The sequence below is a fragment of the Streptomyces sp. NPDC033165 genome (genome assembly GCF_055577965.1).
Window position 1 is genome coordinate 1 of sequence record NZ_JBVIPK010000009.1, and the last position, 113,980, is coordinate 113,980.

97 protein-coding genes and 2 pseudogenes (1 of these 99 cut by a window edge) are annotated in these 113,980 nt (G+C 71.7%); 28 read left to right on the top strand and 71 right to left on the bottom strand.

The features are described from left to right. The 4 genes from ACZ5WC_RS21505 to eccB all read right to left on the bottom strand — a co-directional run. Positions 1-1,552: WXG100 family type VII secretion target (locus ACZ5WC_RS21505; RefSeq protein WP_468542310.1), on the bottom strand; the 1,552-nt coding region annotated here is incomplete at its 3' end. Beyond that, positions 1,549-2,022: a hypothetical protein gene (locus ACZ5WC_RS21510; RefSeq protein ID WP_468542311.1), complete on the bottom strand. Its 474-nt coding sequence runs from the start codon at positions 2,020-2,022 to the stop codon at positions 1,549-1,551. The genes ACZ5WC_RS21505 and ACZ5WC_RS21510, both read right to left, overlap by 4 nt. Positions 2,023-2,175: 153 nt before the next feature. Then, positions 2,176-3,414 carry a type VII secretion-associated serine protease mycosin gene (mycP, locus tag ACZ5WC_RS21515; protein ID WP_468542312.1) on the bottom strand — a complete coding sequence of 413 codons (1,239 nt, stop codon included), beginning with the start codon at positions 3,412-3,414 and terminating at the stop codon, positions 2,176-2,178. Between the two features lie 101 nt (positions 3,415-3,515). Next, on the bottom strand, positions 3,516-5,042 hold the full coding sequence (eccB, locus tag ACZ5WC_RS21520) for a type VII secretion protein EccB (RefSeq protein WP_468542313.1): 1,527 nt from the start codon (positions 5,040-5,042) through the stop codon (positions 3,516-3,518). 183 nt (positions 5,043-5,225) lie between these two features. On the opposite strand from eccB, the gene eccE reads away from it, so the two are divergent. From eccE to ACZ5WC_RS21570, 10 genes and pseudogenes are all read left to right on the top strand, one after another. Then, positions 5,226-6,590 carry a type VII secretion protein EccE gene (eccE, locus tag ACZ5WC_RS21525; RefSeq protein ID WP_468542314.1) on the top strand — a complete coding sequence of 455 codons (1,365 nt, stop codon included), beginning with the start codon at positions 5,226-5,228 and terminating at the stop codon, positions 6,588-6,590. After that, the gene (locus tag ACZ5WC_RS21530) at positions 6,587-7,297 is read left to right on the top strand and encodes a hypothetical protein (RefSeq protein ID WP_311121794.1); all 711 of its coding nucleotides are present in this window, start codon (positions 6,587-6,589) and stop codon (positions 7,295-7,297) included. Before eccE ends, ACZ5WC_RS21530 begins: the two co-directional genes overlap by 4 nt. A gap of 86 nt (positions 7,298-7,383) precedes the next feature. Continuing rightward, a complete protein-coding gene (locus ACZ5WC_RS21535; protein ID WP_468542315.1) occupies positions 7,384-7,617 on the top strand; it encodes a DUF397 domain-containing protein in 234 nt (77 codons plus the stop codon). Between the two features lie 401 nt (positions 7,618-8,018). Then, positions 8,019-11,105 carry an SCO5717 family growth-regulating ATPase gene (locus ACZ5WC_RS21540; protein ID WP_468542316.1) on the top strand — a complete coding sequence of 1,029 codons (3,087 nt, stop codon included), beginning with the start codon at positions 8,019-8,021 and terminating at the stop codon, positions 11,103-11,105. 196 nt (positions 11,106-11,301) lie between these two features. Next, entirely contained in the window at positions 11,302-13,179 is a 1,878-nt protein-coding gene (locus tag ACZ5WC_RS21545) for an ABC transporter substrate-binding protein (protein WP_468542317.1), read from the top strand. Positions 13,180-13,182: 3 nt separating this feature from the next. Continuing rightward, positions 13,183-14,274, top strand: coding sequence for an ABC transporter permease (locus tag ACZ5WC_RS21550; protein WP_468542318.1), 1,092 nt, complete (start codon positions 13,183-13,185; stop codon positions 14,272-14,274). Continuing rightward, positions 14,271-15,200: an ABC transporter permease gene (locus tag ACZ5WC_RS21555; protein WP_468542319.1), complete on the top strand. Its 930-nt coding sequence runs from the start codon at positions 14,271-14,273 to the stop codon at positions 15,198-15,200. The genes ACZ5WC_RS21550 and ACZ5WC_RS21555 overlap by 4 nt, the downstream gene beginning before the upstream one ends. Further along, positions 15,146-16,327 (top strand): ABC transporter ATP-binding protein, encoded by a 1,182-nt coding sequence (locus ACZ5WC_RS21560; RefSeq protein WP_468542320.1) that lies wholly within the window; start codon positions 15,146-15,148, stop codon positions 16,325-16,327. Before ACZ5WC_RS21555 ends, ACZ5WC_RS21560 begins: the two co-directional genes overlap by 55 nt. Further along, the gene (locus ACZ5WC_RS21565; RefSeq protein ID WP_468542321.1) at positions 16,324-17,331 is read left to right on the top strand and encodes an oligopeptide/dipeptide ABC transporter ATP-binding protein; all 1,008 of its coding nucleotides are present in this window, start codon (positions 16,324-16,326) and stop codon (positions 17,329-17,331) included. Before ACZ5WC_RS21560 ends, ACZ5WC_RS21565 begins: the two co-directional genes overlap by 4 nt. Before the next feature lie 52 nt (positions 17,332-17,383). After that, a pseudogene (locus tag ACZ5WC_RS21570) lies at positions 17,384-17,632 on the top strand (MFS transporter); the annotation flags it as partial. Here the strand turns inward: ACZ5WC_RS21570 and ACZ5WC_RS21575 are convergent. From ACZ5WC_RS21575 to rimP, 10 genes are all read right to left on the bottom strand, one after another. Further along, positions 17,626-18,780, bottom strand: a complete 1,155-nt coding sequence (locus ACZ5WC_RS21575; protein ID WP_468542322.1) for an XdhC family protein — start codon at positions 18,778-18,780, stop codon at positions 17,626-17,628. The pseudogene ACZ5WC_RS21570 and the gene ACZ5WC_RS21575 sit on opposite strands and share 7 nt — an antisense overlap. A 49-nt stretch (positions 18,781-18,829) precedes the next feature. Continuing rightward, on the bottom strand, positions 18,830-19,786 hold the full coding sequence (locus tag ACZ5WC_RS21580) for a bifunctional riboflavin kinase/FAD synthetase (RefSeq protein WP_468542323.1): 957 nt from the start codon (positions 19,784-19,786) through the stop codon (positions 18,830-18,832). A gap of 43 nt (positions 19,787-19,829) precedes the next feature. Beyond that, positions 19,830-23,444: a serine protease gene (locus ACZ5WC_RS21585; RefSeq protein ID WP_468542324.1), complete on the bottom strand. Its 3,615-nt coding sequence runs from the start codon at positions 23,442-23,444 to the stop codon at positions 19,830-19,832. A 223-nt stretch (positions 23,445-23,667) separates the two neighbouring features. Then, positions 23,668-24,570, bottom strand: coding sequence for a tRNA pseudouridine(55) synthase TruB (gene truB / locus ACZ5WC_RS21590; RefSeq protein WP_468542325.1), 903 nt, complete (start codon positions 24,568-24,570; stop codon positions 23,668-23,670). Further along, entirely contained in the window at positions 24,567-25,049 is a 483-nt protein-coding gene (gene rbfA, locus ACZ5WC_RS21595) for a 30S ribosome-binding factor RbfA (RefSeq protein ID WP_468542326.1), read from the bottom strand. Before rbfA ends, truB begins: the two co-directional genes overlap by 4 nt. 36 nt (positions 25,050-25,085) lie before the next feature. Beyond that, positions 25,086-25,379: a DUF503 domain-containing protein gene (locus tag ACZ5WC_RS21600; RefSeq protein ID WP_073771471.1), complete on the bottom strand. Its 294-nt coding sequence runs from the start codon at positions 25,377-25,379 to the stop codon at positions 25,086-25,088. Positions 25,380-25,551: 172 nt separating this feature from the next. Beyond that, complete coding sequence (gene infB / locus ACZ5WC_RS21605) at positions 25,552-28,683, bottom strand: translation initiation factor IF-2 (RefSeq protein WP_311121780.1); 3,132 nt, start codon at positions 28,681-28,683, stop codon at positions 25,552-25,554. 149 nt (positions 28,684-28,832) lie between these two features. Further along, a complete protein-coding gene (locus tag ACZ5WC_RS21610; protein ID WP_468542327.1) occupies positions 28,833-29,111 on the bottom strand; it encodes a YlxR family protein in 279 nt (92 codons plus the stop codon). A gap of 113 nt (positions 29,112-29,224) precedes the next feature. Then, complete coding sequence (gene nusA, locus ACZ5WC_RS21615; protein WP_468542328.1) at positions 29,225-30,265, bottom strand: transcription termination factor NusA; 1,041 nt, start codon at positions 30,263-30,265, stop codon at positions 29,225-29,227. A 2-nt stretch (positions 30,266-30,267) separates the two neighbouring features. Beyond that, positions 30,268-30,771 (bottom strand): ribosome maturation factor RimP, encoded by a 504-nt coding sequence (gene rimP / locus ACZ5WC_RS21620; RefSeq protein ID WP_468542329.1) that lies wholly within the window; start codon positions 30,769-30,771, stop codon positions 30,268-30,270. Positions 30,772-30,947: 176 nt separating this feature from the next. Here rimP and ACZ5WC_RS21625 point away from each other — a divergent pair, with 176 nt between their 5' ends. From ACZ5WC_RS21625 to ACZ5WC_RS21635, 3 genes are read left to right on the top strand one after another with little or no spacing between them, the layout of a single operon-like run. Next, complete coding sequence (locus ACZ5WC_RS21625; RefSeq protein ID WP_468542330.1) at positions 30,948-31,484, top strand: hypothetical protein; 537 nt, start codon at positions 30,948-30,950, stop codon at positions 31,482-31,484. Then, positions 31,481-31,999: a ferritin-like domain-containing protein gene (locus tag ACZ5WC_RS21630; protein ID WP_468542331.1), complete on the top strand. Its 519-nt coding sequence runs from the start codon at positions 31,481-31,483 to the stop codon at positions 31,997-31,999. Before ACZ5WC_RS21625 ends, ACZ5WC_RS21630 begins: the two co-directional genes overlap by 4 nt. A gap of 31 nt (positions 32,000-32,030) precedes the next feature. After that, the gene (locus ACZ5WC_RS21635; RefSeq protein WP_468542332.1) at positions 32,031-32,954 is read left to right on the top strand and encodes an aminoglycoside phosphotransferase family protein; all 924 of its coding nucleotides are present in this window, start codon (positions 32,031-32,033) and stop codon (positions 32,952-32,954) included. Positions 32,955-33,014: 60 nt separating this feature from the next. Here the strand turns inward: ACZ5WC_RS21635 and ACZ5WC_RS21640 are convergent, their stop codons facing one another. From ACZ5WC_RS21640 to ACZ5WC_RS21675, 8 genes are all read right to left on the bottom strand, one after another. Beyond that, positions 33,015-34,718 carry a proline--tRNA ligase gene (locus ACZ5WC_RS21640; protein WP_468542333.1) on the bottom strand — a complete coding sequence of 568 codons (1,704 nt, stop codon included), beginning with the start codon at positions 34,716-34,718 and terminating at the stop codon, positions 33,015-33,017. Between the two features lie 75 nt (positions 34,719-34,793). Continuing rightward, positions 34,794-35,354 (bottom strand): GNAT family N-acetyltransferase, encoded by a 561-nt coding sequence (locus ACZ5WC_RS21645; RefSeq protein WP_468542334.1) that lies wholly within the window; start codon positions 35,352-35,354, stop codon positions 34,794-34,796. A gap of 36 nt (positions 35,355-35,390) precedes the next feature. Next, on the bottom strand, positions 35,391-36,236 hold the full coding sequence (locus ACZ5WC_RS21650; protein WP_468542335.1) for a GNAT family N-acetyltransferase: 846 nt from the start codon (positions 36,234-36,236) through the stop codon (positions 35,391-35,393). 152 nt (positions 36,237-36,388) lie between these two features. Next, positions 36,389-37,543: a flavodoxin-dependent (E)-4-hydroxy-3-methylbut-2-enyl-diphosphate synthase gene (gene ispG, locus ACZ5WC_RS21655; RefSeq protein ID WP_096632872.1), complete on the bottom strand. Its 1,155-nt coding sequence runs from the start codon at positions 37,541-37,543 to the stop codon at positions 36,389-36,391. Positions 37,544-37,738: 195 nt separating this feature from the next. Then, a complete protein-coding gene (locus tag ACZ5WC_RS21660) occupies positions 37,739-39,049 on the bottom strand; it encodes a M50 family metallopeptidase (RefSeq protein WP_468542336.1) in 1,311 nt (436 codons plus the stop codon). Then, positions 39,046-40,299 carry a 1-deoxy-D-xylulose-5-phosphate reductoisomerase gene (gene dxr / locus ACZ5WC_RS21665; protein WP_468542337.1) on the bottom strand — a complete coding sequence of 418 codons (1,254 nt, stop codon included), beginning with the start codon at positions 40,297-40,299 and terminating at the stop codon, positions 39,046-39,048. Before dxr ends, ACZ5WC_RS21660 begins: the two co-directional genes overlap by 4 nt. Before the next feature lie 71 nt (positions 40,300-40,370). Next, a complete protein-coding gene (aroA, locus tag ACZ5WC_RS21670; protein WP_468542338.1) occupies positions 40,371-41,612 on the bottom strand; it encodes a 3-phosphoshikimate 1-carboxyvinyltransferase in 1,242 nt (413 codons plus the stop codon). Between the two features lie 104 nt (positions 41,613-41,716). Further along, positions 41,717-43,663 carry an acyl-CoA dehydrogenase family protein gene (locus tag ACZ5WC_RS21675; RefSeq protein WP_468542339.1) on the bottom strand — a complete coding sequence of 649 codons (1,947 nt, stop codon included), beginning with the start codon at positions 43,661-43,663 and terminating at the stop codon, positions 41,717-41,719. Positions 43,664-43,980: 317 nt separating this feature from the next. On the opposite strand from ACZ5WC_RS21675, the gene ACZ5WC_RS21680 reads away from it, so the two are divergent. Beyond that, positions 43,981-44,496: a hypothetical protein gene (locus ACZ5WC_RS21680; protein ID WP_468542340.1), complete on the top strand. Its 516-nt coding sequence runs from the start codon at positions 43,981-43,983 to the stop codon at positions 44,494-44,496. Positions 44,497-44,634: 138 nt separating this feature from the next. Here ACZ5WC_RS21680 and ACZ5WC_RS21685 read toward each other — a convergent pair whose 3' ends face one another. The 3 genes and pseudogenes from ACZ5WC_RS21685 to ACZ5WC_RS21695 form a co-directional block, all read right to left on the bottom strand. Continuing rightward, complete coding sequence (locus tag ACZ5WC_RS21685) at positions 44,635-46,080, bottom strand: aldehyde dehydrogenase family protein (protein WP_468542341.1); 1,446 nt, start codon at positions 46,078-46,080, stop codon at positions 44,635-44,637. 503 nt (positions 46,081-46,583) lie between these two features. After that, positions 46,584-48,137, bottom strand: a pseudogene (locus ACZ5WC_RS21690) (PucR family transcriptional regulator); the annotation flags it as partial. Between the two features lie 179 nt (positions 48,138-48,316). Further along, positions 48,317-50,716, bottom strand: coding sequence for an ATP/GTP-binding protein (locus ACZ5WC_RS21695; protein WP_468542342.1), 2,400 nt, complete (start codon positions 50,714-50,716; stop codon positions 48,317-48,319). A 228-nt stretch (positions 50,717-50,944) separates the two neighbouring features. On the opposite strand from ACZ5WC_RS21695, the gene gabT reads away from it, so the two are divergent. Both gabT and ACZ5WC_RS21705 read left to right on the top strand, forming a co-directional pair. Further along, positions 50,945-52,285, top strand: coding sequence for a 4-aminobutyrate--2-oxoglutarate transaminase (gabT, locus tag ACZ5WC_RS21700; RefSeq protein WP_468542343.1), 1,341 nt, complete (start codon positions 50,945-50,947; stop codon positions 52,283-52,285). A gap of 424 nt (positions 52,286-52,709) precedes the next feature. After that, a complete protein-coding gene (locus tag ACZ5WC_RS21705) occupies positions 52,710-53,258 on the top strand; it encodes a phosphatase PAP2 family protein (RefSeq protein WP_468542511.1) in 549 nt (182 codons plus the stop codon). A gap of 436 nt (positions 53,259-53,694) precedes the next feature. On the opposite strand, the gene ACZ5WC_RS21710 is transcribed toward ACZ5WC_RS21705, so the two are convergent. The 8 genes from ACZ5WC_RS21710 to ACZ5WC_RS21745 form a co-directional block, all read right to left on the bottom strand. Further along, positions 53,695-55,515 carry a chitinase gene (locus ACZ5WC_RS21710; protein ID WP_468542344.1) on the bottom strand — a complete coding sequence of 607 codons (1,821 nt, stop codon included), beginning with the start codon at positions 55,513-55,515 and terminating at the stop codon, positions 53,695-53,697. Between the two features lie 91 nt (positions 55,516-55,606). Continuing rightward, entirely contained in the window at positions 55,607-56,083 is a 477-nt protein-coding gene (locus tag ACZ5WC_RS21715) for a hypothetical protein (protein WP_468542345.1), read from the bottom strand. A 135-nt stretch (positions 56,084-56,218) separates the two neighbouring features. Then, positions 56,219-57,634, bottom strand: a complete 1,416-nt coding sequence (locus ACZ5WC_RS21720; RefSeq protein WP_468542346.1) for an NAD(P)/FAD-dependent oxidoreductase — start codon at positions 57,632-57,634, stop codon at positions 56,219-56,221. Positions 57,635-57,657: 23 nt separating this feature from the next. Beyond that, positions 57,658-58,461: an ABC transporter permease gene (locus ACZ5WC_RS21725; protein WP_468542347.1), complete on the bottom strand. Its 804-nt coding sequence runs from the start codon at positions 58,459-58,461 to the stop codon at positions 57,658-57,660. Next, entirely contained in the window at positions 58,461-59,402 is a 942-nt protein-coding gene (locus ACZ5WC_RS21730; protein ID WP_468542348.1) for an ABC transporter permease, read from the bottom strand. Before ACZ5WC_RS21730 ends, ACZ5WC_RS21725 begins: the two co-directional genes overlap by 1 nt. Beyond that, positions 59,399-60,550 carry an ABC transporter ATP-binding protein gene (locus tag ACZ5WC_RS21735; protein WP_468542349.1) on the bottom strand — a complete coding sequence of 384 codons (1,152 nt, stop codon included), beginning with the start codon at positions 60,548-60,550 and terminating at the stop codon, positions 59,399-59,401. The genes ACZ5WC_RS21730 and ACZ5WC_RS21735 overlap by 4 nt, the downstream gene beginning before the upstream one ends. Before the next feature lie 156 nt (positions 60,551-60,706). Continuing rightward, positions 60,707-61,954 carry an ABC transporter substrate-binding protein gene (locus tag ACZ5WC_RS21740; protein WP_468542350.1) on the bottom strand — a complete coding sequence of 416 codons (1,248 nt, stop codon included), beginning with the start codon at positions 61,952-61,954 and terminating at the stop codon, positions 60,707-60,709. 63 nt (positions 61,955-62,017) lie between these two features. Further along, the gene (locus ACZ5WC_RS21745; RefSeq protein ID WP_468542351.1) at positions 62,018-63,532 is read right to left on the bottom strand and encodes a gamma-aminobutyraldehyde dehydrogenase; all 1,515 of its coding nucleotides are present in this window, start codon (positions 63,530-63,532) and stop codon (positions 62,018-62,020) included. 207 nt (positions 63,533-63,739) lie between these two features. Here ACZ5WC_RS21745 and ACZ5WC_RS21750 point away from each other — a divergent pair, with 207 nt between their 5' ends. Next, a complete protein-coding gene (locus ACZ5WC_RS21750; protein WP_468542352.1) occupies positions 63,740-64,297 on the top strand; it encodes an NADAR family protein in 558 nt (185 codons plus the stop codon). Between the two features lie 289 nt (positions 64,298-64,586). Here the strand turns inward: ACZ5WC_RS21750 and ACZ5WC_RS21755 are convergent, their stop codons facing one another. Further along, complete coding sequence (locus tag ACZ5WC_RS21755; protein WP_468542353.1) at positions 64,587-65,303, bottom strand: DUF4190 domain-containing protein; 717 nt, start codon at positions 65,301-65,303, stop codon at positions 64,587-64,589. A gap of 121 nt (positions 65,304-65,424) precedes the next feature. On the opposite strand from ACZ5WC_RS21755, the gene ACZ5WC_RS21760 reads away from it, so the two are divergent. Then, positions 65,425-66,459 (top strand): adenosine deaminase, encoded by a 1,035-nt coding sequence (locus ACZ5WC_RS21760; protein ID WP_468542354.1) that lies wholly within the window; start codon positions 65,425-65,427, stop codon positions 66,457-66,459. Positions 66,460-66,481: 22 nt separating this feature from the next. Then, positions 66,482-67,195, top strand: coding sequence for a glycerophosphodiester phosphodiesterase (locus ACZ5WC_RS21765; protein WP_468542355.1), 714 nt, complete (start codon positions 66,482-66,484; stop codon positions 67,193-67,195). Between the two features lie 253 nt (positions 67,196-67,448). Here ACZ5WC_RS21765 and ACZ5WC_RS21770 read toward each other — a convergent pair whose 3' ends face one another. The 3 genes from ACZ5WC_RS21770 to ACZ5WC_RS21780 form a co-directional block, all read right to left on the bottom strand. After that, entirely contained in the window at positions 67,449-67,982 is a 534-nt protein-coding gene (locus ACZ5WC_RS21770) for a hypothetical protein (protein WP_468542356.1), read from the bottom strand. Positions 67,983-68,036: 54 nt separating this feature from the next. Continuing rightward, positions 68,037-69,200 (bottom strand): ABC transporter substrate-binding protein, encoded by a 1,164-nt coding sequence (locus ACZ5WC_RS21775; protein WP_468542357.1) that lies wholly within the window; start codon positions 69,198-69,200, stop codon positions 68,037-68,039. A 176-nt stretch (positions 69,201-69,376) separates the two neighbouring features. Further along, the gene (locus ACZ5WC_RS21780; RefSeq protein WP_468542358.1) at positions 69,377-70,816 is read right to left on the bottom strand and encodes a gamma-aminobutyraldehyde dehydrogenase; all 1,440 of its coding nucleotides are present in this window, start codon (positions 70,814-70,816) and stop codon (positions 69,377-69,379) included. A 177-nt stretch (positions 70,817-70,993) separates the two neighbouring features. Between ACZ5WC_RS21780 and ACZ5WC_RS21785 the strand changes: the two genes are divergently transcribed. From ACZ5WC_RS21785 to ACZ5WC_RS21800, 4 genes are all read left to right on the top strand, one after another. Further along, entirely contained in the window at positions 70,994-71,485 is a 492-nt protein-coding gene (locus ACZ5WC_RS21785) for an Lrp/AsnC family transcriptional regulator (RefSeq protein ID WP_468542359.1), read from the top strand. Continuing rightward, positions 71,470-72,849 (top strand): aspartate aminotransferase family protein, encoded by a 1,380-nt coding sequence (locus ACZ5WC_RS21790; protein WP_468542360.1) that lies wholly within the window; start codon positions 71,470-71,472, stop codon positions 72,847-72,849. Before ACZ5WC_RS21785 ends, ACZ5WC_RS21790 begins: the two co-directional genes overlap by 16 nt. A 216-nt stretch (positions 72,850-73,065) precedes the next feature. Beyond that, positions 73,066-73,803, top strand: a complete 738-nt coding sequence (locus ACZ5WC_RS21795) for an ABC transporter ATP-binding protein (protein ID WP_468542361.1) — start codon at positions 73,066-73,068, stop codon at positions 73,801-73,803. Continuing rightward, entirely contained in the window at positions 73,785-74,945 is a 1,161-nt protein-coding gene (locus tag ACZ5WC_RS21800) for a hypothetical protein (protein WP_468542362.1), read from the top strand. The genes ACZ5WC_RS21795 and ACZ5WC_RS21800 overlap by 19 nt, the downstream gene beginning before the upstream one ends. 37 nt (positions 74,946-74,982) lie before the next feature. Here the strand turns inward: ACZ5WC_RS21800 and ACZ5WC_RS21805 are convergent, their stop codons facing one another. From ACZ5WC_RS21805 to ACZ5WC_RS21815, 3 genes are all read right to left on the bottom strand, one after another. Beyond that, positions 74,983-75,438, bottom strand: a complete 456-nt coding sequence (locus ACZ5WC_RS21805; RefSeq protein WP_468542363.1) for an SRPBCC family protein — start codon at positions 75,436-75,438, stop codon at positions 74,983-74,985. A gap of 123 nt (positions 75,439-75,561) precedes the next feature. Next, positions 75,562-76,722 (bottom strand): glycosyltransferase family 4 protein, encoded by a 1,161-nt coding sequence (locus ACZ5WC_RS21810; RefSeq protein WP_468542364.1) that lies wholly within the window; start codon positions 76,720-76,722, stop codon positions 75,562-75,564. Continuing rightward, positions 76,719-77,918, bottom strand: coding sequence for a hypothetical protein (locus ACZ5WC_RS21815; protein WP_468542365.1), 1,200 nt, complete (start codon positions 77,916-77,918; stop codon positions 76,719-76,721). Before ACZ5WC_RS21815 ends, ACZ5WC_RS21810 begins: the two co-directional genes overlap by 4 nt. A 142-nt stretch (positions 77,919-78,060) precedes the next feature. Between ACZ5WC_RS21815 and ACZ5WC_RS21820 the strand changes: the two genes are divergently transcribed. Beyond that, on the top strand, positions 78,061-79,332 hold the full coding sequence (locus ACZ5WC_RS21820; protein ID WP_468542366.1) for a sensor histidine kinase: 1,272 nt from the start codon (positions 78,061-78,063) through the stop codon (positions 79,330-79,332). After that, complete coding sequence (locus tag ACZ5WC_RS21825) at positions 79,326-79,994, top strand: response regulator (protein ID WP_468542367.1); 669 nt, start codon at positions 79,326-79,328, stop codon at positions 79,992-79,994. Before ACZ5WC_RS21820 ends, ACZ5WC_RS21825 begins: the two co-directional genes overlap by 7 nt. 10 nt (positions 79,995-80,004) lie before the next feature. Here ACZ5WC_RS21825 and ACZ5WC_RS21830 read toward each other — a convergent pair whose 3' ends face one another. The 9 genes from ACZ5WC_RS21830 to rpsB all read right to left on the bottom strand — a co-directional run bounded on the left by ACZ5WC_RS21830 (position 80,005) and on the right by rpsB (position 90,034). Continuing rightward, the gene (locus ACZ5WC_RS21830) at positions 80,005-81,045 is read right to left on the bottom strand and encodes an ABC transporter ATP-binding protein (RefSeq protein ID WP_468542368.1); all 1,041 of its coding nucleotides are present in this window, start codon (positions 81,043-81,045) and stop codon (positions 80,005-80,007) included. 5 nt (positions 81,046-81,050) lie between these two features. Then, entirely contained in the window at positions 81,051-82,667 is a 1,617-nt protein-coding gene (locus tag ACZ5WC_RS21835) for an ABC transporter permease (RefSeq protein WP_468542512.1), read from the bottom strand. Between the two features lie 83 nt (positions 82,668-82,750). Then, the gene (locus tag ACZ5WC_RS21840; RefSeq protein WP_468542369.1) at positions 82,751-83,848 is read right to left on the bottom strand and encodes a thiamine ABC transporter substrate-binding protein; all 1,098 of its coding nucleotides are present in this window, start codon (positions 83,846-83,848) and stop codon (positions 82,751-82,753) included. A gap of 264 nt (positions 83,849-84,112) precedes the next feature. Continuing rightward, complete coding sequence (gene rlmN, locus ACZ5WC_RS21845) at positions 84,113-85,219, bottom strand: dual-specificity RNA methyltransferase RlmN (protein WP_096626399.1); 1,107 nt, start codon at positions 85,217-85,219, stop codon at positions 84,113-84,115. Positions 85,220-85,320: 101 nt separating this feature from the next. Beyond that, the gene (locus ACZ5WC_RS21850; RefSeq protein ID WP_468542370.1) at positions 85,321-86,406 is read right to left on the bottom strand and encodes a phosphatidate cytidylyltransferase; all 1,086 of its coding nucleotides are present in this window, start codon (positions 86,404-86,406) and stop codon (positions 85,321-85,323) included. Continuing rightward, positions 86,406-86,963 carry a ribosome recycling factor gene (frr, locus tag ACZ5WC_RS21855; RefSeq protein ID WP_073771532.1) on the bottom strand — a complete coding sequence of 186 codons (558 nt, stop codon included), beginning with the start codon at positions 86,961-86,963 and terminating at the stop codon, positions 86,406-86,408. The genes ACZ5WC_RS21850 and frr overlap by 1 nt, the downstream gene beginning before the upstream one ends. 123 nt (positions 86,964-87,086) lie before the next feature. Continuing rightward, positions 87,087-87,863 (bottom strand): UMP kinase, encoded by a 777-nt coding sequence (gene pyrH / locus ACZ5WC_RS21860; protein WP_468542371.1) that lies wholly within the window; start codon positions 87,861-87,863, stop codon positions 87,087-87,089. Between the two features lie 326 nt (positions 87,864-88,189). After that, positions 88,190-89,026 (bottom strand): translation elongation factor Ts, encoded by an 837-nt coding sequence (gene tsf / locus ACZ5WC_RS21865; RefSeq protein WP_096626392.1) that lies wholly within the window; start codon positions 89,024-89,026, stop codon positions 88,190-88,192. A gap of 99 nt (positions 89,027-89,125) precedes the next feature. Continuing rightward, the gene (gene rpsB, locus ACZ5WC_RS21870) at positions 89,126-90,034 is read right to left on the bottom strand and encodes a 30S ribosomal protein S2 (protein WP_019766411.1); all 909 of its coding nucleotides are present in this window, start codon (positions 90,032-90,034) and stop codon (positions 89,126-89,128) included. 277 nt (positions 90,035-90,311) lie between these two features. Here rpsB and ACZ5WC_RS21875 point away from each other — a divergent pair, with 277 nt between their 5' ends. Further along, the gene (locus ACZ5WC_RS21875; RefSeq protein ID WP_468542372.1) at positions 90,312-91,049 is read left to right on the top strand and encodes a murein hydrolase activator EnvC family protein; all 738 of its coding nucleotides are present in this window, start codon (positions 90,312-90,314) and stop codon (positions 91,047-91,049) included. Here the strand turns inward: ACZ5WC_RS21875 and ACZ5WC_RS21880 are convergent. From ACZ5WC_RS21880 to ACZ5WC_RS21960, 17 genes are all read right to left on the bottom strand, one after another. After that, on the bottom strand, positions 91,000-91,557 hold the full coding sequence (locus tag ACZ5WC_RS21880; RefSeq protein WP_468542513.1) for a TetR/AcrR family transcriptional regulator: 558 nt from the start codon (positions 91,555-91,557) through the stop codon (positions 91,000-91,002). The two genes, ACZ5WC_RS21875 and ACZ5WC_RS21880, sit on opposite strands and share 50 nt — an antisense overlap. 117 nt (positions 91,558-91,674) lie before the next feature. After that, the gene (gene whiG, locus ACZ5WC_RS21885; RefSeq protein ID WP_015611763.1) at positions 91,675-92,511 is read right to left on the bottom strand and encodes an RNA polymerase sigma factor WhiG; all 837 of its coding nucleotides are present in this window, start codon (positions 92,509-92,511) and stop codon (positions 91,675-91,677) included. Between the two features lie 254 nt (positions 92,512-92,765). Continuing rightward, the gene (gene dprA, locus ACZ5WC_RS21890) at positions 92,766-93,878 is read right to left on the bottom strand and encodes a DNA-processing protein DprA (protein WP_468542373.1); all 1,113 of its coding nucleotides are present in this window, start codon (positions 93,876-93,878) and stop codon (positions 92,766-92,768) included. 383 nt (positions 93,879-94,261) lie between these two features. After that, on the bottom strand, positions 94,262-95,884 hold the full coding sequence (locus ACZ5WC_RS21895; protein WP_468542374.1) for a YifB family Mg chelatase-like AAA ATPase: 1,623 nt from the start codon (positions 95,882-95,884) through the stop codon (positions 94,262-94,264). After that, entirely contained in the window at positions 95,884-96,243 is a 360-nt protein-coding gene (locus ACZ5WC_RS21900) for a YraN family protein (protein ID WP_468542375.1), read from the bottom strand. Before ACZ5WC_RS21900 ends, ACZ5WC_RS21895 begins: the two co-directional genes overlap by 1 nt. A 164-nt stretch (positions 96,244-96,407) precedes the next feature. Next, the gene (locus ACZ5WC_RS21905) at positions 96,408-96,716 is read right to left on the bottom strand and encodes a DUF2469 domain-containing protein (protein ID WP_003965949.1); all 309 of its coding nucleotides are present in this window, start codon (positions 96,714-96,716) and stop codon (positions 96,408-96,410) included. Between the two features lie 64 nt (positions 96,717-96,780). Then, complete coding sequence (locus ACZ5WC_RS21910; RefSeq protein WP_468542376.1) at positions 96,781-97,269, bottom strand: NUDIX hydrolase; 489 nt, start codon at positions 97,267-97,269, stop codon at positions 96,781-96,783. After that, positions 97,266-98,021: a signal peptidase I gene (lepB, locus tag ACZ5WC_RS21915; protein ID WP_468542377.1), complete on the bottom strand. Its 756-nt coding sequence runs from the start codon at positions 98,019-98,021 to the stop codon at positions 97,266-97,268. The genes ACZ5WC_RS21910 and lepB (ACZ5WC_RS21915) overlap by 4 nt, the downstream gene beginning before the upstream one ends. A 50-nt stretch (positions 98,022-98,071) precedes the next feature. After that, positions 98,072-98,965: a signal peptidase I gene (gene lepB, locus ACZ5WC_RS21920; RefSeq protein ID WP_468542514.1), complete on the bottom strand. Its 894-nt coding sequence runs from the start codon at positions 98,963-98,965 to the stop codon at positions 98,072-98,074. After that, positions 98,868-99,944: a signal peptidase I gene (lepB, locus tag ACZ5WC_RS21925; protein WP_468542378.1), complete on the bottom strand. Its 1,077-nt coding sequence runs from the start codon at positions 99,942-99,944 to the stop codon at positions 98,868-98,870. Before lepB (ACZ5WC_RS21925) ends, lepB (ACZ5WC_RS21920) begins: the two co-directional genes overlap by 98 nt. After that, positions 99,937-100,707, bottom strand: coding sequence for a signal peptidase I (lepB, locus tag ACZ5WC_RS21930; protein WP_468542379.1), 771 nt, complete (start codon positions 100,705-100,707; stop codon positions 99,937-99,939). Before lepB (ACZ5WC_RS21930) ends, lepB (ACZ5WC_RS21925) begins: the two co-directional genes overlap by 8 nt. Positions 100,708-100,752: 45 nt before the next feature. Next, positions 100,753-101,103, bottom strand: a complete 351-nt coding sequence (rplS, locus tag ACZ5WC_RS21935) for a 50S ribosomal protein L19 (RefSeq protein WP_096626352.1) — start codon at positions 101,101-101,103, stop codon at positions 100,753-100,755. 131 nt (positions 101,104-101,234) lie between these two features. Continuing rightward, positions 101,235-102,056: a tRNA (guanosine(37)-N1)-methyltransferase TrmD gene (gene trmD, locus ACZ5WC_RS21940; RefSeq protein WP_468542380.1), complete on the bottom strand. Its 822-nt coding sequence runs from the start codon at positions 102,054-102,056 to the stop codon at positions 101,235-101,237. Continuing rightward, positions 102,056-102,643, bottom strand: a complete 588-nt coding sequence (gene rimM / locus ACZ5WC_RS21945) for a ribosome maturation factor RimM (protein ID WP_468542381.1) — start codon at positions 102,641-102,643, stop codon at positions 102,056-102,058. Before rimM ends, trmD begins: the two co-directional genes overlap by 1 nt. Positions 102,644-102,753: 110 nt before the next feature. Beyond that, entirely contained in the window at positions 102,754-102,993 is a 240-nt protein-coding gene (locus tag ACZ5WC_RS21950) for an RNA-binding protein (protein ID WP_066978740.1), read from the bottom strand. Positions 102,994-102,995: 2 nt separating this feature from the next. Then, positions 102,996-103,436 carry a 30S ribosomal protein S16 gene (gene rpsP, locus ACZ5WC_RS21955; protein ID WP_018488710.1) on the bottom strand — a complete coding sequence of 147 codons (441 nt, stop codon included), beginning with the start codon at positions 103,434-103,436 and terminating at the stop codon, positions 102,996-102,998. 157 nt (positions 103,437-103,593) lie between these two features. Beyond that, on the bottom strand, positions 103,594-104,187 hold the full coding sequence (locus tag ACZ5WC_RS21960) for a hypothetical protein (RefSeq protein WP_096626346.1): 594 nt from the start codon (positions 104,185-104,187) through the stop codon (positions 103,594-103,596). Positions 104,188-104,641: 454 nt separating this feature from the next. Here ACZ5WC_RS21960 and ACZ5WC_RS21965 point away from each other — a divergent pair, with 454 nt between their 5' ends. After that, on the top strand, positions 104,642-105,526 hold the full coding sequence (locus ACZ5WC_RS21965; RefSeq protein ID WP_468542382.1) for a methyltransferase domain-containing protein: 885 nt from the start codon (positions 104,642-104,644) through the stop codon (positions 105,524-105,526). A 104-nt stretch (positions 105,527-105,630) separates the two neighbouring features. Here ACZ5WC_RS21965 and ffh read toward each other — a convergent pair whose 3' ends face one another. From ffh to nsdA, 5 genes are all read right to left on the bottom strand, one after another. Then, entirely contained in the window at positions 105,631-107,178 is a 1,548-nt protein-coding gene (gene ffh / locus ACZ5WC_RS21970) for a signal recognition particle protein (RefSeq protein ID WP_468542383.1), read from the bottom strand. 121 nt (positions 107,179-107,299) lie between these two features. Next, positions 107,300-109,759, bottom strand: coding sequence for a [protein-PII] uridylyltransferase (locus ACZ5WC_RS21975; protein WP_468542384.1), 2,460 nt, complete (start codon positions 109,757-109,759; stop codon positions 107,300-107,302). Between the two features lie 29 nt (positions 109,760-109,788). Further along, positions 109,789-110,127, bottom strand: a complete 339-nt coding sequence (locus ACZ5WC_RS21980) for a P-II family nitrogen regulator (RefSeq protein ID WP_003965965.1) — start codon at positions 110,125-110,127, stop codon at positions 109,789-109,791. Next, complete coding sequence (locus ACZ5WC_RS21985; RefSeq protein ID WP_468542385.1) at positions 110,124-111,476, bottom strand: ammonium transporter; 1,353 nt, start codon at positions 111,474-111,476, stop codon at positions 110,124-110,126. Before ACZ5WC_RS21985 ends, ACZ5WC_RS21980 begins: the two co-directional genes overlap by 4 nt. 417 nt (positions 111,477-111,893) lie before the next feature. Beyond that, complete coding sequence (gene nsdA, locus ACZ5WC_RS21990) at positions 111,894-113,369, bottom strand: transcriptional repressor NsdA (protein WP_468542386.1); 1,476 nt, start codon at positions 113,367-113,369, stop codon at positions 111,894-111,896. A 431-nt stretch (positions 113,370-113,800) separates the two neighbouring features. On the opposite strand from nsdA, the gene ACZ5WC_RS21995 reads away from it, so the two are divergent. Then, a protein-coding gene (locus tag ACZ5WC_RS21995) for a bifunctional DNA primase/polymerase (RefSeq protein ID WP_468542387.1) crosses the window boundary here: on the top strand, positions 113,801-113,980 show its 5' end (the start). 468 nt of this gene lie beyond the right edge of the window; only the first 180 of its 648 coding nucleotides appear in the window; it begins with the start codon at positions 113,801-113,803; the stop codon falls past the right edge of the window.

Consider the following 113,980-nt stretch of genomic DNA (forward strand, 5'->3'; position numbering starts at 1 on the left):
CCGCAGCCACCTCATAGACGGCTGCCTCGCCGAGACCGGCCTGACCATCAGACCCACCTGAGCAACCATGTGACATCACGAGTTCAACCTCAGTAGCACCGGTAGCCGGGACAGATCGTCCAGCAGAGGAAGCCGCCCTACCTTGGGGTGCTCCTTGAGCGCCGATCACCGTTCCGCGCGATACGCCTCGGCGAGCCGCCCCGGACGCCTGACCAGACGTAGGCCGTTGGGGTGTTCCGCCCACAATGCCACTACCGTTGCCAGCGCGAGGAGTGCCAACCGCGGACGTGCCAGCAGAACCACCCATAGAGCGCCCACCGGACACACCAGGATGCCCAGTGACGGGCGCCGACGGAGCGCCTGAAGAGCGGCCGGTTGCTGACGGCGCAGCGCCCATGGGCCCAGGGCGGCCCACCGCATCTCTGGCAGGGCCGTTCGCGGCTGGGACGCCACCGATGGCTTGAGCCCTCCCTGGCCCTACCCCGGGCTGGCTGACAGTCCGAGGCATACCTGAAGGGCCGACTGTGCGCGGTGAAATGGCCTTTACAGGATTGACGTAACCGGTCGTTGAAGGCAGGGGCGGGCCCCCGCCCGGTGCCGTCGTGCTCGTGGGCGACTGAGTCAGTGCCGTACTCGTGGGCATCGTCGGGGCAGGTGGCGTCTTGACACTATTGATCTCTGTCGATACGACGTGATCCAGCTCTGGGGCAGCCCCAAGGGTGTCGATTCTGGATTGGCTCCCTGCGGGTGCGGAATCATGCACCCTAGTGATCGCGCGCCCAGAGGCATCCGACGCATCCCTGCCACCCAGGGCGTCGGAGCCTCCCGGCAGGGGGCTGGAACCCTTGCGGTACAAGTCGACTTCAGGCTTCGGCATGTCGACCTTGAGCCGCTCCTCGAACCGCGGCGGCTCCTGCCCCGCCAGCGCCTCCTCAGAGACCGAGTAGTACGACGCCAGCCGGTTGACCTGGTTGATCGCCTCCTGGCGGTTCTTCTCCACCTTGAGCGCAGCCTCGTACTCCGGGTTGCCCTCGATGCGGGCCGGGAATTCGATGTCGTCCGGACGCTTGCGTACCAGGCGGCCGTCGCGCGGGGGCATGGCGCTGCGGACGGAGGCCAGGCCGGTGCCTGCGACGGTGATCTGGGTGCCGGCGGCTTCCGCGAAGTCGCTCAGCCTGGTGGCGTGGGCGACCAGGCCCTTGCCCCATTTGCGGAAGGCGTCGCCGGACTCGCCCTGCCAGTCGACCGCGTCGATGTGGTCGCCCAGTTCCTTCGCCGCGCTGCGGATGGCGTCCCTGGCCTTCCACAGGGCCTCGCCCGCGCTCTCCAGGTGTTCCGGGTTGGAGTTCTCCACCAGGTCGATCATGGCGTTGAGCTCGTGTCCCTCGAAGGAGGTACGGCCTCCGCTGCGGGGGTTGCCGAAGCCGAAGGACTCCATGATCCGGCCGGCCGTCTCGGACATGTCCGTGACGATCAGTTGGGCCTGGACGCGTCCCTCGTCCTGCTTCTGCTGCTCCGCGGGCGTCAGGTTCTGCTGCTTCTTGTCGCTCATTCCGCTGCCCACCCGGCGTCCGACTGCTTGTCGTTGTTGGTCGGTGTCGGTTCCGGCTTGGCGGCCTTCTCGCGCCCCTGGTCCATACGTGCCTGGATCTCGTAGAAGCGCCGCCTGATGTCGTCCTCGACGTTGTCGAAGCCCACCGCCGCCGCGTGCACGCCCAGGCTCAGGTACTCGATCTGGTCGCCGAGCGACTTGGAGAGCGAGACGAGGGAGGAGTGGACCCGGTTGTACTGGGTGTAGAGGCCGTCCGCCTCGGCGAAGCGGGCGTTCTGGCCGCTCAGGGAGGCGCGTGTCACCTTCTGGTCGGCCACCTTCGACTTGCTGGCCGCGGAACCCTCGAAGTCCGCCAGCAGGGCGTCGACGCGCTTCTTGAACTTCTCCAGCGCGCCCACTCCGCGCCTGAGGTCACCCGTACCGCCACCGCCACCTGGATCGGTCACAATGCCGTCCTCCCCGTTCTGCATCCCCGTTTGCTCAGATGGTCCCGCGTTGCTATCGCACTTGCGTGATCCGGTCTGATCTCATCCAGACAACTGTAGTCACTACGTAGGACAGCGCCAATCGAGTTGGTGGCCGCGTGACTTGTGTCATGGCGGCGCCTTCCCCCCGTCCCGTCACTACGTGTTGACCGGAAGGCGCATCATGCGTCGCCGCCTGTCGCGTACCGCCACAGCCGTCCCCGCGATGGCGGCGACCAGGACGCCTCCGCCGACGACCACGTACGTCGCCAGACGCGCGTTTCGTTCGTCGGCCGTTTCGCCCAGGTGGAGTTCGGCGGGTGTGGGGGCTTTGCCCTTGCTCATGCCCTCGTGTGCCACCGGGCGGTCGATCGGCTTGTCGTCCTCGGTGAGCGCGCGAACCGGGTCGACGACGCCCCAGCCAACCAGCCGGTCGTGGCCCGCGACCGAGCGTTCCGCTGTCTGCTGGATCTGCGCGACGATCTGCTTCTGCGTCCAGTCGGGATGCTTCGCCCTGATCAACGCGGCGACTCCGGCGACGTAGGGGGCGGAGAAGCTGGTGCCGTGGTCGGCGCAGTGACCGCCGCCGGGGACCGTGGAGACCATGTCCACGCCGGGGGCGGCGATGCCCACGAATTCGCCGGACTGGGAGAAGGGTGCCCGTTCGTTGTTCCGGTCCGAGGAGGCCACGGCGAGAACACCGTCGAAGGACGCCGGGTAGGTCTCCTTCACCTTGCCGCCGAGTCCGTCGTTGCCCGCCGAGGCGACGACCACGATGTCCTGGGCGAGGGCGGCGTTCACCGCCTGTCTCAGGTCTTCCGACGGCTTCACGGCGTCGGCGGTGTCCTGCGAGATGTTGATGATGTCCGCCTTCGCCGTCCCGGTGGCGTAGCGGATGGCGTCGGCAAGGGTCTTGGTCGTGCCGTTGCCCTCGGCGTCGTTCTGCTGGAGCGGGATGATGACCGCGTCGGGGGCCAGGCCGGTGAAGCCCGTGCCCTTCGCCTGGCGCGCGGCGATGATGCCGGCCACCTTGGTGCCGTGGCCGACCCTGTCCGTGGTGCCGTTCTCCTTGCCGCGTTCGATCTTCGTGCCGTCCTCGTCCTTGAGGTTCTTCGGCAGGAAGTTGCGGCCCGCCCGGACGTCCACGGCGGACTTGAGCTGTTCGTTCTTGACGTCGACGCCTGTGTCGATGACCGCGACGCGAACGCCCTTGCCGGTGGACTGCTTCCACAGCTCGTCCAGCAGGACGCGTTGCAGCGCCCAGGGGCGGCCCGGGTACTTCTTCGAGGGGAAGGTGCACTGGGTCGTGTCGGCCGCGGCCGCGGGAGCCACCGGCAGGGTGACGAGGAGGACCGCTGCGGCCGCCACGGCTGTCAGGATGCGGCGGGCAGGGAACATCTCCCTTGGCGCGGGGAACATCTCCCTTGGCGCGGGAAGCACCTCCCTCTGTGCTGGGAGCACCTCCCTCTGTGCGTGCGTCTCCATGTCCGTGCCCCTCCTCACGAACCCTGCGGCTGGCTGGCGGCGCCGGTGGAGAGGCGGGGTCCGGTCGGCAGGAGTTCGGACCAGGCCGCCGGTACGGGGGTCGGGTCGACGTCCTTGTAGCCGAGCCGGTTCTGGGCCCTCTGTGCCTCCGCCTGCTGCTCCTCCCGCTCCTCCTTCGAGCTGGGTTCACCGATGCCGGAGGCGTCCTGGCCGCTGTCGCTGTTGGACTGCATCGCGTAGCGCAGCCCTGTGTCGGTGACCAGGAACAGGAAACCGGCGTCCGTCTTCGACCCCTTGAACTGCCGGAAGAACTCGCCCGATCCGGGGGTGACGTAGGCACTGCTGGAACCGGTGGGGAGCGTCGCGGGGAAGCTCGTACCCGCCCAGGTGCTGAGCGTGGTGGCGCCGTTGTCCGCGTCGACCCCGCGCAGAACGTTGCACACGGTGTTCCGGCTGCCCTTCTTGACGTTCGGGGAGTTGACGGGTTCGGGCTCGCTGACCGGCCAGTCCTTGCCCTGGCCGAACGGGGCGCCCGGTTCGAGCTCGGCGGCGCTCACCGGCTGCGCGTTGCCCGCCTGCTTGAGGGAGACCAGCTGGCGGCTGCTGAGCAGGAGCTTGGCGGTGAAGTCCGAGACCGGTGCGACCCTGCCCGGCAGGACGACGTACTGCTGGGTCCTGGTTCCCGCCGTGGCGGCCAGGACCATGCCGACCCGGTTCGTCCGCGTGCCCAGGCTCCCGGGGGCGTCCGCCGGGTCGCCCGGCAGTCCGTCCACGGTCGGGAAGGTGATCGGGTCGCCCGTGTGGAGCGTTGCCAGCCAGGAGGCCGAGACCCGCTGGGGCTTGGCGTTCTGGCCGACCAGGGTGCGCAGGAGCAGTTCGTCCTTCTTGACGGGGTAGGCCTTGCCCCCGGCGTCCACGATGTAGCGGGTCCGGTCCGGCCCCTCGACGTACATCAGTTCACCACCACGCAGGCGGTTCTTCCCCTCGGTCTTGTTCTCCTCGCGCTCGGCGAAGATGAAGGCCGCCTTCTGGATGGCCCGGCCGCCCTCAACGGGCCGTTCGCAGACCGCCCAGCGCTTGGCCGCGCCCGCCTCCTTGGAGTCGGGCAGCCGGTCGGGGGCGTACGGGATGCCGAGGGTCGCTCCGTGCGGGATCTTGCCGCTGTCCAGGACCGACTCGTCGACGTTGATGACCGTGCCCTTGTCCGGGGCGAGGAGGAGCTTGGCGGAGGCCATGTTCAGTACGGGGTGCAGCTGCTTCTTGCCGTCGGTCGTCAACACCACGTACCGGGTGGTGGACTTGCTGGCGATGATGACGTGTTCCTTGGGGGCGTCCCACTTCTGGGGGGCCACCGGCTTGAACATGCCCCAGGCGCCGAAGGCGGCGAGAATCACGACGGCGATGATGGCTCCGGGCAGCACCGCGCGCAGCGGCTTCGGGGCGCCTTCCTCGGAACCGGTCGGGTTGGGTTGCAGGAACTGTGCGATCAACCTCCGCTTCGCGAAGGTGTAGGCGTTGAGCTCATCCCGCCGTGATGCCATGTGTCCGCTGCCTCTTCTCCCCAGTGATCGACCAGGGTCCCACACGCACCGTCGGCCCCCGATGCCGTACCGGGCCCTACTATGCCTGCTGGAGCTCCGCCCCCAGTGCTCAGGTAGGGTGACCACCCGATCAACACCCGTGCAGAAAACGGTGAATACGGACACGAGGGGGGCAACGCGGCAATGGGTGCAGCTACGCGCGAGCGTGCCGGGCGGGCCAGCCGCAGAGCCTCCGGCAGTTCCCGGAGGCAACGCCGCAACGAGCCCTCCCCGACGCCCGCCGCCCCGCCCTCCGCCGCCCCCGCGCAGAACGCGCCCGCCGCGACGACGCTCCGCTCGATCTCGCGGACCGGCCGGGTACGTCCCGTGCTGCGGCAGCTGGTCATCATCGAGGCGGCTCTCGTGGTGGCCGCCGTGGGCGCGGCGCTCGGCGGGGCGTGGCTGGTGCCCGCTCTCGTGCTTGTCTGTCTGCTGGTCGCCCTCGCGGTGGTACGCCGTCGGGGCCGCGCGCTCCAGGACTGGCTGTCGACCGCGCTCGCGCTCCGGGCGCGGCGGCGGACCGCCGCCGCGCCGCCCGCCGACGGGGAGCCGATGCTCGCCCCGGTGGCGGAGAACGTTCCCGGATTCGGCCCGCAGGTCTATGTGGACCGCGCCCACCGGACGGTGGGCATGCTCGGTGACGGTACGTTCCTGACCGCCGTGGTGCGCGTGCAGGCGAGCGGCGAGTCGCTCCGGCCCGCGTTCGGCGCACGGTCGCTCCCGCTGTCGCTGCTGGGTGACGCGCTCCAGGTGGACGACATCGTCCTGGAGTCCGCCCAGTTGGTGCAGCAGGTTCGGTGCGCGCCGGCCCCGCACCTGCCGCGGCAGTCGGTGGCCCGGCTCTCGTACGCGCCGCTTCAGGACCAGACGGGTGCGCCCGCTCTGCGCCTGACGTGGGTGGCGGTGAAGCTGGATCCGGAGCTGTGCCGCGAGGCGATCGAGGCGCGCGGCGGCGGGATGGACGGCGCGCAGCGCTGTCTGGTGCGGGTCGCGGACCATGTGGCGAGCCGGATCACGGGAGCCGGCTTCCGGGCCGCGGTACTCGACCAGGACGAGCTGAACTCCGCCGTGGCCACCTCCGCGTGCGCCAACCCCATCCTGTCGGGCCGGGCGGGCCGGGCGGGCCGGCCGGACGCCGCGCCGCAGCGCCGTACGACGGAGACCTCTCGGGTCTGGCGGTGCGACGACCGGTGGCACACCACGTACGCCGTGGACCGCTGGCCCGAGCTGGGCCGTGGTGCGACGCCGCTGCCGCAGCTGGTCGCGCTGCTGACCTCGGTGCCCGCCTACGCGACGACGTTCAGTCTGACCGTGCGGCGCGGGGCGCGGCAGGGCTCGACGAGCGTGGCCGGTCATGTGCGGGTCACCGGCGGTTCGGACACGGAACTGGTGAGCGTGCGAAGGACTTTGGAGCAGGCCGCCCGGCACGCCAAGGTGGGCCTGGCACGGCTGGACCGCGAGCAGCTGCCGGGCGCCCTGGCCACGCTCCCGCTGGGAGGCGCGCAGTGAGCAGAAGGACCGAGCCCCGGCGAGGGCTCCGCGGCCCCCGCCATGCGGGCCACACCGTGGCCGCCGACCACCTCGGCGCGCTGTCCCTGCCGGTCGGTGACGACGGCGTGATCATCGGCAACGACGCGGACGGGCGCCCGCAGCTGATCGGCTTCCACCGGCCCGTTCCTTACGACGTCACGCTGATCGGCGGCCTGTGGACCGCGCAGGTGCTGGCGTTGCGCGCGGCGGGCACCGGTGCGCGGGTGGCGGTCGAGACCGGGCGGGTCCAGGCCTGGACGACACTCGCCCAGGCGGCGGGCGCCGGGCTGGAGTGCGTGTCCCTGTACGACGTGGGCCGCGTTCCGCCGACGGGCGCGACCGTGGGCAGCCCGGTGGTCGTGGTGCGGGACTGCGGCATGCGGCCACCGCGCGGCCGGGTGGTGTCCTCGCCCTGGCAGTCCGTGCTGACCCTGCTCCCCTATCTGAGCCCCGTCGCACCGCGGTTGATGCGTGCGTCGGCCTTGGTGGGCATCCAGCGGGTGTCGCCCGCCGAGGCCGAGCAGATCGGCCGGATCCTGGGGCTCGCGCGGGCCGAGTACGAGGCGCTCCCCACCCTCGCGGACGGCGTCACGCTCTGGGTGGCGGGCCGCGAGCGCCACTGGGTGATGACGAGCGGGACGGACGCCGAGACGGGTCTGCTGGGCAACGCTCGCCGGATGGACTGATTCCTGGCCCGTTCGGGCCACGAACGCTCCTCTCGCCGGGGACCATGGATCACGCAAGGAAACCGTTCGACCGAAGGGACGTCGTCATGGGCACTCAGCAGGAAAAGGACGAGCTCTACGCTCTCGACATCTCGGATGTGAAGTGGCTCAGCGCACCCGGCACCGAGGAGGCCGAGGAGCGGGTCGAGATCGCGCATCTGCCGGGCGGCGCGGTCGCCATGCGCTCCTCCCTGGACCCGGACACCGTCCTGCGGTACACGGAGGCGGAGTGGACGGCGTTCGTCCTGGGTGCGCGCGACGGTGAGTTCGACCTCACGTAGGCGCAACGCAGGCGCACGCCCACGAAAGGGGGCGCCGCACGGGCCACCGCAACGGGCTGCCGTAACGCGCTCCCCTTCATACAGGCACGCAACGGGCACACAAGGGACATACAACGGACGAACGATGTCCGCACATGAACTGAATTGACCGCCTCGCCGGCACTCCTCCTGTCGCACTTGGTTCAGCCGAGAAGCGACACCTGGTCTTCGGGGCGGCCTTTGACGTGCGATACGCCCTGCCTGAGTTCCCCCGATGGCGATTAGGGTGGGTGGGGGCGCGGCAGAGAACCTGCGAGCAGGTGATGCGCGTCGCAAGGGGGAGAGCCGGGCGGACCGGACATCGGGAACGGTCGCCCCCACCCACCACGGCACAAGGGTGCTCGACCACATCAGGAGGCAAAGTGAACGGCGATCGGGACGAGATCCGCGGCGGATGGAACACGCCCGTCGACGAGTCGTCCGACGCGGATCCCGCCGAGATGACGGGTGAGTTCACCATCGACTACACCCCTCCCGCCTGGTACACGCAGAACGCGGCGGGGGACTCGTCGGGGGGAGCGGGCTCGCACCTGGCACCGCCTCCGCCGCCGAACGGGGCGCCCATGCCGACGCCCGGCCTGCCTCCCCACGGCGGCTTCGACCCCGACTGGACGGCCGCGCCCCCGGCCCCCGTCGAGCCCGCCGCCCCGGCGGCCCCCGTAGCACCGGAGACGCCCCCCGCGCAGGCGAGCTCCGTGGGTCCGGCCGCCTCGGCCGAGGAGTCCGGTGATCCCGGTGATCCCGGTACGTTCGGTGGCGGTGACGTGGAGAGCGGCGCGACGATGCGGTTCTCGTCGGCGGCGCTCAGGCGGGAGATCGCGGAGCGCGAGGCGAAAGCGGGCGCCGAGGGCGGTGGCGGGGCGGAAGCGAAGGCCGGCGCCGAGGCTGACGCCGATGGCGCCGACGCCGTCGAGACCGGGGCCGAGACCAAGGTGAAGGCCGGTGCCGGGGACTCCGCCTCTGCCTCTGTCTCCGGTACGGACTCCGAAGCCTCTGTCTCCGGTACGGACACGGGTTCCGCGGCTCTCTCGCGTACGGAACCGGAGACGGGCTCGACGGACGCCCCTGTCGCCCCGGATGCCTCGGATTCCGACGACGCACCCGCCGCCGCAGCGGAGGCCGCCCCCCAGGACGCTGTCCCGCAGGACGCTCCTGTTCCCGGCGCGGACGCCCCGCAGCCCTCCGCCGCGCCGGTGCCGTGGTCCCCGCCCGCACAGGGCGGCGCGCTGCCGCCGCTGCCGCCCGCCTTCCAGCCCGCCGCCCCGGCGCCCTCCGCCCCGCAGCCCGCCGCGCAGTGGCCCGCACCCGCGCCGACGAACGAGGCGCCCGGCGGCTACGGCTTCCCGCAGGCGGCCCAAGCACCTCAGACGCCTCAAGCACCTCAGGCCCCCCAGCCGCTGCCGCCGCAGACCCACCCTCAGGCCGCCCAGGGGCCGGGCGGTTACGGCTTCCCGCCACAGGGAGCCCAGGGCGGCTACGGCTTCCCCCAACCGCAGCCTCAGTCTCAGCCCCCGGCGGGCCAGGCTCCCCAGCCCCCGCACGCACCCTTCCCGGCACAGGCACAGGCCCAGGGACAGGGGCCCGGGCAGGGACCGGGGCAGGGGCCGGGGCAGGGACCGGGGCAGGGTCAAGGACCGGTCCAGGCCCAGCCCCCCGTTCCCGCCCAAGCCGCACCGAATCCGCCCGCGCCCGTGGCTCCCACCGGCCCGCAGCAGCCGGAGCCGTATCAGCAGCCGCACCCGGGGCAGCCCCAGCCGCCCCACCTCCCGGCCCAGCAGCAGCCGGGGGCCGTCGACCCGCGTACGGGCGCGGCCTGGCCCACCCCGGTCGCGCACGACCAGCGCGAGCGTTCGGTGCCGGGTGCCCCGCTCGGGTACACCGCGGCCGTCGAGCTCTCCTCCGACCGGCTGGTGCGGGGCAAGCAGAAGGCCAAGAGCAGCCGTAACCCCTCCGCCGCCTCCCGGTTCAAGCTGGGCGGGAAGAAGGAGGAGGCCGAGCGGCAGCGCAAGCTGGATCTGATCCGTACCCCGGTGCTGGCCTGCTACCGGATCGCCGTCATCAGCCTCAAGGGCGGTGTCGGCAAGACCACCACGACCACCGCGCTGGGCTCGACGCTGGCCACCGAGCGGCAGGACAAGATCCTCGCCATCGACGCCAACCCGGACGCGGGCACGCTGGGACGGCGGGTGCGCCGCGAGACCGGGGCGACCATCCGCGACCTGGTCCAGGCGATCCCGTACCTCAACTCGTACATGGACATCCGCCGGTTCACCTCGCAGGCGCCCTCCGGACTGGAGATCATCGCCAACGACGTGGACCCGGCGGTCTCCACGACGTTCAACGACGAGGACTACCGGCGCGCGATCGAGGTGCTCGGCAAGCAGTACCCGGTCATCCTCACCGACTCGGGCACCGGGCTCCTCTACAGCGCGATGCGCGGGGTGCTGGACCTCGCCGACCAGCTGATCATCATCTCGACCCCCTCGGTCGACGGCGCGTCCAGCGCCTCCACCACGCTGGACTGGCTCTCGGCGCACGGGTACGCGGACCTGGTGCAGCGTTCGCTCACCGTCATCTCGGGGGTCCGCGAGACCGGCAAGATGATCAAGGTCGACGACATCGTGCAGCACTTCGAGACGCGCTGCCGGGGCGTCGTCGTCGTACCGTTCGACGAGCACCTGGCGGCGGGCGCCGAGGTCGACCTCGACATGATGCGGCCCAAGACCCGTGAGGCGTACTTCCACCTCTCGGCGCTGGTGGCCGAGGACTTCGCGCGGGCCCAGCAGCAGCAGGGGCTGTGGACGGCGGACGGCCAGAACCCGCCGCCGCAGTACGCCCCGCCGATGCCCGGCCAGCAGGGCTACCCGGCACCGGGTCAGCCCATGCCCGGCCAGCCCCAGCCGGGACAGCCCGCACAGCCCTCGCAGCACGGCCAGCCCGGACAGCCCGGAGCGGGCCGGCAAGCTCCGGGCCAGGCTCCCGGACAGCAGCAGGGCACCGGCCAGGCTCCCGGACAGCCGATGCCGGGTCAGTACGCCCCCGGTCAGCAGCCGTACGCACCTCAGCAGCCCGGTCCCGGTCAGCCCCACCCGCAGCAGTACCCCGGGCAGCCGCAGTCGCAGCCCCAGCCGGGACAGCAGCCCTACCCCCAGCAGCCCTACGGCGGACAGCCGCCGTACGGGGGATACCAGGCGGCCGGTCAGCCGGGTGCGCCACAGGGGCCCTACCCCTCGCAGCCCGCACCGGGCGGACCGCAGAACGGGTGGCAGCAGTCGCCGCCCTCGCCGGACCTGCCGGGTGCGCCCGGGGGCGGCGCGCCGCAGCCGGGGCAGCCGGAGCAGCAGGGCGGGCAGGCCAACCCGGCAGGCCAGCCCGATCGTCAGGGTCAGGTGCCGCCGGCCGGGTGGCAGCAGCCGCCTCCGCAGCCGCCGCAGGCACCTCAGCAGTAGGGGCCAAGAGGTTGAGACCAATGAGGGCCCGCACCGCTCACGCGGTGCGGGCCCTTGTGCTATTCCCGCAGCCCACACGCGGTTTGACACACCGTTGACGAGGCCCGACAGCGCTGATAGACCTTCGCTTCACCAACTGGCGAACCAGAGATCTGCCCGCCTTCTCCCAGCGAGTGATGACGCGAGGTCCCCGTCCATGGTCACAAGAGTTCCCGCCCGCTCCTTTCGGCCACGCCGACGCCTGCGCCTCCTGGCGGGCTCGGGCGCGGTCGCCCTGGCGCTCGCCGCCGGCTCCGTCGTACCGGGAAACCCGCTCGCGCCCGCGCCCTCCGAGGCCCGTGCCGACGGCGGGAAGACGACACTCACCGTCGCCGTCGCGCAGAGCGTCGACTCGCTCAGCCCGTTCCTCGCGCAGCGGCTGGTCAGCACGAGCATCCACCGGCTCATGTACGACTACCTCACCAACTACGACCCCAAGGACAACAAGGCGATCCCGGGCCTGGCCACCGAGTGGGAGCCCTCGGCGGACAAGCTGACGTGGACGTACACGATCCGCTCGGACTCGAAGTGGTCCGACGGGCGGCAGGCCACCGCCGAGGACGCGGCCTGGACGTTCAACAAGATGATGACCGACGAGGGCGCGGCCACCTCCAACGGCAGCTTCGTCGGCAACTTCGAGAAGGTGACCGCGACCGGCAAGGACAAGCTGGTCATCGAGCTGAAGGAGCCGCAGGCCACGATGGCCGCGCTCGACGTCCCGATCGTCCCGAAGCACGTCTGGGAGAAGGTCGGCGACTTCTCGAAGTTCAACAACGACAAGAGCTTCCCCATCGTGGGGAACGGTCCGTTCATCCTGACGGACTACAAGGTCGACAGCTATGTGAAGCTCAAGGCCAACAAGGACTTCTGGCGCGGCTCCCCCAAGTTCGACGAGCTGGTCTTCCGTTACTACAAGGACCAGGACGCGGCCGTGGCCGCCCTGCGCAAGGGCGAGGTGTCCTTCGTCGCGGGCAGCCCCAGCCTCACGCCCGCCCAGTCCGCCTCGCTGGAGACCGCCCCGGACATCAAGGTGAACGACGCCCCGGGCCGCCGCTTCTTCGCGCTCGCCGTCAACCCCGGAGCCCGTACCAAGGACGGTACGAGGTTCGGTGACGGGCACCCGGCGCTGCTGGACCGGAAGGTGCGGCACGCGCTGTTCATGTCGGTCGACCGCAAGACCATCATCGACAAGGTCTTCCAGGGCCACGCCGTCGAGGGCGAGGGCTATATCCCGCCGCGCTTCGGCGACTACTTCTGGAAGCCGGCGGACGGCCAGAAGCTCGCCTACGACCCGCAGAGGGCGGCCGCCCTCCTCGACGAGGCCGGGTACGAGAAGAACGGCCAGGGCAAGCGCGTGGGCAAGGACGGCAGGCCGCTCGACTTCCGCATCCTGTGCCACGCCACCGACCCCAACGACAAGGCGATCGGCAAGTACCTCCAGGAGTGGTGGGGCGAGCAGGGCATCGGACTGAAGGTCGAGTGCCTCGACAACGTTTCCGACCCCTGGTACGCGGGGGAATACGACCTGGCCTTCGACGGCTGGTCCGTCAACCCCGACCCCGACTTCGTCCTGTCGATCCACACCTGTGCCGCGCTGCCGTCCAAGGCGAAGGAGTCGGCGGCGACCGACAACTTCATCTGCGACAAGCAGTACGACGAGCTCTACAAGAAGCAACTGGCCGAGTACGACCCCGCCAAGCGGGCGGATCTGGTCAAGCAACTGGAGTCACGGCTGTACGACACCGGGTACATGAACGTCATGGCGTACCCGAATGCCGTCGAGGCGTACCGCACCGACCACATCAAGTCCATCACCACCATGCCGTCGGACGCGGGCAACATCTACGGCCAGGACGGCTACTGGAGCTGGTGGTCGGCCGTCCCGGCCGCCGGGGCCTCCTCGTCGTCCTCCTCCGACTCCGGTGGCAGCTCCACCGGGGTTCTCGTCGGGGTCGGGATCGCCGTCGTCGTCCTCGCCGGTGGCGGACTCCTGTTCGCCATGCGTCGCCGCTCCACCGCGGAAGACCGTGAATAGTCCATGAGCACAGAAAGCACTCCCGCGCTGCGACAGGGCGCGGCGGGCGTGGAGAGCACGGAATCCGACGGCCCGGCTCCGGCCGGGCCGTCGGCCCTCGGCCCACGTTCCCGTACGACCGCCGCCTACGCCCGCTACGCGGCGGGCAAGCTGGCCGGTGCGGCCGTCTCCCTCTTCGCCGTCCTCGTCACCAGCTTCTTCCTCTTCCGGCTGATCCCCGGCGACCCGGTCAAGCAGATGACCGGTGGCCGTCAGGTGTCGACCGAACAGATCGCGGCGATGCGCCGCGAGTTCGGCCTCGACCTGCCGCTGTGGCAGCAGTTCACGCAGTACTGCGGCAAGGCGCTGACCGGCGACTTCGGTACGTCGTACCAGTTCCGTGCCCCCGTCATCGACAAGATCACCGAGGCGCTGCCCGCCACCCTGCTGCTCACCGGCACCGCCTTCGTGATCTACACCCTGCTGGGCATCTGGCTGGGCGCCCGGTCCGCCTGGCGCAACGGCAGCGCCGGGGACCGGGCCAGCACCGCCTTCGCCCTGACGCTGTATTCGGTGCCCTCGTTCTGGCTCGGGCTGCTCCTCATCATCACGCTGTCGGTGGGCATCGGCCCGGTCCCCGGGCTCTTCCCGACCGGAGGCATGGAGTCCGGCAACACCGAGGGCTTCGACCGGGTGCTGGACATCGCGCACCACATGGTGCTGCCGGTCCTCACCCTGGTCGCCGTGGAGTACGCGCGCACCCTGCTGGTGATGCGCTCCTCGCTGCTGGACGAGATGGGCAGCGACTATCTCACCACCGCCCGTGCCAAGGGGCTGCGCGACGACCTGGTACGCCGCAGGCATGCCGTGCCGAACGCGATGCTGCCGACCGTGACCCTGCTCTTCGTGAACCTCGGTACGACGGTGGCGGGGGCGATCCTGGTGGAGACGGTGTTCTCCTGGCCGGGGCTCGGCGGGCTCTTCTACCAGGCGCTGAGCGTGCCCGACCTGCCGTTGGTGCAGGCGCTGTTCTTCGTGTTCGCCGCCGCGGTGATCCTCATGAACACGCTGGCCGATGTGATCTATCCGCTGCTCGATCCCCGGGTGGGCCGATGACTGTCTCGACCGACGAACCCGAAGCCGTGCCGGTGACGGGCCCACGCGCGCTCGCCCGGGCCCGGCGGCGCCAGGCCGCCCTCCGCTTCTGGCGGCAGTACCGCACGCACCGGGCCGGGCTCGTCGGCCTCGGCGTGCTCGTGGTCATCGCCCTGCTGGCGCTGGCCGCTCCCCTGCTGGTGGGCGCCGACTCCAGGAGCGTGACCGGCGCGCCCGGCGGCCCGATGGAGGCACCGAGCGGCGAGTTCCCCCTCGGGACGGACCAGTTCGGACGCAGTCTGCTGGCCCTGATGCTCTGGGGGACCCGGGTCTCGCTGACCGTCGGACTGCTGGCCGCGTTCCTCTCCGTGGCGATCGGCACCCTGATCGGGATCACCGCGGGCCACTTCAGGGGCTGGTACGCCACCGTCGCCATGCGGATCACCGACTGGTTCCTGGTGATGCCCACCCTGGTGCTGGCCATCGCGCTGGCCACGGTCCTGTCCCGGTCGATCTGGACGACGATCCTTGCGATCGGTGTGACGACCTGGCCGACGACCGCCCGTCTGGTCCGGGCCCAGACGCTCTCCGTCGAGTCCCGCCCGTACATCGAACGCTCGCGGGCGCTCGGCGGCGGGCACGGCCACATCATGTCGCGTCATGTCCTGCCCAACGTCATGCCGCTGGTGCTCGCCCAGACCACACTCGTCATCTCCGCCGCCATCCTCACCGAGGCGACCCTCGCCTTCCTCGGGCTCAGCGATCCCACGATCGTCTCCTGGGGCGGGCTGCTCCAGGACGCCCGCGAGGCGGGAGCGGTCAGCTCCGGCAACTGGTGGTATCTCGCTCCGCCCGGACTCGCCATCGCCGTCGTCGCCCTCGCCTTCACGCTGTGCGGCCGCGCCATCGAGTCCGTGCTCAACCCGAAACTGGGGGTGCCCCGTTGACGGCCACGACCACGACGACCACGCCGAATCCGGACCCGTCCGCCTCGCCCGGTCTGTCGAAGCCGGTCGGTGATCCCCCGCTCCTGGAGGTGCGGGACCTCACCGTCACCTACGGCAGCGGCAGTGACGCCGTCCCCGCCGTACGGGGTGTCGATCTGCGGGTGGAGGCCGGGCAGAAGCTCGGCATCGCCGGGGAGTCCGGCTGCGGGAAGTCCACGCTGGCCCTCGCGCTGCTGCGGCTGCTGCCCGCGACGGCGAGGCTGACCGGTGAGATCCTGCTGGACGGCGAGGACGTCCTGACCATGAAGTGGGGGCGGCTGCGGGCGGTCCGCTGGGCGGGTGCGTCGATCGTCTTCCAGGGCGCGATGCACTCGCTGAACGCGGTGCACCGGGTGGGTGACCAGATCGCCGAGCCGGTCCTGCTGCACAGCAAGGCCACCCCGGCCGCCGCCCGCAGGCGCGCCGGTGAGCTGCTGGAACAGGTGGGTCTGCCCGCGGCCCGGGCCCAGGCGTACCCCCACGAGCTGTCCGGGGGGCAGCGTCAGCGTGTGATGATCGCGATGGCGCTGGCCTGCGATCCGCGCCTGATCGTGGCGGACGAGCCGACGACCGCGCTGGACGTGATGATCCAGGCGCAGATCCTGCGCCTGATCCAGCAGCTGGTCACGGACCAGAAGGTCGGGCTCATCATGATCAGCCACGACCTCGCGGTGCTCGCGGACACCTGCGACCGGCTCTCGGTGATGTACGCGGGCCGGGTCGTCGAGGAGGGCCCCGCCCGGCAGGTGTACACGGACGCCCGCCACCCGTACGGCAAGGCGCTCTCCGCCGCCTTCCCGAGGATCGGGGACCTCTCCTCCCGGCGCGCCCCGCGCGGGCTGCCGGGCGATCCGCCGGACCCGGCGGCGCTGCCGGGCGGCTGTACGTTCCACCCCCGCTGTCCGGTGCCGCTGGACACCTGCGCGACGGAGGACCAGGAGCTGCGGGAGGCGGGGGGTGACCGCCGGGCGGCCTGCGTGCGGGTGGACGACACCTCCGCCGCACCGTCTCCGGCCTGCCATGCCTCCCCGGCCTCCCCCGGAGCCGACGGAACAACCGGGGCCGACGACACGAGGAGTACGACATGAGCACCGCCCCTCCGGTCGCCGGCGCTCCCCTGCTGAGCGCCGAGGCCCTGAAGGTCGCCTTCCCCGGCAGGCGCGGGGCCGCCACCGCCCGGGCCGTCGACGGCGTCGACCTCGACATCCGGCCCGGCGAGATCGTCGCCCTGGTCGGCGAGTCCGGCTGCGGCAAGACGACGCTGGCCCGGTCCCTGCTCGGCCTGGTCCCGCCGACCGCGGGCCGGGTCACCTTCGGCGGCGCCCCCCTCGACTACACGGGCCGCGCGCTGAAGGCGTACCGCAAACGCGTGCAGCTGGTCCTCCAGGACCCCAGCGGCTCGCTCAACCCCCGGCACACGGTGTACGACGCGGTGGCCGAGGGGCTGCGCATCCACGGGTACGCGGGGGACGAGCGGGCGGCCGTCTCGGAAGCCCTGTCCCGGGCGGGGCTGCGGCCGCCGGAGCGGTTCTTCCTGAGCTTCCCGCACGAGCTGTCGGGCGGTCAGCGCCAGCGCGTCGTGATCGCCGGGGCGCTGGTGCTGGAGCCGGAGCTGATCGTGGCCGACGAGCCGGTGGCCTCGCTGGACGCGTCGGTCCGGGGCGAGATCCTGGCGCTCCTGCTGCGGCTCCGGGACGAGCTGGGGCTCTCGGCGCTGGTGGTCACGCACGACCTGGGGCTCGCCTGGAACATCGCGGACCGGGTGGCGGTGATGTATCTGGGCCGGATCGTCGAGACGGGCCCGGTCGAGCAGCTGCTCACGGCCCCTCAGCACCCGTACACCCAGGCCTTGTTGTCGGTCCTGCCCGAGGCGGAGGGCGAACCGGTGGTGCTGGCCGGTGAGCCGCCGGACCCCTCGAAGGTGCCCTCGGGCTGCCGCTTCCACGTCCGGTGCCAGGTGCTGGCCTCGGGCGATGCGGAGCGCGCCGGGGTGGCGGAGGCCTGCCGCACGGTGGATCTGCCGGTGCTGAACGGCGGGGCGGACACCCAGGTGGCGTGCCACTGGGCGGCGGCGTGCGGCGAGGGGATGTAGGGGGCGCTTCACCTGTCACCGTCAACTGCCACACAACCGCGAAGAGTTCCTCGCGAACAACCCGTTGCGAAGGGAGCGGGCCACCGGCCTGTCCGGCGCGGTCGAGCGGCTGGCCTCCACCGTCGGCCCGGTGGCGGGCGGCACCCTGGTGGCGCTGCTCGACCCGGTGCCCGGCCTGGCCCTCAACGCGAGCTGCTTCGCTCTCGGCTCGCTGATCGTCACCGTCGTACTGCCTCGCGGTATGGGGCGTCCGGCCGTGGATACCTCAGCACCGGCCTACGGGACGGAACCGGGCTACTGGTCGCCGGTGCGGCGGTGACCGCCGTCGGGCTCACGCCGGTGGATCGCCCCCGACAACTCGCCGAGCGGGCGGCCCGTGCCGCCCCACCGGTGCTGGATGATCTCGGCGGCGATGGAGACCGCCGTCTCCTCCGGCGTACGGGCTCCGAGGTCGAGGCCCACGGGGGAGGCGAGGCGTGCGAGGTGGGCCTCGTCCACGCCCGCCGCGCGCAGCCGGGCCAGGCGGTCGCGGTGGGTGCGGCGGCTGCCCATCACCCCGATGTACGCGGCGGGCGTGCGCAGGGCCGTGGTGAGCAGGGGGACGTCGAACTTGGGGTCGTGGGTGAGCACGCAGATCACGGTGCGGGCGTCGACCTCGGTGGACTCAAGGTAGGTGTGCGGCCAGGCGCACACGACCGCGTCGGCGGTGGGGAAGCGCTCCCGGGTGGCGAAGGCGGGGCGGGCGTCGCAGACGGTGACCCGGTAGCCGAGGAAGGAGCCGATGCGGGCGGTGGCCGCCGCGTGGTCGATGGCGCCGAAGACGATCATGCGGGGCGGTGGGGCGTACGTCCGGACGAAGACGGCGACCTCCTGCATCCGGCGCTGGCCGTGCGCCCCGTACCAGTGGATGCCGGTGAGGCCCTGGGCCAGCAGCCCGCGGGCGTCGTCGGTGACGGCCGCGTCCAGCCCCTCGGTGCCGAGCGTGCCGAGGGGTGTGGTCGCGGACCCCTGGCCCGAGGGGCGGACGACCAGGCGGGCCCCGGTCTCCGCCTCCCCGGACAGCACCGTGGCCTCGGCGACCGGCAGATCGGCGGCGATCAGGTCCAGGACGGCCGAGAGGGCGGTCAGTTCGGCGGCGGTCGCGTAGGCGCGTACCAGCACCTCGATCGTGCCGCCGCACGTCAGCCCGACGCCGAACGCCTCGTCGTCGCTGATCCCGTACGACACCACGCGCGACCCCGCCCCGGCGAGCACCTCGCGGGCCACCTCGTACACATCGCCCTCGACGCAGCCCCCGGAGACGCTGCCGACCACGGTGCCCGTCGCGTCGACCGCCAGCACCGCACCCGGGTCGCGGGGTGCGCTGCCGTGCACGGCGACGACGGTCGCCAGGGCGAAGGGGACGCCGTCGGCGCACCGGGCACGGAGGTCGGGCAGGATGTCGCGCACCCTGTCAGCATCCGTCGTCCCCGGGCGGACCGCACGGGGAGGGACGGCGTCAGTGCGTGCGGGCGTAGGCGGCGGTCAGCTCGCTGGAGCGCTTCACATCGGCGGCCATCGCCACCAGCAGCTCGTCGATCGAGTCGAACTTCAGCATGCCGCGTACGTACGCGAGGAAGTCGACGGCCACGTGCAGCCCGTACAGGTCGAGGTCGACGCGGTCGATGGCGTACGCCTCGACGGTCCGCTCGGTGGCGTCGAACTGCGGATTCGTGCCGACCGAGATCGCGGCGGGCATCGACTCGCCGTCCACCTCCAGCCAGCCCGCGTAGACGCCGTCGGCGGGGATCGCGGTGTGCGGCAGGGTCTCGACGTTGGCCGTGGGGAAGCCCAGCTCGCGGCCGCGCTGCGCACCGCGCACCACGATGCCCTCGACCCGGTGCGGGCGGCCCAGGATCTCGGCGGCTCCGGTGACGTCGCCCTCGGCGATCAGCCGGCGGGTGAGGGTGGAGGAGAAGGGCTGTCCGCCGCCCGCCTCGCCGGTGACGTACAGGTCGATGACCTCGACGGTGTAGTCGTAGGTGGCGCCCAGCTCGGTCAGGAAGGCGACGTTCCCGGCGGCCCGGTGGCCGAAGCGGAAGTTCGGGCCCTCGATGACGGTCTTCGCGTGGAGCCGGTCGACCAGCACCTTGGCGATGAAGTCGGCGGGCGACAGCTGGGAGAACTCGGTGGTGAACGGCAGGATCAGCACCGCGTCCACGCCCAGCTCCGCCATCAGTTCGGCGCGGCGGTGGTGCGGGGCGAGCAGCGGCGGGTGGCTGCCGGGGCGGACGACCTCGCTGGGGTGCGGGTCGAAGGTCACGACGACCGACGGGATGCCCAGCTCACGGGCGCGCTCGACGGCCCGGCCGATGATCAGCTGGTGTCCGCGGTGCACGCCGTCGTAGGAGCCGATGGTGACGACGCTGCGTCCCCAGTCCTGGGGGATGTCCTCCAAGCCACGCCAGCGCTGCACTGTGACCGCTCCTCGCCCGAACCTGTGTACGTGTGTCTGTCGATTACGCAGGTCTAAGACTGCCATGCTCACGTCCCGCCGCCTGCATCGGCATCGGCATCGACGGACGTGATGTCTCCAACGCCTCCACCGTGCGCCGGGCGCTCGGTCCCACGACCGCCGCCCACTCCTGCGGGGCGTCGGCCAGCCAGCGGGTGACGAGGGCGGCGAATCCGGGCACGTCCCGGGCCGCTTCGACCAGGCCGCGGTCGAAGCGGGCGGCGCCCTCGGGGGTACGGACGAGCAGCATCCCGGTGCGGTGGACGAGTGCTCTCGTACGGATCTCCGGGCGGTGCCCCGAGCCGTCGGCGGCGGCCCGGAGCAGCGCCTCCAGCACATCCGGGTCCCGGCCGGTGACCTGCTCGAACTCCAGCAGGACCTCCAGCAGCTCGGCCCGCAGCGGCCGGGACTCGGTGCTCCCGGACCCGGCGAGCACCCGGGCGAGCGCGGCGCGCACCGCCGGCGGCGCGGGGCGGTCCCGCAGGAGCCCGGTCACCAGCGGCAGCAGCAGGGCGCGGGCGGCCGGGCCGTGCTCCAGCCGGAGGTCCACGTACTGCGCCGTGTGCGTGCCGTCCTCGGGGTGGGCGTCGATGTACTCCCGTACGAGCCCGGCGACGTGCAGCGCGAGTGCGGGCGTGTCGAGCCCGGCCAGGGCCCGCAGTACCGCTCCCCCGCCGTCGCCGGGGCGGGCCAGGCGGGCCCGGAGCGCGGCGAGGACCGGCTCGGGGTGGGCCGGGAAGACCTCGGCGAGCAGCTCGACGGGGAGCCGGGGGTCCCCGGCGGCGAACACGCGCAGGGCCGCCGGGAGGTGGCGGTTCCTGGTCCCGGGGTCCCGGACGAGGAGGGTGAGGGCGGCCGCGTGCAGGTCGCCGTCCTCCGGGCGGGCAAGGAGGATCTCGGCGGCGGAGCGGAGCAGGGCCCGGTCGCCCTCGGCGGTGACCCGCTGCTGGAGCAGTCCGGCGTACCGGGCGGCGGCGGAGCGGCGGGCCGGGCGGTCCTCGTCGCGGGCCCAGCGCTCCACGGCCCGGCAGAGCGCGGTGGGCTCGTCCTCCGCGAGGGCGGCCAGCAGCTCGCCCGCCCGCTGGTGCGGGGTGGCGATCAGCGCGTCCGTCAGCTCGTCGACGGCGAGATCCCGACGGGCGTACAGCAGGGCCTGCGCGGCGGCGGCGACCGTGGGACGCAGCGGCACGTCCGGCGGCGCGTCGGGGCCCACCATCAGCGGGCGTTCGTCGGTGAACCAGCGGCACAGCAGCGGCTGCACGGTGGGCGCGTCGAGCGTGAGGCGCCGGGCCACGGCGTCGAGATACCGTTCGTCGCCGTCGGTGCGGGGAACCCCGTCGGCGGGCACGAGGCGGCGGAGCAGGTCGATCCGGTCCTCCTCGGGCAGCCGCAGCCGGCGCCAGAACCAGGGCCCGAACTCCCCGTACGCACCTGGGCCTTCCGGTCCTCGGGCGGCGGAGCGCCGGGTGATGCGCCCGGCGAGAACCCGCAGAACGCCGAGATACGGGCGGGCGTCGGGCACCCTGAGCAGACTGCCGCCGAGCAGGTGGGCCGCCCACCAGGCAGCGTCCTCGTCCCGGGGCCCGTCGTCGGTCCACAGCCGGTCCAGCGCCTCGATGAGGTCGGCCATCCGGTGCGCCAGCGCGGCCGTGCCCTGGCGCCGGCCGAGGAGCACCATGGCCTGAATGACCGGCCCGATCCGGTGCCGGGGTACGGGGAGGCTGCGGGGCTCACGGCCGGTGCGGGGGCCCGCCCCCGGGTCCGGCCCGACGCTCTGCCGGTACGGGTCCCCGTCCAGGCCGCCGCTCCCGCGCTGCGGGGCTCCCTCCCGCCCGCCGCTCCCCCGGTGCCAGCGGTGCACCAGGGACCGCAGGGCCGCGTCCAGGTCGAGGTGGGCGCCCTGGACCCAGTCGCCGAGCTCCTCGTGGGCGAAGCGGTAGCCCGCGCCCGCGGGGACGAGGAGGCCTTCGGTGAGCACGGCGGAGGCCCAGCCGGTGCGCCAGGGGAAGATCTCCTCGAACGCGGCCCGGTCCAGCTCGCCCTGGCCCGGCCCCAGGCAGCGGCGGGCCGCCTCGTGGACCTGGCCCGCCACCCGGGCGGCCAGGCGGCGCACGGCGGTGCCCCGGGGGTGCTCGTCGGCGGCGGCCGCGATCCGGACCGCGATGCGCACGCACATCAGGTCGAGGTGGGCGCCGAAGACGTCCTCGGTGTCGGGGCGGCCGGGGACGCCGGGGGGCAGCGCGGCGCGGACCTCGGCGAGCAGCCGCAGGGTGAGCGGGTGCCGGTCGTGGCCGGGGGCGAGGGCGGTCGGCGGGATGCCGTAGCGCTCCTTGGCCTTGTCGGCCTGGTCGGGGGTGAGGTCGCCGAGGCGGAGGGCGGGCGGCAGTCTGCGGGCGGGGCGGCGGGGGCGGTGCAGGGCCCCCGGCGGGTGGAGGGCGCCCGCGGTCTCCCAGTGTTCGGGGCGGCAGGCGACGACGAGGCGGACCCGGTGCTCCCGGAGCCAGGCGGCGGTGCCGGCCGTCCAGTCGGCGAGGTGGTGGGCCAGCAGCGGTGGCATCTCCTCGGGGCCGTCCAGGACCACGAGGAGCGGGTGGCCCGCGTCGGCGGCCAGGCGGGCGATGCGCTCCGGGGTGGCCGTGGCCATGTCGCCGCGGGCCCCGGCGGCGGTGACGATGCGGGCGGCGCGGGCGAGCGTGCGGCGCGCGGCGTCGGCGATCGAGGTGTCGTCGGCCAGCAGGTCCGCGCCGCGGAGCCAGAGCGTGGGGGCGGGAGCCCGGCCCTCGGCGCGGCGGGCGGCGAGGGCGGCCAGCTCGGTGGTGCGGCCGGTGCCGGGCGCGCCGACGAGACCCAGGACCAGACCCGTACCGGCTTCGAAGGCGGTGAACTCCGCGCTGACGTCGTCGCGCTCGACCGGGGCGGTGCGGGCCTTCGGGCCGTCCGCCGAGCCGACCGATGTGGCGGTGAGCTGGAGGGCCCCGGCGAGGTTGAGGTCGGGGCCGTAGCCGGGGGCGGCGAGGGCGTTGCGGCGCAGCAGGGCGTCCAGCGTGCCGTCGGCGCCCCGGGCGATCGGCAGGGCGAGCCCGGCCGCCTCGTGGGGGGTGGCCAGGGCGGTGCACAGGACGCCGAGGACGACGCCGGTGACCGGATCGGTCACCGGCCCTCCGATGGCCGCGCCCCCGGAGCGCAGGGCGTCACGGCCGTCGGTGCCGAGCGCCAGCTCCAGGGCTGCGGCCACCGGGTGCGCGCCGTCCGGTGCGGTGTAGGTGGCGGGGGTGGTGCCGAGGACCCGGGCCTCTCGCCGTCCGTGGGCGGCGATGTCCACGTAGCCGCCGGGCTCGGCCCGGTCCCGGACGGCGATGGGCAGGGGTTCAGCGTCGAGCGCGTCGGGGCCGCCGGTGCGCAGCAGGGCCAGGCCCAGGGCGGGCAGTGCGGTGATGTCGTCCGGGCCGACGGTGCACGTGCGGCCGTCGGTGCCGTGGAGGAGGAAGGGCGCCGGGGAGGCCACGGCCTGATGGGCGGTGACGACGGTGCCTCGGTCGTCCGCGACGAATCCCGTTCCTCGCGGCCGGCCGGTCTGATCGCAGATTCTTACCAGCTTCGACCGGTCCCCGCTGCCCATGGTCCGACGTTAGGACGCCGGTGATCCCGGCAGGAACGAGGACCGGGAAAGCGCCCCCCGCGCCCCCGGCATTCACTCCGAGCGCCCGTCCAATGGGGTGAATAGGCGTGTCCCCCCGGGAGCAGGGATGGTGCCGGGGGGAACGTGGAGCGGGCACCGGGTGGGGGGTGGGTGCCCGCTCCACACATGACGTACGCGAGACACCTGACGTACGGGAGCCGGGTCAGGCGAAGACGGCGAGGCTCTTGGCCTTGCCCTTCTCCTCCTCCACGAGCACCAGGAACGCCCCGTCCGGTCCGAACACCGCGACCGGCCCCGGCGGGTATGTGGGCATGTCCAGCCGTACACCGTTCAGGAGCAGCTTGGCGCGCTTCTCGTCCACGTCCCAGCGGGGGAACGCGGCGGCGGCCGCCTCGGCGACCGGCATCACCGTCAGCTCCTCCTGGTGCTGGTCCAGCGTCCGGGCGCCGTCCAGTCCGTACGGGCCGACCCGGGTGCGGCGCAGCGCGGTGAGGTGTCCGCCGACGCCGAGTCCGGCGCCCAGGTCCCGGGCGAGGGCGCGGATGTACGTCCCCGAGGAGCAGACCACGGAGACGACCAGGTCCAGGACGGGGGTGCCGTCCTCGGCGACGGCCTCGCGGACGTCGTAGACGCGGAAGGAGGAGACGGTCACCGGGCGGGCCGGGATCTCGAACTCCTCGCCGCCGCGCACCCGCGCGTAGGACCGCTTGCCGTCGATCTTGATGGCGCTGACCTTGGACGGGACCTGCATGATCGCGCCGGTCAGGGCCGCCACTCCGGCGTCGATCCCCTCCCGGGTCACGCCGGACGCGTCGGTGGAGGAGGTGATCTCGCCCTCGGCGTCGTCGGTGACGGTGTCCTGGCCGAGCCGGATCGTGCCCAGGTACTCCTTCTCGGTCAGCGCGAGGTGGCCGAGCAGCTTGGTGGCCCGCTGGACACCGAGCACGAGGACTCCGGTCGCCATCGGGTCGAGCGTGCCCGCGTGGCCGACGCGGCGGGTGCGGGCGATGCCGCGCATCTTGGCGACGACATCGTGCGAAGTGAAGCCGGACGGCTTGTCGACGATGACAAGGCCGTCCGGCGTGGTGGTCTGCTGCTCGGTCATGCGGAGGTCGGGCCCTCGTTCTTGTCGGCGGAGCCGGAGGCCTCTGCCTCGTCGTCCTCGTCCTCGGGCTTGCGGTACGGGTCGGCGTCGCCGGCGTAACTCGCGCCCGTGGACACCTGGCGCACCTCCGCGTCCCTGGCCCGCGCCTTGTCGAGGAGGTTCTCGATGGTGCGGGCGTTGTCCGGGAGGGCGTCCGGCACGAAGGCCAGGGTCGGCGTGAAGCGGACCCCGGTCTGCCGGCCGACCTCGGAGCGGAGGACGCCCTTGGCGCTCTCCAGCGCCGCGGCGGAGGCCGCGCGCTCCTCGTCGTCGCCGTAGACCGTGTAGAAGACCGTGGCCTCCCGCAGGTCTCCGGTGACCCGGGCGTCCGTGATCGTCACGAATCCCAGCCGCGGATCCTTGATTCGCCGGTCCAGGGTCTCCGCGACCACGACCTGGATGCGATCGGCCAGCTTGCGGGCCCGCGCGTTGTCGGTCACCGGTCCGTCACTCTTCCTTCTGATTTCACTCGACTGTCAGTCTTCGTCACTGTGCAGCCGCCGTCTCACCGACAGCAGCTCCACCTCGGGACGCGCGGCGACCAGCCGCTCGCACCGGTCCAGTACGTCCGTGAGGTGTCCGGTGTCCCCGGAGACCACGGCAAGGCCGATCTCGGCCCTGCGATGGAGATTCTGTCCGCCGGTCTCGGCCGCGCTCACCGCGTACTTGCGCTGGAGCTCGGCCACGATCGGGCGGACGACGGAACGCTTCTCCTTCAACGACCGTACGTCGCCGAGGAGCAGATCGAAGGACAGGGTCCCCACATACATGTGTGTCCGGATGTCCCGCCGGTTCGGGTTCGTGCCCCGCCAGAGCTTGCCGGGGACACTCAGAACCGTACCGGAACGGCCGGAGCCGATCGACGGAAATACGACCCGTCGACCGGCCCCGACCGTGGTGGAAGGGGCCCGGGGCGAGGCCCGGGACCCTTCCCTCTGCGGATCAGCCTCGCGGCTTCTCGCGCATCTCGTACGTCGCGATGACGTCGTCGATCTTGATGTCGTTGAAGTTTCCGAGGTTGATACCGCCCTCGAAGCCTTCGCGGATCTCGGTGACGTCGTCCTTGAAGCGGCGCAGACCGGAGATGTTGAGGTTCTCCGCGATGACCTTGCCATCACGCAGCAGGCGCGCCTTGGTGTTGCGCTTGACCTCGCCGGAGCGAACCAGCACACCGGCGATGTTGCCCAGCTTGGACGAGCGGAAGATCTCGCGGATCTCCGCCGTACCGAGCTCGACCTCTTCGTACTCCGGCTTGAGCAGGCCCTTGAGGGCCGCTTCGATCTCTTCGATCGCCTGGTAGATGACCGAGTAGTACCGGACGTCCACGCCCTCGCGCTCGGCCATCTGCTCGGCACGCCCTGCGGCGCGCACGTTGAAGCCGATCACGATGGCGTCGGAGCCGGTCGCCAGGTTGATGTCCGACTCGGTGACCGCACCCACACCGCGGTGCAGGATCCGGATGTCGACCTCTTCGCCGACGTCGAGCTGGAGCAGCGAGGACTCAAGAGCCTCCACCGAACCGGACGCGTCGCCCTTGATGATGAGGTTGAGCTCCTGGACCAGACCGGCCTTGAGCGCCTCGTCCAGGTTCTCCAGGGAGAACCGGACACCCTTGCGGGCGAAGTTGGCGTTGCGCTCACGGGCGGCACGCTTCTCGGCGATCTGACGGGCCGTACGGTCCTCGTCGACCACCAGAAGGTTGTCGCCGGCGCCCGGGACGTTGGTGAGACCGAGGACGAGGACGGGGGTCGAGGGACCCGCTTCCTGGACGTTCTGACCATTGTCGTCGAGCATCGCCCGGACCCGGCCGTACGCGTCGCCCACGACCACCGTGTCACCGATGCGCAGCGTTCCGCGCTGGACCAGGACGGTCGAGACGGCACCGCGGCCGCGGTCGAGGTGGGACTCGATCGCGATGCCCTGCGCGTCCTGCTCCGGGTTGGCCCGCAGGTCGAGCGAGGCGTCGGCGGTGAGGACGACGGCCTCCAGGAGGGACTCGATGTTGAGGCCCTGCTTGGCGGAGATGTCGACGAACATGGTGTCGCCGCCGTACTCCTCGGCCACCAGACCGAACTCGGTGAGCTGACCGCGCACCTTGGTCGGGTCCGCGCCCTCGACGTCGATCTTGTTGACCGCGACCACGATCGGCACCTCGGCCGCCTTGGCGTGGTTCAGCGCCTCGATCGTCTGGGGCATCACACCGTCGTTGGCCGCCACCACGAGGATCGCGATGTCGGTCGACTTCGCACCACGGGCACGCATGGCGGTGAACGCCTCGTGACCCGGGGTGTCGATGAAGGTGATCTTGCGGTCCTCGCCGTTGACCTCGGAGGAGACCTGGTAGGCACCGATGTGCTGGGTGATGCCACCGGCCTCGCCCGCGACCACGTTGGTCTTGCGGATCGCGTCCAGGAGTCGGGTCTTACCGTGGTCGACGTGACCCATGACGGTCACGACCGGCGGACGGGAGACCAGGGCCTCTTCGCCGCCCTCGTCCTCGCCGAACTCGATGTCGAAGGACTCGAGCAGCTCGCGGTCCTCCTCCTCGGGGCTGACGATCTCCAGGACGTAGTTCATCTCCTCGGCGAGAAGCCGGAGCGTCTCGTCGGAAACGGACTGCGTGGCGGTGACCATCTCGCCGAGGTTCATCATCACGGCGACGAGCGACGCCGGGTTGGCGTTGATCTTCTCCGCGAAGTCGGTGAGGGAGGCACCGCGCGACAGCCGGACGGCCTGTCCGTTGCCGCGGGGCAGCATGACGCCGCCGACGGACGGGGCCTGCATGGCCTCGTACTCCTGGCGCCTCTGCCGCTTCGACTTACGGCCACGACGCGCCGGACCGCCGGGACGGCCGAACGCACCCTGCGTGCCACCGCGGCCACCGGGACCACCGGGACGACCGCCGAAGCCGGGACGGCCGCCGAAGCCGCCGCCACCGCCGGGACGACCGGCACCGCCGCCGCCACCGGGACCGGCCGGACGACCGGCGAAGCCGCCGCCACCGCCGCCACCGGGACGACCGGCGAAGCCGCCGCCGCCACCGCCGGGACGACCGCCGCCGCCACCGGGACGACCGCCGCCGCCGGGACCACGGCCACCGCCGGGGCCGCCGCCGGGACGCGGGCCCGCAGCGGGACGCTGCGGCATCATGCCGGGGTTCGGGCGGTTACCGGCGGGACCGCCGCCGGGACGCGGAGCCTGCGGACGGGGCATGCCGCCCGGAGTGGGACGGGCACCGCCCTGTCCCTGACCACCCTGCGGACGCGGGGCGCCGCCGGGGCCGCTGCCCTGGGGGCGCGGGGCGCCGGGGCGCTCCTGGCCGCCGCCGGGGCGCGGGGCACCGCCGGGACGGGGCGCGCCGGGGCGCGCCATGCCGGTGGAGCCGCCGGAGGTGAAGGGGTTGTTGCCCGGACGGGGACCGGCCGGACGGGCGCCGCCGGGGCGCGGGGCGCCCTGGCCCGCGGGACGTGCGGGGCGGTCGCCGCCACGCTCGCCGCCACGGCCGCCGTCACGCTGACCGCCGTCGCGGGCTCCGCCGTCGCGCTGACCGCCGGCCGGGGCCGGACGGGCCGGGCGCGGACCCGGGGTGGCACCCGCGGGACGCGGGGCCTGGGGCTGCTGGGGGGCGGCCGGCTGAGCCGGAGCCGGAGCCGAGAACTCGGCGGCCGGGACCGGGGTCACCGGGGCCGGCTTGGCCGGCGCGGGCTTCGGGCCCGGACGGGGGCCCGCCGACGGCGCGGAAGGCGCTGCCGGGGTGCTGCTCGGGGTCTCGGCCGCGGCCGGCTTGGGAGCCGGTGCGCCGGGCTTCGGGGCAGCGGGACGTGCCGCAGCGGCCGGGGAGGGCGCTGCGGGCTTCGCGGGCGTCGCCTTACGGGGCGCGCCAGGCTTGGCAGCGGACTTGCCGGCGTTGCCGCCGGGCCCCTGCAGTGCGTCGGTCAACTTACGTACAACCGGCGCCTCGATCGTCGAGGACGCCGAACGGACGAATTCACCGAGTTCTTGGAGCTTGGCCATGACGACCTTGCTCTCGACGCCGAACTCCTTGGCGAGTTCGTATACCCGGACCTTAGCCACTTCGCTCCTTTTAGGTCCGGGTTACCGCCGGACCGTCGCTACTTCATGGGCGTACTCATCGCGTACTCATCGAGTGCTCATCGCAATCTCGACCTACTTCCAACTCGCGAGGTACCTGACCGCACGGGGTCCCGTGCCGTTCACTTTTCTTACGGTGTCACCCGCTCGACGAACCGCGTGAGTGCCGCGGTGTCGAACGGCCCCTTGGCCTTGAAGGCCCGGGGGAATGCCCGGCGGCGAACCGCCAGGTCGAGACAGACAGAGGTGGGGTGCACATAAGCACCCCGGCCGGGCAGCGTACCGCGTGGATCAGGGACGCAGGCGCCCTCGTCCACCACGATGCGCAGCAGCTCGCTCTTGGCCGCTCGCTCCCGGCATCCCACACAGGTTCGCTCGGGGCAAGCGCGGGCTTGCGTCCGGCCAGACACGTTTAAGTCTACCTCCCCGTACCGACCTCACCCCTTTGGGGCAAAAATCGAACGGATGTTGTCGTGATCTCAGCGCCGTACGGCCCAGATCTATTCCCTGGACCCGCTCCGGGTCAACGCCTTTCCGAGCGCTCCCGGGCCCGCTCGGCCCGCTCGCGGTCGGCGGTCTCGCGCTCGGCGTCGGTCTCGGTGTCGGGCCGGATGTCGATGCGCCAGCCGGTGAGGCGGGCGGCGAGGCGGGCGTTCTGGCCCTCCTTGCCGATGGCCAGCGACAGCTGGTAGTCCGGCACGGTGACCCGGGCGGAGCGGGCGCCGAGGTCGACGACCTCGACCTCGCTCACCCGGGCGGGCGACAGTGCGTTGGCGACCATCTCGGCCGGGTCGTCCGACCAGTCCACGATGTCGATCTTCTCACCGTGCAGCTCGGCCATGACGTTGCGCACCCGGCTGCCCATCGGGCCGATGCAGGCGCCCTTGGGGTTCAGGCCGGCCCGGGTGGAACGCACGGCGATCTTGGTCCGGTGACCGGCCTCGCGCGCGATGGCCTCGATGACCACCGAGCCGTCGGCGATCTCGGGGACCTCCAGCGCGAAGAGCTTCTTCACCAGGTTGGGGTGGGTGCGCGAGAGCGTCACCGACGGACCGCGCACGCCCTTGGCGACCCGTACGACATACGTACGCAGGCGCAGGCCGTGGGTGTACTCCTCGCCCGGGACCTGCTCCTGCACCGGAAGGATGGCTTCCAGCTTGCCGATGTCGACCAGGACGTTCTTGGGGTCCTTGCCCTGCTGGACGACGCCGGTGACGACGTCGCCCTCGTGGCCCGCGTACTCCCCGAAGGTCCGGTCGTCCTCCGCGTCGCGCAGCCGCTGGAGGATGACCTGCTTGGCGGTGGTCGCCGCGATCCGGCCGAAACCGGAGGGGGTGTCGTCGAACTCCTTGGGCTCCTGGCCCTCTTCGAGGTCGGCCGGGTCCTCCTTGGCCCACACCGTCACATGGCCGCGCTCGTCGATCTCCACGCGCGCCCGGCGGTGGCTGCCGTCGGTGCGGTGGTACGCGATGAGGAGGGCCGACTCGATCGCCCCGACGAGCACGTCGAAGGGGATCTCCTTGTCCTGCGCCAAGCCCTTCAGAAGCTTCACATCGATGTCCACGGCTACGCCTCCTCTTCCTTCTTGTCCTTGCGGTTGAATTCGATCTCCACGCGCGCCTTGGCGATCTCGTCGAAGGCGAGGCGGCGGGACGTGGGCTTGCGGCCCTTGACTCCGGGCACTTCGAGGTCGAGCCCGTCCTCGTCCACGGCGAGGATGCGGGCGACCAGTTCGCCGGAGCCGTCGGAGGCCAGCTGGAACCGGGCCAGCCGGCCGGTGGCGCGTACGTAGTGGCGGTGCTCGGTCAGCGGGCGGTCCGCGCCGGGGGAGCTGACTTCGAGGACGTACTCGCCCTCGCCCATCACGTCGGTCTCGTCCAGCTTCTGGGAGATCGCGCGGCTCAGCTCCGCGCAGGCGTCCAGCTCCACGCCCTCCTCGGAGTCCACGATGATCCGGAGCACTCCGCGGCGGCCCGCCCGGGACACCTCGATCTCTTCGAGGTCCAGCTGCTGCGCGCTGACGAGCGGTTCCAGCAGCCCGCGCAGCCTCTCGCTCTGGGTGGTGCTCATCCGGGTGACTCCTCGGCCGCGTGTGCTGTTGTGGGGATCGTCGTGCGTCAGGTCAAAGGGTATCCGGTCGCCAGGGGTGTTGCCGTCCGCCTGCCCCGTCGGCGCGGGTACGCTCGCCTGCGGTGATCACATCAGGACAGATCCTGTCAGGACCGGTCCAGGCTCGAAGGAGAAACGTGCAGCGCACGGGGACGACGCGCAGGGGGGCGCTCACCGCCACGGGAGCTCTCGCCCTGGGTGCGGTGCTGACCGGCTGCGGGGGCGACGGTGAGGCGGCGGACGGCAGGAGGCCCGCGCGCTCCGGCGCCCGGGCCGACGCGGTCCGGGCCGAGCGGGCCCTGCGCGAGAAGGCGGTGCGCGACGGCGCGCGCCTGATCGCCCACTACGACCTGGTGGCCGAGGCCCATCCGGCGACCGCGGCGGGCCTGGCGCCCCTGCGGGCGGCCGTACGGGAGCACGGGAAGGCGCTGGCGCCGCCGCGCGCGGAAGGTGCACCGGACGAGGCCGCTCCGCCCGCCCCCGGCCCGGTGTCCACCGACCCCGGGGATGCCGTGAAGGAGCTGGCCGCCGCCGAGCGCCGCAGGGCAGACGCGCACACCGAGGCCCTGCTGACCGCGGAGCCGGAGCTGGCCCGGCTGCTGGCCTCGGTGGCGGCGGCCGCCGCGGCACACGCGTATCTGCTGACCGAGCTGGGCAAGGAGACCGCCGCATGAGCACCCGTACCGCCCGGCCGTCGAAGGACGACTCCCCCTCCCCCGAGCTGACCGCCGCCCAGGCGGCCCTGGCCGCCGAGCACGCCGCCGTCTACGGCTACAGCACGCTGGGCGGCCGCCTCGACGGGAAACGGCGCTCGGAGGCGGACGCGGCGTACGACGGGCACCGCGCGCGCCGGGACGCGCTGTCCCGCACCGTGCGGGACCTGGGCGGTACGCCGGTGGCGGCCGAGGCCGCGTACGCTCTGCCGTTCGCGGTCGCGGACGCCCCGGCGGCGGAGCGGCTCGCCGCGGAGCTGGAGGACCGGGTCGCGGGCGTCTACGCCGATCTCGTACGGGCTTGCGAGGGCCCGCTGCGCAAGGAGGCCGCGGGCGCGCTGCGCGAGGCCGCGGTGCGGTCGGCCCGCTGGCGGGGCGGCAACGTAGCCTTTCCGGGGCTCGCCGAGCGGGCCGCCGGTGCGGATCCGGCCGCGACGGGCCCCGTGGAGGCCGCGGGCGCGGACGGAACGCGCTGATCCGAAGGACCGGAAAGGGAACACACGACGTATGGGTTTTGAACCGCCGCAGCGCCTGGTGCGCGCGCTCGGCGAGATGTACGGGGACGAGGCGACGGCCGACTGGCTGGACCGGCTCCCCGCACTGGCCGAACGGGTGCTGGACACCGCCGGAGAAGACCTCACCGTCGAACGGGTGGCCGCCCCGGGCGGGCGCAGCTCCCTGGTGGTCCTGGTGCACCGCGCCGACGGGACCCCGGCCGCGCTGAAGCTGGCCCCGCCGGTCACCGGGCCGGAGCTGGAACGGGCGGCGCTGGAGCACTGGGGCGGCTGGGGTGCGGTGCGGCTGCTGGACACCCCGGCCGGAGCGCTCGACGCGCACGGCGCGCTGCTGCTGGAGCGGCTGCACCACGAGGTGTCGCTGCGTTCGCTGCCGGAGGCGAAGGCCCAGCTGGAGGCGGCGGGCACGCTGCGGCGGCTGTGGGTGGAGCCCCCGGCAGGGCATCGCTTCGAGAGCGTGGCCGAGCGGACCGGGCGTCAGAGCGCCGGGATGCGGGCGGCCGCCGAGGCCGATCCGGAGCTGGCCGCGCTGGTCGGTGCGGCGCTCGCGGCGCGGGCCGAGCTGGTCGGGGCCTCCCCCGAACTCCTGCTGCTGCACGGCAACTTCCGGCAGAGCAAAGTCCTGGCCGGGGAGCGTGCGCCGTGGCTGACGGTGGGTCCGGAGCCGTTGGTGGGCGAGCGCGCCTATGACCTGGCGCGGCTGGTACGGGACCGGGTGGAGGATCTGATCGCCTCCCCCGGCGGCCCGGCGACGGCGCGGCGGCGGGTCAAGAAGCTGGCGGAGTCGCTGGAGGTGGAGCAGGCCCGGCTGCACGGCTGGACGCTGTTCCGGGCGGTGGAGTCGGGGACCCGGGCGCTGGCCGAGGGGCGGCGGCAGATCGGCGAACTGACCCTGGAGTTCGCGGGCTGGCTGTAGCCCCTCCCCGTACGGCGAAGGCCCCCGCGCGCGGTGCGCGGGGGCCTTCTTCGTGTGTGCTCAGCCGAGGTCGGCGGTGAGGCGGGCGATCGCCTCGTCCACCGTCAGCTCCTCGCGCTCGCCGGTGCGGCGGTCCTTGAGCTCAAGGACGCCGTCGGCCGAGCGGCGGCCCGCGACGAGGATCTTGGGCACGCCGATGAGCTCGGAGTCGGTGAACTTCACGCCGGGCGAGACACCGGGGCGGTCGTCGACCAGGACGCGCAGGCCCGCCGCGTTGAGCTTCTCCGAGACCTCCAGGGCCAGTTCCGTCTGGAGGGCCTTGCCCGCGGCGACGACGTGGACGTCGGCCGGGGCGATCTCGCGGGGCCAGCACAGGCCCTTGTCGTCGGCGGTCTGCTCGGTGAGGGCGGCCACGGCGCGGGAGACGCCGATGCCGTACGAGCCCATCGTGACGCGGACGGGCTTGCCCTGCTGGCCGAGCACGTCGAGCTGGAAGGTGTCGGCGTACTTGCGGCCCAGCTGGAAGATGTGGCCGATCTCGATGGCGCGGTCCAGGGTGAGGCCGGTGCCGCAGGCGGGGCAGGGGTCGCCCTCCTCGACCACGACGACGTCCAGATACTCGTCGACCTCGAAGTCGCGGCCCGCGACGACGTTCCTGGCGTGCTTGCCCTCCTTGTTGGCGCCGGTGATCCAGGCGGTGCCGGGGGCGACGCGGGGGTCGGCGAGGTAGCGGACCTTCTCCAGGCCCTGGGGGCCGACGTAGCCGCGTACGAGGTCGTCGCGGCCGACGAAGTCCTCGGCGGTGACCAGCTCGACGACGGCGGGCGCCAGGTGCTCGCCGAGCTTGCCGAGGTCGACCTCGCGGTGGCCGGGGACGCCGACGGCGACGATCTCGCCGTCCACCTTGACCAGGAGGTTCTTCAGGGTGGCCGAGGCGGGGACGCCCAGGTGATCGGCGAGGGTCTCGATGGTCGGGGTGTCGGGGGTGTCCAGCTCCTCGACCGCGCCGTGCGCCGAGCCGTCGACCGGGGCGAGCGCGAAGGTCACGGCCTCGGTGTTGGCGGCGTAGTCGCAGTTCGGGCAGTCGGCGAAGGTGTCCTCACCGGCGGCCGCGGGGGCGAGGAACTCCTCGGAGGCGGAGCCGCCCATGGCGCCGGAGACGGCCGAGACGATGCGGTGGTCCAGACCCAGGCGCTCGAAGATCTTGATGTACGCGGCCCGGTGCAGGGCGTAGGAGTGCGCCAGGCCCTCGTCGGTGGTGTCGAAGCTGTACGAGTCCTTCATCTGGAACTCGCGGCCGCGGAGCACGCCGGAGCGGGGGCGGGCCTCGTCGCGGTACTTCGTCTGGATCTGGTAGAGCATCACCGGCAGGTCCTTGTAGGACGTGCACTGGTCCTTGACCGTCTGCGTGAAGATCTCCTCGTGGGTCGGGCCGAGGAGGTAATCGCCGCCCTTGCGGTCCTTGAGGCGGAAGAGGAGGTCGCCGTACTCCTCCCAGCGGCCCGACGCCTCGTAGGGCTCCTTGGGCAGCAGGGCGGGCAGCAGGACTTCCTGGGCGCCGATGGCGTCCATCTCCTCGCGGACCACGTTCGAGATGTTGTCCAGGACCTTCTTGCCGAGCGGCAGCCAGGTCCAGATGCCGGCCGCGTTGCGGCGCACGTACCCGGCGCGGACCAGCAGCTTGTGGCTGAGCGTCTCGGCGTCCGCCGGGTCGTCGCGCAGTGTCTTGATCATCAATCGGGACATGCGCTGGACCTGGGCCATGGTGAACTCCTGCTCGCAAGGGTGGTGAGCCCGAGGTTAACCGGGCGGTGCGGGCAGGCGGAAATCCATAACGCCCTACCGCAACAGCGGCAGGGGGGCGCCCATGACCGCGTACGGCTGCGGGGCGCTCGGGAAGACCACCTGGCGGGCCAGGTCGCGGTAGCCGAGGGCGCGGTACAGGGCGCGGGCCGGGCTGTCCTTGTCGATGGCGGAGAGGATCGACCGGGGGTGGTCGACGGCGTCGGTGATCATGGTGATCAGCGTGCGGCCGATGCCGCGCTGCTGATGGCCGGGGTGGACGTGCAGCTCGGTGATGACGAAGGAGTCGTCGAGCCAGCCGTCGGAGCCGGTGGCCCGCAGATAGGGCTCGACGACGGTGGACCACCACTGGGCGCGGTCGTTGGGCAGCCCGTAGACGAAGCCGACGAGCCGTCCCTCGGCGGTGAGGGCGCCGAGGGCGCGGGCGTGGGGGTGCTCCAGGTGCCTGAGGACGATGTGTCGGCGTACGTCGATCTCGTCCTGGGTGAGCCCGAAGGCGGCTGCCTGGACGAGCAGGGCTTCGTCGACACGGGCGGCCAGGTCGACGGGGCCGATCTCGACGTCGGGTGCTGCGGAGCCTTCTCCGGGGACTGCCATGCGGGAACCCTACTGGCCCAGGGGATTTCCGGCGGATCAGAACAGGACGCTCATGAACGCGCCGGTCTCACGGAAGCCGACGCGGCGGTAGGCCCTGCGGGCGGGGGTGTTGTAGTCGTTCACGTACAGGCTGACGACGGGGGCGACGTCGGCCAGTGCGTAGCGCAGGACGGCGGCCATGCCGGTCTCGGAGAGGCCCTTGCCCCGGTGTTCCGGGGCGACCCAGACGCCCTGGATCTGGCAGGCCTGGGGGGTGGCGGCGCCGATCTCCGCCTTGAAGACGACCTTGCCGTCGTCGATGCGGGCGAAGGAGCGTCCGGCGCCGATGAGTTCGGCGACGCGGGCCTGGTAGAGGAGTCCGCCGTCCCCGGCGAGCGGCGAGATGCCGACCTCCTCGGTGAACATGGCGACACAGGCCGGCATGAGGACCTCCGTCTCGTCCTTGCGGATGCGGCGGACGAGCGGGTCGGGGGTGATGTCGGCGGAGGGGCTTTCGGCGACCATGAGGGGCTGGTTGGCGCGGACCTCGCGGGCGGGGCCCCAGCTCGGTTCGAGGTGCCGCCACAGCAGGGCGGTGGGTTCGGCGGGTCCGACGATGGAGGAGCAGCGGCGTCCGGCCCGGCGGGCCCGGTCGGCGAAGGCCCGGACGGCCTCGGGTCCGGCGCAGATGGGGACGAGGTTGGCGCCGGAGTAGCACAGGGAGCGGAGCCTGCCGTCGGCGTACCAGCCCCACATCTCCCCGCCGAGGCGCCAGGGGTCGAGCCCCGCGACCTGCACGCGGGACGTCACGAAGGCGTTGGCCACGGGCTCGCTCTCCAGGATGGCGAGCGCTGCGCCGAGGTCGCTGGGTTCGAGGACCCGGGTGGTGGTCTGCGTCAACACGAGGGGGCCTCACCATGCGGTCTGCTGATTTCCGCACTGTACCCAACAAGCCCCTTGAACGCCGCCCGGGTCCGCGAGAGGGCCTCTCACCACACCGCCGCCCCGCCGGTCGCGGGGCCCGGCGGGGCGGTGAGGAGGGGGGAAAGCCGAGGTCAGCTGATGGAGACCTCGGGTTCGCCGGACGGGATGCCGTCCTTCTCCATCTGCTCGGCGATCTTCATGGCCTCTTCGATCAGGGTCTCGACGATCTTCGACTCGGGGACGGTCTTGATGACCTCGCCCTTGACGAAGATCTGGCCCTTGCCGTTGCCGGAGGCGACGCCGAGGTCGGCCTCGCGGGCCTCGCCGGGGCCGTTGACGACGCAGCCCATCACGGCGACGCGGAGCGGGACCTCCATGCCGTCGAGCCCGGCGCTGACCTGGTCGGCGAGCTTGTAGACGTCGACCTGGGCGCGGCCGCAGGAGGGGCAGGAGACGATCTCCAGGCGGCGCTGCTTCAGGTTCAGCGCCTCCAGGATCTGGAGTCCTACCTTGACCTCCTCGGCCGGCGGGGCCGAGAGGGAGACGCGGATGGTGTCGCCGATGCCTTCGGAGAGCAGCGCGCCGAACGCGACGGCCGACTTGATGGTGCCCTGGAACGCCGGCCCGGCCTCGGTGACGCCGAGGTGCAGGGGGTAGTCGCTCTGGGCGGCGAGCTGGCGGTAGGCGTTGACCATCACGACGGGGTCGTTGTGCTTGACCGAGATCTTGATGTCGCCGAAGCCGTGCTCCTCGAAGAGGGACGCCTCCCAGAGGGCCGACTCGACGAGGGCCTCGGGGGTGGCCTTGCCGTACTTCTTCAGGAGCCGCGCGTCCAGGGAGCCGGCGTTGACGCCGATCCGGATCGGCGTGCGGGTCTCGCCCGCCGCCTTCGCGATCTCCTTGACCTTGTCGTCGAACTGCTTGATGTTGCCCGGGTTCACCCGGACCGCCGCGCAGCCCGCGTCGATGGCCGCGAAGACGTACTTCGGCTGGAAGTGGATGTCCGCGATCACCGGGATCTGGGACTTCTTGGCGATCGTGGCGAGGGCGTCGGCGTCGTCCTGCGTGGGGCAGGCCACGCGCACGATCTGGCAGCCGGACGCCGTCAGCTCGGCGATCTGCTGGAGCGTGGCCCCGATGTCCGAGGTGCGCGTCGTCGTCATCGACTGCACCGAGACGGGCGCGTCACCGCCGACCGCGACCGAGCCGACCTGGATCTGTCGGCTGACCCTTCGGTCGGCGAGCTTGGTCGGAACGGCCGGCATTCCGAGAGAAATCGCAGTCATGCGCTGTGCATCCCCAAGGTGTGGATCAAGGTCCCGATTTCGGCGGGCTCCAGCCTTCGAGGTTACGGCACCGGAGCCCGGGCACACGCACCATGTCGACATGTCCACCCCTTCGTGAGCGGCCGGACACACCATGTGTGCCCGGCCGTCACCTGTGGGGCGAATGGGACGATCAGCTGTTTTCCACCGGCGCGGTCAGCTGATCCTGACCGGGTTCACGATGTCGGCCACCAGGACCAGCAGCGTGAAGCAGATGAAGAGTCCGGCGACCACGTAGGCGACCGGCATCAGCTTGGCCACGTCGAACGGACCCGGGTCCGGACGCCGGAAGACCCTGGCCACGTTGCGCCGCAACGACTCCCACAGGGCGCCCGCGATATGCCCGCCGTCCAGCGGGAGCAGCGGCAACATGTTGAACAGGAACAGCGACAGGTTGAAGCCCGCCAGCAGGAACAGCATCATCGCGACCTGGTTCTGGGCCGGGATGTCGAGGTTCATCACCTCGCCGCCGATCCGGGCCGCGCCCACCACGCCGACCGGTGAGTCGTCGGCGCGCTGGCCGTCGCTGAACGCGGCGTCCCACAGGGCCGGGATCTTGGAGGGCAGGGCGATGATCGCGTCCACGCCGTTCTCGATCATGTCGCCCATACGGACGACGGAGTCGCCGAAGGAGAGCGGCACGATCTCGGTCTGGGCGGCGAAGCCCAGATAGCCCGCCTTGATGTACTGGTCGGGGATGACCTCGCCGTCGGCGTCCTTCTTCGCGACGGCGTTCTCGCGCAGGACGGCGTTGAGGGTGACCTCCTGGCCGCCGCGCTCGACGGTGATCGTGGCGGGGCCGATGGTCCCGCGGATGCGGTCCGAGAGCGTCGTCCAGTCGTCGACCCGCTGCCCGTCGAAGGCGACGATCTTGTCGCCCTCCTTCAGGCCCGCGGCCTTGGCCGGGGAGACCGGGTCGCTGTCCTTGCAGGTGTCGCGCTTGTCGCTCTGCGAGATGACGCACTGCTGGACGCCCGCGACCTCGGTGGTCTGGGTCTGGAAGCCGAAGGTCATCGCGACGCCCATGAAGATCGCGACCGCGAGGACCAGGTTCATGAACGGCCCGGCGAACATCACGATGACGCGCTTCCACGGCTTGCGCGTGTAGAAGAGCCGCTTCTCGTCGCCGGGTTCGAGCTCCTCGTACGCGGCGGAGCGGGCGTCCTCGATCATGCCGCGCCACGGTGAGGTGGAGCGGGCCTCAAGGCGGCCGTCGGCGCCGGGCGGGAACATCCCGATCATGCGGATGTAGCCGCCCGCCGGGATGGCCTTGATGCCGTACTCGGTGTCGCCCTTCTTCTTCGACCAGAGGGTCGGGCCGAATCCGACCATGTACTGCGGGACCCGGATGCCGAACATCTTGGCCGTGGAGAGGTGGCCCAGCTCGTGCCAGGCGATGGAGAAGAGCAGGCCCACGACGAAGACGGCGATCCCCAGGACCGTCAGCAGGATCGAGGTCAGACTCATGCGCGCGCCTCCGCTGTCGCTTTCGCCGAGAGTTCCCGGGCCCGTGCGCGGGCCCAGGTTTCCGCTTCGAGGACGTCCGCGACGCTGAGCGAGGTTCCCGGGGCGGGGGTGCCGTGTTCGGACACCACAGCGGTGACCGTATCCATGATTCCGTTGAAGGGCAGCTGTCCGGCGAGGAACGCGTCCACGCACTCCTCGTTCGCCGCATTGAAAACGGCGGGCGCGGTGCCGCCGAGCCCGCCGACGTGCCGGGCGAGACCGACGGACGGGAAGGCCTCGGTGTCCAGCGGGAAGAACTCCCAGCTGGAGGCCTTCGTCCAGTCGAAGGCGGGGGCGGCGTCCGGGATGCGCTCGGGCCAGCCGAGGCCGATGGCGATGGGTCCGCGCATGTCGGGCGGGGTGGCCTGGGCGAGGGTGGAGCCGTCGCTGAACTCGACCATGGAGTGGACGTAGGACTGCGGGTGGACCACGACCTCGATCCGGTCGAAGGGGATGTCGTAGAGGAGGTGCGCCTCGATGACCTCAAGACCCTTGTTGACCAGGGTCGCGGAGTTGATCGTGATGACCGGGCCCATCGCCCAGGTGGGGTGGGCGAGGGCCTGCTCCCGGGTGACGTCGGCCAGCTCCTCGCGCGTACGGCCCCGGAAGGGTCCGCCGGAGGCCGTGACGACGAGCCTGCGGACGTCGGCGCGGGTGCCCGCGGCCAGCGCCTGGAAGAGGGCAGCGTGCTCGGAGTCGACCGGGATGATCTGGCCGGGGGCGGCGAGCGCCTTCACCAGCGGGCCGCCGACGATCAGCGACTCCTTGTTGGCGAGGGCGAGCGTGCGGCCCGCCTTCAGGGCGGCCAGGGTCGGGGCGAGCCCGATGGAGCCGGTGATGCCGTTGAGCACGGTGTGGCAGGCGCTCGCGGCGAGGGTGGTGGCCGCGTCGCGTCCGGCCAGGATCTCGGGCAGCGGCTCGCCGGCCCCGTACTGTTCCCGCAGCGCCTCGCGCAGGGCGGGGACCGCGTCCTCGGCGGCGACCGCGACCGTGTCCACCCGCAGCAGGCGGGCCTGCTCGGCCAGCAGGGCGACCCGGCCGCCTGCGGCCGAGAGCGCGGTGACCCGGAAGCGGTCGGGGTTGCGCAGGACCAGGTCGATGGCCTGAGTGCCGATGGACCCGGTGGAGCCGAGGATCACGAGATCCCGGCGGCCGTCCGCGGCATCGAAGACGAGATGCGGATCGGCGAGGGGTGCGGGGCTGTCGCTCATGCCCCCCATTGTTGCCGCTCCCGCTGTGTGCGCGGACAGCGCGTCCCGGTGGGGCGCGCGGCCGGCGCCTTTCAGCGCCCTTCGAGGGCGTGCGCGAAGTCCGCGAACACCTCGTGGAAGCGCGGGAAGGTCTTGCGTACGCACCCGGGGTCGTCGTACGTCAGACCGGGGGTGCGCAGTCCGGCGACGGCGAAGGACATGGCGATGCGGTGGTCGCCGTGGGTCGCGATCCCGGTGGGCTTCGGCGTACCGGGGTGGATCTCGATCCAGTCGGGGCCGGTGTGCACGGTGATGCCCATGCGGCGCAGGTTCTCGGCGCACGCCTCCAGCCGGTCGCACTCCTTGACCCGGGTGTTGGCGACGTCCTCGATCCGTACGGGCCCGTCCGCGTGGGGCGCGATGGCGGCGAGGGTGGGCATGGTGTCGGAGATGTCGCGCATGTTGACGGTGAGCCCGCGCAGCCGGCCGGTGGAGCGGACGGTGGTGGCGTCGGCGCCGACCGCCACTTCGGCGCCCATGGCGCGCAGGACGTCGACGAAACGCAGGTCGCCCTGGAGCGCGTCGGCGCCGAGGCCGGGGACGGTGACCTCGCGGCCGGTGAGGGCGGCCGCGGCGAAGAAGTAGCTCGCGGTGGAGGCGTCGGGCTCGACGGCGTAGGAGGTGGCCCGGTAGCCGCCGGGCCGGACGGTGAAGGTGTCGCCCTCGCGCAGCACGTCCACACCGAAGCTCCGCATCATCGCGAGGGTGATCTCGACGTACGGGGCGGAGACCAGCTCGGTCACCTTGATCCGCAGCCCCTTCGCGGTGAGCGGTCCGAGCATCAGCAGGGCGGTGAGGTACTGGGACGACTCACCCGCGTCCAGGGTGAGTTCGCCGCCCGTGATGCCGGTGGCCCGGACGGTCAGCGGGTGGTGCCCCTCGGCTCCCTCGTGGCGCAGGTCGACACCGAGGCCGGTGAGGGCCCGGGTGAGCGGGGCGAGCGGGCGGCGGCGCATCTGGGCGGAGGCGTCGAAGCGGTACGTGCCGGAGGCGGCGGCCGCGACGAGGGTGGGCAGGAAGCGTGCGGTGGTCGCGCCGTCACGGCAGTAGACGTCGGCCTCGGGGGCGGCGGGCCCGGCCGGGCGGCCTTCGATGTGCCAGCGGTCGGCCTCCTGGGTGACCGGGTACCCGAGGCTGCGGAGGCCTTCGGCGAACCCCTCGGTGTCGTCCGAGTGCAACGGGCGCAGGAGGGTGGTGGTGCCGTCGGCCGCGGCGGCCAGGAAGAGGGCGCGGGCGGTGACGGACTTGGAGCCGGGGAGGTCGATGAGGGTCACGGCGCCCATCCTGCCGGGCGGCGGGCGGGGCGAGGGGGTGCGTCCGGTGTGTGGACGGGGTGGACGCACCCCGGTCGGCCCAGGGTCTGTCTGTCGGACAGGCCTCAGCGCACCGGGCGGTGCTGGTTCTCCTGGACGGAGGGGCCGGGGGTGGCGTCCGCGATCCAGGGGCCGTCGCCGCTGGGGTCGATGACGCCCTCCTCCAGCCAGGTGTACATACCGGACAGGACACCGTCGACCACGCGCCGGTCGAGGTCGTCGGTGTTGGACCACAGGCGGGTGAACAGCTCCTCCACCCGGATGCGGGCCTGCCGGCAGAAGGCGTCCGCGAGCTGGTAGGCCTCCCGGCCGTGCTCGCCCGCACCGCGCAGATGCTCGGCGCGGACGCAGGCGGCGCTCATGGCGAAGAGTTCGGCGCCGATGTCGACGATCCGGCCGAGGAAGCCCTGCTTGGTCTCCATCCGGCCCTGCCAGCGGGACATGGCGTAGAAGGTGGAGCGGGCAAGCTTGCGGGAGGAGCGCTCGACGTACCGGAGGTGGCCGGAGAGGTCGCGGTGCCCGGCGGGGTGGAACTCGGCGTACGTGCGCGGGAGCTGGCCCGGTCCGGCGACCAGCTTGGGCAGCCAGCGGGCGTAGAACCCGGCGGCGTTCGCGCCCGCCCTCGCCTTGGCGGAGAGCGGCTTGTCGGGGTCGATGATGTCGCCCGCGACCTTGAGGTGGGCGTCGACGGCCTCGCGGGCGATCAGCAGATGCATGATCTCGGTGGAGCCCTCGAAGATCCGGTTGATGCGCATGTCCCGGAGCATCTGCTCGGCCGGGACGGCCCGCTCCCCACGGGCGGCCAGCGACTGGGCGGTCTCGAAGCCGCGGCCGCCGCGGATCTGGACCAGTTCGTCGGCGATCAGCCAGCCCATCTCGGAGCCGTACAGCTTGGCGAGGGCGGCCTCGATACGGATGTCGTTGCGGTCCTCGTCGGCCATCTGCGAGGAGAGGTCGAGGACGGCCTCCAGGGCGAAGGTGGTGGCCGCGATGAACGAGATCTTCTTGCCGACCGCCTCGTGCCGGGCGACGGGCCGGCCCCACTGCTCCCGTACGGCGGACCATTCGCGGGCGATCTTCAGCGACCACTTGCCCACGCCGACGCACATCGCGGGCAGCGAGAGGCGGCCGGTGTTGAGGGTGGTGAGGGCGATCTTCAGCCCGGCGCCCTCGGGCCCGATCCGGTGCGCGCCGGGCACTCGCACCTGGTGGAAGCGGGTGACGCCGTTCTCGATGCCGCGCAGCCCCATGAAGGCGTTGCGGTGCTCCACGGTGACGCCGGGGGCGTCCGCCTCGACGACGAAGGCGGTGATGCCTCCGGGGTGGCCCTCGGACGCGGGGACCCGGGCCATGACGACGAGCAGGTCGGCGACGACGCCGTTGGTGGTCCACAGCTTCACGCCGTCGAGGAGGTAGTCGGGCCCGTCGGGCACGGCGGAGGTGGCGAGGCGGGCGGGGTCGGAGCCGACGTCGGGCTCGGTGAGGAGGAAGGCGGAGATGTCGGTGGTGGCCAGCCGGGGCAGGAAGACGTCCTTCTGCTCCTGGGTGCCGAAGATCTTCAGCGGCTGCGGTACGCCGATCGACTGATGCGCGGAGAGCAGAGCGCCGATCGCGGGGCTGGCGGAGCCGACGAGAGCGAGCGCCTTGTTGTAGTACACCTGGGTGAGGCCGAGGCCGCCGTACTTGGTCTCGATCTTCATCCCGAGGGCGCCGAGCCGCTTGAGTCCGTCGATCACCTCGTCCGGGATCTTCGCATCACGCTCGATCCGGGCACTGTCGACCTTCGTCTCGCAGAACGCCCGCAGCCGCGCCAGGAACTCCTCGCCGCGCCGGATGTCGTCGGGCGGCGGCAGGGGGTGCGGGTGGATCAGGTCGAGCCTGAGCCGCCCCAGGAACAGCTCCTTGGCGAAGCTGGGCTTGCGCCAGTCCTGCTCACGGGCGGCCTCGGCGACCCGCCGCGCTTCGCGTTCGGTGACCTTGGGGACCTGGGGTGTGTTGTGTGGTGCGGACATGAGGGACCTCACCTCGCCGCTCGTCGCTGCTGCTACTGGGCTGCTACTGGGGTGCTTCTGGTCCGTATGTAACCCGTGTACCCGCGGATCGGCACCCGCACCAGCCCCCGCGCACGAGGCGGGACGCCGGCTTCCTTCAGCCGAGCGGGCCTGGCGCCGGGAGCGCCGGGGCGAAGCCCGGGGACTGCAAGGGCACCCCGCTGTCGATCGTGCCGGACCAGCCGATGAACAGCACTCCTGGCCAGGTGCATGTCAGAAGTGACAGACTCCTGCGCATCCACGGAGGGCACGACGTCCGATACCTGGGGGGTATGGGCATGAACTGGTACAGACGTGTGGGAGTTGCTCTGACCGCATCGCTGCTGGGCGGGCTGCTGGCCTCGGGCACGGCCACCGCCGCGACACCGAAGGACGTGTGCGGCTGGACGAGCACGCCCGCGGGGTGGGTCGAGGTGAAGTACTGGGACAGTTCCCGGTGCGGCTCGACCGGCGGAGGCATGTACAACACGAAGCGGATCACGGACACCAGCGGCGTGGCCGCCGGCGGAACGGTGTCGGCGTGCACCTACAGCCCGGTCCCGCCCGGGTTCCACATCACCAGGTACTCGTCGGTCTCCGACTGCAACCGGAGCCGCGGCACCAGCGATTACCACAACCGGGTCGGCCTGGTGAATCTCACCGGTCTCCCGAAGGGCACCACCAAGACCATCTGCGGCCTGTTCGAGGTGCCCGCCGGGTGGACCGTGCACAGCCGGTCCAAGTCCGTCGACTGCCAGCAGTACAAGTACGGATATCCCTCCAACGACAACACCATGACCATCCGCAAGTCCTGACCCGGTCCGTGCGGGGCGCTGCCGCGGTGGCCGCACCCCGCACACCGTGGCGACCACGGCGGTCCGCAGGGGTGCGGTCGGCGGGTCCCGCCCGCGCTCGCTGTCCGGGCGGGGCGCGGGCGGGACCGTCCGGGGGTGTTACAGGGCGAGGCCGGTGAGGACCAGGACGCGCTCGTAGGTGTAGTCGTCCATGGCGTAGCGCACGCCCTCCCGGCCGACGCCGGACTGCTTGGCGCCGCCGTACGGCATCTGGTCGGCGCGGTACGACGGGACGTCGCCGATGATCACGCCGCCGACCTCCAGGGCGCGGTGGGCGCGGAAGGCGGTCTGGAGGTCGTGGGTGAAGACCCCGGCCTGGAGGCCGTACTTGGAGGAGTTGACGGCGGCGAACGCCTCCGCCTCGCCGTCGGCCTTCTGGAGGGACATGACCGGCCCGAAGACCTCTTCGCAGGAGAGCGTCACGTCGTCGGGGAGACCGGCGAGCACGGTCGGGGCGTAGGTGGCCCCGTCGCGCTTGCCGCCGGTGAGCAGTTCGGCGCCGCCCTGGACGGCCTCGTCGACCCAGGACTCGACGCGCTTGGCCGCGTCCTCGCTGACGAGCGGGCCGACGTCGGTGGTGGCGTCGGCCGGGTCGCCGGTGACCAGGGCCTCGACAGCGGCGACGATCTTCGGGACGAGCCGGTCGTAGACCGAGGCGTCGGCGATGACGCGCTGCACCGAGATGCAGGACTGGCCGCCCTGGTAGTTGGAGAAGGTGGCGATCCGGGTCGCGGCCCAGTCGAGGTCCTCGTCGGAGGCGTAGTCGCCGAGGACGACCGCCGCGCCGTTGCCGCCGAGCTCCAGGGTGCAGTGCTTGCGGGGCACCGACTCCATGATCGCGTAGCCGACGGGGCCGGAGCCGGTGAAGGAGATGACCGGCAGCCGCTCGTCCTGGACCAGGGCGGGCATCTTGTCGTTCGGGACCGTCAGGACGGACCAGGAACCGGCCGGGAGGTCCGTCTCGGCCAGCAGCTCACCCAGGATCAGGGCGGAGATCGGGGTGGCCGGGGCGGGCTTGAGGATGATCGGGGCGCCGACGGCGATGGCCGGGGCGACCTTGTGGGCGCTGAGGTTCAGCGGGAAGTTGAAGGGCGCGATGCCGAGGACGGCCCCGCGCGGGAAGCGCCGGACCAGCCCTAGCCGGCCGGTGCCGCCGAGGTCGGTGTCCAGCCGCTGGGCCTCGCCTCCGTTGAACCGGCGGGCCTCCTCGGCCGCGAACCGGAACACGGACACGGCCCGGCCGACCTCACCGCGGGCCCACTTGATCGGCTTGCCGTTCTCCGCCGAGATCAGCTGGGCGATCTCCTCGGTGCGCTCCGTCAGCCGCCGTACGACGTGGTCGAGGGCCGCGGCCCGTACATGCGCCGGGGTCGCGGCGAACTCGTCGCGCACGGCGTGCGCGGCGGCGACGGCCTCCTCGACCTGGGCGTCGGTCGGCACGCTGACGGTGCCGACGAGGCGTCCGTCGTACGGGTTGGTGACGTCGAAGCTGTCCGCACCGGTGGCCTGGCGGCCGGCCAGCCAGAACGCGTGGGTGGAAGTCATGGAGGTTCCGGCCCTTCGGAGGTCGTGACGGGGGTGGCGGGCGCCCGGAAGGCTCACCGCCGTGGTCCCACGGTAGGGCGGCAGGGGGCTCAGGGCGTTTGTCCGGCGTGGAGCGGAGCGGGTGTCGGGTGCTCCGAATTGGCGGAGCGGGTGTCGGGTGGGGCGGGCGATGGGTGGTTGGGCGGGGAGGCCGGTGTGTCGGTGGGGCGGGGAAGCCCGTGAGGGGTGGGGAGGCCGGCGCGTGGTGGGGCGGGGCGTGCGTGGCGAGGCGTGCGGGGGGGGCGTGTGGGGTGGGTCGGTCGGTCGGGCCGTTCCGCTCATTCCCCGGCGGGCTCGGCGGGCTCGGGCGGCCCGGGAACCCCGGCGGTCTCAGCGGCCCCGGCGGCCTCAGCAGTCTCAGCGGTCGTGGTTACCGTCGCCGTTGGACCCGTCGCTGCCGTCGCTGCCGTCGTTGCCGCTGCTCCGGTCGCTGGGGCCGCTCCCTCCGCTCCCGTCACCGCCGTCGCCGCCGTCGCCTTGAGTGCGAGCCACAGCTCCATACGGACGTCCGGGTCGTCCAACGAGCGGCCCAGGATCTCCTCCACGCGGCGCATCCGGTAGCGCAGGGTGTGCCGGTGCACGCCCAGGTCGGCGGCGGCGGCGTCCCACTGGCCGTGCCGGGAGAGCCAGGCGCGCAGGGAGGCCACGAGGTCGCCGCGGCCCTTGGCGTCGTGCTCGTGGAGCGCGCGGAGCATGCCGTCGGCGAAGGCCCGTACCGCGTCGTCGGCGAGCAGGGGGAGCACCGAACCGGCCGCCAGCTCCTCGTGCTCGACCAGCGCCCTGCCCCGGCGGCGGGCGACGGACAGGGCCTGCTCGGCCTGCTTGTACGCGGCGGAGACGGCGACCGGGCCGGCGGGGGCGGAGAGGCCGACCACGACCTCGCTGTCCTCGGCGCCTCCTTCGCGCGGCGCACGTTCGTCCTGGGCCTCGGCGTAGGACGCGCAGGCGGCGACGGCGGCCCCGCCGTCCGCGGCGAGCACGACCACGCGCTCGCCCTCGGGGACCAGGAGCAGCGCCTCGCCGGAGCGGGCGGCGGCGGCCTCCATCGTCTCGGTGAGCAGGTCGGGTCCGGCCGGCGCGGGGGCCTCGGCGATGAGCAGCCGGAAGGGCGCGTCCAGCAGGCCGCCGTAGAGGTCTCCGGCGACCGCCCGCGCATGGTCGGGCTGCCCGGCGAGCAGCATCCGCAGGACCGCGGCGCCCAGGCGCTGTTCGGCGCCCTGGAGGGAGCGGGAGCGGGCGGTGGTGAGGGTGAGCAGGGCGACCGCGGAGTGCACGGCGTACCGCTCGGCGGTACCCAGGGCCGCCCCCGTACCGACGGCCAGCGCGCCGCGGGCCCGGCGCCCGGTGCCGAGCGTCTGGAGCTCGACCCGGTCCTCGCTGTCGCCGACGACGACGCTGGCGGGGGCGGGCCGGTCGCGCAGCCGCTGGACGTCCGGGGTGAGCCGGGCGGCGCGGCGGGCGGCCCAGTCGGGGGCGACGGCCAGCACCGCGCCGGAGGTGTCGTACAGGGCGGCCCAGCCGTTGATATGGGCGGCGAGCCGGGCGAGCAGGTCGGCGGGGCCGTCCCCGGCGAGCGCGGCCTTCGTCAACTCGCGCTGGGCCTCGAACCCCGCGGTGACCGCCCGGTACTGGTCGGCGGCGATGGCGGCGGAGACGGCCTTGCTGATGGCGAGGAACGGGGTGCGGCGGGGGACTTCGAGGAGCGGAAGGCCCGCCTCCTCGGCGGCGTCGACGAGGGCCGCCGGGATGTCGTCGTAGTTGACCCCGACGGCGAACCCGACCCCGGCGACCCCGGCCCCGGCGAGCCGCCGCACGTACCGCCGCATGGACTCGGCATTCTCCGCGTCGAGGTTGGTGGCCGTGACGAGGAGCAGTTCGCCGCCGTCCATGTACGGCACGGGGTCGGCGAGCTCGCTGGCGTGGGCCCAGCGCACGGCGGTGTCGAGCCGGTCCGCGCCCGCCCGCACGGTGAGCTTGAGCGCCGAGTGCTGGACGAGCGAGGCGAGCGTGGGGGGCATGGGCCGGGAACCCTCGGGGTCGGGGACAAGGTCGGCGGACCGCCATCGCTGGCGGAGGCCGTCGATTTCGCCGTCCCGTATGAACGGCTGCCTCCGATTCTGCCAGGGCGGCAGGGTGCCGGTAACCGCTCTCAGGGGCGTGAGTCACCTACTGGCCGGTAGGGGTTTGATGGCTCCCTTCAGGTTTCGAGATCGACCAACAGCGGAGGGGCGTGTCGGCCGTCAACAGTGGTGAGGGAGAGCACGGCATGCCCGGCCGGGACGGAGTAAGCCAGCTCGGAGGCCGACCACCGCTCCCGCTCCACCTGCCGTACGGTCACCGCGTCCGTGGTCACGGCCTTGCCGGTGACGAGCTTGCGCAGGGCGTGCAGGGCGCGGGTGAAGGGCTGGTCGGCGAAGACGGTGTGCTGGGCGACCTCGCGGGTTTCGACCCACTCCTTGCCCCAGGCCTCGGCGAAGCGCTTGCCTTCCCATGTGGTGATGCCGGGGAACGTCATCAGGCACCCGACCGCGCCGAGCAGCGGAGCGTGCAGATGCTGCCCGACGTCATCCAGGGACCGCACAGCCAGTACGGCACCGGCGTTCAGCTGGCGCAAGCGCTGCACGGCCCTGAGGGAGTCGGTGGTCATGGCGCTCGCAGCGTCGTCGAGCACGAGAGCGGCGAAGAGAGATGTGTCGCGGCGTGCGCCGACGCTGGAGACGAACTGCGCGAAGATCAGCCGGGTGAGGATGCGCGAGGCCTCGGGGTGGCTCCGCTCCGGAAGGACGATCCGCACGCGAACCGGATGCTCCAGCGCACGCAGCGAGAAAGGCCGTGACCGGCCCCGGGTGTCGAAGAAGGCATCGAACGCAGGCCGGTCGAGAAAGGCGATCCTGTCGGCGAGCACTCCGCTGAGATCCGCAGGGGAGCCCAGTTGGCGTTCGCGTGCCTCGATTTCCCGCAGATAGGAGCGGTGCTCCTCCGGGTGGAGGTCCGCGCGGAGCAGATCCAGCGCCGGGTGGCCACCGTCGAGAAGCTCCCGCAGTTCCGGCAGTGACGGATACCTGTTGTGGACGGCGCTGAACGGGCCGATCAGCTGGCCCAGCGTGATCGCCGCCCGACGGCTGTCCACATCCGGCAGGTCGCCGGTGAAGGCCTCCGACAGAAGCATCGCGGCCTCGTCGGGTTCGGTGATCCCGCCGTACAGGTCGAGGTCGTACACCGAATCCGCATCGCCGATCTTCACCACGACGTCGTAGGAGTCCTCGGAGCCCAGTTCGGCACCCTCTGCTGATACGACGACCACGGCCGCCCGCCCCGCCAGTGCCTGGAGGGAGAGCGATTCGACCACTGGCCTCACCAGGCGGCGCGTCCGGTCCGCACCGTGGGGGCCGACCGCCAGGAGCGACGTACCGAGGACGGAGGGATCCAGTGCCGCTCCCGCACCTCGACGAGCGGGAGGGGTGCGCGGATGTTCCACGTAGCGGCCCAGTTTCACCTGGGAGGTCAACAGGTCGTGGGTGGCGGAGCGGGCCGGGAGGTCGCGGTTGCCGGATGGATGCAGGCAGGCTGCCGCCCCCTGCCTCATCACTCCGTCGACGAAGGCCCCGGCGGGAAGGGCTCCCGCTTCCACTTGTGCCCACGCATGACCGATCCGGGCGCAGTCGACATCGTTCATCCGCCCGCCCTCGACCTCGGCGGCCAGCCGATCGGCGGCTCCGGGCTGTCCGGCCGCACGCAGCTGTGGCCACCCGGCGGGGTCCTCCCCTGCTTCGGCCTCCTTCGTGGGCGGGCCCACCACGGCGGGCCCGGGCTTCCGGAAGAGCTGCAGCCATCCGCCGGTCCGAGCGAAGGGCCACAGCAGGGCCGCCGCGAGCAGGACGTAGATGGCCACGCCCATTACTGCGGCGACCTGCGGATCTCCGCGGAGCACGGACACCGGTACCAGGACGTGGAGGAGTGCGTAGAGGAAGGGCAGCAGATTCGTCGCGAGGACGATCCACACCACCAGGAGCCCCGCGAGCGCGGTGGCGAGAGCACGGCCGGGCTGCGGCCGGTCCAGGGCGAGCCTTCTGTACAGCGCCGGCCAGTTGCCCAGTCGGCCGCAGAAATAGATCAGGAGGGCAGCGAAGAGGCTGTTGTACACGGCGGTGGCCGTACGCGCGGGCTGTTGCGGTTCACCGCGCCACCAGTCGGAGGGGGTGAACAGTTTCAGGGGCAGCCGCTGCACCGTGATGTAGTCGGTGCTCCAGAGTGACCAGGCGAAAATCCCGCAGGCGATCGAGATGAGCGCGCCCACGAGCAACGCACGGGTGGGAACCTCGTCGGAGTCGGCGGAGGCTTTCGGCCGGTAACCGTACCTCCAGAGGCCGGGCTCGGGATCCGCTCGATGTGCCCGAAGCCAGTGCCGTACGTCGAAGACCGCGGCGGGCATTCGGGGCGGGCGCGGAGGCATGGGAGGCGGGGGCGGGGTGGGGCGAGGCACCCGGGGCGCCCCGGCATCCCTCTCGTACGGGCGACCGAGCCGCTGCGCGTCGGCATCGTTCGCACCCTGCGCGCCCTGCCCACGCTGTGAGTCGTACGTGCCCTCGGTGCCCATTGCCACTGCTCCCCTGACGTGCCGAGGCGGTATCTCGGTGCAGTTGTTCAATCTAGTGCCGGATTCAGCGCTCCATGGTCATTCCGGCTTGCCGACCGCCGCATTCGCCACCTGTCCGCCAAGGACAACGACACACCCCCACCACTCCCGATCGGAGCATGCCCGCACCGCTCCCCCGCCCCTAGCCTGCAGAAAGAAGAGCGTCCGAAACACCCCCAGGAGCCCCTCATGACCGCAATCCCGCAGGAGCGCCGCGTCGTCACTGCCATCCCCGGCCCGAAGTCGGCCGAGCTTCAGGCTCGCCGTACCGCGGCCGTCGCCGCAGGTGTGGGCTCCACCCTGCCGGTGTTCACCGCCCGTGCGGGCGGCGGGATCATCGAGGACGTGGACGGCAACCGGCTGATCGACTTCGGGTCCGGGATCGCCGTGACCTCTGTGGGCGCCTCCGCCGAGGCCGTCGTGCGCCGCGCCTCCGCGCAGCTCGCGGACTTCACCCACACCTGTTTCATGGTCACGCCGTACGAGGGGTACGTCGAGGTCTGCGAGCAGCTGGCCGAGCTGACGCCGGGCGACCACGCGAAGAAGTCGGCGCTGTTCAACTCGGGCGCCGAGGCCGTCGAGAACGCGGTGAAGATCGCCCGCGCCTACACCAAGCGCACCGCCGTCGTCGTCTTCGACCACGGCTACCACGGCCGGACCAACCTCACGATGGCGCTGACGGCGAAGAACATGCCGTACAAGCAGGGCTTCGGCCCGTTCGCGCCCGAGGTCTACCGTGTCCCGGTCGCCTACGGCTACCGCTGGCCGACCGGCGCCGAGAACGCCGGTGCCGAGGCGTCCGCGCAGGCCATCGACGAGATCACCAAGCAGATCGGCGCGGAGAACGTCGCCGCGATCATCATCGAGCCGGTGCTCGGCGAGGGCGGCTTCATCGAGCCGGCCAAGGGCTTCCTCCCGGCGATCGCCCAGTTCGCCAAGGACAACGGCATCGTCTTCGTCGCGGACGAGATCCAGTCCGGCTTCTGCCGTACCGGCCAGTGGTTCGCCTGCGAGGACGAGGGCATCGTCCCGGACCTGATCACCACCGCCAAGGGCATCGCGGGCGGTCTGCCGCTGTCCGCCGTGACCGGCCGCGCCGAGATCATGGACGCCGCGCACGCCGGTGGCCTGGGCGGTACGTACGGCGGCAACCCGGTCGCCTGCGCCGGTGCGCTCGGGTCCATCGAGACCATGCGCGAGCTGGACCTCAACGCGAAGGCCAAGCGGATCGAGGAGGTCATGAAGGGCCGCCTCGCCGAGATGCAGGCCAAGCTGCCCAACGGCGACATCATCGGCGACATCCGCGGCCGCGGCGCCATGATCGCGATCGAGCTGGTGAAGTCCGGCACGAAGGACCCGAACCCGGAGGCGGCGGGCGCGCTCGCGAAGGCCTGCCACGCCGAGGGACTGCTCGTCCTCACCTGCGGCACCTACGGCAACGTCCTGCGCTTCCTGCCGCCGCTGGTGATCGGCGAGGACCTGCTGAACGAGGGCCTCGACCTCATCGAGCAGGCGTTCGGCACCCTCTGAATCCGTCGAAGATTCCATCGAACCGGAATGCGGGCGGCGGGCCGTTCCGACGCGTCGGTCCCGCATCCGGGTGAGGGCCTGTGAAGAACGTGTGCGGGGGCGATGGCGGGTCGCCGCGGCGGCTTTCGGCCGCCCCTCCCCTGCCGTACGGTTTCTGCAGATGAGAGAAACACATCGCCCGCGGGAGACTGCGGGTGGTTCCGGGCCGGGGCTTCCCCAGCACCGTCCCGGGCGTGCCTCCGCGCACGCCACCGGAGCCTCCGGCTCCGGGACTCCTCACCGGTCGGACGGCCGCCCGCCCCACACCCCCCGGGGCGCGCGGCGAACCGATCCCGCCGGCCATCCCGGAACAACCCCCCCTGTTCCCGGGTGGCCGGCACCTCTCGTTTCCGGTGTCCTCTGCTCCCTCGCGGTGCTCTTCGCCCTGATCACCTGGCAGGTCGCCGCCGAGGGCCCCCTCTTCCGGCTGGACGAGCGGCTCGGCGGCGGGCTGTTCGGGCGCGGCCCGGCCTGGCTGACCCAGCTCTTCTCCGACCTGGGCGGTATGCCGGTCGCGCTTCCCGTGCTCGTCTGCGCGATCGCGTACGCACTGTGGCGCGGCGCCCGGCGGCTGCCCGTGTACGCGGCCCTCACCATGGCGGCGGTACCCGCGCTGGTGATTCCGCTGAAGGTGGCCACCGCCCGGCAGGGGCCCCTGACCGAGGCGGTCAACTACTACCCGTCCGGGCATACGGCGACGGCGGCCGTGGCGTACGGAGCCTCGACCCTGCTGCTCCTGGCGCTGCCCCGCCCGTCGTGGCTGCGGGTCTGGCTCCCGCCCGTCGCCGCGGTGCTGCTGACCGCGGCGACGGGCTTCGGTCTGGTGCTGCACGGTTACCACTGGCCGTTGGATGTGCTGGCCAGTTGGTGTCTGGGGCCGCTGCTGCTCGCGCCCCTGTGGTGGGCCGGTCGGCGGCGGCGAGAAGCGCCGTGAGCCACTCGGTGAGCTCCGGGCTGTCGTGGTTGATCGTCGCGAGATGGATGCCCGGCGGCCCGTCGCCGGACATTGCTCCGGGCACTGCTCCGGGCAGGGCGCCGGGCTCGTAACGCCGGTGGAGGACCTTCGCGCGTGAGCGGTCCGTCTCGGTCAGTTCCTCGGTCAGTTCCTCGGTAAGTGCGTCGGCTCCCAGCAGCGGTACGGGTCCGCGCGTACGCGCTCGTCGGCGGCGGCCCGGACGACGCTGACCGGCACGGTGGTGGGGACGTTCGCCGGGGAGGCCGTCGGGCAGCGGCGCCTGCCGGGGCCTCCTTCGTACGGGCCGGGAGAGCCCGGAGCGCGGCATGGGTGATGCCCGTCGCCGCAGTCCTCTTCACCCCGGCGACGGGCATCGGTTCAGTGGGGGGCGGTCTCAGGTCCGCTCCCGGATGGGTCAGTTGCCGAAGTAGGAGTCGAAGTTCCGGGAGAACTCCTCGTTGTTGAAGCGGTCCCAGTTGATGGACCAGGTCATGAGGCCGCGCAGGTCGGACCAGGTGCCGTGGGTCTGGTAGGAGCCGCAGTCGGTCTTCTTGATCAGGCAGTTGAGCGCCTTGTTGACCTCGGCCGGTGCGGTGTGGCCGTTGCCTGCCTGGGTGGAGGCCGGCAGGCCGATGGCGACCTGGTCGGGGCGCAGACCCGGGAAGACCTTGCTCTGGTCTCCCGCGACCGGGAAGCCCGCGAGCAGCATGTCGGTCATCGCGATGTGGAAGTCCGCGCCGCCCATCGTGTGGTACTGGTCGTCAAGTCCCATGATCGGGCCGGAGTTGTAGTCCTGGACGTGGAGCAGGGTCAGGTCGTCGCGCAGGGCGTGGATGACCGGGAGGTAGGCGCCGGCGCGCGGGTCCTGGCCGCCCCAGGGGCCGGAGCCGTAGAACTGGTAGCCCAGCTGCACGAAGAAGGTCTCGGGGGCCATCGTGAGGACGAAGCCGGAGCCGTACTTCGCCTTGAGGGTCTTGACCGCGGAGATCAGGTTGACGATCACCGGTGAGGTGGGGCTGCGGAAGTCGGTGTCGCCCGTGTTCAGCGAGAGGGAGTGGCCCTCGAAGTCGATGTCCAGGCCGTCCAGGCCGTAGGTGTCGATGATCTTCGAGACCGAGGTCACGAAGGCGTCGCGGGCGGCCGTGGAGGCGAGCCGCACCTGGCCGTTCTGGCCGCCGATGGAGATCAGCACCTTCTTGCCCGCGGCCTGCTTGGCCTTGATCGCGGCCTTGAACTCCGCCTCGGACTCGACGTTCGGGCACTCCGCGACCGGGCAGAGCGCGAAGCGGATGTCGCCGGAGGTGGCGGTGGTGGGCTCACCGAAGGCGAGGTTGATGACGTCCCAGGAGTCGGGCACGTCCGCCATCCGCGTGTAGCCGGAGCCGTTGGCGAAGCTGGAGTGCAGATAGCCGACGAGTGCACGGGCCGGGAGCTCGGCCCCGCCGCCCCCGCTCTCCGCGGTGGTCGCGCTGACCGCCGCCGACTTCGCGGACTCACCGGCCTCGTTGGTGGCCGCGACCTGGAAGCTGTACGCGGTGGAGGCCGCCAGGCCCGTCACGGTGGTGGAGGTCCCGGTGACCGAGTCGACCTTCGTACCGCCTTGGTAGACGTTGTAGCCGCTCGCGCCGGAGACGGCGTTCCAGGAGAGGGAGACCGAGGAGGCCGTGGTCGCCGTCGGCTTCAGGCCCCCGGGTACGGCGGGGATCTCGACGGGGTCGCCGCCGGGGCCGATGAGGGTGAGGTCGTCGGCGTAGTAGGCCGGGGTGCCGTACCAGCCGTGGGTGTAGACGGTCACGGAGGTGGTGGCGGGGCCGGTGGTGAAGCCGGTGGTGAGCCGCTGCCACGTCCCGGGGGACTGCGTCCAGGTGGTGACGTCGGTCGTGCCGGTGCCGGATGCGCCGAGGTGGACGTACCCGCCCTGCACCCAAGCGCTCAGCGTGTACGTGGAGTCGGGCTTGACCGTGATCTTCTGCGAGCACTTCGCGTGGTCACCGCCGGCCGGGGTCGCCTTGAGCGCCGCGGTGCCGCTGTGCGTGGGGGTGGCGACGACCGAGCCGCTGGAGGCCGTACAGCTCCAGCCGTCGAGTCCCGCCTCGAAGCCGCCGTTGCGCACCAGGTCCGCATCGGCCGCGCCTGCCGCCGGTGCCGAGGCGACCAGGGCACCGGCGGCGAGCAGAGCGGCCGAGCCGACGGCCAGAAGCCGGGAATGTCTGACGGTTGGTCCGGTGCGTTCCACAACAGCCTCCGCGCAGGGGGGAATTCGGGGAGTGGCGTGCGCACAACATGGTCCAGACCAATGGGGTTGTCAAGACCTCTGGCGGCCTTTCTCAGCCCTCCGGGCGGTGTTTCCCGCGGGCGTCCCGGGCGGCGGCGCCCGCCGCCTCGTGCATCGCCAGCTCCAGCAGTCCGGCATCGGTGAGGGTCCCCGAGCCGTCCGGCGGAATCAGCCAGCGCACACCCCCGGCGACCCGCCCGGGGTAGGGGACGACGATCCAGGTGCCCTGACCGCAGCCCCTGATCCCGGTGCCGATCCAGCGGGAGACGGTGCCCGGCGGCACGAAGAAGCCCAGCCGGGCCTCACCGAAGTCGGTGAGGACGGGGCCCGGGCGCTCGATGAGACGGGTGAGGATGTCGAGCGTCGGACAGCCCAGCCCGCCGGGGAGGATCAGGACGTCCCAGCGCCGGCCGGCGGGAAGGAGCACGACCCCCTGCGGGTTGCGCGCCCATTCCCACCGGCAGGCGCCGGGGTCCGGCGCCACCGATGTGAGCCACTCGACCGCGGCTTTCGTCTCCGGTCCCGTCATGACCTGCCTCCCGTTGACGTGAGCACCGGCGGGGGTCCGCCGGTGCGTTCACGTGCGAGAGGGGGCTGGGCGCCGACTATGACGCGGGTTGGGCCATCAGAAGCCGTGACGTGAGTCACACTGCTGGACCGGCTGTCAGCTGTCGAAGCCGAGACCCAGCTTGTCCATGGCCTTCAGCCACAGATTGCGGTGTCCGCCGTTGCTGTCGGCGCGGGCGAGGGACCGCTTGGTGATCTCGATCCCGGCCCAGGCGAACGGCTCGGGCGGGAACGGCATCGGCTTGGAACGGACCATTTCGAGGCGGGTCCGCTCGGTCTCCTCGCCCGCGAGCAGATCCAGCATCACGTCCGCCCCGAAACGGGTGGAGCCGACACCGAGACCGGTGAATCCGGCGGCGTAGGCGACCCGCCCCTGATGAGCCGTTCCGAAGAACGCGGTGAACCGGGAACAAGTGTCGATCGCACCGCCCCAGGCATGGGAGAAACCCAGTCCGGAAAGCTGGGGAAAACAGTCGAAGAACTGTCCTGCGAGTTTCAGGAACGTCTCCGGACGCTGGTCGAGATCGGCGCTCAGCTTTCCCCCGTACGGATAGATCGCGTCGTATCCGCCCCACAGGATCCGGTTGTCCGCGGATAGCCGGAAGTAATGGAACTGGTTGGCGCTGTCGCCGAGGCCCTGGCGCCCCTTCCAGCCGATGGATTCGAGCTGCTCGGGCGTGAGCGGCTCGGTCATCAGCGCGTAGTCGTAGACCGGAACGGTGTACGGGCGGACCCGCTTGACGAGCGAGGGGAAGATGTTGGTGCCGAGCGCGACCCGGCGGGCGAGGACCCGCCCGTACGGCGTGCGAACCGCCATCCCGGGGCCGGAGCGCACGAGGTCGAGACCCCGGGTGTGCTCGTAGATCCGTACGCCGAGCTCCAGGCAGGCCCGCTTCAGACCCCACGCGAGCTTGGCCGGGTGCAGCATCGCCACGCCCCGGCGGTCCCAGAGGCCGCCGAGGAAGGTGGGCGAGTCGACCTCGGCGCGCAGGGCCTCGCGGTCCAGGAAGTCCACCCCGGTGATGCCGAGCCGCACGATCTCCTCCTGCCATTCCCGCAGCTCTTCGAGCTGGTGGGGCTCGGTGGCGACATCGATCTCGCCGGTCCGCTCGAACTCGCAGTCGATCCCGTAGCGGGCGACGGCGGCCTCGATGGCGTCGAGGTTCCGCTCCCCCAGCTCCTCCAGCTTCGCGATCTCGTCGGGCCAGCGCTCGACGCCGTTGGCCAGGCCGTGGGTGAGGGAGGCGGCGCAGAAGCCGCCGTTGCGGCCCGAGGCGGCCCAGCCCACCTCATGCCCCTCGATGAGGACGACGTCCCGCTCGGGGTCGCGCTCCTTGGCGATGAGCGCGGTCCACAGGCCGCTGTAGCCGCCGCCGATGACCAGGAGGTCGGTGTGCTCGTCGCCGGTGAGGGCGGGGAGCGCATCGGGCCTGGCCGGGTCGTCGAGCCAGTAGGAGACCGGCTTGGCACCGGAAAGCGATTGTGCAGCAATACGCATGGCAGCTGGGGCCATGGTTTCCAACTCCTTCAGGACTTTCAGGATCGAGCGTTGCTCTTTCGCCGGTTCGCGATGAGCTGGCCGACGAGAACCATCAGTACCGCAATGATGAACATGGCGGTGCCGATGACATTGATCTGCACGGGCGTGCCGCGCTGTGCCGATCCCCAGACGAACATGGGGAAGGTGACACTGGAGCCCGCGTTGAAATTCGTGATGATGAAATCGTCGAACGAGAGCGCGAAGGCGAGAAGCGCGCCCGCCGCGATCCCCGGGGCGGCGATGGGAAGGGTCACCCGTACGAAGGTCTGCACAGGGCCCGCGTACAGGTCGCGGGCGGCTTCCTCCAGTCTCGGGTCCATCGACATCACGCGCGCCTTGACGGCCGTCACCACGAAGCTGAGGCAGAACATGATGTGGGCGATCAGCACGGTCCAGAAGCCGAGCTGGGCACCCATGTTCAGGAAGAGCGTGAGCAGGGAGGCGGCCATGACGACCTCGGGCATCGCCATCGGCAGGAAGATCAGCGAGCTGATCGCGCCGCGCGCCCGGAAGCGGTAGCGGACCAGCGCGAAGGCGACCATCGTGCCGAGCGCGGTGGCCCCCAGGGTCGCCCAGAAGGCGATCTGGAGGGAGAGCGAGAGCGAGCCGCAGAGGTCGGCGACGCCGCAGGGGTCCTTCCAGGCGTCCAGCGAGAACCGCTGCCAGGCGTAGTTGAAGCGCCCGTTCGGCTTGTTGAACGAGAACACCATCACGACGATGTTCGGAAGGATCATGTACGCGAGGGTCAGCAGACCCGCGATGACGACCAGGTTCCGGCGTATCCAGCGCAGTGCGGACATCAGACCAGGTCCTCCGTCCCGGAGCGGCGGATGTAGAAGGTGACCATCAGCAGGACGATCGCCATGAGGATGAACGAGAGCGCGGCGGCCGTCGGATAGTCCAGGACCCGCAGGAACTGGCTCTGGATGACGCTGCCGACCATCTTGGTGTCCGTGGATCCCAGCAGCTCGGCGTTGACGTAGTCACCGCTGGCCGGGATGAAGGTCAGCAGGGTCCCGGCGACGACGCCCGGCATGGAGAGCGGGAACGTCACCTTGCGGAAGGTGGTGGCGGGGGTGGCGTAGAGGTCGCCCGCCGCCTCGTGCAGCCGGCCGTCGATCCGCTCCAGCGAGGTGTAGAGCGGCAGGATCATGAACGGCAGGAAGTTGTACGTGAGGCCGCAGACGACGGCCATCGGCGTGGCGAGGACCCGGTTGGACTCGGTCCAGCCGAGCCAGCTGGTGACGTCCAGGACATGCAGGGTGTTGAGCACGTCCACGACCGCGCCGCCGTCGGCCAGGATCGTCTTCCACGCCAGCGTACGGATGAGGAAGCTGGTGAAGAACGGGGCGATGACCAGCACCAGCACCAGGTTGCGCCAGCGGCCCGCCTTGAAGGCGATGAGGTAGGCGAGCGGGTAGCCCAGCAGCAGGCAGAGGATCGTGGCGGTGCCCGCGTAGAGCAGGGACCGGATGAACTGCGGGTAGTAGTCGCGCAGCGCGTCCACGTACGTCTGGAAGTGCCAGGTGACCTCGAAGCCCTCCTCCAGGGAGCCGGTCTGTACGGAGGTGGAGGCCTGGTAGACGAGCGGCAGCGCGAAGAAGACGACCAGCCAGAGGATGCCGGGAAGCAGCAGCCAGTACGGGATCAGCCGTTTGCGGGTGGAGGGCTTGCGGAGCTTGAGCTCCTGGGGCTCCTCGGGCTGTGAAGGGGGCGCGGGCGGCGCCTCGGTGACGCTCACTCCGCGTCCTCCACACTCGTGGCGCCCGCGTCGATGTCCTGGGCGGCGTCGAGGCCGAAGGTGTGGGCGGGGTTCCAGTGCAGGACGACCTCGGCGCCGGGGACGAGTCCGGCACGCCTGTCAACGTTCTGCTCGTACACCTGGAGGGCCGTTCCGGCCGGGCTCTCGACCACGTACTGGGTGGAGACGCCGATGAAGCTGGAGTCGGTGATGCGTCCGGTGACGCGGTTGCGGCCCGCGGCGATGTCATCGGCGTCGTCCGCGTGGGCCAGGGATATCTTCTCGGGCCGGATACCGAGCAGGAGACGGCCGCCGTCGGCGGCGGGGGCCGAACACCGCTCGCGGGCCAGGGTGAGCTTGCCGCCGCCCGCCGCCACGACGAGTTCGTCGCCGGTGGACACGATCTCGCCCTCGATGAGGTTGGAAGTGCCCAGGAAGTTGGCGACGAACGTGGTGCGCGGGTTCTCGTAGAGGTCGGCGGGGGCGCCGAGCTGTTCGACGCGGCCTCCGTTCATCACCGCGACGGTGTCGGCCATGGTCATGGCCTCCTCCTGGTCGTGGGTGACGTGGACGAAGGTGATGCCGACCTCGGTCTGGATGCGCTTGAGCTCCAGCTGCATCTGGCGGCGCAGCTTGAGGTCGAGGGCGCCGAGCGGTTCGTCGAGCAGCAGGACCTGCGGGTGGTTGATGAGGGCACGGGCCACGGCGACGCGCTGCTGCTGGCCGCCGGAGAGCTGGTGCGGTTTGCGGCGGGCGAAGTCGCCGAGCTCGACCAGCTCCAGCATCTCGTCGACCTGCTTCTTCACCGACTTGATGCCGCGCCGGCGCAGCCCGAAGGCGATGTTCTCGGTGATGTCCAGGTGCGGGAAGAGCGCGTAGCTCTGGAAGACGGTGTTGACGGGCCGCTTGTACGGGGGCAGGTCGGTGATGTCCTGGTCCCCGAGGAAGACCGTGCCGGTGGTGGCCTCCTCCAGGCCCGCGATCATCCGCAGGGTGGTGGTCTTGCCGCAGCCGGACGCGCCGAGCAGGGCGAAGAAGGAACCCTGGGGGACGGTCAGGTCGAGCGGGTGCACGGCCGTGAAGGAGCCGTAGGTCTTGCTGATCCCGGCGAGGCGGACATCGCCGCCCGCGGTCTGCTGCTGTGTCATGGGTCGCAGTCCCAGTGTGTTCGGGGGGGTACGGGGAAGGGGTGACCGGGTCGGGGTACCGGTGAGGTGCCCGGGCCACCGGTGAGGTGCCTGGGCTACCGGTGAGGTGCCTGGGCTACCGGTGAAGTTGCCTGGGCTACCGGTGAAGTTGCCTGGTCAGACGCCGATGAGTTTGGCGAACTTCTCTTCGTACGCCGTCTCTTCCTCCGTGCTCAGGGAGCGGAAGGAGCGGGACTTCGCCGCCATCTCCTTGTCGGGGAGGATCAGGGTGTTGGAGGCCATCGACTCGTCGATCTTCGCCAGTTCCTCGCGTACGCCGTCGACCGGGCAGACGTAGTTGATGTACGCGGCGAGCTGGGCGGCGACCGGCGGCTCGTAGTAGTAGTCGATGAGCTTCTCGGCGTTGGTCTTGTGCCGGGCCTGGGCGGGGACCAGGAGGCTGTCGCTGGAGGTGATGTATCCGGCGGCCGGGATGGCGAACTTGACGTCCGGGTTGTCGGCCTGGAGCTGGATGATGTCCCCGGCCCAGCCGATGCAGGCGGCGATGTCGCCCTTGCTGAGGTCGGCGGTGTAGTCGTTGCCGGTGAAGCGGCGGATCTGCCGCTTGTCGACGGCCTTCTGGAGGCGGCCGATCGCGCCGTCGAAGTCGGCGTCGGTGAACTTCCCCGGGTCCTTGCCCTGGTCGAGGAGGGTCATGCCGATGGTGTCGCGCATCTCGGAGAGGAAGGAGACGCGGCCCTTGAGCTTCGGGTCGTCGAGCAGTTGGGTGACGGAGTCGACCTTGCGGCCGCCGGTGGCCTTCGCGTTGTACGCGATCACCGTCGGGATGCCGGTCCAGGGGTAGGAGTAGGCCCGGCCGGGGTCCCAGTCGGGGCTGCGGAACTGGGCGGAGACGTTGGCGAAGGCGTGCGGGAGGTTCGACGGGTCGAGCTTCTGGGCCCAGCCGAGCCGGATGATGCGGGCGGCGAGCCAGTCGGTGACGCAGATGAGGTCGCGCCCGGTGTCCTGCCCGGCCGCCAGCTGCGGCTTGATCTTCCCGAAGAACTCGACGTTGTCGTTGATGTCCTCGGTGTACTTGACCCTGATCCCGGTCCGCTCGGTGAACGCCGCGAGGGTGGGGCGGCTCTTCTCGTCCTCGCTGACGTCCATGTACTCGGTCCAGTTGGAGAAGTTCACCACCTTCTCCTTCGCCGAATGGTCGTCGGCGGCCGCGGCGCCCTCGGCGCGTCCGGCAGGCGGGATGCCGCACGCGCCGAGGGTGGCTATGCCGCCCAGCGCGAGGGCGCCCATGCCGGAGGCGCGCAGCAGGGAACGGCGGGTGAGGGCGCCCCTGCCGTTGGTGAGGGAACGCCTCATGGCCGCCAGCTGGGCGGACGAGAGGCGCTCGGGCTCGTAACTCTCCATACGCGTGTGCCCTTTCGGGTGGAAGGCCGCCAGGGCCGCTCGGCCCTGTTCGTGCGGCAGCTGCTATCGGTCCCCGAAGATCGTGCGGTGCCAGTCCTTGCGGGCGACCGCGGTGTTGTCGTACATGACGTGCTTGACCTGCGTGTACTCCTCGAAGGAGTACGCCGACATGTCCTTGCCGAAGCCGCTGGCCTTGTAACCGCCGTGCGGCATCTCGGAGAGGATCGGGATGTGGTCGTTCACCCACACACAGCCCGCCTGGATCTCGCGGGTGGCGCGGTTCGCGCGGTACAGGTCGCGGGTCCAGGCGGAGGCGGCCAGTCCGTAGGGGGTGTCGTTGGCGAGCGCGATGCCCTCGTCGTCGGTGTCGAAGGGCAGGACGACCAGGACCGGGCCGAAGATCTCCGACTGGACGGCCTCGCTGTCCTGGGCGGCGTCCGCGATGAGGGTCGGCCGGTAGTACGCGCCTTCGGCGAGGTCGCCGCCGGGGGCCTCGCCGCCGGTGACGACCCGGGCGTAGCCGCGGGCCCGCTCGACGAAGGCGGCGACACGGTCGCGCTGGGCGTGGCTGATGAGGGGGCCGAGGTCCGTCGACGCGTCGAAGGGGTCGCCGAGCCGGACGGTCTCCATGAGGGCGGCGACGTCCCGGACGAAGGCGTCGTAGAGCGGGCGCTGGACGTAGGCGCGGGTGGCGGCCGTGCAGTCCTGGCCGGTGTTGATGAGCGATCCGGCGACCGCGCCGTGGACGGCGGCCTCCAGGTCGGCGTCGTCGAAGACCACGAAGGGGGCCTTGCCACCGAGCTCCAGATGGAGGCGCTTGACGGTGGCGGTGGCGATCTCCGCGACCCGCTTGCCGACGGCGGTGGAGCCGGTGAAGGAGGTCATCACGACGTCGGGGTGGCCGACGAGGTGCTCGCCCGCGTCCTTGCCCGCACCGGTGACGATGTTGATGACCCCGTCGGGGATGCCCGCCTCGGTGGCCGCCTGGGCGAACATCAGCGAGGTCAGCGGGGTGAGTTCGGCGGGCTTGAGGACGATGGTGTTGCCCGCGGCGACGGCCGGGAGGACCTTCCATGCGGCCATCTGGAGGGGGTAGTTCCAGGGGGCGATGGAGCCGACGACGCCGATGGCCTCACGCCGTACGTAGGAGGTGTGGTCGCCGTCGTACTCGGCGGCGGCCTTGCCCTCCAGGTGGCGGGCGGCCCCGGCGAAGAAGGCGGCGTTGTCGACGGTGCCGGGGACGTCGAACTCGGTGGAGAGCTTGACCGGCTTGCCGCACTGGAGGGACTCGGCGTACGCGAAGTCGTCGGCCTGCTCGGCGAGTACGGCGGCGAACCGGTGCATCGCCTCGGAGCGTTCGCCGGGGGTCGCCCCCGACCAGCCGGGGAAGGCGGCCCGGGCGGCGGCGACCGCCGCGTCCACGTCCGCAGTGCCCGCCAGCTCATAGCGGAGCACGCTCTCGCCGGTCGCGGGGTTCACCACCTCGTGGTGGCGGCCGGACGTGCCGGGGAGCAGCTTGCCGCCGATGTACTGCGCACCTTCCGCGAAGCGGTCCTGAACTTCGAAGCCCTTGCTCATGACGCTCTCCTCCGCCGCTGTGCCCGCTGGGCGGGGTCGGCGTAGCTTCTTCGTGAATTGAGTGCCGATCCTGACAGAGGGGCCCAAGCCCAACAAGTGATTCCGTTGTTGCCTTTTGGTTACGCGACGGAATCTGTCGACCATGTGTCGTGTCGGTACGGAAATCCCCGTACGGAGTGTCAGTGGCGGATGCCACACTCACATGCCATGGGACCGATCGATGACCTTCTGACGGACGTGGCGCGGGGCAAGCGGGTGAAGTATCTGCCGTTCTGGGGCCACCGGCCGCGCCCGGACGGGCGGCTGGGGGCCAGTTGCCTCAGTCAGTGGTGGCCGTCGCCGTTCACCGTGGACGGGGTGACGTACGCGAGCGCCGAGCACTGGATGATGGCCGGGAAGGCGCGGATCTTCGGCGACGCCGAGGCGGAGCGGGCGGCGGTGTCCGCGAAGAGCCCGGCGGCGGCCAAGAAGGCGGGGCGGCTGGTGCGCGGCTTCGACGAGGACGTGTGGATACGGGAGCGGTTCGCCCTGGTGGTGGCGGGCAGCACCCACAAGTTCGGCCAGGACCCGGAGCTGGGCGGCTACCTCCTGGGCACGGGCGACCGGGTGCTGGTGGAGGCGTCCCCGCTGGACCGGATCTGGGGCGTCGGGCTGGCCGCGGACGACGAGCGGGTGGAGCGGCCGCAGCAGTGGCGGGGGCTGAATCTGCTGGGCTTCGCACTGATGGAGGCGCGGGCGGCACTGCGCGCGGGGGTTGTGGGCTGACGGCGAAGGGGCCGGGGCGGCGCCCGGGGGCTCCGGGGCAACGTCCGGGGTCCTGGGCCGAGGCCCGAGTGCTGCGGGCACGGCCCGGGGCCCTGGGCGCACGGCCCGGGGTCCTGGGCGCACGGCCCGGGGTCCTGGGCCGACGCCCGAACGTCCCGGCGCAACGCCCGAACGTCCCGGCGCTACGGGCCGGCGCCCGGGATTCCGGGCCGACGCCCGGGAGCGCGAGGCAGCCCGGGGCGCGGAAGAGGATCTTCCGCGCCCCGGGCTGCGGTTACCGCGCAGGAGCTCAGCTGCGGCCCTCGACGACCAGCGACGTGGCGAACGGGTCGTCGTAGTTGACGTCGTCGGAGCCGTCGTCGGACTCGGCGTTCACACCGGCCCAGATGATGACCCCGAGGATCACGGAGCCCAGGACCATGCCGATGGAACCGAGGATGATCCCCGTGATCGCCATGCCCCGGTTGGTGGCCTCGCCGCGCTTGGCCCGGCCGAGGCCGATGATGCCGAAGATCAGGGCGAGGATGCCGAGGATGATGTTGATGCCGTAGAGGCAGAAGCCGACCACCGAGACGATGCCGAGCACCATGGCGGCCGTGCCGAGCCCGTTCGAGGGCGCGGGTGCCCAGCCGGCCGGACCGGCGCCGTAGGCCCCGTGGCCCGGATAGCCGCCGTAGGGCTGCGCGGGCGGCGCCGGGTAGCCGTAGTGACCGGCCGTGGGCGGCGTCGCATGACCGGGACCGGGACCCGGTCCGGGGCCGTTCGGCCCGATCGGCGGTGGCGGTACGGAGGGCGCCGGGCCGAAGCCACCGGGCGTCGGTATCGGCCCGGTGCCCTCCCCGGCGGCCTGTCCGGCGCTCGGCATCGACGTCACCGTCTGCTGGTCGTGGACCGCGGGCGGCGGAGTGTCCGGGCCCTGCTTGTTCAACTCCACCCTGCTGTCCGGCGGTGCCCACGGATCGCGCGGTGCGGCCCCGCCCGCGGGCTGCTCTGTGTTGTCTGACATGGGCCTCCCCCATCGTGGTCCCTGCATGCTACGGCCCGGCTCTCCGGTCCCGGACCCCGCCTACGATGATCGGTGCAGCCGGTGCGCCCGGCCGACGTCACGACGAACCGGGAGATTTCCGATGACCGATCCGCACCCCTTCATCGCCGGGCTGCCCAAGGCCGAACTGCACGTCCACCACGTCGGTTCGGCCTCGCCCCGCATCGTCGCCGAGCTGGCCGCCCACCACCCGGACTCCAAGGTCCCCACGGACCCGGAGGCGCTGGCCGACTACTTCACCTTCACCGACTTCGCGCACTTCATCGAGGTGTACCTCTCGGTGGTCGACCTGATCCGCACCCCCGAGGACGTCCGGCTGCTCACCTTCGAGGTGGCACGGGACATGGCCCGGCAGAACATCCGGTACGCGGAGCTGACCGTGACCCCCTTCAGCTCGACCCGCCGGGGCATCCCCGAGGTCGGTTTCATGGAGGCCATAGAGGACGCCCGCAAGGCGGCCGAGGCCGAGCTGGGCGTCGTGCTGCGCTGGTGCTTCGACATCCCGGGCGAGGCCGGGCTCCAAGCGGCCGAGGAGACCACGCGGCTCGCGGTGGAGCGGCGACCCGACGGGCTCGTCTCCTTCGGGCTCGGCGGCCCGGAGATCGGGGTGGACCGCCCGCAGTTCAAGCCCTACTTCGACCGGGCCATCGCCGAGGGCCTGCACTCGGTCCCGCACGCCGGGGAGACCACCGGGCCGGGGACCGTCTGGGACGCGCTGACCGCGCTGCGCGCCGAGCGCATCGGGCACGGCACCAGCTCCGTACAGGACCCCGAGCTGCTGGAGCACCTCGCCGAGCACCGCATCGCCCTGGAGGTCTGCCCGACGTCGAACATCGCCACCCGGGCGGTCACCGACATCGAGCGCCACCCCATCCGGGAGATGGTGCAGGCGGGCGTCCTGGTCACCGTCAACAGCGACGACCCGCCGATGTTCGGCACCGACCTCAACAACGAGTACGCGGTGGCCGCCCGGCTGCTGGAGCTCGACGAGCGCGGTATCTCGGACCTCGCGAAGAACGCCGTGGAGGCCTCGTTCCTCGACCCGGCGGGCAAGCGGAAGCTGGCCGAGGAGATCGACACGTACACGGCGAACTGGCTCCGGGCCCCCGGCCGCTGAACCCGGTCGTCACAATGGACCCATGGCCGACACCGTCTCCCGCGTCACCGCCGTCGCGCACCGCGGCGACCCGTACCGCGCCCGCGAGAACACCCTGCCCTCGATCCGCTCCGCCCTCGACCGGGGGGCGGACGCGGTCGAGATCGATGTACGGGTCACCCGTGACGGCGTGCCCGTCCTGCTGCACGACGCGACGCTGGAGCGGCTGTGGGGCCATGACCTGCGCCTGGACCGGCTGGACCACACGGAGTTGAAGGAGCTGACCGGCGGCGGGGTGCCCACGCTCCGCGAGGCGCTGCTCGCCGTCGGGGCGCACCGGGTGATGGTGGACCTGCCCGGCTCCACGGACGCCTCGGTGAAGAAGATCGTCGGCACGGTCCGGGAGTGCGGGGCGGGCGAGCGGGCCTACTACTGCGCGAGCGCGGACGCGATGCTGCGGGTGCGGGCCGCCGACCCCTCCGCCGAGATCGCCCTGACCTGGACGACGTCGGCCCCGCCGCGCCCGGAGCTGCTGGCCGCGGTGAAGCCGCGCTGGCTGAACTACCGGTTCGGCCTGGTGAGCCGGGAGCTGACGGACCGGGCGCACCGGGACGGGCTGCTGGTCTCCGCCTGGACGGCCGACACGAAGCGCACCATGCGCCGGCTGATCGAGCGGGGCGTCGACTCGATCACCACCAACCGGATCGACGCCCTGCACGGCCTGCTGGCCGACTCGCCCGGGCGCGGCGGCTATTGAACCGGTCCGGCGTGGCGCAGGGCCCCTACCGCCCGCCGCCGGGCCCCTGTGTGCCGAGGAGCGGACGTGATGGGCCGCCGCCCGCGGGAAGCCACCGCCCGGATACGTTCCGGCATCGGGCACACCGCACGGTTCTTCGGGCGTGGACCGTTTCCCGGACCGCGGCGCCGGGCTGCCTCCTACTCCCGCCGGCGTACGAACCGGCGGGGACCGGAGGTCGCCGGGCTCGGGGCGGTGGCCCGGAAGCCCTGATTCAGACGGTCGCCGGAAGGGGTTCGGGGGCCGCCTTCTCCAGCCCCTCCAGGCGCTTGATCATGCGGCGGACGATCAGCAGCGGGATGACGCCGAAGACCCCGAAGGACATGTCGATCACGCTCCACCAGAACGGGATGCCGCGGATCGGGCCGCAGATCAGGGCGAGCGGGATGATCCCGGCGCAGGCGATCATGCCGAACTCGATGACCCAGATGTTGCGGACCGGGTCGCGGTAGGGGCCGTAGAAGGCGACCGCGATGACCAGGTGGGCGAAGGCCAGCCAGTCGGTGCCGTACAGCATGAAGGGCTGGTCGCGGTCGACGGTGTCGAGCCCTTCGCGGACCCGGGTGATCCACTCCATCAGGCCGGGAAGGTGCTCGGGGACCGGGGAGGCCGAGGCGCTCAGCAGGTCCTCGGCCCAGCGGAGTTCGGTGACGAGCGGGAAGGCCGTGAGCCCGCTCAGCACCAGACAGACCATGAAGAACACCAACCACCTGCGTATACGCCGCGTGAGGGCGTGTCGCTCGCTCATATCCGCAGCGTACGCCCGCATTTACCGCCTCCTTACGGCACCCCTGCTAGGGCTTCACAAGCCGACGATGGCGTTCCACTTCTTGGCGAAGTCCATCCGTTCCTCGGAGGTGATGTCGCGCGCGATGGCGAGCCGTTTCCGCATCGCGTCGTCGGGGAAGACCAGCGGGTCCTCGGCCAGTGCGGCGGTCTCCTCATCCTTGGCCGAGGCCAGGACGTCGCGGGCGGCGGGGACGGGGCAGACGTAGTTGACCCAGGTGGCCAGTTCGGCGGCGACCTCGGGGTCGTAGTAGTGGTCCACCAGCCGCTCCGCGTTGCGCTTGTGGCGGGCGAGGTTGGGGATCATCAGGGACTCCGCCCACAGTTCGGCGCCCTCCTCGGGCACGACGAACTCGATGTCCGGGTTGTCGGCCTGGAGTTGGATGACGTCGCCGGAGTACGCCTGGCAGGCGAGCACGTCGCCGGTGGCGAGGTCCTTGATGTAGTCGTTGCCGGTGAAGCGGCGGATGTGCTTCGAGTGGACCCGCCGCTCCGTCTGCTCGCAGATCTCGTGGAAGTCGTCGGCGGTCCACCGGGTGATGTCGACGCCGTTTCCCTGCATCAGCAGCGCGAACGACTCGTCGAGCCCGGAGAGCAGGGTGACCCGGCCGCGCAGGTCGTCCGCCCACAGGTCGCCGGTGGACCGGATCTCGCGGCCGAGCTTCCTGCGGTTGTAGGCGATGCCGGTGATCCCGGACTGCCAGGGGACGCTGTGGCGGCGCCCCTGGTCGAAGGCGGGGTTCCGCAACTGCGGGTCGAGGTACTTGGCGACGTTGGGCTGCCTCGCCCGGTCCATCTCCTGGACCCAGCCCAGCCGGACGAAGCGGGCGGCCATCCAGTCGCTGATGACGATGAGGTCCCGGCCGGTCTGCTGGCGGTTCATCAGCGCGGGGCTGATCTTCCCGAAGAACTCGTCGTTGTCGTTGATCTCCTCGGTGTACGTGACGGAGATCCCGGTCCGCTCCGTGAAGGCGTCCAGGGTGGGCCGCTTCGACTCGTCCTCGTCGTCGGTGTCGATGTAGAGGGGCCAGTTGGCGAAGTGCAGGGTGGGGTCGGTCTCCGAGCTGTCGTGCCCGGCCCGGTCGCCCGGCTCGACGAAGGCGGCGGGGACCCCGCAGCCGGCCAGGGCGGTCCCGGCCGCCGACGCCCCGAGGGCGCGCAGCAGGGAACGACGGGACATGGGGTTGTTCCTGATCGCTCGCACCCGCGCAGGATGCCGGTCGGGCGGCGGGGCGGGCAATGGACCAACCGTCCAGCGGGGCGGGCCTGTTCCGCACACCCTGTACAGGGCGGGGGCGCACGGGAACGGCCCCGGGCGGGAGCCCGGGGCCGTCCTCGTACAGCTGGAGAGGCCGGTCAGCCCTCGATGGACGTCATCACGTGCTTGATGCGCGTGTAGTCCTCGAAGCCGTACGCGGAGAGGTCCTTGCCGTAGCCGGACTTCTTGAACCCGCCGTGCGGCATCTCGGCGACCAGCGGGATGTGGGTGTTGATCCACACGCAGCCGAAGTCGAGGTTCTTGGACAGCCGCATGGCACGGGCGTGGTCCTTGGTCCACACGGAGGAGGCGAGCGCGTACTCGACGCCGTTGGCGTACTCGACGGCCTGCTTCTCGTCGGTGAAGGACTGGACGGTGATGACGGGGCCGAAGACCTCGTTCTGGATGATCTCGTCGTCCTGCTTGAGGCCGGAGACGACGGTCGGGGCATAGAAGTAGCCCTTGTCGCCGACCCGGTGGCCGCCCGCCTCGACCTTGGCGTGGGCGGGGAGCCGCTCGATGAAGCCGCTGACCTGCTTCAGCTGGTTGGCGTTGTTGAGCGGGCCGTACGCCACGTCCTCGTCGTCCGGCTGCCCGGTCTTCGTGTCGGCGGCGGCCTTGGCGAGCGCCGTGACGAACTCGTCGTGGATCGACTCGTGGACCAGGACGCGGGTGGCGGCCGTACAGTCCTGGCCCGCGTTGAAGAAGCCCGCCTCGGAGATGCCCGCGACGGCGCCCTCGATGTCGGTGTCCTCGAAGACCACGACGGGCGCCTTGCCGCCGAGCTCCAGGTGGACCCGCTTGACGTCCTTGGCCGCGGACTCGGCGACCTGCATGCCCGCCCGTACGGAACCGGTGATGGAGGCCATCGCCGGGGTCGGGTGCTCGACCATGGCGCGGCCGGTGTCCCGGTCGCCGCACAGGACGTTGAAGACGCCCTTGGGGAGGATCTGCCCGATGATCTCGGCCATCAGGACCGTCGACGCCGGGGTGGTGTCGGACGGCTTGATGACGACCGTGTTGCCGGCGGCGAGGGCCGGGGCGAACTTCCACACGGCCATCATCATCGGGTAGTTCCACGGCGCGACCTGGGCGCAGACGCCGACCGGCTCGCGGCGGATGATGGAGGTCAGACCCTCCATGTACTCGCCGGCCGAGCGGCCCTCAAGGAGCCGGGCGGCGCCCGCGAAGAAGCGGATCTGGTCCACCATCGGCGGGATCTCTTCGCTGCGGGTGAGGCCGAGCGGCTTGCCGGTGTTCTCCGACTCGGCGGCGATCAGGTCCTCGGCGCGCTCCTCGAAGGCGTCCGCGATCTTCAGCAGGGCCTTCTGACGCTCGGCGGGCGTCGTGTCGCGCCAGGCCGGGAACGCGGCCGCGGCGGCTTCCATGGCGGCATCGACATCGGCCTGGCCGGAGAGCGGCGAGGTCGCGTAGACCTCTTCCGTCACCGGGCTGACCACATCGATGGTCCGCCCGTCCGCGGCGTCCCGGAACTCTCCGTTGATGTAGTTGCGCAGACGGCGCACCTCGGTGGTCACAACCACCCCTCCTGTCGGCTGTCCGATGGGTGAGACGTCCACCCTAATCGCTTCGGCGACGCTTTCGACATACCCACCCGCCCCAAACTTCGGATTCAGTGAGATCCAAGCACTTGAACAACGAATTTCATCGATCTGGGGTTGCGAGACGGACGAGGAGCGGTGCAGAGTGGGTCTGTGGCCAGTCGCAGCGCAGACTCCAGGAACGGGAACGGATCACCGCCAGCGGTCGATGCCGTCTCCCTCGCAATCATCGAGCAGCTCCAGGAGGACGGACGCCGTCCGTACGCCGCGATCGGCAAGGCCGTCGGCCTCTCCGAAGCGGCTGTGCGCCAGCGCGTCCAGAAGCTGCTCGACCAAGGCGTGATGCAGATCGTCGCCGTGACGGACCCGCTCACCGTGGGGCTCCGGCGGCAGGCGATGGTCGGCATCAATGTCGAGGGCGACCTCGACCCGGTGGCCGAGGCCCTGTCGGCCATGGCCGAATGCGAGTACGTGGTCATGACCGCGGGCTCCTTCGACCTGATGGTGGAGATCGTCTGCGAGGACGACGACCACCTGCTGGAGACGATCAACAAACGCATCCGGACCCTTCCCGGCGTGCGCTCCACCGAGAGCTTCGTTTACCTCAAGCTCAAGAAGCAGACCTATATGTGGGGAACCCGATAGCCGTGAGCAAGGACCTCAGCCGAACCGCGTACGACCACCTGTGGATGCACTTCACCCGCATGTCGGACTACGAGAACGCGCCCGTTCCCACCATCGTGCGTGGCGAGGGAACGTACATCTTCGACGACAAGGGCAAGCGCTACCTGGACGGTCTCTCCGGCCTGTTCGTGGTCAACGCCGGCCACGGTCGTCACGAGCTCGCCGAGACGGCGTACAAGCAGGGCCAGGAGCTGGGCTTCTTCCCGGTGTGGTCCTACGCCCACCCCAAGGCGGTCGAGCTGGCCGAGCGCCTCGCCGACTACGCCCCGGGCGACCTCAACAAGGTCTTCTTCACCACCGGTGGCGGCGAGGCCGTCGAGACGGCCTGGAAGCTGGCCAAGCAGTACTTCAAGCTCAAGGGCCAGCCGACCAAGTACAAGGTCATCTCGCGCGCCGTCGCCTACCACGGCACCCCGCAGGGCGCCCTGTCCATCACCGGCCTCCCGGCCCTGAAGGCCCCCTTCGAGCCGCTGGTCCCCGGCGCGCACAAGGTGCCGAACACCAACATCTACCGCGCCCCGCTCTTCGGCGACGACCCCGAGGCCTTCGGCCGCTGGGCCGCCGACCAGATCGAGCAGGAGATCCTCTTCGAGGGCCCGGAGACCGTCGCGGCCGTCTTCCTGGAGCCCGTGCAGAACGCCGGTGGCTGTTTCCCGCCGCCGCCCGGCTACTTCCAGCGGGTCCGCGAGATCTGCGACCAGTACGACGTGCTGCTCGTCTCCGACGAGGTCATCTGTGCCTTCGGCCGCCTCGGCACGATCTTCGCCTGCGACAAGTTCGGCTACGTACCGGACATGATCACCTGCGCGAAGGGCATGACCTCGGGCTACTCCCCGATCGGCGCCTGCATCGTCTCGGACAGGATCGCGGAGCCGTTCTACCAGGGCGGCAACACCTTCCTGCACGGCTACACCTTCGGCGGTCACCCGGTCTCCGCCGCGGTGGGCCTCGCCAACCTCGACATCTTCGAGCGCGAGAACCTCAACCAGCACGTCCTCGACAACGAGAACGCCTTCCTGACGACGCTCCAGAAGCTGCACGACCTGCCGATCGTCGGCGACGTCCGCGGCAACGGGTACTTCTACGGCATCGAGCTGGTGAAGGACAAGGCCACCAAGGAGACGTTCACCGACGAGGAGACCGAGCGCGTCCTGTACGGCTTCCTCTCCAAGGCGCTGTACGAGAACGGGCTGTACTGCCGGGCCGACGACCGCGGCGACCCGGTCGTCCAGCTCGCCCCGCCGCTGATCTCCGACCAGTCGACGTTCGACGAGATCGAGGGCATCCTGCGGGCCGTGCTGACGGAGGCCTGGACGAAGCTCTGACCCCTGTCATGACCCCTGGATGATGATCATCCAGGGGTCATTTCATACGGTCCATCGGCCCGGATACGCCCGTTCGAGTGAGAAGGGCTGCATCCGGGCCGCGTGCTGTGCGCCCGCACCGGTCCGACTATCTACGGTGCCGAGTGACCGATCGGCCGCGTCTTCGTTCCCCCGTACGGGGGAACAGGAAATCCGACCTGAACCGAGGTGTACGCCATGGTGGCCCCGCCGGACAACGACGTGATCTGGGCGCGTTCCCTGCACCACTCCCACAACGGCTCGCCCGGTCTGGGCGGTGTCTCCATCGGTGTCCGGGACGCCGAGATCCTGGCCGTGACCGGCCCGCGCGGCAGCGGGAAGAGCACCCTGCTGCACTGCCTGTCGGGCCGGCTCGTGCCCGACCAGGGCGAGGTCTGGTTCAACAGCGTCCCCGTCCACACCATGGCTCCACGGGTCCGCGAGCGGCTGCGGCGGGAGCGCTTCGGCTGGATCGCCGCCGATCCGGAACTGGTCCCGGAGCTGACCGTCTGGGAGAACACCGCCCTGCCGTTGCTGCTGCGCGGAACCTCGCACCGCAGTGCCAGGAAGGCCGCCACCGAGTGGCTGGAGCGCCTCGACATCGCCGCCTTCGCCAGGAAGCGGCCGCACGCCCTGCTCCAGGCGCAGCGCCAGCGGATCTCGGTGGCCCGTGCCCTGTGCGCCTCACCGACCGTGATCTTCGCCGACGAGCCGACCGCGACGCTGCACCGCGCCGACCGCACCCAGGTCCTGCGCACCCTGACCACCGCGGCCCGCTCGCACGGCATCACCGTCATCCTGGCCACCCATGACGCCGAGGTCGCCGCCCTCGCCGACCGGAACGTCCCGCTGCTGGACGGCCGCCGCGTGGCCACCGTCTCCCTGCCCGCGGAACCGGAAGCGGAGGGCCGCGCGGCGTGCTCGCTCTCCGTCTAGCCCGCGGTTCCCACCCCCTCGTCCTGGTCCGGCGGCTGCTGGTCGCCGCCGCGTCGGCGGGCGTCGGCTTCCTCCTCCTGGCCGTCCTCGGATACGCCTCGGCGCACCCCGCGTCCTCCGGTTCGGTGCTGCGGCTGCTGTGGTGCTTCGTCCCGCTGGTCGCGACCGTGCAGTTCGCCGTGGCGGTGGCCCGTACGGACCCGAGCACCCGGCCCCGGCCGGGCCTCTCCTCGGTGGGCCTCGGGCCGGTGCGGCTGTCGGTGCTGGCAGCGGTCTCCACGGCCGTCTCCACCACGCTGGGCTCGATGGTGGCCCTGCTGTTCTTCCTGCATCTGCGCGGCGATCTGACCGGGATGCCGTTCGACGGCGGTGCGGCGGAGTTCCTCGGGGCGGGCACCCCGCTGCCGCCGGCCGCCGCGCTGATGCTGCTGGCCCTCGTACCGCTCGCCTCGGCGACGGCGAGCGCGCTGGCCCTGCGGTCCCGGCCCGACCCGGCGCGGGACACCTTCGGCTCCGAGGAACTGCCCGCTCCCGTGCCCGCCCCGACCGGCCTGCCCTGGGGCGTGGCGCTGACGGCCGCCGGGCTCGCGGTCGAGGCGTACGCGTCACGGGAGGCGGCGGGGAACCCGTTCCCGCTGCCCGGCCGTTTCGACTCCACTCCGGTGGCGGTGCTCATCGGGTGGACGCTCACCGCGATCGGCCTGGCCATGGCCGGACCGGGGCTGACCCATCTGTGCGGCAGGGCGCTCCAAGCGGTGCGCCCCGGTGCCGTGCGGCTGCTGGCGGGGCGGGTCCTGATGGACGAGGCGCGCCGGATCGGCCGCCCGCTCGGAGTCGTCTGCGCGGTGCTGGCCGCGGCGATCGCCGCATCCACGCTGTACGGGGGCGACGAACGCCCCTACGGCCCGCTCACCGCGCTCGGCGCGGTGCTGGTCCTCGGCTGTACGACGGCGACGCTGCTGACGACCGCCCTGGAGGCCAAGCACGCCCGCGCGCACACCGCGCAGGCGCTGCTGAGGATGGGCGCCCCGGCCTCGGCGCTGCGGTCGGCGACGGCCCTGCGGGCGGGAGCTCTGCTGGCGCTGTTCGCCCCGCTGACCTGGGTGATCGCCCAGCTGGCGGCGCTTCCGCTGGCGAAGTGAGCGCCCCTTGGGCCACCGGGCTCATGGGCCGACGGGCTCAGGGGTGGGTGGCGAGGCGGTCGGCGAGGGCGTCGAAGAAGGCCTCCCAGCCGTCCTCGGCCGCCGCGTACTGCTCGGGGGTGAGGTGGCCGCCGCGCTGCTGGAAGGCCAGCTCGGTCCGGCCGCCCCCGAGGTCGCTGAAGGCGACCGTCACGACCTCGCCCTCGGAGTGCTCGGGGGCTGAGCCGTCCTTCAGTGTGAAGACCAGCCCGTCGGGCTCGCTGACCTCGCGGTAGACCCCGCGGAAGGGCATCTCGACGCCCGGCATCACGATGACCAGGCTCCACGAGCCACCGGGCCGCACGTCCATCGCCACCCGGTCCAGGGGGACGTCCGCCTCTCCCCCGTACCAGGCGGCGAAGTCCTCCGGTGACGTCCAGGCCGCGAAGACCCGCTGCTGCGGGGCGTGCAGGACGCGGGTGATGTCGATGCCCTCGCGGGTGGCGTCGGTCATGGTCACGGTCCTTGTCGACGTCGGTGCCGCACGGCCTGCGGCGTACGGGGTCCGGCCTCCAGCTTGCCGGGCCGGGGGCGCGCTGTCGCGGCGTACGGCCGAGGGCGGACGGCACCGCGGAGGTCAGGGCCGCAGCAGCCCCGCGAGGGTCTCGTACGCGCTCTCCCACCCCCACGCCTCGCGCACCCAGGCCCGGCCCTTCTCCCCCATCTCCGCGGCCGCCGCCCGGTCGAGCAGCAGCGCGACGAGCCGGTCCGCGACGGCGGCCACGTCCCGCCCGTCGACCACATGACCGGTCTCCCCGTCCCGTACGGTGTCGGGCGCGCCGCCCGAGTCGCCGACGAGGACCGGCAGCCCGGCGGCGGCGGCCTCCAGGAAGACGATGCCGAGCCCCTCCACCTCCAGGCCGCGCCTGCGGGTGCGGCACGGCATGGCGAAGACGTCGGCGGCCGCGTAGTGCGCGGGCATGGCCGTGTGGGGCTGCCCGCCCGCCAGGACCACCGCGTCCGCGACCCCGGTGTCCGCCGCGAGCCGGCGCAGGGTGCGGGCGTACGGCCCGTCCCCGGTCAGCAGCAGTACGGTGCCGGGCACCGCGCGCCGCACGGCGGGCAGGGCGCGGATCAGGGTGTCCTGGCCCTTGCGCGGGACGAGCCGCGCCGCACACAGGATCACCGGCCGCGCGCCGAGCCCGTACCGTTCCCGGACCCCGTGGGCCGGAACCCCCGGAGCCTCCCGCGCCCCGGGCCGTACCCGGAACGCCGCCGCGTCCACCCCGGGCGCCAGGCGCACCATGCGGCGGGCGGCGGCCGGGCCGAGCGCGGCGGCGATGGGCGCGCGGGTGGCCGCGCCGAGGTAGGTCACCGCGTCGGTCCGCTCGCCGATCCGCCCGAGCAGCGCCCGGGCACCGGGGGTGCGGGCCCACCACACCTCGTGCCCGTGCGTCGTGGCGACGGCCCGCCGCACCCCGGCCTCCCGCCGCAGCCGGTCCGCCATCAGCCCGAGCGGTGCGGCGGCCCCGAACCAGACGCCGTCGCAGCCGTGGCGGAGGGCGAGGTCCGCGGCGCGGGCGGTGACGCGCGGGGTCGGCAGCAGCATCCGGGCGGGGTCGCGGATCACGGGGTACGGCAGACCGGCGTCGTGGGCGGCTGCCCCCGGTTCGGCGGAGGTGTACACGACGACGGAGTCCGCGGGGAACCGGCTGGTCATGGCGTGGACGAAGGTCTCGATGCCGCCCTGGCGCGGCGGGAAGTCGTTGGTGACCACGAGGGTGCGCCGACGCGTCATCGGCAGGCCTGCTTCCGTACCCGTACGAGAAGGGGGTGGACGGGTGCGTGCCGGGCGGCCGCCCACGCCGCGAGGACCAGCGGGTGCACCAGGTAGCCGAACCGGGTCGCGGGCATGAACGCGATGGCCAGGAACAGCCCGACCGCGAGCCTCCCCGCCGCGGCTGTCGCCGTCTCCGGGGGCCGGACGAGCAGGGAGAGGGCCAGGAGGAGAGCGCTGGCCCCGAGCAGGAGCAGCGCCAGGGTCCTGCCGCCGGGGACATGGGCGGCGAGCAGGTGGCCGGGGAGCGGGCTGGCGGCGGCGGAGACCGCGTCGGTCAGCCCGAGCGGGAAGTCGACGACATGGGCGCGGAAGGCACCCGGGTCGCGCAGGGCGGCGGGCAGGACGAGCACGGCCGTGGTGAGGAGGGCGACGAGCCCGCAGCGCGGGGCGGTGCGGCTCCCCGGGCGGCCCTCGGCCCGGGGGGCCGCGGCCAGCAGCGCGAGGGCAACCGGAATCGCGGGCCAGGCCGTCCACTTGAGGGCGGCGGCCAGACCGAGCGCCAGTCCGGCCGCGTCCGCTCTCCCCTGCCCGGCCGACGCGAGCCCGAGGCACATCAGTCCGGCCAGGGGCAGGTCGACGCCCCCGACCGCGAGCGGCAGGGCCACCAGCGGGCAGGCGGCGATCCAGCGCAGCGGCTCGCGCCGGGAACCAGCCGGGAGGGCGAGCGCGAACGCCCCCAGGAACGCCGCTCCCATCCACAGCCGGGGGTCGGTGAGCGGCCCTGGTCCGGCCACGGCCTCCGGCAGCCCGAAGACCGCCATGCCCGGGAGGTACGGGTTGAAGTCCGCGGGTACCAGGGGCTGTTGGAGGTACGGGGTCCCCTCGGCGAGCAGCAGCCCGGCCGAGCGCGCCACCACCCGCACCTCCAACTGCGCCCGGTCCACGGCGAGCAGCACCAGCAGGGGCAGCAGCACCGCCCCGGTGACGGCGACCGCACCGGCCGTACGGGGGCTCCGCCCGCGTGCGGCGAGCAGCGCGGCGGCCGTGTAGCCGAGTGCGGCGGCGGTTCCCCAGACGCGGTGCGGGCCGAGCGAGGAGAAGGCGGCGAGCGCCGACGCAGGGGCCGCGCAGAACGCCCACCAGGCGGCGCCGCCGGGCAGCGGTGGACGCTTTCGGTACTGGTCAGAAGGGGTGAAGGGCGCGATGGTGGCCATGGATCCGAGGCTAGGAACGGGCCGCTCGCCGATCGTCACACCACCCTCCGGTCCTCCGGATCAACCCGTGGCATGACACGGCACACCGAACTCCACCCGTGCTCCGATGCGGCCACCCCCGGCGGTGACGAAGAATCGCCGTATGACGCGCACCATCACGCCGGACCGCCCGGCCGCCGCCACCGCCCCCACGGCGACCGCTCCACCGCCGGCCGGCGGTGTGCGGCAGCGGCTGCGGCGCTGGGCGGCGGCACCCTCGTACGCCTGGCTGACCGGGGCGGCGCTGACGCTCTTCGCCGTCGTGGAGCTGGTCGTCGTGCCGGGTTCGGCGGTCACGGCGTTCGGGGTGCTGGTCTGCACGGCCTCGCTGACGCTGCGGTCGGCGTGGCCCGCCGTGGGGTTCCTGACCGTGGGTGCGGCTCTGCTCAGCTTCGCCACCGACGGCAACATGGCGTACGCGACCGTCGCCGGGTCCCTGATCGGCTGCTACACCCTGGGGCGGCACCGGGTGCAGCATCCGGCGGTCGTCGTGCTGGCCGGTTCGCTGGCGGCGCTGACCGTCAACCTGGTGCACATCGACCGGTGGGCGCGGGACGGCTCCCCCGGGCTGCCCGCGCTCCAGGGCACCGACCGCTTCAGCCTCGGCCTCTACGCCGAGACGCTGGTGCTGACGGTGATGATCCTTGGTGCGGTGAGCACGGGGGACGCGGTGCGGGCGCGCGAGGAGAGCCGGCATACCCGGGCCGCCGCCCAGTCCCGGCTGCTGGCGATGGAGCGGCGGCAGGCGGCCGAGGCGGAACGTGCCTCGATAGCACGGGAGTTGCATGACATGATCGCGCACTCGGTGTCGGTGATCGCGGTGCGGGCCGAGAGCGCCACGTACACGACGCCCGATCTCTCGCCCCCGGCGCGGGACGCCTTCCAGGAGATCGCGGGCACGGCGCGCTCCTCGATGGCGGAGCTGCGGCGGCTGCTCGGGGTGCTGCGGACGGGCGACGGCGCCGAACCGGTCCCGCTCACCGCCCCGCAGCCGTCGCTGGCCGGTCTCGACGATCTGCTCGACCAGCACCGGGCGGCGGGCGGTACGGCCGAGCTGCGCGTCACCGGCGAGCGCGTCCCCCTGCCCGCGTCCTGGGAGCTGTCGGCGTACCGGATCGTCCAGGAGGCCCTGACGAACGCCCGGCGGCACGCCCCGGGTGCCCGCACGGTCGTGGAACTGAACTACCGGCCGGGCCTGTTGACGGTCCGGGCATCCGACGACGGGCCGGGGCCCGGCGTGTCCGGCGACACCCCGGACCGCGCGGGGCACGGCCTGGTGGGGATGGCCGAACGGGCCACCCTGCTCGGTGGCAGACTCACCACCGGCCGAGGTGCGGCCGGTGGCTTTCTGGTGGAGGCGGAACTTCCGTGGTGATCCGGGTACTGGTGGCCGACGACCAGGCGGTCGTACGGACGGCGTTCTCCAGTCTGCTGAACACCCAGGACGACATCGAGGTGGTCGGGGAGGCGGAGGACGGCGAGCAGGCGATCCGTGCCGCCGCCGCACTGCGGCCCGACGTGGCGCTGCTGGACATCCGGATGCCCCGGCTCGGCGGCATCGACGCGGCCCGGGAGATCGTCGCCGCGTCCGGCGGGGCGACGAGGGCGCTCATGCTCACGACCTTCGGCCTGGACGAGTACGTGTACGACGCCCTCACCGCCGGGGCCAGCGGCTTCCTCCTGAAGGACGCGACCTTTCCCGAACTGCTGCACGCGGTCCGGGTGGTGGCCGACGGGCACGCCCTGCTGGCCCCCGAGATCACCGGGCGGCTCATCTCCGAGTTCACCCGGCAGCGGGCCGGCGCTCGCCCGCCGCGCTCCGTCGAGGGGCTGACCGCGCGCGAGGCCGAGGTGCTCGTCCTGATCGCCCAGGGCCTGTCCAACGCGGACATCGCGGACCGGCTGACCATCACCGATCACACGGTGAAGACCCACATCAACCGGCTGTTCGCGAAGATGGGGCTGCGGGACCGGGCTCAGGCGGTGATCCTGGCGTACGAGCTGGGGCTGGTGGTGGCGGGGGCCTCCGGCTCCTGAGGGCCGCCTCTCACGCCTGCGACGGCTGCCCTGAATCCGCCAGCACCACCGTCTCCGCCGCGTCGAAGCGGACGCCCACGGCCGCGCCCTCGTCCGGGGTGTCGCGCAGGGCGCATTCGGCCTCCAGCACCGGCGCGTTCTCGGGCGTCAGGCGCACGGTCACATGGTTGCCGCGGAAGGTGCGGACACCGACCGTGCAGCGCAGGCCCTCCTCGGGGGCGCCGATCAGGACCCCGGCGGGGCGGACCAGCAGATCGGCCTCGCCCTGCGGGGAGCCCTCGGGCACCGGGACCTTGCCCCAGACGGTGGCGGCGGCCTGTCCGGTGACCGTGGCCGCGGTGACGTTGTCGAAGCCGAGGAAGCGGGCGACGAACGCGGAGGCGGGACGCTGCCAGACCTCCAGCGGGCTGCCCTCCTGGGCGATCCTGCCGTCCCGCATCACGACGACGCGGTCGGCGAGCGCGAACGCCTCGCCCTGGTCATGGGTGACGGCGAGCACCGTCGTACCCAGCTCCCTGAACAAGGTGCGCAGTTCGACGACGAGCCGTTCGCGCAGGCTGCGGTCGAGCTGGCCGAGCGGCTCGTCCAGCATCAGGAGCCTGGGGCGCGGGGCCAGCGCCCGGGCCAGGGCGACGCGCTGCTGTTCGCCGCCGGAGAGGGCGGCGACCGCCCGGCGTTCGGCTCCCGGCAGGCCCACCATCTCCAGCAGCTCCCGGACCCGGCGCTCGGACTCGGCACGCCCGGTGCCGTGCATGCGCAGCCCGAAGGCGACGTTGGCGCCGACGTCCCGGTGCGGGAAGAGCTGATGGTCCTGGAACATCAGGCCGAGGCCGCGCCGGTGCACCGGGACGCCCGCCTGGTCCTGCCCGGCCAGCAGCACCCGCCCGCCGTCCATGGGCTGGAGGCCCGCGACGGCCCGCAGCAGGGTGGACTTCCCGCTGCCGCTGGGCCCGAGGACGCAAGAGATCCGGTGGTCGGCGACCTCCAGGTCGACGGCGTCGAGCGCGGCCCGCTTCCCGAACCGTACGGTGGCCGCCTGCAAGCTCAGCATGTCGTTCAGAACTCCCCGGATCGGTCGGTGCGGATGCGTTCGAGGAGCAGCAGCGACACCGCGCACACCAGCATCAGAATCGTGCTGAGGGCCATCGCCTGCCCGTAGTTGAGCTCCCCGGACCGGCCCAGCAGCCGGGCCACGGCGACCGGCAGGGTCGGGTTGTCCGGCCGCGCGATGAACACGGTGGCGCCGAACTCCCCGAGCGACACGGCGAACGCGAACCCCGCCGCGACCAGCAGAGCCCGCCGCACCAGCGGCAGATCGACCTCCCGCCACGCCCGCAGCGGCGAGGCCCCGAGCACGGCGGCGGCCTCCCGCAGCCGGTCGTCGACCGCGCGCAGCACGGGCAGCATGGTCCGTACGACGAAGGGGACACCGACCAGCGCCTGGGCCAGCGGGACCAGGATCCAGGAGGTGCGCAGGTCGAGCGGCGGCTCGTCGAGGGTGATGAGGAAGCCGAAGCCGACGGTGACGGCGGAGACCCCCAGGGGCAGCATCAGCAGCGCGTCGAAGCCCCGCACGAGCCGTCCCGCCCGGCGGGTCAGGGCCGCGGCCGCGAGCCCGCCGACGACGAGGGCGATGAGCGTGGCGACGAGCGCGTACCGCAGGGAGTTCCCGACGGCCTCCAGCGGCGGCACCAGGAAGGTGGAGGAGCCGCCCGACCCGGCGGACTGGAGGGCCCGGTAGTAGCCGAAGCCGTAACCGCCGGGTCCGTCGAAGGACCGCTCCACCAGCACTCCGAGCGGCAGCAGGATCAGCAGCAGCGCGGTGAGCAGGACGCCGCCGAGCAGCGCCCACTGTCCGGCGCCGCGCGGCCTGCGGGACGTCTGCGCCGGGTCGACGAGCTTCAGCGCCCGCTCCCGGCGGCGTACGGTCACGGCGTGCACGGCGAGGATCGCGCCGACGGCCGCGAACTGGACCATGGTGAGCACGGCGGCGGTCGGCAGGTCGAGCAGTTGCGCGGTCTGCCGGTAGATCTCCACCTCCAGGGTGGAGTACGCCGGTCCGCCGAGGATCTGCACGACGCCGAAGGAGGTGAACGTGAAGAGGAAGACCATCAGCGCGGCGGCGGCGACGGCGGGGGCGAGTGCGGGCAGGGTCACCCGGCGGAAGGCGGCGAACCGTCCCGCGCCGAGTACCCGGGCGGCCTCCTCCTGACGCGGGTCCAGCTGGGACCACAGCCCGCCGACCGTCCGGACGACCACGGCGTAGTTGAAGAAGACGTGGGCCAGCAGGATCGCCCACACGGTGGTGTCGAGGCGGAGGCCCCACAGCTCGTCGAGGAGCCCGCCGCGCCCCAGCAGCGCCAGGAACGCGGTGCCGACGACGACGGTCGGCAGCACGAACGGCACGGTGACGACCGCCCGCAGCACCTGTTTGCCCGGGAAGTCGAAGCGGGCGAAGACATACGCGCCGGGCAGGGCGATCAGCAGCGTGAGCGCGGTCGAGGCGAGGGCCTGCCAGGTGGTGAACCAGAGGACGTCGAGGATGTCCGGGCGGGCCAGCACCTCACCGATCCGCCCGAACTGCCAGACGCCGTCCGCCTTCACCCCGCGGCCGACGATCGCGGAGACGGGGTAGGCGAAGAAGACGGCGAAGAACGCGACGGGCACGGCCATCAGGCCGAGCCGCACCGCGGCTCCCCGCCGCCCGGGCCCACGGCCGGGCGGCACGGCTTCCGCTTCGGGCTCCGCTTCGGGCCCTACCTCAGGACGAGCGACTGCCACGACTTGATCCACTGCTCACGGTTGGCGGTGATCTTCTCGGGCGTGACGGTGGGGGGCGCTTCGACGGTCTCGCCGAACTCAGTGAACAGCTCGGGAAGCTCCGCGTCCGTCACGACGGGGTTCACGAACATGTTCAGCGGCATGTCCTCCTGGAACGTCTTGCTGATCATGAAGTCCAGCAGGGCCTTGCCGCCCTCCTCGTTCTTCGCCCCGGTCAGCAGCCCGGCGTACTCGGTCTGCCGGAAGCAGGTGCCGGTCGCGACCCCGGTGGGGGCCTCCTTCGGCTGCGGGTCGGCGTAGAGGACCTCGGCGGGCGGGCTGGAGGCGTAGGAGACGACGAGCGGCCGGTCCGCCTTGGTCTTCTTGCCGCCCGCGGAGCCGGAGAACTCCTCGTTGTACGCCTGCTCCCAGCCGTCGACGACCTTGACGCCGTTGGCCTTGAGCTTCTTCCAGTACGCCTCGTAGCCGTCCTCGCCCTGGCTGGCGATGGTGCCGAGGAGGAAGCCGAGGCCGGGCGAGGAACTGGCCGCGTTCTCGGTCACCAGGAGGTTCTTGTACGCGGGCTTCAGCAGGTCCTCGAAGGTCTCCGGCGGCGCGAGCTTCTTGTCCGCGAAGTACTGCTTGTCATAGTTGACGCAGATGTCACCGGTATCGACCGGCGTCACCCGGTGCTTCTCGTCCTGCTGAGTGCCCTTGGCGACCCGGTCCAGGCCCTTGGCCTCGTACGCGGTGAAGAGACCGTTGTCGAGGGCGCGGGAGAGCAGGGTGTTGTCGACGCCGAAGAAGACGTCACCGCGCGGGGAGCCCTTGGTCAGGATCTCCTGGTTGAGCGCGGCCCCGGCGTCGCCGCTCTTGAGGATCTCGACGGTGTAGCCGGTCTCGTCGGTGAACGCCTTCAGCACGTCGTCCGAGACGGTGAAGGAGTCATGGCTGACCAGGGTCACGGTCTTGGAACCGCTGCCCTTGGAGGCGCCGGAGCCCGCCGTGCCGTCGTCGCTGCCGCAGCCCGCGAGCACGGTGACGCCGAGCGCGGCGGCGAGCGCGGTCGCCGCGTACTTCGTGGTGGTGTTCATGTGGTCCTCCTGGAGGTGACCAGGAAGAGACGCGGCCCCGCCCGCCGCCGGAGCCGTAACCGGAAGCGGGCAGGGCGCAACAGCTTGAGTAAGGTCCGAACTTCCTACCCGGAATGACCCGGGCGAGGTTCAGAGGGTCTGCGGCCAACCTGTCCTTGGTGCCGCACTCTCAGCGCTGTGGCGCTCCCCTGTCGGAATATGCAGTTGATTGCGGGGCCCAGGCTACACCGGCGGTTTTCGTCCGCCCCGGAGAGGTGGCCGCTGTCAGCGCTCGGAGGCCGCCAGCTGCCCGCAGGCCCCGTCGATCTCCTGGCCCCGGGTGTCCCGGACGGTGACGGGCACGCCGTGGGCCGCGATGGCCTCGACGAACGCCTTCTCGTCCTCGGGGCGCGAGGCGGTCCACTTGGAGCCGGGCGTGGGGTTGAGCGGGATGAGGTTGACGTGGACCCGCTTGCCCTTGAGGAGCCTGCCGAGCAGGTCACCGCGCCAGGCCTGGTCGTTGATGTCCCGGATCAGGGCGTACTCGATGGAGATGCGGCGGCCCGACTTCTCCGCGTACTCCCACGCGGCATCCAGGACCTCGCGGACCTTCCACCGGGTGTTGACGGGGACCAGGGTGTCGCGCAGCTCGTCGTCCGGGGCGTGCAGCGAGACGGCCAGGCGGCACTTGAAGCCCTCGTCGGCGAAGCGCAGCATCGCCGGGACGAGGCCCACGGTGGAGACGGTGATCCCGCGCTGCGAGAGGCCGAGGCCGTCCGGCTCGGGGTCGGTGAGCCGGCGGATGGCACCGACGACCCGCTTGTAGTTGGCGAGCGGCTCGCCCATGCCCATGAAGACGATGTTGGACAGCCGGGCGGGGCCGCCCGGCACCTCGCCGTCGCGCAGGGCGCGCATGCCGTCGACGATCTGGTGCACGATCTCGGCGGTCGACAGATTGCGGTCGAGCCCGGCCTGCCCGGTGGCGCAGAAGGGGCAGTTCATCCCGCAGCCCGCCTGCGAGGAGATGCACATCGTGACGCGCTCCGGGTAGCGCATCAGGACGGACTCGACGAGCGTGCCGTCGTGCAGCTTCCACAGGGTCTTACGGGTGGTGTCGTCGTCGCAGCTGATGTGGCGGACCACGGACATCAGCTCGGGGAACAGCGCCTCGGCGAGCTTCTCCCGGGACCCGGCGGGAATGTTGGTCCACTGGGCCGGGTCGTGCGCGTAACGCGCGAAGTAGTGCTGCGAGAGCTGCTGGGCGCGGAACGGCTTCTCGCCGGTCTCGGCGACCGCTTCCTTGCGCTCGGCGGGCGTGAGGTCGGCGAGGTGCCGCGGGGGCTTCTTGGCTCCGCGGGGCGCGACGAAAGTGAGTTCTCCGGGCTTAGGCATGGTTCATCCAGTGTCGCAGACAGACGGGTGAGGGCCCGCCGCCCTGTGGACAACGAGCCCTCACCGTAAAGAATTGCAGGTGGGACGGGGTGTGCGGTGGCTCAGCCGGAGCCGACGAACAGCACCATCAGCAGCCACACGACCGGCGCGGTGGGCAGCAGCGAGTCCAGCCGGTCCATGATGCCGCCGTGGCCGGGGAGCAGGGTGCCCATGTCCTTGATGCCGAGGTCCCGCTTGATCATGGACTCGCCCAGGTCGCCGAGGGTGGCGCTGGCCGCGACCGCGAGGCCGAGCAGCAGTCCCTGCCACCAGGCGCCCTCGTCGATCAGGAACTCCATGCACAGCGCGCCGGCGACCATCGCGAAGGCGACCGCTCCGAGCAGGCCCTCGCGGGTCTTGCCGGGGCTGATGCGGGGGGCGAGCTTGTGCTTGCCGAAGCGCCAGCCGACGGCGTACGCGCCGGTGTCGCTGACCACGGTGAGGACGAGGAAGGTGAGGACCCGCCACGGCCCGTCGTCCGCCGCCAGCAGCAGGGCGACGAAGGTGGCCAGGAAGGGGACGTAGAACGCCGCGAAGACCCCGGCGGTGACGTCCTTGAGATATCCCTCCGGCGGTTCGGTCATCCGCCACACCAGCACCGCCAGGGCGGTGAGGGCCATGGCGACCCAGGCCCCCTCAGGGCCCCGGACATAACCGGCGATGACCATCGCGGCTCCGCCGACGGCCAGCGGTACCAGGGGCGCCCTGATGCCCTTGCGCTCCTGGAGCCGGGAGGTGAGCTCCCAGAGGCCGACGACGACGGCGACCGCTATCACGCCGACGAAGACGGCCTTCACGATGAACAGCGAGGCGACGATGACGGCACCGAGACCCACGCCCACCCCTATGGCGGCGCGCAGATCACGCCCCGCGCGCTTCTTCTGCGGCGGGGGCGGCAGCGGGGTGGACATGGGCTCCTGCGGCATCTCGTCACGGAACAGGGGGCCGCTGACGTGAGCGGCATCCCCGTCCCGGTCGGCGCGGTCGGCTGCGTCTCTACCTGCGTCGGGAACGTCCGGCACGTTGGGCATGGGCCGAGTCTGCTGGGCGTCATGCACATCGTGGGCAGGACCCGCCGGGGCAGCCCTCATCTCGGGCGTGCCCCAGTAACCCGCTCCTTGCGGGGCGCCCCAGGAAGAGTCGTTCATCAGACTTCGAGCAGCTCGGCTTCCTTGTGCTTGAGCAGCTCGTCCACCTGCGCGACGTACTTCGCGGTGGTGTCGTCGAGCTCCTTCTCGGCGCGGCGCACCTCGTCCTCGCCGGACTCCTTGTCCTTGACGAGCTTGTCGAGGGCTTCCTTGGCCTTGCGTCGGATGGAGCGGATCGAGATCTTGGAGTCCTCGGCCTTGCTCTTGGCGACCTTGATGTACTCCTTGCGGCGGTCCTGGGTGAGCTCCGGGAAGGTCACCCGGATGATGTTGCCGTCGTTGCTCGGGTTGACGCCGAGGTCGGAGTCGCGGATCGCCTGCTCGATGTTGCGCAGCGCCGTCTTGTCGAACGGCGTCACGACGGCCATCCGCGGTTCGGGAACCGAGAACGAGGCCAGCTGGTTGATCGGGGTCAGCGCACCGTAGTAGTCGGCGACGATCTTGTTGAACATCGCCGGGTGCGCACGGCCGGTACGGATCGCGGCGAAGTCCTCTTTCGCGACGACGACGGCCTTCTCCATCTTCTCCTCGGCCTCAAGGAGGATTTCTTCGATCACCACGTGCTCCTGCGTGTCTTGGGTGGGCCCGGCATCGTCATCGTCGGGCCCTGCGGGTCCTGCGTCGCGTCCTCACCTGCGCGGTGTCCGACCGGCAGGCCGTTGTCCATCCTGGGGGGGCCGTCAGGCCCGGGTGCTCGCGTCGCTCACGAGCGTGCCGATCTTCTCACCCTTGACCGCACGAGCGATATTGCCCTCGGCGGTCAGCTCGAAGACGAGGATCGGGAGCTGGTTGTCACGGCAGAGCGTGATGGCGGTGGCGTCGGCGACCTTCAGATCGCGGGAGATCACCTCGCCGTACTCCAGCGCGTCGAACTTCACCGCGTCGGGGTTGGTCTTCGGGTCGGAGTCGTAGACACCGTCCACGCCGTTCTTCCCCATGAGCAGCGCCTCGGCGTCGATCTCCAGGGCGCGCTGGGCGGCGGTGGTGTCGGTGGAGAAGTACGGCATGCCCATACCGGCGCCGAAGATGACGACGCGCCCCTTCTCCAGGTGCCGTACGGCACGGAGCGGGATGTACGGCTCGGCGACCTGGCCCATGGTGATGGCGGTCTGGACGCGCGAGTCGATGCCTTCCTTCTCCAGGAAGTCCTGGAGCGCCAGGCAGTTCATGACGGTGCCGAGCATGCCCATGTAGTCGGACCGGGCCCGGTCCATGCCGCGCTGCTGGAGCTCGGCACCACGGAAGAAGTTGCCTCCCCCGATGACCACCGCGATCTGGGCGCCGTCGCGTACGACGGCGGCGATCTCGCGGGCGATGGTGTGCACGACGTCGGGGTCGACGCCGAGGCCGCCGCCACCGGCGAATGCCTCACCGGAGAGCTTCAGCATGAAGCGCCCGGAACCCTTGTCGTCGTCGCGCTTGTCGTCGGCCTGAATGGCGTCCGCGCCCTTGTCCATGGAAATTCTCCTCGTGCACATACGAAGAAGGCCATTGCCGGTGGGTCTGGTGTCCCTACAGCGGCAATGGCCTCCTCGTCAGATCTGCGGTCGTCCGGCGTGGGTGCGGCCGTCGACTGCACCTGGGGGTGTCCGGTGCGTCAGGGCCGGAGAGGCCGCGGCGTCCGGTGCGGTGCATCGCAAGGCGCTGGAACGTCCTCATCGCGGAGCGATTCGGGCGTTTCGGCAACGCGGCGAGGTGCCGTGCCAGGCGTCGCGGACCCGGTCATGATGTGCCGGATACCCCCTCGACCCTATCGGGTCCGGTGCTGTTCGCCCGGACGGACTCAGATGCCGACCTTGATGCGCGAGAAGCGCTTCAGGGTGACACCGGCCTCGTCCAGGACCTTCTGGACCGACTTCTTGGCGTCCAGCGCGTACGGCTGGCCGAGGAGGGTGGCCTCCTTGAAGAAACCGTTGACGCGACCCTCGACGATCTTCGGGAGCGCGGCCTCGGGCTTGCCCTCGGCGCGGGTGGTCTCCTCGGCGACGCGGCGCTCGGCCTCGACGACCTCGGCCGGGACGTCCTCACGGGACAGGTACTTCGGGGCGAAGGCGGCGATGTGCTGCGCGATGCCCTTGGCCAGCTCGGCGTCGGCCTTGTCCAGCTCGACCAGAACACCGATCTGCGGGGGCAGGTCGGGCATGGTGCGGTGCATGTACACGGAGACGTACTCGCCGGTGAACTGCGCGAAGCGGTCCAGGACGATCTTCTCGCCGAGGTTGGCGTTGGCCTCGTCGACGTACGCCTGGACGGTCTTGCCGGCCTCGATCTCGGAGGCGAGCAGCGCCTGGAGGTCGGCCGGGGAGGTCGCGGCGACGTGGGCGGCGAGGGTGTTGGCGACGGCCTGGAACTTCTCACCCTTGGCGACGAAGTCCGTCTCGCACTTCAGCTCCAGGAGAACGCCGGACGTCTGGTCCTCGGAGATGAGGGAGACGACGGCACCGTTCTCGGCAGAGCGGCCCTCGCGCTTGGCGACGCCCTTCTGGCCCTTGATACGGAGCGCCTCGACGGCCTTGTCGACGTTGCCGTCGGCCTCGTCGAGCGCCTTCTTGCAGTCCATCATGCCGGCGCCGGTGAGCTCGCGGAGCTTCTTGACGTCAGCGGCGGTGTAGTTCGCCATGAGTCTGTATGTCTCTCTCGAAGTCTGAAAGATCTACGGGTGAACGGCGGGGGCGACGCTTGTGGCGTCGGCCCCCGCCGTCAGTAGCCGTGACGGGTGTCAGGCCTGCTCGGCGTCCGCGGCCGGAGCCTCGGCCTCGGCGACGGCCTCGGCCGGCTTCTCGGCGTCGGCGACCTTCTCGGTCTCGGCGGAGGACTGGACCTCGGCGGCAGCCGCGGTCTCGTCCTTCTTGTCGCCCTCCAGCAGGTCGCGCTCCCACTCGGCCAGCGGCTCGCCGGCGGCCTTCTCGCCCGGCTTCGAGTCGCCGGTGGCGGCGCCGGAGCGGGCGATGAGGCCCTCGGCGACGGCGTCGGCGATCACGCGGGTGAGCAGGGTGACGGAACGGATCGCGTCGTCGTTGCCCGGAATCTTGTAGTCGACCTCGTCGGGGTCGCAGTTGGTGTCGAGGATCGCGACGACCGGGATGTGGAGCTTGCGCGCCTCACCGACGGCGATGTGCTCCTTCTTGGTGTCGACGATCCAGACGGCGCTGGGCACCTTCTGCATCTCGCGGATACCACCGAGGGTCTTCTCCAGCTTGGCCTTCTCGCGCGAGAGGACCAGGAGCTCCTTCTTGGTGAGGCCGGAGGCGGCCACGTCCTCGAAGTCGATGAGCTCAAGCTCCTTCAGACGCTGAAGGCGCTTGTAGACGGTGGAGAAGTTGGTGAGCATGCCACCGAGCCAACGCTGGTTGACGTACGGCATGCCGACGCGCGTCGCCTGCTCGGCGATGGCCTCCTGGGCCTGCTTCTTCGTACCCACGAACATGATGGAGCCGCCGTGGGCGACGGTCTCCTTGACGAACTCGTAGGCGCGGTCGATGTACGACAGCGACTGGAGCAGGTCGATGATGTAGATGCCGTTGCGCTCGGTGAAGATGAAGCGCTTCATCTTCGGGTTCCAGCGACGGGTCTGGTGACCGAAGTGGACGCCGCTTTCCAGCAGCTCCCGCATCGTGACGACGGCCATGGCCGTACTCCTTGAGGTGCTCGGTTGTCGCGACCGCAGGATTGCTGTCGCGCCTGACGCCCCGACGCGCCGTGCCACGAGGGACCGAGGAGCGCGGCCACCTCCTCGAAGAGGGAGGTGGCGGGGCGTGCGAAGTCGACCCGGTGACCCGGATCGCCGTAAGAAGTGTACGGGACCCGCCGGGTGCCGGGTGACGGCGATGTCCACAACCGGCGAGTAGTCCACAGGAACGGTCCATGATCACCGGAATTCCGGGCTCCGGGCGATGGTGGCGGACATGTGCACCCACCCCGGCCGACGCCGCTCCCCCGCTCTCCCCACCCTGCTCCTGCTCCCGCTCCTGCCGGTGTTCCTGCTGTACGTGCTGCTCCCGACCGGGCTGCCCGCGCCGGGCAGAGCCGTGGTGCCGACCGTGGCCGCGGCGTCCTCGCCGGGGGCGGGCACCGGTGCCGATGCCGACACTGACACCGATGGCGGCGAGCGGAGCTGGCCGCTGACGGGGAGACCCGCGGTGTTACGGGGGTGGCAGCCGCCTGCCGGTCCGTACGGGCCCGGTCATCGCGGCGTCGACCTCGCGGCGGGGCCGGGCGCCCCGGTGCTGGCGGCCGCCGGGGGCCGGGTGTCGTTCGCGGGGCGGGTGGCGGGACGCGGGGTGCTGGCCATCGAGGTCGGCGGCAGCGGGTCGCCCCCGCTGCGCACGACGTACGAGCCGGTGCGGGCGCTGGTCGAGGAAGGCGCGAGCGTGCGGGCCGGGCAGCCGGTCGGAGCGCTGGAGGAGGGGCCCTTCCACTGCGCGGCGGGCTGCCTGCACTGGGGGCTGCGACGCGGGGACGCCTATCTGGACCCGCTCTCGCTACTGCCGCCCTCGCTGCTGCGGCGAGGCCCTTCGCGGCTGCTGCCGGTGTTCGGGGTGCCGGAGCCGGAAAGCGCGACGGCGGGGGCGTTCCTCGGGGCGCGGGGCCGGGTCAGCCGCGCACACCGCGCAGGACCATCGCGACGGCGGTGTCGGCGATGACGCCCGGCTCCTCCGCGACACCGAGCTCGATACGGCGCACGGCGGCGTCCACCGAGCCCTGGAGGAGCATGGCGGCCAGCCTCGGCTGGGTGTGACCGAGGTCGCCGAGGGCCTCGACGATCATGGCGATCAGCGCGCCGTGCGCGGCCCGGATCTTCTCCCGGGCGCCGGCGTCGAGCTCGCTCGCGGAGATCGCGACGACGGCGCGGTGGCGGCGGTCGCCGACGAGGTCCAGCTGCCGGCGCACATACGCCTCGATCTTCGCCTCGGGCGTCTCGGCGCGCTGCATGGCGTTCTCGACCTCGGCCGCCCAGACGGGGAAGTCGACGGCGCACAGCTCCTCGACGACCGCGGCTCGGGAGCGGAAGTACTCGTACACGGAGGACCGGGCGAGGCCCGTGCGCTCGGCGAGTGCGGGGAAGGTCAGCGCCTCCGTACCACCCTCGGACAGCAGGGAGCGCGCGGCGTCCAGGAGGGCGCCGCGCTGCATGGTCCGGTGCTCGGCCACGGAGGCCGCTCGAATCCTGGGCACGCATCCACTCTACGGCGGCAGGGGTCCGAGGGAAGGGCACGGCCTCCGACCGAGTGGCCGGGAGGGGTCGGGAAGAGAGCCGGGGAGGGAGCGTCAGCGGCCCGCGTCGGCCAGTTTCGCCCGGAGCTGGAGGACGGACTTGGTGTGGATCTGGCTGACACGGCTCTCCGTCACCCCTAGGACGTTGCCGATCTCCGCGAGGGTCAGGCCCTCGTAGTAGTAGAGGGTCACCACGGTCTTCTCCCGGTCGGGGAGGGTGTTGATCGCGCGTGCGAGCAGCCGTCTCAGCTCGCGGTCCTCGGCGACCTCCACCGGATTGTCGGCAGCGGTGTCCTCCAGAGTGTCCATCAGGCTCAGCCGGTCGCCGCCCTCCCCGCCAACGTGCAGCAACTCCTCCAGGGCGACCACGTTCGCCAGGGACAACTGGCTGAAAACAGCGTGGAGTTCCTCCAGTGCGATGCCCATCTCCGAGGCGACCTCGGCCTCGGAGGGCGTACGCCTCAGCTGCGCCTCCAGCGTGGCGTAGGCGCGCTCCACGTTGCGCGCCTTCTGCCGGACGGACCGGGGGATCCAGTCCAGGGCCCGCAGTTCGTCGATCATCGCGCCGCGAATCCTGGTGATCGCGTACGTCTCGAACTTGATGGCCCGCTCGATGTCGAACTTCTCGATGGCGTCGATCAGTCCGAAGACTCCGGAGGAGACGAAGTCGGCCTGCTCGACATTGGACGGCAGCCCCACGCTCACCCGGCCCGCGACGTACTTGACGAGCGGCGAGTAGTGCAGGATCAACTGCTCCCGCAGCCGCTCGTCGCCCGTGGTCTTGTACGAACGCCACAGTTCGTCGAGCGAGGAGGGGGCGGGAGGGCGCACAGTGCCACGCGCAACGGGTGGTACTGCCGCGCGGTCAGACCCGGAGGTGTGCTGGGGCATGTGGTGCCTTGAGCCGTTCTGCCGTGAAGTGCTGGGGGACTTTTGTCTGGGGCGGAATCCTTGTGAGCGTAGCGTGACTGCGGCGTCGCAGTCCGCGCAGGACGACAGTTCCATGCCGCGTGATTGCGTTCTGCCGTTCACGCTGTCCGCGCCTGCCCGGGGGCGGCGCAGTCGCCATGGGCACCGGCCCTGAGCAGGTCACCGATCGATCGTGCAAGGTCGTCGACCTTACCTTTTCACCCGAATGCTCCAGGTCAAGTACCGCCTCGCCGCGCGTCGTCGTTGCGTGCCGACGGGTTCGTCAATCGCCAGCCGTCGCCCTCGCGTTCGACGAACCCCAGTGAGTGCAGTTCGTACAGTCGCCCGAGCGTTTCGTCGGCGGAGGTCCCCGCGCTGCGGGCGAGGTCACGGGGGTGGGTGACGCCGTGGTACGGAAGGGCGTCGAGGACCCGCGCGGCGACCGCGTCCAGCCGGTCCCGGGGCAGGACCGGGCCACGCCTGCACGGCGCGAGATCGCCGATGTCACCCACCAGTTCGACCACTTCGGCCGCGTCGGTCACGAGCACGCCCTCCCCGCGCAGCAACTCGTGGACCCCGGCCGACAGTCCGCTGGTGGCCGGGCCGGGCACTCCCATCGCGAAGCGGCCGAGCCGCTGCGCCTGGCGGGCGGTGACCAGCGAGCCGCTGCGGTACTCCGCCTCGACCACGACCGTCCCCCTCGTCAAGGCGGCGATGACGCGGTTGCGCAAGATGAACCTGCTGCGGGTGGGGTGGGCGGACGGCGGCAACTCGGCGACGATGAGCCCCTGTTGGGCCAGCCGCCCGAGCAACTCGGCGTGCCCGCGCGGGTAGGGCACGTCAACACCGCAGGCCAGCACCGCCGTCGTCGCCCCGCCCGCGGCCAGCGCCCCGCGGTGCGCCGCTCCGTCCACGCCGAACGCCGCGCCCGACACCACGACCCAGCCCCGCTCCGCCAGCCCGGAGCCGAGGGTCGCCGCCATGCGGGCCCCGTACGGGGTGCAGGCCCGCGCACCGACCACCGCGACCGACCGCAGGGACCACAGCCGCAGGTCCGGCCGCCCTCGCACCCAGAGCCCGACGGGCCGGGCGTCGCCCAGGTCGTCGAGCTGGCTCGGCCACTCCCGGTCCCCCGGGCAGACGAAGCGTCCGCCCACCGCGGCCACCGCCGCCAGGTCCCGCTCCGGCTCGGCCGCGGCCGCGCGCAGCCGGTAGCCGCCGAGCCGCAGAGCGGTCATCCCGGGAAGCCTCTCGGCGGAACCGTCCTCGACGCTGAGCCGACGCATCAGCTCGACGGGGCCGGTCTCCCGGAGCCACCGCCCGGCACGCTCGTCCCCCGGCTCCAGCACCCGCGTCAACGCAGCCCGCGCCACCCGCTCCAGATCAGGCTCCGGCTCCGGCTCTCCCGCCCCAGCGCCAACCCTGTGAGGCTCCCGGTCCCCATACGCTTGCCTGTCGGGCTCCCGGCCCCCATGGGCTTCCCGGTTGGGCTCCCGATCCCGCACTCGTCCTCCTTCGCGGTCGGGCCCCCGCGCCCGCGCCCCGCTCCGATCAGGTTCCCGATCCCGATACGACTCCCTGTCGCACTCCCCGTCCCGGGTCCCAGCCCCTTCCCGGACCTCTCCCCTGTCGGGCTGCGGCGCGTACTCCCGCGCCCGTTCCTCCTCCCGTCGGCCAGGCATCCCGCCTTCCCCGTCCCCGCCCGTATCCCGGCGCTCCCCCGTCAGCCCGCTCACCGCTCACCCGCCCCCATCGGTACCCCGCGCTGGATGCCCGTCCGCAGCTCCAGGGCCACCGCCACGTCGGAGGCGTCCGGGCGGTCGGCGCCCCGCAGGTCCGCCACCGTCCAGGCGACCCTCAGCACCCGGTCCAGGCCCCGGGCCGTGAGGATGCCGCACTCCAGGTCCCGTTCCGCCGCCGCCAGCGCCCCCGGGGCCGCCAGCAGCCGGGTCCTCAGCTCATGGCCGGGGACCTCGCTGTTCGTGGTCCACGGGGTGCCGGCCAGCCGCTCGGCCGCGCGCGTCCTCGCCGCCCGCACCCGGGCGGCGACCACGGCCGTCGATTCGCCCCGGCCGCCCTGCCCGAGGAGGTCGGCGCGGTCGACCGGCTCCACCTCGACCCGTAGGTCCACCCGGTCCAGCAGCGGCCCGGAGAGGCGTGCCTGGTAGCGGCGGACCACGGAGGGCGGGCACTCGCAGCCCGCGCCGGTCAGCGTGTGGCGGCCGCAGGGGCAGGGGTTCGCCGCCAGGACCATCAGGAACCTGGCGGGCAGCCGCACCACCCCGGCCGCCCGCGCGACCACCACATGGCCCGACTCCAGGGGCTGGCGCAGTGCGTCCAGGGCCTTGCCCGGGAACTCGGGAGCCTCGTCGAGGAACAGCACGCCTCGGTGGGCCAGCGAGACCGCTCCGGGCCTCGGCATCCCGTTGCCCCCGCCCACCAGGGACTGCATGGTCGCCGAGTGGTGCGGGGCGCAGTAGGGCGCCCGGGAGACGAGCGGTTCACCCGGGGGGAGGATGCCCGCCACGGAGTGGACCGCCGTCACTTCGAGGGATTCCTGCCGGGTCAACGGCGGCAGGACCGCCGACAGCCGTTCGGCCAGCATGGTCTTGCCCGCGCCGGGCGGGCCCGAGAGCAGCAGATGGTGTCCTCCGGCCGCCGCCACCTCCAGGGCCTGACGGGGGCGGGGCTGGCCCGCGACGTCCGCCAGGTCCGGCCGGTGTCCCTCGCCCCTCATGGCGGCCGGGGCGAGCCCCGTACCGAGGCCGGTGCCGGGGATCATGAGACCGGCGAGCATGGCGTCGGGGCGTCCCTGGTCGGCCACGGGCTCCTCGGGGACCGGTTCGTCGCAGAGGACGGCGATGAGCTGGCGCAGGCTCCGGACGCCGAGGACCGAGACCCCCGGAACCAGCGCCGCCTCCCCGGCCGTCTGCTCGGGGACGACGACCTGTTCGTAACCCGCCTCCGCTGCCGCGAGGACGGCGGGGAGCACACCGCGTACGGGGCGCACCCGGCCGTCCAGGCCCAGCTCGCCGATCATCACCACATCGGCGATGGAGGCGGGGTCGATCCGTTCCGCCGCGCCGAGCACCGCACAGGCGACGGCGAGGTCGAAGCCCGAGCCGCTCTTGGGGACCGAGGCCGGGGAGAGTCCGACCGTGAGCTTCTTCTGCGGCCACTCGGCGCCTGCATTGACCACGGCGGCCCGCACCCGGTCCCGGCTTTCCACCAGGCTCTTGTCCGGCAGTCCCACCAGGGTGAACGCCGCGACCCCGGGCTCCAGGTCGGCCTGGACCTCGACCACCACTCCCTCGACGCCGACCAGCGCCACGGAACACGCTCGTGCGAAGCCCATCAGGAGACCCCCCGCGCGTGCTCGGTGACCGGGGCGCCGCGCCGGGGCACGATCACCCCGACCAGATCGATGCGCACCCCGCCGGGCGGGGCCCCGCCGTGCCGGTCGAGCCAGATCTCGGCGAGCCGCCGCAGCCGGTCCGCCTTCTCCGGGCCGACCGCCGCCATGGGATGTTCAAAAGCCCCCGACCTGCGGGTTTTCACCTCGCAGAAGACCAGAGCGTCTCCGTCCCTGGCCACGATGTCGATCTCTCCGGCGCGACAGCGCCAGTTGCGCTCCACCACGGTCATCCCGGCTCCGGTCAGCAGCCGTGCCGCCAGATCCTCGCCGTACCGCCCGAGTGCCCCCCGTGCGTTCATATCGGCACCACCTCCGGCACCGACTCTGACCCGGCCCGCCGGAAAATGTGGATCTTGGTGGACAACCCTGCGGATGTGGAAAACCCGGTCACCCACACGGGTGACCGGGTCTTCGTCCCACGTCTCGCACGTACCGGCGGCCCCTGACTGCGGGCCGCGCGGGGTCAGCCTCCCGGAAGTTCCAGATCGCTCTTGTTGAGCTCTTCGATATTGACGTCCTTGAAGGTCAGCACGCGGACCTGCTTGACGAATCTCGCGGGCCGGTACATGTCCCAGACCCAGGCGTCCGCCATGGACACCTCGAAGAAAACCTCACCCTGGACGGAGTGCACCTGCATCTCGTAGTCGTTGGTGAGGTAGAAGCGCCGTTCGGTCTCGATCACATATTTGAACAGACCGACGACATCGCGGTACTCCCGGTAGAGCTTCAGCTCCATCTCGGTCTCGTACTTTTCGAGGTCCTCGGCGCTCATGGCAAGTTTCCCCTTCAGCCGTGCGTTCCCCCATTGTGCGTCAGCCTCGGACGCCCCTGGACGATTAGACGATTTCGGGGGCCAGAACCAACGGATCACGTGGAGGACCCTCGTCGAGGAGCGTGAGCAGCAGCTCGGCGAGTCTGGTCGGGTACACCGTCTCACGCGTCGCGAGCAGTTCGGCGGAGGTCCACCACCTCAGACCGGCGACGCTGCGAAGCTCCAGGTCCGTGAGGCCCTGCGGGGCCGTGGCGGTCTGCACCGTACGGGCCAGGTAGTACCACTCGTCCTGGTCCCACCGCCGTCCGGCGAACGGGAAGGAGCAGGTCCGGGTCCAGATCAGCGGGCCCAGCTCGATGTCCGTGATGCCGGTCTCCTCGGCCAGCTCGCGGCGGGCCGCCTGCTCCCGGGTCTCGTCGCCCTCCAGACCGCCGCCCGGGGTGAACCACCAGGTGTCGGCCGGGTCGTCCGGCTCGTGCCCGTGGAGCAGCAGTACGCGGTCGTCGGGGTCCAGGAGGACCACCCGGGCGACCTTGCGTGCCTCGGAGGTCACCGGGCCCCTCCGGCGGGCGGCCTGCGGCGGGCGAGACGGGCGGCCACCGGCCCGTACACCGCTCCGCCAAGGATCAGCGCGGCACCGACCGCGGTCGCGCCCAGCTGGAGCGGCAGCGGGCCCTCGGCGGAGACCCCGCCGGGCAGCGCCGCGAAGGACGCCGGGCGGCCGATCATGCCGTTCATCGGCCAGGCCACCGCGTCCACCCGGGCCTGTACGGCGCTCAGCGGCACCGAACCCTGACCCGCGTCCTCCAGGTGGACCCGGGAATCCAGGGAGGTGGCCCGCTCGTCGCCCAGCAGAAAGATCTGGCCCCGGGGCACTTCGGCGGTGAAGTCCTGGGGCGAGGCGGGCGCCTGCTTGCCCGGGGCGGCCGGGCCCCGGCTGAGATACGGCTCGTCGACGGGGGTGCCGTTGACGGTGAGCCGCCCCTCCTCGTCGCAGCAGACCACCTTGTCGCCGCCGACGCCGACGACGCGCTTCACCATGGGGGCGGCCCCCCAGACCTCGTCGGTGAAGACCACCACGTCACCGCGCCGGACGTCGGCGCCCTCTATCCGCTCGGCGAGCACCCGGTCGCCGGGCTTGACCGTGGGGGACATCGAGGCGGTCGGCACCGTATAGGGCTGGTAGACCACCGCGGCCCAGACGAAACCGCCGAGGAAGAGCACACAGCCGACGGCCACCGCCAAGCCCGACACCATGGTGCCGACCCGGCCGCGGCCGTCGTTGTCGCGTCCTGTACCACTCATCCCAGCGCTCCCCCGTCGGAGATCGGCAATCGCTGATCCGAGTCGGCACCCTACCCGGCGGTACGCCCGGCGGTCAGCCTCCTGCGCCGCCACAACACGAGGGGCACCGCGCCGGCTACGCCCAGTGCCGCCGGGGCCATCGCGGCGGCCGCGTTCAGACCGGGCTGGTCGAAGGTGTCCGGGATGGGCAGGGTCGCCCAGCGGCCCAGGGGCCAGGCGATGACCACGGCGCGGCCGACGACCTCGTCGTTGGAGACGGTGCCCTGGCCCGGGAGCTCCTGGTGGTAGCGGGAGTCCAGGGAGTTCTGCCGGTGGTCGCCCATGACGAAGATCCGGCCTTCCTCCACCTTGATCGGGCCGAAGGGCCTGTCGTTGCACGGGGTGTTGCCCGGGAAGATGAACGACTTCTCGTCGAGCGCCTTGCCGTTGACCGTGACCGGCCCGTTCTCCTTGCACTCCACGGTGTCTCCGCCGACCGCGATGACCCGCTTGATCAGGTCCTGCTCCTCGGCGGACGGCATCAGGCCGATGAAGCTCAGGAACTTCTGCGCCACGTTGGGGTCCGGGGTCTCGGTGTCCTCCAGCCAGCCGCCCGGGTCGTGGAAGACCACGACCTCGCCGCGCTCCGGCTCGGAGCCGAACCAGGGGGTCAGCTTGTCGACCAGCACCCGGTCGCCCCGCTGCAGGGTGTTCTGCATCGAGTCCGAGGGGATCGAGAACGCCTGGACCAGGAACGTCTTGATCAGCAGCGCCAGAACCAGGGCGATACCGACCAGCAGCGGCAGCTCGACCCAGAAGGAACGGTGCTTCTTGGGTGCGGCACCGCCGCTGTCCGCCGGGCCGGAATCACCCGTCGGGCCGTCCGCCCCTCCTGCCGAGGGGGACTCGTCGCGCCCCGGCCGGTCCTCGGGTTCGTCGTGTCCGGATCGTGCGCCGACCGCCAAATCCCCCACATCCACTCCTCAATACGTGCCACTGCCCGCGCCCGATCCGGTGCAGGCCCACCACTCCCATAACGAGCGGGAGTTCCGCAGGGGTCGGGAGCCGGACCATTCCGTATCGATCCGGAGGTGCCACACTATTCGACGGGGCCGACACAGCCGCCCCGGAGCCGCGCGCGTCCGGGACCGCGCTGAAGGCATCGCGTTGTTCGAGCGTGCTCCAGTGCCCGAAGGGCCAGGCGATCACGACGGCCCGTCCCACGACCTCCTCCTCGGAGACCGTGCCCCGGTCGGGCTCGTCGAGGTGGAAGCGGGAGTCGGCGGAGTCGGACCGGTGGTCGCCCATGACGAAGAGCCGCCCCGGGGGGACCTTCACCTCGAACCGGATGGCAGACGGGCGGTCGTCGGGGTGGAGATACGTCTCCGCCAGCGGTACGCCGTTGACGGTGACCCGGCCGTCCTCGCCGCAGCACTTCACGGTGTCGCCGCCGACCGCGATGACCCGCTTGATCAGGTCCTGCTCGTCGTCGGACGGCAGCAGCCCGATGAACGTCAGCAGCTCGGTCGCCTGTTTCACCCCTACCGGCGGGTCCTTCTGCTGCCCGGAGTTCTCCTGCTGGAGCCAGCCGCCGGGGTCCTTGAACACCACGACGTCACCGCGCTGCGGCTTCGATCCGAACCACGGGGTCAGTTTGTCCACCAGCACCCGGTCGCCGATCCGGATGGTCTGCTCCATCGACCCGGACGGGATGACGAACGCCTGGACCAGGAAGGTCTTCAGGACGAGCGCGATGAGCAGCGCCACGACGACGAGGACGGGTATCTCCTTCACCGCGGACCTGCGGCGCTTGCGCCGGACCTTCCTGGCGAGCCTGCGGCGCTCCGCCCGGTTGGGCAGCGAGCGCGGTCCGGTGGGCCTGCTGCCGGTCGGCAGGGACGCGTCGGGGTCATGAGCGCCGCGCGGGCGCCCGCGGTTACCCATGCGCCCCGCCGGGCGTCCGTACGCCCCCGAAGGCGCCGGTCCCCTCCAGCGGGCCGATCCGGGCCGGCGGCCAGCCCAGCCAGTCCACCCGGCCGATGACACGCTCGACGGGGACCATCCCTCCGCCGGGCGATCCGAGGTGGTCCCGGGAGTCGCTGGAGCGGCTGCGGTGGTCGCCCATCATCCACAGGGTCCCCGTGGGCACGACGATGTCGAACGGCACCCGGGACGCGGTGTCACCGGGATACAGGTACGGCTCGTCCACGGCCACGTCGTTCACCCGGACCCTCCCCCGCGCGTCGCAGCAGACGACACGGTCACCGCCCACGCCCACCACCCGCTTCACGAAGTCGGTGTCGGCGGGCTCCGCGAGGCCCAGGGACGCCGCCGCACCGCGCAGCAGCCCGGCCACCGGGTTCGCGTCGAGGTCCTCCCGCACGAAGGAGCCGGTCCCGTCGAACACCACCACGTCGCCACGCCGGGGTTCGGCACCGAAGCGGTACGCCAGCTTGTTGACGAGGACCCGGTCTCCGACCTGGAGCGTGGGCTCCATCGAGCCGCTGGGGATCAGGAAGGGCTGGACCACGTAGGCGCTGAACAACAGCAGGGCGAGGGCGCCCGCGACCGCCCCGGCGAGCACCCGCCGCCAGGAGACCGCGGAGACGATCCGGTCCCGGGTACGCGAGAAGCGCGACCGCTCCCCGGGACCCGCATCGGGTTCCGGGGAGCGATCGCGCTTCGAGTGCTGTGCTTGCGTGTCCATCGCGGCCGAAGCTTATCCGGCCGCCCTGTGGACGCGGGACTCAGCTCAGTTGTCGCGCTTCTCCTTGATCTTCGCGGCCTTGCCGCGGAGCTCACGGAGGAAGTACAGCTTGGCGCGGCGGACGTCACCGCGGGTGACGAGCTCGATCTTCTCGAAGATCGGGCTGTGCACCGGGAAGGTGCGCTCGACGCCGACGCTGAAGGAGACCTTGCGGACCGTGAAGGTCTCGCTGACGCCCGAGCCCTGGCGGCGGATGACAACACCCTTGAACTGCTGGATACGGGAGCGGTTGCCCTCGATCACGCGCACGTGGACGTTGACGGTGTCACCGGGGCGGAACGCCGGGACGTCCGTACGGAGGGAGGCGGCGTTGACGCCATCGAGCAGGGAAGCCATGGTTTCTGCTTTCTTCGCCGATGCCACAGGTCATCGACGGGAAGGTCGTTGAAGAGTTCGGGGTGCTGATCACGTCGGGCGGGCGTCTTTCCCCCTGTGGCAGGGGCGCACACCGGACGGACAGCAGCGGCCTATTCTTCCACGGCGGAGGGCCTGCGCCAAAATCGGCCGCCGGGCTCCGGCGCGAAGCCCAGGATGGACAGGATCTCGCGGTCCTTCTTGTCGAAGGCGCTCGCCTCGCACCGCTCGATCAGGTCCGGCCGGTTCAGTGCGGTGCGGGCGAAGGCCTGGTCACGGCGCCAGCGCGCGATCTTCCCGTGGTGGCCGCTGAGCAGGACGTCCGGGATGGACCGGCCGCGCCACTCGGGCGGCTTGGTGTAGACGGGCCCCTCCAGGAGGTTCGCCATCGCGCCCGGGGCGAAGGAGTCGTCCTGGTGGGACTCGGCATTGCCGAGGACACCGGGCAGCAGCCGGGCGACGGCCTCCGTGATCACCAGGACGGCCGCTTCCCCGCCCGCCAGCACGTAGTCCCCGATGGAGACCTCGACGACCCGCAGCCGGGTGGCGTACTCGTCGATCACACGGCGGTCGATGCCCTCGTAGCGGGCCGGGGTGAAGACCAGCCAGGGCTGCGCGGAGAGCTCGACGGCCAGCTCCTGCGTGAACGGGCGGCCGCTGGGCGTGGGCACGACGAGCACCGGGGCGTGCGCCCCGGACTCGTAGCCGTCGGCGAGGGTCTGGTCCAGCGCCTCGCCCCAGGGCTCGGTCTTCATGACCATGCCGGGGCCGCCGCCGTAGGGGGTGTCGTCGACCGTGTTGTGCCGGTCGTACGTCCACTCCCGCAGGTCGTGCACATGGACGTCCAGTACGCCACGGGCGCGGGCCTTGCCGACGAGGGAGACGTTCAGCGGGTCCAGGTACTCCGGGAAGATCGTGACGACGTCGAGCCGCATCAGGCGTCGCCCTTCGACGCCTCGCCCGCGTCCCCGGGGGCCTCCTCATCGTCGCGGGAGGAGGCCACCACGGCCTCGCTCGCGTCGATCAGGCCGGGCGGCGGGGTGATGACCGCGCGCTGCTCCTCCAGGTCGATCTCGGCGACGATCTCCTCCACGAAGGGGATCATCACCTCGCTGCCGTCGGGGCGCTCCACGATGAAGAGGTCCTGCGAGGGCAGGTGGGAGATCTCGGTGATCCGGCCGATCTCCGTGCCGTCGGCGAGCACCACGTCGAGGTCGATCAGCTGGTGGTCGTAGAACTCGTCCTCGTCCTCGGGAAGTTCTTCCGGGTCCACCTCGGCGATCAGCAGGGTGTTGCGCAGGGCCTCGGCGGCGGTGCGGTCGCGCACGCCCTCGAAGCGCAGCAGCAGCCTGCCGCTGTGGACCCGGCCGGACTCGACCGTCAGCGGACCCGTCGCCGCCGGTTCGGTGGCCAGGACGGCACCGGGCCCGAGCCGCAGTTCCGGCTCGTCCGTTCGTACCTCGACGGTGACCTCGCCCTTGATGCCGTGGGCGCGGCCGATCCGCGCGACTACCAACTGCACGCTGTTCTCCGATTGGTGGGGACGGACGCCTCGGCGCCCCGGGTGGCCGACGACAAAGGCCGGGGACGGCCCGAAGGCCCTCCCCGGCCCTGGCCGGTGTTCAACTTCTCTCAGCGAACCTGGTCCACATCGACGAGGTCGACGCGGATCCCACGGCCGCCGATGGCACCCACGACCGTACGCAGGGCGCGAGCGGTGCGGCCGTTGCGGCCGATCACCTTGCCGAGGTCCTCGGGGTGAACCCGAACCTCCAGCACGCGCCCGCGGCGCAGGGTGCGCGAGGCCACCTGCACGTCGTCGGGGTTGTCGACGATGCCCTTCACGAGGTGCTCGAGAGCCTCCTCGAGCATGCTCAGGCCTCGGTCGACTCGGTGGACGCAGCAGCGTCAGCCGCCTCGTCCGCCTTCTTGTCGGACTTCTTGGCCTTGGGGGTGATGGCCTCACCCTTGGCCTCGTCGCCGTCCGCGGACAGCGCCTCGAACAGTGCGCGCTTGTCAGCCTTGGGCTCCGGCTGAAGCAGCGGCGCGGGGGCCGGGAGACCCTTGTGGGCCTGCCAGTCACCGGTGAGCTTCAGGATCGCGAGGACCGGCTCGGTCGGCTGGGCGCCGACGGACAGCCAGTACTGCGCGCGCTCCGAGTTGACCTCGATGCGCGAGGGGTTCTGCACCGGGTGGTACAGGCCGATCTCCTCGATGGCCCGGCCGTCACGGCGGGTACGGGAGTCGGCGACGACGATGCGGTAGTGAGGCGAACGGATCTTGCCCAGACGCTTCAGCTTGATCTTGACTGCCACGGAAGTGGTGTCTCCTGGTCTATGACGTGGTTGGGCACAACGAAGATGCCACGTGGGGTTGCGGTACTCGGGTGCCCGATGGACGCGTCAGCCGGAGGAGAGAGGGGTCCTGTGCGACTGTCGAGTACAGCTAGCCATTGTGCCACACCACAAAGGCTCACCCCACCGCGACCGCCGCTTCCGGGATCCGGAACGGCTTTCCGCAGCCACCGCAGACGATCGGCGCCTGCGCCAGGACCGACGGGACGACCCGGACGTTGCGTCCGCAGTCGCAGACGGCCTTGACCCGCACACCGCCCCCGGAGGAACCGTGCCGGGCGGCAGGTCCGCGGAAGGAGCGCTTGGTGTCGGCGGCGGTGGCGACCGTGTGCGCCTTGAGGGCGCGCTGGAGCCGTTCGGTGGTCGGGCGATACCGGCGCTTGGCTTCCGGATTCAGCGTGACCAGCGAGAATCCGCTGCTGGGGTGGGGTTCCTCGGCATGATCGAGGCCCAACTCCTCGGCGATCGCGAGGAAGCGTCTGTTGTGGTAGCGGCCGGCGCGGGAGGTGTCACGGACTCCTCTCGCGGCGGCGATGCCGTGGACTGCCTCGTGGAGCAGTCGTTCGAAGGAGAGCTCGGCGCCACAGGCGGACGAGGACTCTCCGATCAGGGACTCGGGCGCGGCAAGATCGGGCAGCTCGGGGTGGTGCCGCTGAATGTCGGCCCACGCCTGTGCCAGCTCTGCGGCAAGTACAGGTGGTGTCGTGCTCACGTCGTGATAACGAGCCCGAGTGCTCCGGTGTTCCTATTCCGGGGCATCCCAAATAATTTGCACGTACCAGTCAGTTGCCCTTGATGCGTCCGGACGAGGGCGCGTGCGCAGAACTGCGGAGAAGACACACAGCTCACACCAAGGTGGTGCGTAGCGTCCGTACGCCCGGCGCAGCGGTTGTGCGGTGTGCCGGCGCGCGTCGGCCCTTACGGATCCGCCCCGTGAGACTACCTTCCGCGCGGCTCGACGTGCCCGGGGCGGGGTGTCGGGTCAGACTGTTCGGAGAGCGGACGTGGGGGCGGGGCGCACGGCCGGAGCACGCAGACATTGCTCCACGACCCCTGGACGGAACGGCGGATGCGCAGTTCTCTGGCATACGGAGGGTGCGGACATACGCACGCGGGGGCCGTCCATTCGGGCACGATCGACCTCTTGGCGGATTGGGGCGCTTTCCATGACACCAACGCTCGTCCGGCACCACCGGGACGCGGATGCGTCCGCGCCGGCGGACGCCGGTACCCGCGCACGTGACTGGGCCGAGATCCAGGAGCGCATGCTGGCACCGCTGTACGAGGCGGTGTACGACCGGCTGGAAGTCGGGGCAGCCACCCGGATGCTGTCGCTCGGCTGCGGCTCCGGCCTCGCGATGCTCGTCGCTGCGGCCCGGGGGGCGCACGTCACAGGTGTGGACTCCGACCGGGAGCGTCTGGCCCTGGCCCGCGCCCGGCTGCTGCCCGGCGCGGGCTGGGACGACGCGCCCGCGCACTCCGCGCAACCGGCGCGCCGTCGGGCCCGGCTGCTGGAGGACGGTGGAGCCGCGGCATCCGGTGCGGACGGGGCTCCGTACAACCTGATCACGGTCTTCGAGCCGATCGGCTGTGCCGCGGGCGACTCCGAGGGGCTGGTGCCCGCGCTGGAGTCGGCCGTGCCGCTGGCCGCCCGGGGGGCGACGGTGGTGCTGACGGGCTGGGGTCCGCCGGAGCGGTGTGCCACGGCGGCGGTGCTGCGGGTGGCCGCCCGGATGGCGGAGTCCGCGCGCCCGCCGCGTAAGGCGGCGGGCGGCTGGCGGCCCACCCTTCGGGACGATCTGGAGGACGTGGCGTCCCGGGCCGGGCTGAAGCCGGACGGTTCGGGGCGGGTGTCCTGCCCGTTCGGTTACGCGGACGTGGGCAGCGCGGTGCGCGGGCTGCTGTCGACCGGTCTCTTCGACGCCGCTGTACGCGCCACGGACCGCTCACAGGTGGAGAAGGAGGTCGCGGAGGCCCTGCATCCGTACCTGCGGCCGGACGGCACGGTGTGGATGCCGAACGTGTTCCGCTATCTGGTCTGCGTGACCTGAGCGGGCTTCCTCGGGGCATATGAGGCTTCAGGGCGCACGGCTTCAGGACATGGGTAAGGGGCGCCCCCTCTCAGGGGCGCCCCTTACCCATGCCGTGCCTCGTCCTACATGAACTTCTTGAACTCGTCCGGCAGTTCGAAGTTCTTGCTGTCCTGGGCGGGCAGGCCGAACGCGCCGCCCTGGGCGGACGCCTGCTCGCGGCGCTCCGCGGCGGCGGCCTCCTCGGCCTTGCGCTTCATCGGGTTGCCGCTCTTGCGCTTGCCCTTGGCCTGCTTGACCTGCTTCTTCTGACGGCCGGGGCCGCCGCCCATGCCGGGCATACCCGGCATCCCGGGCATACCGCCGCCCTGGGCCATCTTCGACATCATCTTGCGGGCCTCGAAGAAGCGCTCCACCAGGCCCTTGACCGCGGAGACCTCGACACCCGAACCCTTGGCGATACGGGCCCGGCGCGAGCCGTTGATGATCGTCGGCTCGGCGCGCTCCTTGGGCGTCATCGACTTGATGATCGCGGCGGTGCGGTCGATGTCGCGCTCGTCGATGTTGTTGATCTGGTCCTTGATCTGCCCCATGCCGGGCAGCATCCCGAGCAGCTTGGAGATGGAGCCCATCTTGCGGACCTGCTCCATCTGGGCCAGGAAGTCGTCGAGCGTGAAGTCCTTGCCCTTGCTCGACGACAGCTTGGAGGCCATTTTGGCGGCCTCTTCCTGGCTGAACGTCTTCTCGGCCTGCTCGATCAGGGTGAGCAGGTCACCCATGTCGAGGATGCGGGAGGCCATCCGGTCCGGGTGGAACGCGTCGAAGTCCTCCAGCTTCTCGCCGTTCGACGCGAACATGACCTGCTTGCCCGTGACGTGGGCGATCGACAGGGCCGCACCACCGCGGGCGTCGCCGTCGAGCTTGGAGAGCACCACTCCGTCGAAGCCGACACCGTCGCGAAAGGCTTCCGCGGTGTTGACCGCGTCCTGACCGATCATCGCGTCGACGACGAAAAGGATCTCGTCGGGGCTGACGGCGTCGCGGATGTCCGCGGCCTGCTGCATCAGCTCCTGGTCGATACCGAGGCGGCCGGCGGTGTCGACGATCACGATGTCGTGGACCTTGGCCCGGGCGAACTCGATGGAGTCCTTGGCGACCTGGACCGGGTCGCCGACACCGTTGCCCGGCTCGGGGGCGTAGACCGCGACCCCGGCGCGCTCGGCGACGACACTCAGCTGGTTGACGGCGTTGGGGCGCTGGAGGTCACAGGCGACGAGCAGCGGGGAGTGGCCCTGGCCCTTGAGCCAGAGGCCGAGCTTTCCGGCCAGTGTCGTCTTACCGGCACCCTGGAGACCGGCGAGCATGATCACGGTGGGCGCGGTCTTGGCGAACCGCAGCCGCCGGGTCTCGCCGCCGAGGATGGCGACGAGCTCCTCGTTGACGATCTTGACGACCTGCTGGGCGGGGTTCAGCGCCTGGGAGACCTCGGCGCCGCGCGCCCGCTCCTTCACCTTGCCGATGAAGGCCCGCACCACGGGCAGGGCGACATCGGCTTCCAGCAGGGCGATACGGATCTCGCGGGCCGTGGCGTCGATGTCCGCCTCGGACAAGCGGCCCTTGCCCCTGAGGTTCTTGAAAGTCGCGCTAAGGCGGTCGGAGAGAGTATCGAACACGGCGCTCGTCGGTCCTCAGGGTCGGGGGCGGGGCAGGTCAATCGCCCTCCAGGGTATCCGTCCCCCGGAGAACACCAAGCCCTCGCCCGGATACGAAGGCGGACAGCGGGTGCCGGGCGGGTCAGCCGAGGGCCTTCTCGACCTCCCGGGCCACCTCGGCGGCCCGGACCGGAGGCAGTGGTTCGCCGTCGGTGCCGGTGACGTAGAAGGCGTCCACGGCGTTGGCGCCGAGGGTGGAGACATGCGCGCTGCGCACCCGTACCGCGCTCCCCTCCAGGGCGTTGCCGATCCGGTGCAGCAGCCCCGGGGCGTCCTGGGCGCGGACCTCGATGACGGTGGCACGGCGGGAGCCCGCGGCGGCGACGGTCACCCGGGGCGGCGGGGCTTTCACACCACGCCTGCGCGGGTAGGCGGCCTCCCGCTCCGCGATCCGGGCCCGGATGTCCAGGGAGCCGTCCAGGGCGCGTACGAGGTCGGCGCGGAGCCGGGCGGCCTGCGGGAGGGACCCGTACTCGGCCGCGACCCGCCAGCTGAGCAGCAGCAGGTCCGCCGATTCGCCCAGCTCGTTGGGGAGCTCCACCGCCCGCAGGTCGGCGGCGCGCACGGTGAGCCGGTGCAGGGCGAGGACTCCGGCGGCGGCGGGCAGCACGCCGGGGCGGTCGGGCAGGGCGATGAGGAGTTCGACGCCGACCGGTTCCACCTCGCCGTCCCCGGCGGGCTCCTCGGGCTGGGTGTGCAGGGCGAGGACGGGTTCGCCGGTGCGCAGGGCCTCGACGGCGAGGCGTTCGTGCTCGGCGCTGGGCGCGGGTTCCTCCGGCTCCTCGGGGAACTCGCCCGCCAGGACGGCCGCGACGCGTTCGACGAGGCCGGTGACGAGGGAGGCACGCCAGGTGGACCAGGCGGCGGGCCCGGTGGCGAGCGCGTCGGCCTCGGTGAGGGCGTGCAGCAGCTCCAGGGTGGAGGCGTCGGAGACGGCGGCGGCGACGGACCGCACGGTGGCGGGGTCGTCGAGGTCGCGCCGGGTGGCGGTCTCGACGAGCAGCAGGTGGTGGCGTACGAGGGTGGCGATGACGCCCACGTCGTGCTTGTCGAAGCCGATGCGGGTGGCCATGTCCCGGGCGATGACCTCCCCGGCCACCGAGTGGTCCCCGGGCCAGCCCTTGCCGATGTCGTGGAGGAGGGCGGCGACCAGCAGGAGGTCGGGGCGGTGGACCCGGCGGGTGAGGGAGGCGGCGCGGACGGCGGTCTCCACCAGGTGCCGGTCGACGGTCCAGGTGTGCACGGGGTTGCGCTGGGGGCGGCAGTGGACGCGTTCCCAGTCGGGCAGCAGCCGGGTGATGATCCCTTCCGCTTCGAGCGCCTCCCAGACGGCGACGGTGGCCTCCCCCGCGCCGAGCAGCGTGACGAGCTCTTCGCGGGCCTCGGCGGGCCAGGGCACCGGCAGCGGCTGGGCGGTGGTCGCCAGGTGGCGTACGAGATGGCGGGAGAGCGGCAGACCGGCCTCGGCGGCCGCCGCCGCGGCGCGCAGGGCGAGGACCGGGTCGCGGTCGGGGCGGGCGGCGCGGGCGAGGGCCACCTCGCCGTCGGCCTCGACGACGCCGTCGGCCAGCGGGGCTCGCTCGGGGGAGGCCTTGGAGCCGAGGCCTCCGCTGAGCATGGCACGGAGCCTGGGACGGACCGAGCGGGCGCGCAGGACCCGGTTGACCTCGCGCCAGGTGACGTCGGTGGCGTACGAGACCGTCCGCGCGGCCTCGTAGACCTGGCGCAGCAGGGTGTCGGCGTCGAGCAGGCCGAGTGCCCCGGCAACCTGGTCCTGTTCCTGGAGGGCGAGGCGGTCGGTGGCGCGCCCGGTGGTGAGGTGGAGGGCGTCACGGGCGTCCAGGAGGATGCGGCGGGCCTGGTCGAGCCCTTCGCGCGGGGCGTCCGCGACCCAGGAGGCGGCGACCGCGCGCAGGGCGGTGGCGTCGCGGAGGCCGCCGCGGGCCTCCTTGAGGTCGGGCTCCAGGAGGAACTGGAGCTCGCCCGCCCGCTCCGCGCGTGCCTGGCAGAGCTCGTGGAGGGCAGGGAGGCGCTTGGGGGCCTGGTTGCGCCAGTCGGCGAGGATCGCGGTGCGCAGGGCGGCGACGAGGCCGAGGTCGCCCGCGACCGGGCGGGCGTCCAGCAGGCCGAGCTGGACCTTGAGGTCTTCTCCGGCCGTCTTCCTGGCCTCGCCGGGGGTGCGTACGGAGTGGTCGAGGGCGAGGCCCAGGTCCCAGACCGGGTACCAGACGGAGTCCGCGAGGGCGGCGACGGCCGCCGCGTCGGCGCTGCCGTCGTGCAGGAGGAGCAGGTCGAGGTCGCTGCGCGGGGAGAGCTCGCCGCGGCCGTAGCCGCCCACGGCGACGAGCGCGGCGCCCCGGACTCCGGCGCGTTCGGCGGCCGCGGTGAACAGCCCGGTGAGCCAGTCGTCGGTGAGGCGGGCGAGGGCCGCACGGCGCGGCGGCCCGGACTGCGCCTCCTGCTGGAGGAGGCGCAGCCGGGCCGCCGCGTAGCCGCTGGGTCCCGAGCCTTCGGTTTCGGTGGTCACTTCGGTACTCGTCACCCGGCTGCCTTCCGTTTGCGGGCCGTCGGTCAGAGGGCGTCCGGGCCGCGTTCGCCGGTCCGCACGCGGACGGCAGTCTCGACCGGGACGCTCCAGACCTTGCCGTCTCCGATCTTGCCGGTGCGGGCGGCCTTGACGACGACCTCGATGAGCTGTTCGGCGTCCTCGTCCTCGACAAGGACCTCGATGCGGATCTTGGGGACCAGGTCCACGGTGTACTCGGCGCCCCGGTAGACCTCGGTGTGGCCGCGCTGACGCCCGTAGCCGCTGGCTTCGGTGACGGTGAGGCCCTGGACGCCGAAGGCCTGGAGGGCCTCCTTGATCTCGTCCAGCCGGTGGGGCTTCACGACCGCGGTGATGAGCTTCATGCGTCCACCTTCTTTGCCTTCGGTGCTGCCGTCGGGTCCGCCGCGGGGGCGGTGGTGCGGGAGACCGTGCCGCCGCCCGCTCCGCTGAAGTCGTACGCCGTCTCGGCGTGCTCGACCTGGTCGATGCCGGAGATCTCGTCGTCCTCGGAGACCCGCATCCCGATGGTCTTGTGGAGCAGCAGGGCGATGAGGCCGGAGACGACCAGAGAGTACGCGAGGACCGCGACGACGCCGATGACCTGCTTGCCGAGCTGTTCGACACCGCCGCCGTAGAAGAGGCCCTTGGCGTCGGACTGGACACCGCCGGTGGCGAAGAAGCCGACCAGGACGGAGCCGATGATGCCGCCGACGAGGTGGACGCCGACGACGTCCAGGGAGTCGTCGTAGCCGAACTTGTACTTCAGGCCGACCGCCATGGCGCACAGGACACCGGCGATGGCACCGATCGCGATGGCACCGAGCGGGCTGACGGCACCACCCGCGGGGGTGATGGCGACGAGGCCGGAGACCGCGCCGGAGGCGGCGCCGAGGGTGGTGAAGGAGCCGTGGCGCAGCTTCTCGTAGATGAGCCAGCCGAGGACGGCGGCGGCGGTGGCGACCTGGGTGTTGAGGAACATGACCGCGCCGACGCCGTCGTCGTTGCCGAGCCAGGAACCGGCGTTGAAGCCGAACCAGCCGAACCACAGGAGGGCCGCGCCGAGCATGACGAGCGGCAGGCTGTGCGGCCGCATCGGGTCCTTCTTGAAGCCGACGCGCTTGCCGATGACGAAGATCACGCCGAGGGCCGCGGCGCCCGCGTTGATGTGGACCGCCGTACCGCCGGCGAAGTCGATGACGCCCATCTCGAAGAGCCAGCCGCCCGAGCCCCAGACCCAGTGGGCGACGGGGAAGTAGACGAGGCTGACCCACAGGACGATGAACACCGCCCAGGCCGTGAACTTCACCCGGTCGGCCAGCGCACCGCTGATCAGGGCCGGGGTGAGCACGGCGAACATCAGCTGGAAGACGGCGAAGACGTACACCGGGATGGTGGTGCCGTCCCAGAGCTCGTTGACGCCGATGTCGCCGAGGCCCACGTAGTCGGAACTCCAGCCGACGACCGAGCCGATGTCGGAGCCGAAGGCGAGGCTGAATCCGTAGAGCACCCACAGGATCGTGACGATCCCGAGGCTGATGAAGCTCATCATCAGCATGTTGAGGGTGCTCTTGACGCGGACCATGCCTCCGTAGAAGAAGGCCAGGCCGGGGGTCATGAGCATCACCAGGGCCGAGCAGATGAGCATGAACCCGGTGTTGGCGGCAGACAGCTCGGGGGCGTCTGCGGCAAGCGTCGTGATGCCTGGGGGCATCGGCGTCTCCTCGTCGTCGGAGCGGCCGCGGCGTGCGGGGGAGGCTGCGGGACCACTGGGAAAGGGTGCGGGCCGGTCAGGAGGTGTCCGCCGGACACCCTCCGTGCGCCATGAGATTGACCGAACGCCGTTTCCGGGGATGCCGCACGATGTTTCGCGAGCGTGACGAAGAGGGGGCGCGTGTTACGGCCGAATGAATCCGGGGTGGCGTGTCCGGTGCCCTGCCTGAGGACAGCCCTTGGGGTCTTTCGCACGACAGGCCCCAGCATGCGGCGCACGCCGCATACGGTGCGGTTGAAACGCCCAGGAGCCGCGGAGTACAGAACCGGCCACGGCGTCCCTCCGGGTGACCAGGCGATGGGGGAGCCGGGTCGGGCTGTTCGGAAGGGGCGCCGCGGCCGGGGCCGGTGGTACCGGTCAGACCGCTTCGGCGGTCTCCGGCAACTGTTCATGGAGCAGCTCGGTGAGCCGGGCGACGTCGGCGACATCGCCGAAGTCCCTGGCAGCGGTGTCGACGGTCTTGCGCAGACGGGTGTTCACCCGTTCGGAGCGGACCTTCTTGGCGATCTTCAGGGCGCGGGTGGCGAGCACGGTGGACTCCTCGGGCTCGCGCTGGAGGAGATGGACGGTGGCCATGCCGATGAGGTTGAGCGCGTAGGAGCGCTGGTGCTCGTCGTCCTCGCCGAACAGCTCGACGGCCTTCTCCATGACGGGCTCGGCGAGGGAGGCGTAGGTGGGGCTGCGGCCCGCGACATAGGCCAGGTCACGGTAGGAGTGGGCGTTCTCCCCGTTGAGCTCGGCCTCGGAGAAGAAGCGGATCCAGTCGGGCTCGGGCTCGCCGTCGAGTCCGGCGTCCAGGAAGGTGTCCTCGGCCATCCGGACGGCCCGCTTGCACTTGCTGGGCTGCCCCATGTTGGCGTAGGCGCGGGCCTCCATCGCATACAGCATGGCCTGCGTACGGGAGGTGGCGCAGTCACGGCTGCCGTACTGCGCGAGGTGGATCAGCTCCAGGGCGTCGTCGGGGCGGCCCAGGTGGATCATCTGGCGGCTCATGCTGGACAGGATGTAGCTGCCGAGCGGCTTGTCCCCGGCCTCCTTGGCGGCGTGCAGGGCGAGCACGAAGTACTTCTGGGCGGTGGGCTGGAGGCCTACGTCGTAGCTCATCCAGCCCGCGAGCTCGGCCAGTTCGGCGGCGCAGCGGAAGAGCCGCTGGGCGGTGGGGCCGGGCTGGGGCTCCTGGAGGAGGTCGGTGACCTCGTGGAGCTGTCCGACCACGGCCTTGCGGCGCAGTCCGCCGCCGCACTGGGCGTCCCACTGCCGGAACATCGCGGTGGTCGATTCCAGCAGGTCCAGCTCGGGCGGGGAGAGCCGGGAGGGGCGGCGGGCGGCGGCCGGGGATTCCGGTTCGTCCGGGCCCGGGGCGGGGACGGGCACCAGCCAGCGCTGCATGGGCTCGATGAGCGCGGGGCCCGCGGCCAGCGCGAGCGAGCTGCCGAGGAAGCCTCGGCGGGCGAGCATCAGGTCGCTGCGGGAGAACTCACTGAGCAGGGCGACGGTCTGGGGGCCCGCCCAGGGCAGGTCGACGCCGGACACCGAGGGTGACTGGTGCGCGGTGCGCAGCCCGAGCTCCTCGACCGCGACGACGGCGCCGAAGCGCTCGGAGAACAGTTCCGAGAGGATGCGCGGAATCGGCTCCCGCGGCTGCTCACCGTCGAGCCAGCGCCGCACCCGGGAGGTGTCGGTGCTGATGTGGTGGGCGCCCATCTGGCGCGCCCGCCGGTTCACCTGGCGCGCCAGCTCGCCCTTGGACCAGCCGCTGCGCACGAACCATGAACCCAACTGCCCGTTGGGGCGCTTGCCGGCCTCCGTGTCGCCTGCGCCGCTGCCACTCACTGGAACGCCCCCATCCCGCCGAAACCTCATTCGCGCGAACCATTATCAGAATGCCGTGCATCGGTGCTGTCCGTGCGGGAGTTCCCAACGACATCGAACAGTAGGTCGGGTTGCCCGCGGCATACCCGTGGGTGCACATACTCCCAGGGTTCGTGTACCGACGGTAATCCTACGATCACCCCTCTCGCGAGGGGGATCGCGGAAACGCCACCATTCGCCACCCCTTCGAATGAACCCGACTGCCGCCGGGCGCGCTTGACTTGAGCGACCACGACCGAGAGCGAGCGGACGGAAGCACTCGGGGGCGCGCACGCCGTGCCGCGCTCCCTTGCTCACCACCGCGGACGCCACTCGATCGAGTTTCAGCGACGGAGGGTTACCCGAGCACCGCGGGTCGTAACCACCGATGACTCGGACCCGTTGGAGGGGGTATGGGCTTCACGATCGGCGGCATCCGGGAGATGCGATCCGGTGCGCGGCGGCGCGGCCGCGGTACCGAGGGCACGGCGGTGGCCGAGTACACAGGGCTGTGGGGCTGGGCCGTGGCCCCCGGGGCGCGGGCCGCGGCCGGTGCCTGCTCGTGCGGCGATCCGGTGTGCCCCGCGCCCGGC

What these genes read in the sequence shown, in the direction of transcription:
- ACZ5WC_RS21745 (WP_468542351.1), bottom strand. Translation starts at nt 63,532, where the DNA reads ATGAGCAAGGGCTTCGAAGTTCAGGACCGCTTCGCGGAAGGTGCGCAG.
- eccE (WP_468542314.1), top strand. Translation starts at nt 5,226, where the DNA reads ATGGGTGCAGCTACGCGCGAGCGTGCCGGGCGGGCCAGCCGCAGAGCC.
- ACZ5WC_RS21905 (WP_003965949.1), bottom strand. Translation starts at nt 96,716, where the DNA reads ATGAGCGCCGAGGACCTCGAAAAGTACGAGACCGAGATGGAGCTGAAG.
- ACZ5WC_RS21850 (WP_468542370.1), bottom strand. Translation starts at nt 86,406, where the DNA reads ATGAACGACTCTTCCTGGGGCGCCCCGCAAGGAGCGGGTTACTGGGGC.
- ACZ5WC_RS21660 (WP_468542336.1), bottom strand. Translation starts at nt 39,049, where the DNA reads ATGAGTCTGACCTCGATCCTGCTGACGGTCCTGGGGATCGCCGTCTTC.
- ACZ5WC_RS21535 (WP_468542315.1), top strand. Translation starts at nt 7,384, where the DNA reads ATGGGCACTCAGCAGGAAAAGGACGAGCTCTACGCTCTCGACATCTCG.
- ACZ5WC_RS21680 (WP_468542340.1), top strand. Translation starts at nt 43,981, where the DNA reads ATGAACTGGTACAGACGTGTGGGAGTTGCTCTGACCGCATCGCTGCTG.
- eccB (WP_468542313.1), bottom strand. Translation starts at nt 5,042, where the DNA reads ATGGCATCACGGCGGGATGAGCTCAACGCCTACACCTTCGCGAAGCGG.
- ACZ5WC_RS21760 (WP_468542354.1), top strand. Translation starts at nt 65,425, where the DNA reads ATGACCGATCCGCACCCCTTCATCGCCGGGCTGCCCAAGGCCGAACTG.
- ACZ5WC_RS21645 (WP_468542334.1), bottom strand. Translation starts at nt 35,354, where the DNA reads ATGGCAGTCCCCGGAGAAGGCTCCGCAGCACCCGACGTCGAGATCGGC.
- ACZ5WC_RS21875 (WP_468542372.1), top strand. Translation starts at nt 90,312, where the DNA reads ATGTGCACCCACCCCGGCCGACGCCGCTCCCCCGCTCTCCCCACCCTG.
- ACZ5WC_RS21640 (WP_468542333.1), bottom strand. Translation starts at nt 34,718, where the DNA reads ATGGCCCAGGTCCAGCGCATGTCCCGATTGATGATCAAGACACTGCGC.
- lepB (WP_468542378.1), bottom strand. Translation starts at nt 99,944, where the DNA reads ATGGGTAACCGCGGGCGCCCGCGCGGCGCTCATGACCCCGACGCGTCC.
- ACZ5WC_RS21980 (WP_003965965.1), bottom strand. Translation starts at nt 110,127, where the DNA reads ATGAAGCTCATCACCGCGGTCGTGAAGCCCCACCGGCTGGACGAGATC.
- ACZ5WC_RS21735 (WP_468542349.1), bottom strand. Translation starts at nt 60,550, where the DNA reads ATGACACAGCAGCAGACCGCGGGCGGCGATGTCCGCCTCGCCGGGATC.
- ACZ5WC_RS21810 (WP_468542364.1), bottom strand. Translation starts at nt 76,722, where the DNA reads ATGACGCGTCGGCGCACCCTCGTGGTCACCAACGACTTCCCGCCGCGC.
- ACZ5WC_RS21965 (WP_468542382.1), top strand. Translation starts at nt 104,642, where the DNA reads ATGACACCAACGCTCGTCCGGCACCACCGGGACGCGGATGCGTCCGCG.
- whiG (WP_015611763.1), bottom strand. Translation starts at nt 92,511, where the DNA reads ATGCCCCAGCACACCTCCGGGTCTGACCGCGCGGCAGTACCACCCGTT.
- ACZ5WC_RS21585 (WP_468542324.1), bottom strand. Translation starts at nt 23,444, where the DNA reads ATGGGCAGCGGGGACCGGTCGAAGCTGGTAAGAATCTGCGATCAGACC.
- pyrH (WP_468542371.1), bottom strand. Translation starts at nt 87,863, where the DNA reads ATGGACAAGGGCGCGGACGCCATTCAGGCCGACGACAAGCGCGACGAC.
- ACZ5WC_RS21985 (WP_468542385.1), bottom strand. Translation starts at nt 111,476, where the DNA reads ATGCCCCCAGGCATCACGACGCTTGCCGCAGACGCCCCCGAGCTGTCT.
- rlmN (WP_096626399.1), bottom strand. Translation starts at nt 85,219, where the DNA reads ATGCCTAAGCCCGGAGAACTCACTTTCGTCGCGCCCCGCGGAGCCAAG.
- lepB (WP_468542377.1), bottom strand. Translation starts at nt 98,021, where the DNA reads ATGAGTGGTACAGGACGCGACAACGACGGCCGCGGCCGGGTCGGCACC.
- ACZ5WC_RS21805 (WP_468542363.1), bottom strand. Translation starts at nt 75,438, where the DNA reads ATGACCGACGCCACCCGCGAGGGCATCGACATCACCCGCGTCCTGCAC.
- ACZ5WC_RS21695 (WP_468542342.1), bottom strand. Translation starts at nt 50,716, where the DNA reads ATGGGCACCGAGGGCACGTACGACTCACAGCGTGGGCAGGGCGCGCAG.
- ACZ5WC_RS21675 (WP_468542339.1), bottom strand. Translation starts at nt 43,663, where the DNA reads ATGTCCGCACCACACAACACACCCCAGGTCCCCAAGGTCACCGAACGC.
- ACZ5WC_RS21815 (WP_468542365.1), bottom strand. Translation starts at nt 77,918, where the DNA reads ATGGCCACCATCGCGCCCTTCACCCCTTCTGACCAGTACCGAAAGCGT.
- ACZ5WC_RS21720 (WP_468542346.1), bottom strand. Translation starts at nt 57,634, where the DNA reads ATGGCCCCAGCTGCCATGCGTATTGCTGCACAATCGCTTTCCGGTGCC.
- rplS (WP_096626352.1), bottom strand. Translation starts at nt 101,103, where the DNA reads ATGGCTTCCCTGCTCGATGGCGTCAACGCCGCCTCCCTCCGTACGGAC.
- ACZ5WC_RS21840 (WP_468542369.1), bottom strand. Translation starts at nt 83,848, where the DNA reads ATGAACACCACCACGAAGTACGCGGCGACCGCGCTCGCCGCCGCGCTC.
- lepB (WP_468542379.1), bottom strand. Translation starts at nt 100,707, where the DNA reads ATGGACACGCAAGCACAGCACTCGAAGCGCGATCGCTCCCCGGAACCC.
- tsf (WP_096626392.1), bottom strand. Translation starts at nt 89,026, where the DNA reads ATGGCGAACTACACCGCCGCTGACGTCAAGAAGCTCCGCGAGCTCACC.
- ACZ5WC_RS21750 (WP_468542352.1), top strand. Translation starts at nt 63,740, where the DNA reads ATGGGACCGATCGATGACCTTCTGACGGACGTGGCGCGGGGCAAGCGG.
- ACZ5WC_RS21765 (WP_468542355.1), top strand. Translation starts at nt 66,482, where the DNA reads ATGGCCGACACCGTCTCCCGCGTCACCGCCGTCGCGCACCGCGGCGAC.
- ACZ5WC_RS21685 (WP_468542341.1), bottom strand. Translation starts at nt 46,080, where the DNA reads ATGACTTCCACCCACGCGTTCTGGCTGGCCGGCCGCCAGGCCACCGGT.
- ACZ5WC_RS21835 (WP_468542512.1), bottom strand. Translation starts at nt 82,667, where the DNA reads ATGGCCGTGCCCGTCGCGTTCTTCGCCGTCTTCTTCGCCTACCCCGTC.
- ACZ5WC_RS21630 (WP_468542331.1), top strand. Translation starts at nt 31,481, where the DNA reads ATGAGCACCCGTACCGCCCGGCCGTCGAAGGACGACTCCCCCTCCCCC.
- ACZ5WC_RS21820 (WP_468542366.1), top strand. Translation starts at nt 78,061, where the DNA reads ATGACGCGCACCATCACGCCGGACCGCCCGGCCGCCGCCACCGCCCCC.
- rpsB (WP_019766411.1), bottom strand. Translation starts at nt 90,034, where the DNA reads ATGGCCGTCGTCACGATGCGGGAGCTGCTGGAAAGCGGCGTCCACTTC.
- ACZ5WC_RS21775 (WP_468542357.1), bottom strand. Translation starts at nt 69,200, where the DNA reads ATGTCCCGTCGTTCCCTGCTGCGCGCCCTCGGGGCGTCGGCGGCCGGG.
- ACZ5WC_RS21895 (WP_468542374.1), bottom strand. Translation starts at nt 95,884, where the DNA reads ATGGGCTTCGCACGAGCGTGTTCCGTGGCGCTGGTCGGCGTCGAGGGA.
- rimP (WP_468542329.1), bottom strand. Translation starts at nt 30,771, where the DNA reads ATGAGCACCACCCAGAGCGAGAGGCTGCGCGGGCTGCTGGAACCGCTC.
- ACZ5WC_RS21550 (WP_468542318.1), top strand. Translation starts at nt 13,183, where the DNA reads ATGAGCACAGAAAGCACTCCCGCGCTGCGACAGGGCGCGGCGGGCGTG.
- ACZ5WC_RS21715 (WP_468542345.1), bottom strand. Translation starts at nt 56,083, where the DNA reads ATGACGGGACCGGAGACGAAAGCCGCGGTCGAGTGGCTCACATCGGTG.
- ACZ5WC_RS21830 (WP_468542368.1), bottom strand. Translation starts at nt 81,045, where the DNA reads ATGCTGAGCTTGCAGGCGGCCACCGTACGGTTCGGGAAGCGGGCCGCG.
- ACZ5WC_RS21755 (WP_468542353.1), bottom strand. Translation starts at nt 65,303, where the DNA reads ATGTCAGACAACACAGAGCAGCCCGCGGGCGGGGCCGCACCGCGCGAT.
- ACZ5WC_RS21555 (WP_468542319.1), top strand. Translation starts at nt 14,271, where the DNA reads ATGACTGTCTCGACCGACGAACCCGAAGCCGTGCCGGTGACGGGCCCA.
- ACZ5WC_RS21600 (WP_073771471.1), bottom strand. Translation starts at nt 25,379, where the DNA reads ATGTATGTGGGGACCCTGTCCTTCGATCTGCTCCTCGGCGACGTACGG.
- dxr (WP_468542337.1), bottom strand. Translation starts at nt 40,299, where the DNA reads ATGAGCGACAGCCCCGCACCCCTCGCCGATCCGCATCTCGTCTTCGAT.
- ACZ5WC_RS21900 (WP_468542375.1), bottom strand. Translation starts at nt 96,243, where the DNA reads ATGAACGCACGGGGGGCACTCGGGCGGTACGGCGAGGATCTGGCGGCA.
- ACZ5WC_RS21545 (WP_468542317.1), top strand. Translation starts at nt 11,302, where the DNA reads ATGGTCACAAGAGTTCCCGCCCGCTCCTTTCGGCCACGCCGACGCCTG.
- mycP (WP_468542312.1), bottom strand. Translation starts at nt 3,414, where the DNA reads ATGTTCCCTGCCCGCCGCATCCTGACAGCCGTGGCGGCCGCAGCGGTC.
- ACZ5WC_RS21950 (WP_066978740.1), bottom strand. Translation starts at nt 102,993, where the DNA reads ATGCTCGAGGAGGCTCTCGAGCACCTCGTGAAGGGCATCGTCGACAAC.
- trmD (WP_468542380.1), bottom strand. Translation starts at nt 102,056, where the DNA reads ATGCGGCTCGACGTCGTCACGATCTTCCCGGAGTACCTGGACCCGCTG.
- ACZ5WC_RS21635 (WP_468542332.1), top strand. Translation starts at nt 32,031, where the DNA reads ATGGGTTTTGAACCGCCGCAGCGCCTGGTGCGCGCGCTCGGCGAGATG.
- ispG (WP_096632872.1), bottom strand. Translation starts at nt 37,543, where the DNA reads ATGACTGCGATTTCTCTCGGAATGCCGGCCGTTCCGACCAAGCTCGCC.
- gabT (WP_468542343.1), top strand. Translation starts at nt 50,945, where the DNA reads ATGACCGCAATCCCGCAGGAGCGCCGCGTCGTCACTGCCATCCCCGGC.
- ACZ5WC_RS21565 (WP_468542321.1), top strand. Translation starts at nt 16,324, where the DNA reads ATGAGCACCGCCCCTCCGGTCGCCGGCGCTCCCCTGCTGAGCGCCGAG.
- truB (WP_468542325.1), bottom strand. Translation starts at nt 24,570, where the DNA reads ATGACCGAGCAGCAGACCACCACGCCGGACGGCCTTGTCATCGTCGAC.
- ACZ5WC_RS21740 (WP_468542350.1), bottom strand. Translation starts at nt 61,954, where the DNA reads ATGGAGAGTTACGAGCCCGAGCGCCTCTCGTCCGCCCAGCTGGCGGCC.
- ACZ5WC_RS21725 (WP_468542347.1), bottom strand. Translation starts at nt 58,461, where the DNA reads ATGTCCGCACTGCGCTGGATACGCCGGAACCTGGTCGTCATCGCGGGT.
- ACZ5WC_RS21770 (WP_468542356.1), bottom strand. Translation starts at nt 67,982, where the DNA reads ATGAGCGAGCGACACGCCCTCACGCGGCGTATACGCAGGTGGTTGGTG.
- ACZ5WC_RS21510 (WP_468542311.1), bottom strand. Translation starts at nt 2,022, where the DNA reads ATGCAGAACGGGGAGGACGGCATTGTGACCGATCCAGGTGGCGGTGGC.
- ACZ5WC_RS21795 (WP_468542361.1), top strand. Translation starts at nt 73,066, where the DNA reads ATGGTGGCCCCGCCGGACAACGACGTGATCTGGGCGCGTTCCCTGCAC.